At 44.2% G+C, this 115,343-nt stretch carries 100 protein-coding genes (1 of these 100 only partly in view); 50 read left to right on the top strand and 50 right to left on the bottom strand.

Annotated elements, in window-relative coordinates:
• Positions 1-60: 60 nt before the first annotated feature.
• Entirely contained in the window at positions 61-708 is a 648-nt protein-coding gene (locus tag HL061_RS01025; protein WP_083328808.1) for a glutathione S-transferase, read from the bottom strand.
• Between the two features lie 200 nt (positions 709-908).
• Between HL061_RS01025 and HL061_RS01020 the strand changes: the two genes are divergently transcribed.
• The 5 genes from HL061_RS01020 (at position 909) to HL061_RS01000 (ending at position 5,650) form a co-directional block, all read left to right on the top strand.
• A complete protein-coding gene (locus tag HL061_RS01020; protein ID WP_252962419.1) occupies positions 909-1,760 on the top strand; it encodes a thermostable hemolysin in 852 nt (283 codons plus the stop codon).
• Between the two features lie 56 nt (positions 1,761-1,816).
• On the top strand, positions 1,817-3,442 hold the full coding sequence (locus HL061_RS01015; protein ID WP_252962418.1) for an AMP-binding protein: 1,626 nt from the start codon (positions 1,817-1,819) through the stop codon (positions 3,440-3,442).
• A gap of 39 nt (positions 3,443-3,481) precedes the next feature.
• Entirely contained in the window at positions 3,482-4,231 is a 750-nt protein-coding gene (locus HL061_RS01010; protein WP_252962417.1) for a TauD/TfdA family dioxygenase, read from the top strand.
• A 211-nt stretch (positions 4,232-4,442) separates the two neighbouring features.
• The gene (locus tag HL061_RS01005) at positions 4,443-4,721 is read left to right on the top strand and encodes a TauD/TfdA family dioxygenase (RefSeq protein WP_355456900.1); all 279 of its coding nucleotides are present in this window, start codon (positions 4,443-4,445) and stop codon (positions 4,719-4,721) included.
• Between the two features lie 77 nt (positions 4,722-4,798).
• Positions 4,799-5,650, top strand: a complete 852-nt coding sequence (locus tag HL061_RS01000) for an SDR family oxidoreductase (RefSeq protein WP_071001508.1) — start codon at positions 4,799-4,801, stop codon at positions 5,648-5,650.
• 38 nt (positions 5,651-5,688) lie between these two features.
• Here the strand turns inward: HL061_RS01000 and HL061_RS00995 are convergent, their stop codons facing one another.
• The 4 genes from HL061_RS00995 to HL061_RS00980 all read right to left on the bottom strand — a co-directional run bounded on the left by HL061_RS00995 (position 5,689) and on the right by HL061_RS00980 (position 9,322).
• Positions 5,689-6,387 carry a VIT family protein gene (locus HL061_RS00995; RefSeq protein ID WP_071001507.1) on the bottom strand — a complete coding sequence of 233 codons (699 nt, stop codon included), beginning with the start codon at positions 6,385-6,387 and terminating at the stop codon, positions 5,689-5,691.
• 78 nt (positions 6,388-6,465) lie between these two features.
• Positions 6,466-7,950, bottom strand: coding sequence for an ATP-binding protein (locus tag HL061_RS00990; protein ID WP_071001506.1), 1,485 nt, complete (start codon positions 7,948-7,950; stop codon positions 6,466-6,468).
• Positions 7,951-8,010: 60 nt separating this feature from the next.
• Entirely contained in the window at positions 8,011-8,682 is a 672-nt protein-coding gene (locus HL061_RS00985) for a response regulator (protein ID WP_071001505.1), read from the bottom strand.
• A 37-nt stretch (positions 8,683-8,719) separates the two neighbouring features.
• Complete coding sequence (locus HL061_RS00980; protein ID WP_083328806.1) at positions 8,720-9,322, bottom strand: cytochrome b/b6 domain-containing protein; 603 nt, start codon at positions 9,320-9,322, stop codon at positions 8,720-8,722.
• A gap of 462 nt (positions 9,323-9,784) precedes the next feature.
• Between HL061_RS00980 and HL061_RS00975 the strand changes: the two genes are divergently transcribed.
• The 4 genes from HL061_RS00975 (at position 9,785) to HL061_RS00960 (ending at position 17,422) form a co-directional block, all read left to right on the top strand.
• Complete coding sequence (locus HL061_RS00975) at positions 9,785-12,100, top strand: TonB-dependent receptor (RefSeq protein WP_252962416.1); 2,316 nt, start codon at positions 9,785-9,787, stop codon at positions 12,098-12,100.
• 211 nt (positions 12,101-12,311) lie between these two features.
• Positions 12,312-14,108: an ATP-binding cassette domain-containing protein gene (locus tag HL061_RS00970; protein ID WP_093069201.1), complete on the top strand. Its 1,797-nt coding sequence runs from the start codon at positions 12,312-12,314 to the stop codon at positions 14,106-14,108.
• A gap of 124 nt (positions 14,109-14,232) precedes the next feature.
• Complete coding sequence (locus tag HL061_RS00965; protein ID WP_212563574.1) at positions 14,233-16,491, top strand: TonB-dependent siderophore receptor; 2,259 nt, start codon at positions 14,233-14,235, stop codon at positions 16,489-16,491.
• Positions 16,492-16,675: 184 nt separating this feature from the next.
• A complete protein-coding gene (locus tag HL061_RS00960) occupies positions 16,676-17,422 on the top strand; it encodes a siderophore-interacting protein (RefSeq protein ID WP_071001503.1) in 747 nt (248 codons plus the stop codon).
• Between the two features lie 75 nt (positions 17,423-17,497).
• Here the strand turns inward: HL061_RS00960 and HL061_RS00955 are convergent, their stop codons facing one another.
• From HL061_RS00955 to hppD, 4 genes are all read right to left on the bottom strand, one after another.
• On the bottom strand, positions 17,498-18,904 hold the full coding sequence (locus tag HL061_RS00955) for a Na+/H+ antiporter NhaC family protein (protein WP_093069194.1): 1,407 nt from the start codon (positions 18,902-18,904) through the stop codon (positions 17,498-17,500).
• A 102-nt stretch (positions 18,905-19,006) separates the two neighbouring features.
• Positions 19,007-19,348, bottom strand: coding sequence for a 4a-hydroxytetrahydrobiopterin dehydratase (locus HL061_RS00950; protein WP_058024261.1), 342 nt, complete (start codon positions 19,346-19,348; stop codon positions 19,007-19,009).
• Positions 19,349-19,463: 115 nt separating this feature from the next.
• The gene (gene phhA / locus HL061_RS00945) at positions 19,464-20,405 is read right to left on the bottom strand and encodes a phenylalanine 4-monooxygenase (RefSeq protein ID WP_083328803.1); all 942 of its coding nucleotides are present in this window, start codon (positions 20,403-20,405) and stop codon (positions 19,464-19,466) included.
• Positions 20,406-20,546: 141 nt separating this feature from the next.
• Positions 20,547-21,662 carry a 4-hydroxyphenylpyruvate dioxygenase gene (gene hppD, locus HL061_RS00940; protein WP_071001501.1) on the bottom strand — a complete coding sequence of 372 codons (1,116 nt, stop codon included), beginning with the start codon at positions 21,660-21,662 and terminating at the stop codon, positions 20,547-20,549.
• Positions 21,663-21,823: 161 nt separating this feature from the next.
• Here hppD and HL061_RS00935 point away from each other — a divergent pair, with 161 nt between their 5' ends.
• From HL061_RS00935 to HL061_RS00915, 5 genes are all read left to right on the top strand, one after another.
• Complete coding sequence (locus tag HL061_RS00935; protein WP_071003594.1) at positions 21,824-22,771, top strand: LysR family transcriptional regulator; 948 nt, start codon at positions 21,824-21,826, stop codon at positions 22,769-22,771.
• 157 nt (positions 22,772-22,928) lie between these two features.
• Entirely contained in the window at positions 22,929-24,125 is a 1,197-nt protein-coding gene (locus HL061_RS00930; protein ID WP_252962415.1) for an amino acid aminotransferase, read from the top strand.
• Between the two features lie 200 nt (positions 24,126-24,325).
• On the top strand, positions 24,326-25,615 hold the full coding sequence (gene fahA / locus HL061_RS00925; RefSeq protein WP_058024264.1) for a fumarylacetoacetase: 1,290 nt from the start codon (positions 24,326-24,328) through the stop codon (positions 25,613-25,615).
• 97 nt (positions 25,616-25,712) lie between these two features.
• Positions 25,713-26,288 (top strand): VOC family protein, encoded by a 576-nt coding sequence (locus tag HL061_RS00920; protein WP_071001498.1) that lies wholly within the window; start codon positions 25,713-25,715, stop codon positions 26,286-26,288.
• Positions 26,289-26,533: 245 nt separating this feature from the next.
• On the top strand, positions 26,534-26,758 hold the full coding sequence (locus HL061_RS00915) for a hypothetical protein (RefSeq protein WP_212563575.1): 225 nt from the start codon (positions 26,534-26,536) through the stop codon (positions 26,756-26,758).
• A gap of 118 nt (positions 26,759-26,876) precedes the next feature.
• Here HL061_RS00915 and HL061_RS00910 read toward each other — a convergent pair whose 3' ends face one another.
• Complete coding sequence (locus tag HL061_RS00910) at positions 26,877-27,734, bottom strand: IclR family transcriptional regulator (RefSeq protein WP_071001496.1); 858 nt, start codon at positions 27,732-27,734, stop codon at positions 26,877-26,879.
• Positions 27,735-27,873: 139 nt separating this feature from the next.
• Between HL061_RS00910 and maiA the strand changes: the two genes are divergently transcribed.
• Positions 27,874-28,521: a maleylacetoacetate isomerase gene (gene maiA, locus HL061_RS00905; RefSeq protein WP_197496765.1), complete on the top strand. Its 648-nt coding sequence runs from the start codon at positions 27,874-27,876 to the stop codon at positions 28,519-28,521.
• Between the two features lie 135 nt (positions 28,522-28,656).
• Here maiA and HL061_RS00900 read toward each other — a convergent pair whose 3' ends face one another.
• From HL061_RS00900 to HL061_RS00880, 5 genes are all read right to left on the bottom strand, one after another.
• Positions 28,657-28,902: a hypothetical protein gene (locus HL061_RS00900; RefSeq protein ID WP_252962414.1), complete on the bottom strand. Its 246-nt coding sequence runs from the start codon at positions 28,900-28,902 to the stop codon at positions 28,657-28,659.
• Positions 28,826-29,035, bottom strand: coding sequence for a hypothetical protein (locus tag HL061_RS00895; RefSeq protein ID WP_071001494.1), 210 nt, complete (start codon positions 29,033-29,035; stop codon positions 28,826-28,828). Before HL061_RS00895 ends, HL061_RS00900 begins: the two co-directional genes overlap by 77 nt.
• Positions 29,036-29,079: 44 nt before the next feature.
• Positions 29,080-29,283 carry an ESPR domain-containing protein gene (locus tag HL061_RS00890; RefSeq protein WP_071001493.1) on the bottom strand — a complete coding sequence of 68 codons (204 nt, stop codon included), beginning with the start codon at positions 29,281-29,283 and terminating at the stop codon, positions 29,080-29,082.
• A 244-nt stretch (positions 29,284-29,527) separates the two neighbouring features.
• Entirely contained in the window at positions 29,528-31,123 is a 1,596-nt protein-coding gene (locus tag HL061_RS00885) for an ATP-binding protein (RefSeq protein ID WP_186474587.1), read from the bottom strand.
• Positions 31,123-31,809, bottom strand: a complete 687-nt coding sequence (locus HL061_RS00880) for a response regulator transcription factor (RefSeq protein WP_252962413.1) — start codon at positions 31,807-31,809, stop codon at positions 31,123-31,125. The genes HL061_RS00885 and HL061_RS00880 overlap by 1 nt, the downstream gene beginning before the upstream one ends.
• Before the next feature lie 275 nt (positions 31,810-32,084).
• Between HL061_RS00880 and HL061_RS00875 the strand changes: the two genes are divergently transcribed.
• Positions 32,085-32,600, top strand: coding sequence for a Spy/CpxP family protein refolding chaperone (locus HL061_RS00875; RefSeq protein WP_240364971.1), 516 nt, complete (start codon positions 32,085-32,087; stop codon positions 32,598-32,600).
• 110 nt (positions 32,601-32,710) lie between these two features.
• Here HL061_RS00875 and HL061_RS00870 read toward each other — a convergent pair whose 3' ends face one another.
• Entirely contained in the window at positions 32,711-34,294 is a 1,584-nt protein-coding gene (locus tag HL061_RS00870; protein WP_240364972.1) for a hypothetical protein, read from the bottom strand.
• Positions 34,295-34,349: 55 nt separating this feature from the next.
• Positions 34,350-36,467 carry a hypothetical protein gene (locus tag HL061_RS00865; protein WP_252962412.1) on the bottom strand — a complete coding sequence of 706 codons (2,118 nt, stop codon included), beginning with the start codon at positions 36,465-36,467 and terminating at the stop codon, positions 34,350-34,352.
• Between the two features lie 311 nt (positions 36,468-36,778).
• On the opposite strand from HL061_RS00865, the gene ggt reads away from it, so the two are divergent.
• The 5 genes from ggt to cysE all read left to right on the top strand — a co-directional run bounded on the left by ggt (position 36,779) and on the right by cysE (position 45,162).
• Positions 36,779-38,716 (top strand): gamma-glutamyltransferase, encoded by a 1,938-nt coding sequence (ggt, locus tag HL061_RS00860; protein WP_252962411.1) that lies wholly within the window; start codon positions 36,779-36,781, stop codon positions 38,714-38,716.
• A gap of 296 nt (positions 38,717-39,012) precedes the next feature.
• Positions 39,013-42,732: a DNA polymerase III subunit alpha gene (gene dnaE, locus HL061_RS00855; protein WP_252962410.1), complete on the top strand. Its 3,720-nt coding sequence runs from the start codon at positions 39,013-39,015 to the stop codon at positions 42,730-42,732.
• Between the two features lie 71 nt (positions 42,733-42,803).
• Positions 42,804-43,184, top strand: coding sequence for an Hpt domain-containing protein (locus HL061_RS00850; protein ID WP_071001485.1), 381 nt, complete (start codon positions 42,804-42,806; stop codon positions 43,182-43,184).
• On the top strand, positions 43,184-44,062 hold the full coding sequence (locus HL061_RS00845; protein WP_252962409.1) for an RNA methyltransferase: 879 nt from the start codon (positions 43,184-43,186) through the stop codon (positions 44,060-44,062). Before HL061_RS00850 ends, HL061_RS00845 begins: the two co-directional genes overlap by 1 nt.
• Before the next feature lie 188 nt (positions 44,063-44,250).
• Positions 44,251-45,162, top strand: a complete 912-nt coding sequence (gene cysE / locus HL061_RS00840; protein WP_093069160.1) for a serine O-acetyltransferase — start codon at positions 44,251-44,253, stop codon at positions 45,160-45,162.
• Positions 45,163-45,332: 170 nt separating this feature from the next.
• Here cysE and HL061_RS00835 read toward each other — a convergent pair whose 3' ends face one another.
• From HL061_RS00835 to pheA, 6 genes are all read right to left on the bottom strand, one after another.
• Positions 45,333-45,836, bottom strand: coding sequence for a 2-amino-4-hydroxy-6-hydroxymethyldihydropteridine diphosphokinase (locus HL061_RS00835; protein ID WP_228724592.1), 504 nt, complete (start codon positions 45,834-45,836; stop codon positions 45,333-45,335).
• Between the two features lie 19 nt (positions 45,837-45,855).
• Positions 45,856-46,293 carry a dihydroneopterin aldolase gene (folB, locus tag HL061_RS00830; RefSeq protein ID WP_186474603.1) on the bottom strand — a complete coding sequence of 146 codons (438 nt, stop codon included), beginning with the start codon at positions 46,291-46,293 and terminating at the stop codon, positions 45,856-45,858.
• 57 nt (positions 46,294-46,350) lie between these two features.
• On the bottom strand, positions 46,351-47,301 hold the full coding sequence (gene rarD, locus HL061_RS00825) for an EamA family transporter RarD (protein ID WP_186474605.1): 951 nt from the start codon (positions 47,299-47,301) through the stop codon (positions 46,351-46,353).
• Between the two features lie 226 nt (positions 47,302-47,527).
• Positions 47,528-49,819 carry a bifunctional prephenate dehydrogenase/3-phosphoshikimate 1-carboxyvinyltransferase gene (locus tag HL061_RS00820; RefSeq protein ID WP_252962431.1) on the bottom strand — a complete coding sequence of 764 codons (2,292 nt, stop codon included), beginning with the start codon at positions 49,817-49,819 and terminating at the stop codon, positions 47,528-47,530.
• A gap of 222 nt (positions 49,820-50,041) precedes the next feature.
• Complete coding sequence (gene hisC / locus HL061_RS00815; protein ID WP_252962408.1) at positions 50,042-51,184, bottom strand: histidinol-phosphate transaminase; 1,143 nt, start codon at positions 51,182-51,184, stop codon at positions 50,042-50,044.
• Positions 51,185-51,279: 95 nt separating this feature from the next.
• Positions 51,280-52,452: a prephenate dehydratase gene (pheA, locus tag HL061_RS00810; protein ID WP_186474609.1), complete on the bottom strand. Its 1,173-nt coding sequence runs from the start codon at positions 52,450-52,452 to the stop codon at positions 51,280-51,282.
• Between the two features lie 778 nt (positions 52,453-53,230).
• Between pheA and HL061_RS00805 the strand changes: the two genes are divergently transcribed.
• Together HL061_RS00805 and HL061_RS00800 are read left to right on the top strand one after the other, a co-directional pair.
• Positions 53,231-54,175, top strand: a complete 945-nt coding sequence (locus HL061_RS00805; protein WP_212563578.1) for a transaldolase — start codon at positions 53,231-53,233, stop codon at positions 54,173-54,175.
• 102 nt (positions 54,176-54,277) lie between these two features.
• Positions 54,278-54,730 carry a surface-adhesin E family protein gene (locus HL061_RS00800; protein WP_212563579.1) on the top strand — a complete coding sequence of 151 codons (453 nt, stop codon included), beginning with the start codon at positions 54,278-54,280 and terminating at the stop codon, positions 54,728-54,730.
• 86 nt (positions 54,731-54,816) lie between these two features.
• Here the strand turns inward: HL061_RS00800 and HL061_RS00795 are convergent, their stop codons facing one another.
• The gene (locus HL061_RS00795; RefSeq protein ID WP_071003591.1) at positions 54,817-55,332 is read right to left on the bottom strand and encodes an adenine phosphoribosyltransferase; all 516 of its coding nucleotides are present in this window, start codon (positions 55,330-55,332) and stop codon (positions 54,817-54,819) included.
• 400 nt (positions 55,333-55,732) lie between these two features.
• Here HL061_RS00795 and HL061_RS00790 point away from each other — a divergent pair, with 400 nt between their 5' ends.
• Positions 55,733-55,897 carry a rubredoxin gene (locus tag HL061_RS00790; protein WP_057759803.1) on the top strand — a complete coding sequence of 55 codons (165 nt, stop codon included), beginning with the start codon at positions 55,733-55,735 and terminating at the stop codon, positions 55,895-55,897.
• A 27-nt stretch (positions 55,898-55,924) separates the two neighbouring features.
• Complete coding sequence (locus tag HL061_RS00785; RefSeq protein ID WP_186474614.1) at positions 55,925-56,974, top strand: alpha/beta hydrolase; 1,050 nt, start codon at positions 55,925-55,927, stop codon at positions 56,972-56,974.
• Positions 56,975-57,085: 111 nt separating this feature from the next.
• Here the strand turns inward: HL061_RS00785 and HL061_RS00780 are convergent, their stop codons facing one another.
• Positions 57,086-58,096 (bottom strand): WG repeat-containing protein, encoded by a 1,011-nt coding sequence (locus HL061_RS00780; RefSeq protein WP_252962407.1) that lies wholly within the window; start codon positions 58,094-58,096, stop codon positions 57,086-57,088.
• Between the two features lie 380 nt (positions 58,097-58,476).
• Between HL061_RS00780 and HL061_RS00775 the strand changes: the two genes are divergently transcribed.
• Positions 58,477-59,409, top strand: a complete 933-nt coding sequence (locus tag HL061_RS00775; protein ID WP_252962406.1) for a DMT family transporter — start codon at positions 58,477-58,479, stop codon at positions 59,407-59,409.
• A gap of 144 nt (positions 59,410-59,553) precedes the next feature.
• Here HL061_RS00775 and HL061_RS00770 read toward each other — a convergent pair whose 3' ends face one another.
• Positions 59,554-60,978: a solute carrier family 23 protein gene (locus HL061_RS00770; protein ID WP_252962405.1), complete on the bottom strand. Its 1,425-nt coding sequence runs from the start codon at positions 60,976-60,978 to the stop codon at positions 59,554-59,556.
• Between the two features lie 548 nt (positions 60,979-61,526).
• Between HL061_RS00770 and HL061_RS00765 the strand changes: the two genes are divergently transcribed.
• Complete coding sequence (locus tag HL061_RS00765; protein WP_093069127.1) at positions 61,527-62,960, top strand: L-serine ammonia-lyase; 1,434 nt, start codon at positions 61,527-61,529, stop codon at positions 62,958-62,960.
• Positions 62,961-63,079: 119 nt separating this feature from the next.
• Here HL061_RS00765 and HL061_RS00760 read toward each other — a convergent pair whose 3' ends face one another.
• From HL061_RS00760 to xthA, 3 genes are all read right to left on the bottom strand, one after another.
• The gene (locus HL061_RS00760) at positions 63,080-63,478 is read right to left on the bottom strand and encodes a DUF4377 domain-containing protein (protein WP_058024290.1); all 399 of its coding nucleotides are present in this window, start codon (positions 63,476-63,478) and stop codon (positions 63,080-63,082) included.
• A gap of 396 nt (positions 63,479-63,874) precedes the next feature.
• On the bottom strand, positions 63,875-65,098 hold the full coding sequence (argJ, locus tag HL061_RS00755; RefSeq protein ID WP_093069124.1) for a bifunctional glutamate N-acetyltransferase/amino-acid acetyltransferase ArgJ: 1,224 nt from the start codon (positions 65,096-65,098) through the stop codon (positions 63,875-63,877).
• Positions 65,099-65,271: 173 nt separating this feature from the next.
• Positions 65,272-66,096, bottom strand: a complete 825-nt coding sequence (xthA, locus tag HL061_RS00750) for an exodeoxyribonuclease III (protein WP_252962404.1) — start codon at positions 66,094-66,096, stop codon at positions 65,272-65,274.
• 231 nt (positions 66,097-66,327) lie between these two features.
• Between xthA and HL061_RS00745 the strand changes: the two genes are divergently transcribed.
• The 5 genes from HL061_RS00745 (at position 66,328) to HL061_RS00725 (ending at position 73,158) form a co-directional block, all read left to right on the top strand.
• The gene (locus HL061_RS00745) at positions 66,328-66,915 is read left to right on the top strand and encodes a thioesterase family protein (protein ID WP_252962403.1); all 588 of its coding nucleotides are present in this window, start codon (positions 66,328-66,330) and stop codon (positions 66,913-66,915) included.
• 6 nt (positions 66,916-66,921) lie between these two features.
• Positions 66,922-67,758: an ATP-binding cassette domain-containing protein gene (locus tag HL061_RS00740; protein ID WP_252962402.1), complete on the top strand. Its 837-nt coding sequence runs from the start codon at positions 66,922-66,924 to the stop codon at positions 67,756-67,758.
• A gap of 103 nt (positions 67,759-67,861) precedes the next feature.
• The gene (fetB, locus tag HL061_RS00735) at positions 67,862-68,638 is read left to right on the top strand and encodes an iron export ABC transporter permease subunit FetB (RefSeq protein WP_240364987.1); all 777 of its coding nucleotides are present in this window, start codon (positions 67,862-67,864) and stop codon (positions 68,636-68,638) included.
• Positions 68,639-69,207: 569 nt separating this feature from the next.
• Positions 69,208-70,905: an AMP-binding protein gene (locus HL061_RS00730; protein WP_252962401.1), complete on the top strand. Its 1,698-nt coding sequence runs from the start codon at positions 69,208-69,210 to the stop codon at positions 70,903-70,905.
• 561 nt (positions 70,906-71,466) lie between these two features.
• A complete protein-coding gene (locus HL061_RS00725; protein WP_071001468.1) occupies positions 71,467-73,158 on the top strand; it encodes an AMP-binding protein in 1,692 nt (563 codons plus the stop codon).
• Between the two features lie 96 nt (positions 73,159-73,254).
• Here the strand turns inward: HL061_RS00725 and HL061_RS00720 are convergent, their stop codons facing one another.
• The 5 genes from HL061_RS00720 to sohB all read right to left on the bottom strand — a co-directional run bounded on the left by HL061_RS00720 (position 73,255) and on the right by sohB (position 79,020).
• Positions 73,255-74,124 (bottom strand): SDR family oxidoreductase, encoded by an 870-nt coding sequence (locus tag HL061_RS00720; protein WP_186474628.1) that lies wholly within the window; start codon positions 74,122-74,124, stop codon positions 73,255-73,257.
• Positions 74,125-74,283: 159 nt separating this feature from the next.
• Entirely contained in the window at positions 74,284-75,045 is a 762-nt protein-coding gene (locus HL061_RS00715) for a histidine phosphatase family protein (protein ID WP_071001466.1), read from the bottom strand.
• 42 nt (positions 75,046-75,087) lie between these two features.
• A complete protein-coding gene (locus tag HL061_RS00710) occupies positions 75,088-76,332 on the bottom strand; it encodes a phosphotransferase family protein (RefSeq protein ID WP_252962400.1) in 1,245 nt (414 codons plus the stop codon).
• Positions 76,333-76,521: 189 nt separating this feature from the next.
• Positions 76,522-77,769 carry an acyl-CoA dehydrogenase family protein gene (locus HL061_RS00705; protein ID WP_252962430.1) on the bottom strand — a complete coding sequence of 416 codons (1,248 nt, stop codon included), beginning with the start codon at positions 77,767-77,769 and terminating at the stop codon, positions 76,522-76,524.
• Positions 77,770-78,039: 270 nt separating this feature from the next.
• Entirely contained in the window at positions 78,040-79,020 is a 981-nt protein-coding gene (gene sohB / locus HL061_RS00700; RefSeq protein WP_252962399.1) for a protease SohB, read from the bottom strand.
• A gap of 374 nt (positions 79,021-79,394) precedes the next feature.
• On the opposite strand from sohB, the gene aspS reads away from it, so the two are divergent.
• From aspS to HL061_RS00680, 4 genes are all read left to right on the top strand, one after another.
• Entirely contained in the window at positions 79,395-81,221 is a 1,827-nt protein-coding gene (gene aspS / locus HL061_RS00695; protein WP_252962429.1) for an aspartate--tRNA ligase, read from the top strand.
• Between the two features lie 67 nt (positions 81,222-81,288).
• Positions 81,289-82,269, top strand: coding sequence for a lysophospholipid acyltransferase family protein (locus HL061_RS00690; RefSeq protein WP_252962398.1), 981 nt, complete (start codon positions 81,289-81,291; stop codon positions 82,267-82,269).
• A 130-nt stretch (positions 82,270-82,399) separates the two neighbouring features.
• Entirely contained in the window at positions 82,400-83,194 is a 795-nt protein-coding gene (locus HL061_RS00685) for a glycosyltransferase (protein ID WP_212563590.1), read from the top strand.
• A gap of 105 nt (positions 83,195-83,299) precedes the next feature.
• Positions 83,300-84,157, top strand: coding sequence for a hypothetical protein (locus HL061_RS00680; protein WP_252962397.1), 858 nt, complete (start codon positions 83,300-83,302; stop codon positions 84,155-84,157).
• Positions 84,158-84,167: 10 nt separating this feature from the next.
• On the opposite strand, the gene HL061_RS00675 is transcribed toward HL061_RS00680, so the two are convergent.
• The gene (locus HL061_RS00675; protein ID WP_252962396.1) at positions 84,168-85,289 is read right to left on the bottom strand and encodes a glycosyltransferase; all 1,122 of its coding nucleotides are present in this window, start codon (positions 85,287-85,289) and stop codon (positions 84,168-84,170) included.
• Positions 85,290-85,578: 289 nt separating this feature from the next.
• On the opposite strand from HL061_RS00675, the gene HL061_RS00670 reads away from it, so the two are divergent.
• The 4 genes from HL061_RS00670 to HL061_RS00655 all read left to right on the top strand — a co-directional run bounded on the left by HL061_RS00670 (position 85,579) and on the right by HL061_RS00655 (position 89,704).
• Complete coding sequence (locus HL061_RS00670) at positions 85,579-86,580, top strand: Stealth CR1 domain-containing protein (RefSeq protein WP_252962395.1); 1,002 nt, start codon at positions 85,579-85,581, stop codon at positions 86,578-86,580.
• Positions 86,581-86,673: 93 nt separating this feature from the next.
• The gene (locus tag HL061_RS00665; protein WP_252962394.1) at positions 86,674-87,840 is read left to right on the top strand and encodes a nucleotide sugar dehydrogenase; all 1,167 of its coding nucleotides are present in this window, start codon (positions 86,674-86,676) and stop codon (positions 87,838-87,840) included.
• A complete protein-coding gene (locus tag HL061_RS00660) occupies positions 87,840-88,853 on the top strand; it encodes an NAD-dependent epimerase (protein WP_240364993.1) in 1,014 nt (337 codons plus the stop codon). Before HL061_RS00665 ends, HL061_RS00660 begins: the two co-directional genes overlap by 1 nt.
• A gap of 83 nt (positions 88,854-88,936) precedes the next feature.
• The gene (locus tag HL061_RS00655; protein ID WP_252962393.1) at positions 88,937-89,704 is read left to right on the top strand and encodes a hypothetical protein; all 768 of its coding nucleotides are present in this window, start codon (positions 88,937-88,939) and stop codon (positions 89,702-89,704) included.
• 66 nt (positions 89,705-89,770) lie between these two features.
• On the opposite strand, the gene HL061_RS00650 is transcribed toward HL061_RS00655, so the two are convergent.
• The 7 genes from HL061_RS00650 to glnE all read right to left on the bottom strand — a co-directional run bounded on the left by HL061_RS00650 (position 89,771) and on the right by glnE (position 98,080).
• Complete coding sequence (locus HL061_RS00650) at positions 89,771-90,301, bottom strand: glycosyltransferase (RefSeq protein ID WP_252962392.1); 531 nt, start codon at positions 90,299-90,301, stop codon at positions 89,771-89,773.
• Positions 90,302-90,310: 9 nt separating this feature from the next.
• Entirely contained in the window at positions 90,311-90,880 is a 570-nt protein-coding gene (locus tag HL061_RS00645) for a glycosyltransferase (RefSeq protein WP_252962391.1), read from the bottom strand.
• A 65-nt stretch (positions 90,881-90,945) separates the two neighbouring features.
• The gene (locus HL061_RS00640; RefSeq protein WP_252962390.1) at positions 90,946-92,025 is read right to left on the bottom strand and encodes a glycosyltransferase; all 1,080 of its coding nucleotides are present in this window, start codon (positions 92,023-92,025) and stop codon (positions 90,946-90,948) included.
• A gap of 65 nt (positions 92,026-92,090) precedes the next feature.
• On the bottom strand, positions 92,091-92,957 hold the full coding sequence (locus tag HL061_RS00635) for a glycosyltransferase (protein ID WP_252962389.1): 867 nt from the start codon (positions 92,955-92,957) through the stop codon (positions 92,091-92,093).
• 73 nt (positions 92,958-93,030) lie between these two features.
• A complete protein-coding gene (locus HL061_RS00630; protein ID WP_252962388.1) occupies positions 93,031-93,867 on the bottom strand; it encodes a glycosyl transferase in 837 nt (278 codons plus the stop codon).
• A 106-nt stretch (positions 93,868-93,973) separates the two neighbouring features.
• Positions 93,974-94,903, bottom strand: a complete 930-nt coding sequence (locus HL061_RS00625; protein WP_252962387.1) for a branched-chain amino acid transaminase — start codon at positions 94,901-94,903, stop codon at positions 93,974-93,976.
• A 312-nt stretch (positions 94,904-95,215) separates the two neighbouring features.
• On the bottom strand, positions 95,216-98,080 hold the full coding sequence (gene glnE, locus HL061_RS00620; RefSeq protein WP_252962386.1) for a bifunctional [glutamate--ammonia ligase]-adenylyl-L-tyrosine phosphorylase/[glutamate--ammonia-ligase] adenylyltransferase: 2,865 nt from the start codon (positions 98,078-98,080) through the stop codon (positions 95,216-95,218).
• Between the two features lie 398 nt (positions 98,081-98,478).
• Between glnE and tusD the strand changes: the two genes are divergently transcribed.
• The 4 genes from tusD to HL061_RS00600 are packed head-to-tail and all read left to right on the top strand — an operon-like array spanning position 98,479 to position 100,058.
• A complete protein-coding gene (tusD, locus tag HL061_RS00615; protein ID WP_212563599.1) occupies positions 98,479-98,943 on the top strand; it encodes a sulfurtransferase complex subunit TusD in 465 nt (154 codons plus the stop codon).
• A 52-nt stretch (positions 98,944-98,995) separates the two neighbouring features.
• Positions 98,996-99,319, top strand: coding sequence for a hypothetical protein (locus tag HL061_RS00610; RefSeq protein ID WP_071001450.1), 324 nt, complete (start codon positions 98,996-98,998; stop codon positions 99,317-99,319).
• Positions 99,320-99,372: 53 nt separating this feature from the next.
• The gene (locus tag HL061_RS00605; RefSeq protein ID WP_071001449.1) at positions 99,373-99,702 is read left to right on the top strand and encodes a hypothetical protein; all 330 of its coding nucleotides are present in this window, start codon (positions 99,373-99,375) and stop codon (positions 99,700-99,702) included.
• Positions 99,699-100,058, top strand: coding sequence for a TusE/DsrC/DsvC family sulfur relay protein (locus tag HL061_RS00600; protein WP_240365000.1), 360 nt, complete (start codon positions 99,699-99,701; stop codon positions 100,056-100,058). The genes HL061_RS00605 and HL061_RS00600 overlap by 4 nt, the downstream gene beginning before the upstream one ends.
• A gap of 92 nt (positions 100,059-100,150) precedes the next feature.
• Here HL061_RS00600 and HL061_RS00595 read toward each other — a convergent pair whose 3' ends face one another.
• Positions 100,151-100,711, bottom strand: coding sequence for a tRNA (cytidine(34)-2'-O)-methyltransferase (locus tag HL061_RS00595; RefSeq protein ID WP_240365001.1), 561 nt, complete (start codon positions 100,709-100,711; stop codon positions 100,151-100,153).
• 261 nt (positions 100,712-100,972) lie between these two features.
• Between HL061_RS00595 and HL061_RS00590 the strand changes: the two genes are divergently transcribed.
• Complete coding sequence (locus HL061_RS00590; RefSeq protein ID WP_252962385.1) at positions 100,973-101,113, top strand: entericidin A/B family lipoprotein; 141 nt, start codon at positions 100,973-100,975, stop codon at positions 101,111-101,113.
• A gap of 108 nt (positions 101,114-101,221) precedes the next feature.
• Here HL061_RS00590 and hemW read toward each other — a convergent pair whose 3' ends face one another.
• A complete protein-coding gene (hemW, locus tag HL061_RS00585) occupies positions 101,222-102,487 on the bottom strand; it encodes a radical SAM family heme chaperone HemW (protein WP_252962428.1) in 1,266 nt (421 codons plus the stop codon).
• Positions 102,488-103,007: 520 nt separating this feature from the next.
• On the opposite strand from hemW, the gene HL061_RS00580 reads away from it, so the two are divergent.
• The 4 genes from HL061_RS00580 (at position 103,008) to accC (ending at position 107,366) form a co-directional block, all read left to right on the top strand.
• Positions 103,008-103,496, top strand: a complete 489-nt coding sequence (locus HL061_RS00580) for an EVE domain-containing protein (protein WP_240365003.1) — start codon at positions 103,008-103,010, stop codon at positions 103,494-103,496.
• A gap of 345 nt (positions 103,497-103,841) precedes the next feature.
• On the top strand, positions 103,842-105,209 hold the full coding sequence (locus HL061_RS00575) for an MATE family efflux transporter (protein WP_212564525.1): 1,368 nt from the start codon (positions 103,842-103,844) through the stop codon (positions 105,207-105,209).
• Positions 105,210-105,450: 241 nt separating this feature from the next.
• Positions 105,451-105,879 carry an acetyl-CoA carboxylase biotin carboxyl carrier protein gene (gene accB / locus HL061_RS00570; protein ID WP_075106157.1) on the top strand — a complete coding sequence of 143 codons (429 nt, stop codon included), beginning with the start codon at positions 105,451-105,453 and terminating at the stop codon, positions 105,877-105,879.
• A gap of 125 nt (positions 105,880-106,004) precedes the next feature.
• A complete protein-coding gene (gene accC, locus HL061_RS00565; protein ID WP_071001443.1) occupies positions 106,005-107,366 on the top strand; it encodes an acetyl-CoA carboxylase biotin carboxylase subunit in 1,362 nt (453 codons plus the stop codon).
• Positions 107,367-107,528: 162 nt separating this feature from the next.
• Here accC and HL061_RS00560 read toward each other — a convergent pair whose 3' ends face one another.
• Entirely contained in the window at positions 107,529-108,149 is a 621-nt protein-coding gene (locus tag HL061_RS00560; RefSeq protein ID WP_071001442.1) for a hypothetical protein, read from the bottom strand.
• A 279-nt stretch (positions 108,150-108,428) separates the two neighbouring features.
• Positions 108,429-110,213: a 2-isopropylmalate synthase gene (leuA, locus tag HL061_RS00555; RefSeq protein WP_252962384.1), complete on the bottom strand. Its 1,785-nt coding sequence runs from the start codon at positions 110,211-110,213 to the stop codon at positions 108,429-108,431.
• Positions 110,214-110,434: 221 nt separating this feature from the next.
• On the opposite strand from leuA, the gene HL061_RS00550 reads away from it, so the two are divergent.
• The gene (locus tag HL061_RS00550; RefSeq protein WP_223332881.1) at positions 110,435-110,923 is read left to right on the top strand and encodes an Lrp/AsnC family transcriptional regulator; all 489 of its coding nucleotides are present in this window, start codon (positions 110,435-110,437) and stop codon (positions 110,921-110,923) included.
• 22 nt (positions 110,924-110,945) lie between these two features.
• Here HL061_RS00550 and HL061_RS00545 read toward each other — a convergent pair whose 3' ends face one another.
• The 4 genes from HL061_RS00545 to prmC form a co-directional block, all read right to left on the bottom strand.
• Positions 110,946-112,202 (bottom strand): YbfB/YjiJ family MFS transporter, encoded by a 1,257-nt coding sequence (locus HL061_RS00545; protein WP_240365006.1) that lies wholly within the window; start codon positions 112,200-112,202, stop codon positions 110,946-110,948.
• Between the two features lie 126 nt (positions 112,203-112,328).
• Positions 112,329-113,672: an AarF/ABC1/UbiB kinase family protein gene (locus HL061_RS00540; RefSeq protein ID WP_071001438.1), complete on the bottom strand. Its 1,344-nt coding sequence runs from the start codon at positions 113,670-113,672 to the stop codon at positions 112,329-112,331.
• A gap of 81 nt (positions 113,673-113,753) precedes the next feature.
• Complete coding sequence (locus tag HL061_RS00535; RefSeq protein WP_252962383.1) at positions 113,754-114,545, bottom strand: HesA/MoeB/ThiF family protein; 792 nt, start codon at positions 114,543-114,545, stop codon at positions 113,754-113,756.
• A gap of 45 nt (positions 114,546-114,590) precedes the next feature.
• Positions 114,591-115,343, bottom strand: partial view of a peptide chain release factor N(5)-glutamine methyltransferase gene (prmC, locus tag HL061_RS00530; protein WP_240365007.1) — the 3' portion only. It continues 120 nt past the right edge of the window; 753 of the gene's 873 nt are visible here — the last part of the coding sequence; its start codon lies off the right edge, out of view; the stop codon is at positions 114,591-114,593.

Raw genomic sequence — 115,343 nt, 5'->3', positions numbered from 1 at the left:
TTTAATCAAATGAATTTATTATCCTGTATCGTTTTTATTTAGACTTAACTATACTAGATATTAACAAGGAAAAATCACCACCTCATCGCCTTCTTGCCATGGTTCAAACTTAGTCATAACTTGCAAAAATAACGGATGCGCAAGCCAATCTTGTAACCACTGCTGCAATTTAGGGTATGGCAAACCATAAAACACCTCACGATCAACATGCGCAAATTGACGAACAAACGGCATGATACCAATATCCGCTGTGGTCACACTGTCTCCTAATAGATAGACATTTTTTGTCAATAGCGTCTCCAATACCTGCAAAAACACCTCGCCCCGCTGTCGATACTCGCTCTGCGTCATCCCAGGATACCGATCTGCATATTTGTATCGATCTAGCCAATATTTAAACTCATTGTCATTTTGTGCAATCAAGTCATTTGCTTGCGGTAATGTATTTTTATCAAGTAAGCCGTGTGGGTCATTCTGCGCAAGTGCCCACATCATAATCTCGTCACTTTCTTCAATGACGGTCCCATCCGCCAACTGTAAAACGGGTACTGTCCCTTTTGGGCTAATCGCTAGCATTTGCTCTGGTTTATTCTTCAGCATAACCTCCCGCAGCGCTACAGACTGCTCGGCAAATAAAAGACCGAGACGGGCACGCATGGCATAGGGACAGCGGCGAAAAGAATACAAGCGGTGAAGCGGTGAAGTCATAATTATTTTCCATAATTGAATAAAACTAAATAGCATATCAATAAGAACCAGTAGGCTCAAACACACTGATATGGTTTTTATTAGGGAGTAGGTAAATATTATTAGACGATACTATCTTAAGGTTCAGTTAAGGTTGCTCCTTTATGATGCTTTCATGATGTTAATCGTGCTAAAAGCTTTTAACCATTTGGAGACAGCTGATGTCATTATCTATTGATAGCACTCATACCTTACAGAATGTTCTAAATACGACCTTTTATATTGAAGCGGTTAAGCCAATGTCAATATTGGAAGTGCAAGGCATACCCTCCTCCCTCTATATTCGTGCCAGTACGCAAATGCCAATAGCGACATCGCCTACTTCCTATGCCCAAAACCAAGATGCCCAAGCATTTATCAAACGCATATATGCGTATATCCATCACGCCCGATTAAGCTACTTTATGCCCATTTTGTTTTCAGGTTTTGCCGATATGCCATCCTATGGCGATTGGTTATCCACTGATGATAATACTTTGCCTACATTTAAAGGCACGAGCGTTGCTATCGGTCTAAAGCCTATCTGTGAAGATAAGATATTTTTAGAGCAGTATCTGAACACGCCGATACAACATGAGATCAGCAGAGTGGCAGGCGAGCCAGTCAGTCGCCAGCGCATTTTTGAGATTGGCAATTTGGCATCAGGTTGTGCGGGTAGCGCGCGGCTTATGATAGCATTTTTGGTGTTTTATTTATCCACCCCCACCCTGAATTCTACGACTCATGAACACCAAACCAAAGCAGACTGGGTCGTGTGTACTGGCACCGATGCGGTACGGCATATATTGGCACATATGGGCATTCGCAGTCATGTCATTGCCAAGGCCACGGCAGAAGCGCTAGAAGACCCTGAGCAAGTATCCTCATGGGGCCATTACTATCAGCACAATCCCTTGGTCGTCGCTATCAATGTGGCCGATGCTAAGCGGGTATGCGCCCCACATTATCGCTATACCGAAACGTTAGAGATGAATGCTACCACGCGTTTGACGCTAAATAAGATAGCCGTTTAATACGCATGCATTAGCCAACCAATAACACTGCACCACCACAAGACAGTGAGAACAACATGACCCCCATTTATACCGCGATATGTCAGCATGCCCGCCAAACTCCCAAGCAGGTAGCGATACAAACGATAGCTGACCATAACACGACCAGTCTGACCTATGGCCAGCTACAACGCACGCTATCCGCGCTTCATCAAACACTAAAGACATGGCAAGGCAAGCGTGTCGCCTTATATGCGCATAACGATATAGATTGGATCATACTCGATTTGGCATTGAGTACCGTCAGCGCGGTCGTTGTGCCAATCCCCTTATTTTTTAGTGCCGCGCAAATTGCGCACTTACTACAAGATGCGCAGATAGAGATGGTATACGTTGGCGCTGGTTTACAACTGCCAACCATAGACAATACGGATAACTGGATAATTGCTGATACACCAGAGACAAAAACCATCAAGTCTGAGCAGGCGACTCATATCACAGGTAGTTTTTATCAACTTGCTGGCACCATCACTGACCATACCTTCACCGCTCAAAATTCCTCTACTGCCAGCGATTTTTGCAAAGTGACTTACACCTCAGGCAGTACGGGCATGCCAAAAGGCGTGTGTTTGGGTCAAGAGACATTGATGCGTATTGTCGAGTCGTTATCGGGTTCGCTCGCTGATACCTTGACAGATGACGCTACTCACGCGCCAAAAGTGAGCAATGCCACAAGTAATTTTAGTCATTTAAGCGTGTTGCCTTTTGCCACTTTATTAGAAAATGTGGCAGGTATTTACGTGAGTCTATATATGGGGCGCACCTTAGTGACAGGGCACATTGATCAATTGGGTTTGTTATCCAATCAAGCATTTGATGCTAAGCGCTTGATGACAACGGTACAAACATACGACATCGCCAGCGTTATTTTATTACCGCAAATGCTAAAAGCCATTTGTGAGCACATGGCAGACAAGGGAGCAACCAAATCCAGCGCCAATGCTGCTGTGCCATCATTAAAGTTTATGGCAGTCGGCGGCGGCAAAGTCTCCCCTCAATTACTACAAGACGCCAGTGCCTTAAGCTTGCCTGTTTATGAAGGCTATGGCCTATCTGAATGCGGCTCGGTAGTCAGTCTCAATACGCCAAAAGCAAAGCGCGAAGGCAGTGTGGGCAAACCTATGCCTCACGCCTCGGTCAGCATCGCAGATAGTGGCGAAGTAATGGTAAAGGGCAATGCGATGCAAGGCTACTTAAACCATGACAATAGTAAGGATGACAATGGCATCATTGCCACAGGGGATATCGGTCATTTAGATGACGACGGCTATTTATACATCACGGGTCGACGCAAAAACGTGCTCATCAGTAGTTTTGGCCGTAATATCTCGCCTGAATGGGTAGAAGCGCAGCTCTCAACGCAGCCCATTATTTATCAGGTCGCGGTACTCGGAGATGGTGAGCCGCATTTGTCTGCGGTGATAGTCGCCAACCCCAACATGGTCGCAACGAGCAATGATCCACAATCTGCGATTGCGCAAGCGATAGATGTCGTTAACCAAACCTTGCCCGACTATGCGCGTATCCAACAGTGGCATCTCGCCGAGCACCCTTTTAGTACGGACAATGAATTATTGACTGATAACGGCAAACTGCGACGCGCGCACATTTTTACCGCTTATCAATCGGCACTCGGCTTATAACGGACGCTTTTACCAGCAGTACAACAATAGGACCATATTATGCAAACCACTCTGATGCCAAATGATTTGATAGAAAACGACCTGATACAAAGCAACTTGATAAAAAGCGACGTTATCGAACTTGACACTTTTAAGGCACCAACCTCCCACGCGTCTGCTAGCGTATCCTTGCCTAAAACCGCTGATATTTTAATGGAGTTGCAAACCCATGGTTGGACGTTACTTCGAGGCTATCACTACGATGTAGAGACGTTTAGCCAATTGATGAGTCAACTTTGTCAAACCTTGACCTACGATCCCGCCCGCCAAAACATCACTTCTGAAGCGCAAAAAGTGGATGCAGGCACGCATGCTATTGGACTACATATCGAAAATGGCAATACGCCGATGCCGCCTGACGTCATTGCTTTTTTTAGTGAATTGAGCGCCAAAAAAGGCTCACAAACAACGATATGTGATGGGCATGCAGTGTATCAAGCGCTATCACCTGAGCTAAAAGCCACCTTTAGTCAGCCGATGCGTATCAGTCGCTATTTACCTCAGGCCATTTGGCAAAATTATGTGGCGACTGCGACCGGCAGAGCAGACGCCGATCAAATAAGCTTGGATGATTTAGAGACATTTATCACGGCGACGACGAGCAAGACGTTAACGCATCACGTAGAACCTCAGACAGACGGCGGCGTTCGGTACGTATTACAGATACCTGCAATTCGAGAAGACAACGTAAGCGGTCAACTGGCCTTTGCAAATACTTTACTTGGGCCCTCATTTAACTACTTAGATTAACACACCAAGTGCAACGCTAATTAATATTATAGAACGCCTGCATAGGCGTTTTAAACCCTAATCGTTTTCTTGGTCTGTTGTTTAGTTTGTTCTCAATGTCCTGTATTTCATTATCAAGGCTTAGATGTGTATAGCTCATGGTTGCAATCTCACTTTGGTCGGTGGATAAAAACTTTGATGCTAGCGCATCTAGGTCTTTTTTTCACCTTGCATTTGGTATTGCACTTCATGTGTTAATCTAAGCTATGAAAAACCTGAGTTCACCCTAGCAAACGGTCAACACGTTGATGATGCGCTCCTAGATGAGCTGACTCAGCTTTGTGAAAAATACACTCAAGACATTGCGTGGCAAAATGGCGATGTGGTGATACTCGACAACAAACGCATCATGCATGGTCGTCGACAAATTGATGTGCCTTTAACAGAGCGTAAGCTGTATATTGCGATGGGGCTTGGCATTAGGCATGGCATGAATCACTCAAACGATTAGCAACAGCACATCTCACCACAATCCGTGCTTCAATAGTCCGTGCTCTAACAATCAATGTTCAACAAGGATGCGACATCATGACACCAGCTAATGGCCAATCAGATCTAGTACAAGCTACGCTCAATTACACCATACTAATCGGTGCCACGGGTGGTATCGGGCAGGAGATCGCACGGCAATTATGTGCCAATAATCAGCCTGTCATTTTGGTCGGGCGTAACAACCAGACCTTGACTCATTTGGTAGATGAGTTGACCAAAGACTATCCTGATATCCCACTTGTGTCTCATACGTGTGATTTAAGCTCGCAGACATCGCAATCGCTACTGGTAGAGGGACTGGGGGAAATGACACAAGGCCATAGAAACGTCATTGATACGGTCATACTCAACGCAGGTATCAATGATTTTGCTTTGCTCACGGATCAAAATGATGACACGATTGAACAGATAATGCTCGTCAATGTGGCGTATCCACTACAGCTTATAAAAAGACTGCTACCTATCTTGATAGCGCAGCCTAGCCCGAGCCAAATTATCAGCATTGGCTCAACCTTTGGAAGTATTGGCTACCCAGGTTTTAGTGCTTATGGCGCGAGCAAGTTTGCCTTACGCGGTGCAAGTGAAGCGTTAGGCCGCGAGTATGCCGACACCTCAGTGAGGTTTCGCTATTTTGCGCCCAGAGCCACCAAAACCACCATGAATAAAGACGCAGTCGTCGCCATGAATGAGGCATTGAAAGTAAAAATGGACTCGCCTGAGACCGTCGCAAAGGCACTGATTCACTTTATATCAACCAAACAAGCGCATCAGCATTTGGGGTTTCCCGAACGGTTTTTTGCATGGCTCAATCGATTGTTTCCCAACATCGTTGGCAACGCCATTGTCAAAGACCTGCCCACCATCAAACAGTATGCTAGAAAATCATGATAATCAGTTAGGCAATCGTGGAGTGAGTGAGTTTGCCTTTAAATTGCCACACCAAATAAGCGACCAATTAACGAGGTTGCCACCATGGCAAGCACGCCCCAAACCACGATTCTGGTAGTCGCAGGGATCACAGGTGCACCGCCTAGACGAGCAGAGATGATCCCAAGTAGCATCAAACCCAATATTGTCAAAGATGACAATGACCAAACCAGTGTTTCCGCTGGTAACAGTAATATCCCAATAATGGGTAGTATCGCCCCCGCTATAAATGATAGTCCTGAAGCCACTGAGGCATGAATGGGCTTTGCTTCACTAATATCCGTCAGGCCAATCTCATCACGGGCATGGGCTTCTAACGCATTGTGCTCAGTCAAGCTCACGGCCACTTGATGCGCCAAATCATGCTCAAGTCCACGCGCCTCATAAATTTTGGTGAGCTCAAGCAGCTCACGCTCAGCATTGTGCCTCAGCTCATGTCGCTCTTTATCGAGATCCGCCTTTTCGGTATCCGCCTGTGATGAGACCGAGATATACTCGCCAGCCGCCATTGATAATGCACCTGCGGTCAGCGCCGCCATACCTGTCAGCAGCAATGTCTGACTGCTTGTACTGGCAGCAGCCACCCCAACCAATAGACTGGCGGTCGAAATCAACCCATCGTTCGCCCCCAGCACTGCTGCCCTCAACCAATGATTGCGATTGCTCAAATGTGCTTCGTCATGAATAGAATGATGCATAAAATCCTCAAAAGGTAGAAACGCGAATGGGTATGCCCTAGTGTAACTGATACAGACTAATACAGTATGCTTTATGTCTTATAACGGTTTTGAGAGTGCGTTCTTACTGCTGACCGTTACGATAAAGCCTGTTTCTGGTTGAGGGCGGTTGGCAAATGCTAAGGTAAGATTGTGCAGATCGGCAATTCGATTGGCAATTGATAGCCCCAGCCCACTACCTATTTGGGTTTGACCGGCTGGACGATAGAAGCGCTCGCTTAGCCGCGCTAGCTGCTCTGGGTCGACGCCCAAGCCATTATCCACCACTTTGATACTATCAGTATCCAACTGCAGTTCAATCTGGCAGCCCTCTGGGCAATAACGAATGGCATTGTCTAATAGGTTACGGATTAATAGTTTAAACAACACTGGATTAATAAGAATGGGTAAAATATCGGCAGAATTGTCACAGTGTACGGTACGTTTTAATTGGATGTGTTTTTCACGCGCTAAGCGGTTGACGTCGCTCAGCACAGTATCGGTGAGCATCAGCCAGTCTGGACGTTCTAATTGCTCAAAAGGCAACTGCTGTTGCGGCTCTATTTTGGCTAACACCAATAACTGATCGACCAAATGGGTGGCGCGCTCAATACCATCGCTGATTTTTTGCGTGTGATAAAACAGTTGACTGTCGTTTTCTATACCAGACAGCTGTAATAGCTGCTGCTGCAAAAGATCGGCTTGTAGTTTGAGCGCAGCCAGTGGGCTACGCAGCTCATGAGAGGCATCAGCGGTAAAGCGCTGCTCCCGTGCTAGAGTGTCTGCCACTTTCACAAACAACACGTTTAACGCGGTCACTAAAGGCTGAATCTCTTGTGGGACGTCCGCTGTAATCGGACGATCGTCTTGCGGCTTGCGCTGTTCTACCTCAGAACTAATCTGACTTAATGGCATCAGTCCGTGTCGTATCAATCCGATAGTCAAGATCATTAAGGAAAGCAGCCCAATTAACATCGGCAGTACTTGCACAGACATCGCTTCAACAATCATTTCTCGGCGAGAGGCAAGGCTTTGACCAATGGCAATCACACGCTCCTCACCCATATCATCGCTACGATAGTCATCATGCGCATAAAACAACCGCCAGCGTTTACTAAAAGGGTTTAGACGCTGATAAATAGCGTTGTCCTCTTCTACAAAACCGCGCTGATTGGGCAAAAAAGAAAACGACTGTCCGTTCTCGTCAGCCGCTAAGAGATTCCCCTCTTTATCCCAAATAGCAAAACCCATGTAATCGTCTTCTGCATCACCCAGATCACCTGACAGCGCCTTACTTTTTAAATTATATATTTTGGCGACGGGTTTTCCATTGTGCTCTGTCTCGTTATTATTGTCGCGGTCACTTTGCTCATCGTCATTGGCGGATATGCCCATCAAGTAACGAACCACTTGGGTGATTTGTGTGTCATTCATCTCATTGATTTCGTGCCACAACCGCCAAGCAATAAAGCTCGATGTGATAAGCCACAGCAAAGGCAGACCAATGAGTAAGGAGATGAACAGTCGCTGCTGGATACTTTTCATAAGCTCATAGGTTGCTCATATATGGTTTGTATATTGAAAGCCAAATTGAATATAAACATATTAATGATTATGGGCTGGATTGAGATAGTAGCCGATGCCACGTTTGGTTAAAATAAAGTCATTGCCCAGCTTTTTGCGTAAATGATGGATATGTACTTCAATGGCATTGCTCTCAATATCCTGTTGCCAGCCGTAGAGCTTGTCCTCTAAGCTTGCGCGGCTGTGAATCTGTTTGGGATGGGTCAGCATTTGCTCGAGTATCGCCACTTCTTTGATGGTGAGCTCAACGACTTGGCCTTGATAAGAGACTCGGTGATTGTGCGGCCAATAAGCGACGTCACCATAACGAATCTCAGGCTGGCTACGTCCTTGACTGCGCCGTATCAAGGCTTGCAGGCGGGCAACCACTTCGTCTAGTGCAAATGGCTTGACCAGATAATCATCGGCGCCCGCATTGAGTCCAGCCACGCGGTTGGCAATCGCGTCACGAGCCGTAATGATCAATACCGGCGTATCTAGCTGTTTGTAGCGCCAATTTTGTAGCACCGTCATGCCATCCCCTCTTGGCAAAGTCAAATCAAGTAGCACCGCGTCAAACATACCCTCTTGCAGTGCCATCTCACCTTGCTTGGCATCACTAAACCAATCGACCATCATACCATGGCTTTTGAGCCCAACGACCAAACCTTCAGCGATATTGCTATCGTCTTCTATTAATAGTATGCGTGCCATGACTGTCCTATTACGTTATGTACTCTATTGTCTTTTTTTATTGTGGGCGACGCGGCGTCACCGTTTTATTACCCGTTATCATCGACTTGATCAGGTTTTGCCGCTCCCAATAGCTCATGGCAATCGCAGAGATAATATGCAGCGGCACCAGTAAGTATAAACTATTGGCCAGTATCTCATGAACTTCTTCAAGGACATCTTTACTGGCAAAAATATTGGCTTCCATCAGATAGCCACTAATACCCAAGCCAATAATCACCGCCCATAACGCAAACATCATGATGGCAGCCAATGGATTATGACCCAAATGCTGCTCGTCTGTGTGGCGAATACTCAAATCAGATAAATGGCGTTTGATACGAGATGGCGTGGGGAAAAAGTCACTGAAACGTGCATAACGTGTCCCCACAAATCCCCAAAGTAGACGGACAACCACTAGCCCCACCCCGATATAACCGACATATTGATGCAGCTCACTACCTTCTTCGGTAAACAGCAAATTGGCAGTGATACCAGCCGCGACGGCCCAGTGAGTCACTCTGACCAACATATCCCAAACTCGTACTTGTCGAGTTTTAGGAGTATTTGATAAAGACATATCAGGCTCGTGCGCCGGATTGCTTGTGCTATGTTGGGTCATGACCGTCACTCCTTTAATGGTTCGTTTGTTTTTGACGACGTGATTGCTAAACATCGAATCTAGGCGAGATACCGCTAGTAGACTCGCCATCACATCGTCTGCTCTACCGCTATTACAACAAACAAACCTTAAGAGGAGCTTAGGAAACTAAGAATTCGAACTTTAAAGTAGTGAATAATCTACCTGACATTTATAGATAATTAAAAGTAGGGCGTGTTGAACATTCGCAAATAGGCACTGCTGATCGCTAAAATTGTTCCAGACAAGGCACAAAGCGACGATAATGCAGATGCCTTACATTTCAAAATAAGGAATTGAGCAGGCAAGACCACTATTGGCAATATAAATAATACATTTAGAATTTTAACCTGAAAATATATTTAGCATTAGTTCCGCAATAATATTGATAATGAAAATTATTATCAATATAATAACGATTTAAATTACATGCTGGAAATATTCATGCAACTGTCTCGCTTATCTGCTGCGTTATTTAATCTTTCGAATGCATCTGGTTCTTCTCTACGATTAGTATCTATACCTTCGAGATTGGTATCGACTAAACCCCTCTCTTTAAAGACCCTATGCTCAACCTGTCTATCTACTTTTGTCATCGTATTAACAACGAGTCAATCGGCATGGGCACAGGCAGATGATGTAGATGCTCAAACCACTCCTAATGTGGTACTTGATACTATCGTCGTCACTAGTAGCGCTGATGCTTCAGCGGATGGATTGCCAGATGCTTATGAAGGTGGCCAAGTTGCGACCGGTAGCCGCGTCGGAATCTTGGGTAACCAAGACATCATGGATACGCCGTTCTCTACCACCTCATACACCAATGAATATATCACCAATCAGCAAGCCCAAAGTGTAGGCGATCTACTCAAAAAGGATCCTACTGTTCGCGTGGCAAGGGGTTTTGGTAACTTTCAAGAAGCCTACTTTATGCGCGGTTTCATCACCACATCAGATGATACGATGTTTAATGGCTTATACGGTATTTTGCCCCGACAGTATATCGCCACCGAATTATTTGAGCGTGTTGAAGTCCAGCGCGGCGCTTCTGCCATGCTAAATGGTGCCGCACCTAGTGGCGGCAATGCTGGTGGTACGATTAACCTATTACCAAAACGTGCTGGCAATGACCCGCTACGTGAAGTGACGCTTGGTTATGGTCAAGGTGACCAAGGTAAGATCGCGGTAGATGTCAGTGATCGCTTTGGTAGCGATGATGCTATTGGTGTTCGTTTTAATGCTGCTTATCAAGATGGTGACAGTGCTATCGATGATGAGTCGTCGACCTTGGGTCTGGCTGCCCTTGGTTTGGACTATAGAGGGGATCAGTATCGCCTATCAGCAGATTTAGGCTGGCAAGACAATAAGCTGTCAGAGACTCGTCCTAGTGTCAATCTTGGTGGGGTGTCTAGTGTACCAAATGCGCCAGACGGCTCAAAAAATTGGGCGCAGCCTTGGACCTACTCAGATGAAAAGGATGTCTTTGGTACGATTCGAGGAGAATATGACTTTAATGACAATATTACCGCTTATGGTGCTTACGGCATACGACGTGGTGATGAAGACAATTCTTTATCAGACCTCACAGTAACTAATAATGATGGCAGTAGCACTACCTCTCGATTTGATAATATTCGAGAAGATAAAGTCCAAAGCGCCGAGCTCGGTCTGCGTGGTAAATGGCAAACGGGTAAAATTGGTCATGATTGGGTGTTAGCAGCTGATATATACGATCAAGAAGAAAAAGGCGCTTATGCTTTTGATAGCGCACGCCCTACTAACTTATATAGTCCCACTAAGTATCGAGATAATACCTGGTCGAATAAGGCAGGTTTTGGCGGCAACTTAGACGATCCAAAATTAACCAACGAAAAGCAACTCCAAAGCTTTGCGCTAGCAGACACCATATCACTGTTCGACGATAAGCTAAAAACTACTTTAGGCGTGCGTCATCAGAACTTAAAAACCACCAGCTATGATGCCAACACGCAGGCAGAAACGGCTCATTACGATAAGAGTGAGTGGACCCCAAGTATCGGTATTGTCTATCAACCGAATATGGACTGGTCGATTTACGGTAACTATATTGAAAGTCTAGCACCAGGTAAAAGAGCGCCTCTAACTAACGATAATGACGCTGTCACTAATGGTGGTCAAAATCTAGATCCGTACGTGAGTGAGCAAACTGAACTGGGTGTGAAATACGACAATGGCATGATTGGCAGTAGTCTCGCTGTCTTCCGAACTGATGAACCACGTGCTTATATCAACAACTCAAATACGTTTACTGCGGCTGGAGAAAACCGCCATCAAGGTGTGGAGTTGACTGTCTTTGGTAGCCCAAGTGAAAACATGCGCCTCAATGCGGGCGTCAGTTATTTAAGTGCCAAACAAAAAGACACCGGTGATAGTGCATTAGATGGCAATCGAGTGATTGGTGTGCCTACCTTGCAGAGCAATGTTAACATAGAATATGATTTAGCCGCAGTTGAAGGACTGACATTAACGGGCGATATTATCCACACAGGCTCTCGTTATTCGGATAATGCCAATACCTTAAAGGTTGATGGTTATACGACCTTAGACCTTGGTGCACGCTATCGCACTATGCTAGCAGGACAAGACGTTACTCTAAAAGGTGTGGTAACCAATGTCACGGGTGAAGATTATTGGCAGTCAGTAGGCGGTTATGCAGATTCAGGCTATCTAAATGCAGGTGAGCCAACGGCCTTAAAAGTGTCAGCCACATTCAATTTTTAACATATATCAGCTATAGTTGATTCAATTTAAAAGTAGTACAAGGCAGCCCAGTGCAGATGTATATGTAATACTTGAAGCGAGGTTAACGCTGTAATTCTTTTATAGAGAATTGACTATAAAACGTACTTATCTAACGAACTTCAGTAAAAGGGATTAGGTGTGACCTATTCCCTTTTATGCCATCAAACATCCATACTATTACTGAGTCACTATGTCCTCTCGTGCCAGCGTTTCTCTACATCATATGATTTGGGCACAGTATCGTCTGCCCTTTCTAAAAGTCATTTTACTCAACTTAATCAATGCTGCCGTCAGTGTGGGTATCATTGCTTATATCAACCAAACCTTTATCAGTCAGCCTGTGTTCAATACCTTATCGTGGTCGAGCTTAGGGCAGTTTGCTCTGCTCGTACTGCTGTTGCTGGTGACTACCTTTGTATCGCAATATGCACTCACCCGTTTGGGGCACAAGTTTGTCTATGAGCTCAGAACCAAGCTGGTCAAACAAATCATCGATACCACCGTTCCTCAGATAGATCATTTGGGTAGTGCGCGGTTACTTGCCAGTCTATCCTCAGATATTCAGTCTATTACCGTCGCCTTTGTTCGGATGCCGGAGTTGGTGCAAGGCGTTATCCTCTCTGTTGGTGTGGGGTTATATCTGGGCTGGCTGTCGCTACCATTACTGCTGATTGTCATGTTTTGGATTGCGATGACGATTTGGATAAGCACCCTATTGGTCAAGCATGTCTATACACATTTGACAAAGTTGAGAGAGATTAATGACGCCTTATATCAGGATTATCAATCGATTATAGAAGGTCGTAAAGAGCTGGCACTTAACCAACACCGAGCACAAAAACTGTATACAGATGATTTTTTGGCCCATGCTAAATCCTATGAAAAGACTGTCACCAAGTCTGATACTTTTCATTTATCAGCGGTGAACTGGTCAAATATTATGATGTTTGCATCGATTGGGGTGATATTTGCCATATCAAATTATCTCGGCATCTCGATGGGCATCGCCACCACTTTTTCTTTAACGATTCTATTTATGCAGTCGCCGCTGCTTCACGCCGTCGGTGCATATCCAACACTACAGACGGCTCAAGTTGCCCTAGACAAAATACAATCGCTAGAACTGGCTGAGTACCAACCTTTATTTAGAACGGACAACACCAGCCAACACTGGCAAACCATCTCGCTAACTGATGTTAACTATCGCTACAATGTTTCCAATAACAGTGTTTCGAATGCCAGTGATAATGCCAGTGATAATGCCAGTGATAATGCCAGTAATAGCAGTGTCAGTAATAGCAATGATACTGGTGCTCAGGCATTAATAGCTAAAGACAGCGATCACTCTGGTAATATTTTAAAAGACGTCAATCTAACGCTACGACGAGGCGATGTGGTGTTTCTGATCGGGGCGAATGGTAGCGGCAAATCGACACTTGCCAAGATTATTACAGGCATTTTCACCCCTACCACAGGTGCGGTAACCATCGACAAACAGCCCGTTAATTCACAGAATAATGCCGATTATAGACAGCTGTATTCTGCCATTTTTAGCGATCAGCATATTTTTAAGCAATTGATTGGCAGACAAGGACGGCAGCCAGACAAAGCACTGGTCAATGCGTGGCTGCATAAATTGGACTTGCAAGATAAAATAAGTGTGGCTGACAACCAGCTGTCTACCGATAAGCTCTCGCAGGGACAACGCAAACGCTTGGCCATGCTTATTGCTGTCGCTGAACAAAAAGACATCTTGCTACTTGATGAATGGGCCGCTGACCAAGACCCTGCGTTTCGCCGCGTGTTCTATCAAACCCTAATCCCTGAGTTAAAAGCACTCGGTAAAACGCTGTTTATTATCAGTCACGATGATGGTTACTTTGAGCATGCAGATCGACTGTTACTCATGAAAGAAGGCCGCCTCATTGAATTAAATGCTGAAGAGCGACAGCGGGCGAGTAAAGATGCCATTGCTATGTTGGCGTAAGAACGAATTTCACATCATTTGAGAGAAGATTTATTTTCAAACATTAATGATAATTATTATCATTAATGTTATTATTTATTTTCTTTTGTTTTCGACATCTAATCACAACTCACAAGGAAATATAATGCGCTTTGTCTCAACGTCCAAATCCATTCGCCAAAAACGTTTAACTTTAGCCGTCCAACTGGGCTTGGCAATGAGTCTAAGTCATTCAGTCTATGCTGAGAACAGCCCAACTAGTATCGGAAACAATACGGTCGACAATATTGAAAATAACGTGATTGAGACAAGCGTAGAAAATTCTCTTGATACTAATAAAGTGGGTAATGATACGACGGCAGCACCATCAGCTACCTTGGATACAATTACCGTTTATTCAGATGGCTATCGCAGCACCGGTACCAAGACCGCCTTAGACCCTGAAGATGCGCCCATGAGCTATACCCGCATCGATCAGGAGCTGTTACAAAAGCGCCAAGCGGATAGCGTCAACGCTGCTTTGCGTTATGAGCCAGGCGTGAGCTCTGAGAGCCGCGGTACAGTCTCTATCTTTGATGAGTACAACATTCGCGGATTTAAAACCTACTCAAACTTTTATGATGGACTCAGACTGCCCTACGATGGCGCTTGGAACCTCATGCCACAAGTAGATATCTATGCGACTGAAGCGGTCGAGGTGGTGAAAGGTTCGGCATCTTCATTATATGGTTATGCAGCACCTGGCGGTATGGTGAACCAAATCGCCAAGACCCCTAAAAGCACGCAAGAAAATGAAGTACAGCTGCGACTTGGTAATCAAAACCTAAAAGAAGTGGCCGTCGATAGCACAGGTCCTATTACAGACACCTTGAACTATCGCTTAGTCGCGCTAAAACGCCAAAAAGACGGTCAAATGCAAACCACTGAAGAAGAGCGATTGTTGATTAATCCATCGCTTGAATGGCAAGCAACTGATGATGTCTCAATACTTGCCAATCTGTTTTATCAAGACGATCCAGAAATGGTGCCCTCTACCCCATTACCTGCTGTCGGCACTGTCTACAAGGCAAGCTACGGCAAATTGGGTAGTGATGCTTATGCAGGAGATCAATGGAATCATTTTAGTAAAGAAGTACTGATGCCAGGCATTACGATAAACTGGGATATCAATGATAAGTTAACGTTTAAACATATCACGCGCTATACCGATGCCGAAGCTCAGCAGCGCAATATGTATAATGATGAAGGATTTGTAGAGGGTAGCGATAAGATCTTAAACCGCGTGGCGTATACCACTGATGAGCGCATGAAAAACTGGACCACAGACAACCAACTGGCCTATAAGTTTGATACGGCCAATACCTCACATAATCTATTGTTTGGTGTTGAGTATCAAGAGACAGACAGCACGGCAACTTATTATGACGCTTTCGCAGATGGTACACCAAACCTTGACTTATCGAATCCAGATTTTTCACAAATCAGCACCGATATTCTACCCTTAGATACCTTTAGTCGATACGATGATATCGAACAAAGCCAGCTTGGACTCTATGTGCAAGATGAAATGACGTGGCAAGACTGGACAGTGGTGGCAGGCTTACGACATGATAAATTCAAAAGTACCCTTGATCGAACCGATACATCGAAAGGTAAAACCCCTAGTGAAAAAATGATCAACAATGACGCGTCAGAAACCAGTGGACGTCTTGCTGCTATTTATAACTTTGATAATGGTCTATCACCGTTTTTGAGCTACTCACAGTCGTTTCAGCCTGTGGTTGGTAGCAACTTTATTACCAATGAACCATTTGAACCAACCACGGCCGATCAATTAGAAGCTGGTATCAAATATCTGTCTCCGGACCGTGCGACTAAAGGAACGTTTGCGGTATTTGATATTGCGCAAAAAAATGTCTTGGTGTCAGATTACGTCAACTATACAAATCAAACACAAACTGGTGAAATTGAGTCGAAAGGCTTTGAAGTTTCAGCCAGTCGTATGCTCAATGATTGGGTAGATCTCGCAGCAAGCTACAGCTATACCGATGCTGAGATCACGGAAGAAGAAGTTAATCCTGAGACTGTAGGTAATATGCCGGCGCAAATTGCTAAGCATAAAGCGACGCTGTGGGCAGACTATTACGCTACAGACAAGCTAACTTTGAATGCAGGTGTTCGCTATGAAGGTGGGATGCAGTTAGACAAACAAAATTCAGATGAGCTACCAAGTGTGACGTTAGTCGATGTCGGCGGTAGTTATCGGATCAATCCCATGCTGACTGTGGGTGCGAGTATCAACAACCTTTTTGACAAAACCTATGTCGGTGCTTGTTATGATATTAACAATTGCTGGATGGGGCCTGAGCGTGAAATGTCGGTCAGCCTAAAAGCCAGTTTTTAAACCTGATTTTTTGAACTTAGCAACACGCCCTAATAAAATCATCCACTTTCTACAATCATTTTTACCCATACATTTTTAAGACAGTCGATCATCAAAGTAATATGCTAGCCTTACAAGCTATCAGATGATAACAAACCATGCTTTGCGCACTATCGTTACATGCTAAAAAAGAAGGACATAGCAAATGGCAAAACCTACCCCTAGATTACTCGATGTGATCGGTAGCAAATACCTCACCCCAAATATGTGCCGCATTACTCTTGGCGGTGCAGGTTTAATAGACTTCCCGACAGATCAAGAAAGCGCTTATATCAAACTGATATTTCCTCAAGGCGACGACATCAAGCCATTGATGCGTACCTATACCATCATCGCTCAGCGTGATGATGAGATAGACGTTGATTTTGCATTACATGAGGCTGAAGGCCCTGCGTCGATATGGGCACGCAACACTAAAGCTGGCGATCAAATATTGGTGGGCGGCCCTGGCCCAAAAAAACTCATCAACAATGACGCCGATTGGTTTTTATTGGTCGGTGATATGACAGCATTGCCAGCGATCACGGTCAATTTGGCACAATTGCCTGCCGATTCTCGCGGCTATGCCGTGCTTGAAGTGACGACTACAGCAGACCAGCAAACACTCAAAAAACCAGATAACGTCGAGATTCAATGGGTGGTCAACCCTCATCCAAATGCAGACAGCAGCCCGTTACTTGACTGCGTCAAATCACTGACTTGGCTTGAGGGACAGCCCGCGGTTTGGGCGGCTTGCGAGTTTCATAGTATGCGAGTATTGCGCCAATACTTCAAAGTTGAGCGCGACGTACCAAAGACGCATCTATATGTGTCTAGTTATTGGAAAGTCGATAGCACAGAGGATCAGCATAAAGTGGTGAAAAGTCGGGATGCCCTAACGGCAGATCTATAAAAGCTTATTTAATGAATATTTAAATGCAAAAGACGCAGCTTATATAAGCCGCGTCTTTTTATAAATCATCACCTATTATGCTTCGACGACTTTTGCTTCTTTATCCACTCGGCTAATCGTCAGCCCCGTAAAGCCAAACACCAATGTTAATAGCAATGACAAATAACAGAAGAACGCATAGGGCAAGTAATCCAGTACTGGCACCCCTAACGCCTGACTGATAAACACCCCGCACACACTCCATGGCACTAATGGATTAATCACCGTCCCTGCATCCTCAATCGTCCGAGACAAATTCTTCGGATGCAGGTGCAAACGCTCAAACGTTGACCGAAATGCCGTACCGGATAATAAAATACTCAAATACTGCTCCCCGATCAGCACATTAATGCTCAGTGCCGACATGGCCGCCGCAAAGATCGCCCGTCCTGATGTCGTCAGTGTATCTTTAATACCAGACAGTAGTGCAGGTAGAATCCCTAGTGCTGTTAACAACCCGCCCAAACTCAATGCCAGTATCACAATCGCTTGGGTAAAGAACATACTCTGTACACCGCCGCGCGACAGCATACCACCCACCTCACCCAGCTCTAATGACTCAGCAGGGACATAGCCGGCAAACAGATAACCACCTAATTGACCAAAGCTGGGTGAGCTGTGCATATAAGTAATGATCAGCGCCGCGGCAATCGTACAGATAATCGTATAAATCGCATTGACCCGAAACAATGCCAATCCAACCAATATCACAAAGGGCTGTACCGAATACCCATGCACCAAGCCACTGTCAATCAGCTGTCCTTGTAGTATGGTCACTTGACTCAGATCAGCACTGACGGTCTGACCTGAGAATATCCAGAACAAAATTACTGTCAGTATCCACGCAGGTACTGTCGTATACATCATATTGCGAATGTGCTCAAACAGATCAATACCGACCACAGAGGACGCAATGGTACAGGTATCCGACAAGGGCGACATCTTATCACCAAAGAACGCACCTGATACCACCGCCCCAGCCGCTATCGCCACATTGGCATCAAAGGCATTACTCATGCCGATAAAGGCTACACCCAAGGTAGCTGCAGTGGTCAAGCTACTGCCCAGGGCGATACCGATAATAGAGGTGAGGATAAAGGCGGAGATATAGTAATACTCAGGAGAGATGAGCTGAAAACCAAAGTACATCAAGGTGGGTATGGCCCCTGACATCATGAGGGCGGCGACCATGAGGCCAATAAAGAAGAATAGATAGATGGCGCCGATACCGCGCATGACGCCTGAGGCCATTTGTGCTTGCATGTCGTTAAAGCTCAGACCTTTGGTCATACCGATAGCCAGCAATACACAAATGGCAAGGATAAGAGACAGGTGCGGCACCCAACCAAAGCCAATCATGGTAATACCCATGATGGCGATGACGATGGCTGAGATAATAAAGGCAAGCTTGGCGCTGATCTGGGTGAGCGGTTTTGGTGGCATGACACATCCTTAAAATGCCAGCTCAAGCTGGCATTAGATTGGGTTTGAGTTTGGAAGAGTTAGAGAACTGGTTTGCTAGTGAATAACCGAATGACTGATGCGTTACTTATCAAGTAACGCATCGGTTTTAGCCGCCATGACGAAGTCATTACGATGCAACCCTTTGATACTATGTGACCACCATGTGACGGTCGCTTTGCCCCACTCTACCAATATGCCGGGATGATGCCCTTCTGCTTCAGCAATGTCTGCCAATTGATTGGCAAAATCCATCGCTGCGACGAAGTTTTTAAATTTGTACTGACGCTGCAACTGCTGAATACCCTCCACCTCAATCAATGACCAATCAGGAATTTGTGTCAATAGCTCGCGTGCCTCGGCCTCGTCGACTTTTGGTGCGCCAATACGGCAAGCTTCGCAACTGCTTTGTGATAATACTGTCATGATAATGTCCTTTTATCGAGTTTATTGTTTTGTGATGCTGATTTGTGATACTGAGGTTTGTTGACGCCACTCCACTGCTATGTCCTTATGTAGTAGAGCGGATGTTTATAAAATTTTAATGGGATTTTTCTGGATAGGTCGGCTCAAATAACCCAAGTGACATCGCCTGCTTGACCGTCCCCATGATGTCGCTATCAACGATATCAAATAGCGTATCTAATTCGTCAATCACATAGTAAATCGGCTGTATTTGATCGATACGATAAGGCGTACGCAACACATCAAGCAAATCAAATGCGCGGTGTTCAGGCTGCTGTGTAGGCTTGGGTTGTATTTGGGTTTCTGGCTGGGCATACGATGTCTGATCAAGAGCATAGATGGTTTCAGAAGGCGAGCTTAATATACCGCCGCCGTAGATTCTACGGTCTTTAGGCTGACTACCGACCAAGCCAAACTCAATGGTAAACCAATAGAGCCGTGCCAAAAACCATCTTTCCTCTTTCGTTGCACTCAGACCCAGCTTGCCATACGTCTCATTAAATGCGGCAAAGGCTGGATGAGTCAATAGCGGGCAGTGTCCAACGATTTCGTGAAAAATATCAGGCTCTTCGATATAGTCCATATCCTCAAATCGGCGAATAAACGTTGCCACAGGAAAGGATTTATTGGCCAGTAGTTTGAAGAATTTGCCAAAGCTGATTAATGCAGGCACCGCTGCGGTTTGCCAACCGGTGGTCGCTTGCAATACCTCGTCAATATCATGCAACTGCGGGATATGCGTCGTTGGCAAGTTTAGCTTCGTCAAACCTTCTAGATAGGCAGGACAAGCGCGGTTAGGGATTTGCTCAGCTTGACGCGTAAGCAACGCCTGCCACATTGCATTTTCATCATCACTATAATGAATATGACCATGGCTATCTGACTGATGTGAGATATAGGGCTGCTTTTTATCGGTCGCATTATGATGAGCAGATGCATCACCGCCTTGCTGCTTGGCTACAGAACTATTGGCACCGATGGCTGTATTAGGAGAATCTATCTGTGAGAGGCGTTCCATGCCTGTGTTCCTTTTATCGCAGTGAATATTTGCACTCATACTGATTAGTCAGTGGCTAATATCAGTCACTCATGCAGGACAAGCCAAAATCCTTTTGCCTTGTCCGTTTGTTTTTTAAATTTTTTTTAAATGTAGTGTGATCTACGGCGTTTCTGTTTCTGATTGATTGGTCTCTTGCTGACCGACCGTGCCACGACGCACTTGGTCGCGCTCTATGGATTCAAACAAGGCTTTAAAGTTACCTTCACCAAAACCGTCTGCATAATCCCCTTTACGCTGGATAAATTCAAAAAACACTGGGCTACCCAAGATGGTTTCAGAGAAAATCTGTAGTAGCAGACGCGGTGCGCCGCCCTCTGTCGTACCATCTAACAAGATACCGCGCGTTTGCAAGTCAGCAACGTTTTCACCATGGTTTGGTAAGCGCTCGCTCAGCATCTCGTAGTAGGCTGCATTTGGTGCAGTCATAAGCGGAATACCGGCGGCTTTTAGCATATCGATACTGGCAAACAGATCATCACTGGCGAGCGCAATGTGCTGAATCCCCTCGCCATTGAAGTGCATTAAGTACTCTTCGATCTGACCACCGCCCTGCTTGGCTTCTTCGTTGAGCGGAATACGGATTTTGCCATCAGGGGCAGTCATGGCCTTACTGGTCAGCCCCGTGTACTCGCCTTTGATATCAAAATAGCGAATCTCGCGGAAATTAAAGATACGCTCATAGAATTTTGCCCAGTACGCCATGCGGCCGCGATAGACGTTGTGCGTGAGGTGATCGATGACTTTGAAACCATATCCGACAGGGTTTCTATCGATGTCTGCAAAAAACTCAAAGTCAACATCATAGATAGATTCACCGTCTTTATAACGGTCAATCAAATAGATCAGTGAGCCGCCGATCCCTTTAATTGCTGGCAGTCTCAGCTCCATCACGCCTGTTGGCACCTCTACTGGCTGCGCACCCATCTCCACCGCACGCTCGTAGGCTTTTTTGGCATCTTTTACCCGAAAACCCATACTGCAAGCACCAGCGCCATGCTCTTCGACGAAGTAACTGGCTGGGCTCTTTGGCTCACGGTTTAAGATTAGGTTGATGTCACCTTGGCGATATAGCGCCACATCTTTTGATCTATGATTGGCGATATGTGCAAACCCAAGCTGTTTAAACAATGCATCGACCGCATCAGGCTGCGGAGAAGCAAACTCGACGAAGTCAAACCCGTTTAGTCCCATTGGGTTGTCAAATAAATCTGCCATTGCAATCATCCTTAATGTCAATTGGTGGTAAAAAGTCGATTAGTAATAAAATGCGATAAAACGATTGATAATCAATCTTTATTGTTGACGTTGTATTTATATTAGATTAGCTTTATTTATAAGACTAATTGTTTTTTATGATTTATTTATCAGGTTTACTTATGAATATCAGCATTCGTCAACTGACCGCTTTTATCAAAGTCGCTGACAACGGCAGCTTCACTCGTGCCAGCGAACAGATGTATCTGACCCAATCTGCTGTTAGCGGACTGATCAAAGAGCTGGAGACTGGCCTTGGCATCGTGTTGTTTGACCGTACTACCCGCCAGTTGTCGCTATCCGCTGTCGGACGCCATCTGCTGCCACAAGCGCGGCGTATCTTGAATGAGATGCAGCTGTTCGAAAATGAAGCAAGTAGCTTGACCAGCTTGGCGCAAGGTCAAGTGCGATTAGCGGTGTCGCAGTTTGCAGCATCCTCCCTGCCCGCCGTCATCGCGCAATTTGCTAAGGAATATCCAAATATCGGGGTGTCGCTATTGGATTGCTCAGCAGAAAATTTGCTCAAGCATGTTCAAGACATCGAGGTCGATTTGGGGGTTGGTACTGAACTTGGTTTTATAGAAACTGAAGATGATATCGGTGCTGATCTGTTATACAAGCTGCCGTTTTGCGTGGTTATGCCAAACGATTATGCACTGGCGCAAAAAGACGAAATCACTTGGCAGGAGTTGCTTGATATTCCACTTATCACTCTACAAGGCCCGTTTCTTGAGCAGGTGACAGTCGAGCTGGATGACGCTATCGCCGCTCAGATTCAGCAAGCGCGCTACAAAGTCAACTTTATGTCCACCGCGCTTGAGATGACCCGCCAAGGGTTCGGCATTACCTTATGCCTTCCCTATATGCCTGAGGTCATTGATTGGGTCAGCGCCAATGGCTTGCAAATGCGCCCATTGACGCAGCCTATAAAAATGCGCCAGTTCTTTATCTATCAGCGTGCCTCACGGGCGCTGTCTCCTGCAACCATCGCCTTTAAGCAGTTTTTGCAGACTTACTTTGCCACCCATTATCACGACTTACATCAGCCTGAAACACTGTCGATTAAGTGATGCATCACGCCACAAACTCATCTGCCAGATAAAGAGATAAGCTATTTGGTGATTTATTTTATTAATTGCGCAAGATAACGCACTCGCGTGTTGAGTTCATCAGCAATTTGCTCTATGATTTTCGGCTGCTTGGTTTATATTCTTATAAGGAAATGGCATGTTTGAACGTATCGATTATTACGCTGGCGATCCAATCTTAGGGCTGATGGAAAAATACTCAGCGGACAATAATCCCAATAAAGTTAATTTAGGCATTGGTATTTATTATGATGAAGATGGCGTACTGCCCGTACTCGACTGTGTAAAAACAGCTGAAGCGCGTATCGCTGATCCTATCGCGCCGCGCCCCTATCTACCAATGGCAGGTTTGCCAGGACACCGCAAAGGCTGTCAGGAATTGCTGTTCGGTAAAGGCGCACAAATCTTAAAAGACGGTTTGGTTGCGACCATCGCCACTATCGGTGGTTCTGGCGCGCTAAAAGTCGGTGCTGAGTTTATCCATGAATGGTTCCCGCAGTCTAAGTGCTATGTGAGCGATCCAACATGGGGCAATCATATCGCTATCTTTGAAGGTTCTGACGTAGAAGTCGGCAAATACCCGTACTACGACAAAGCCAACAGCAGCATCAAATTTGATGAGATGATTGCGTTTTTTGAAACACTGAACAAACACGATGTGATCTTGCTACATCCTTGTTGCCACAATCCAACGGGGCTGGATTTGACTCAAGCGCAATGGGACACGGTACTCAACGTCATCAAAGCACGTGAATTGATTCCATTCATGGATATCGCTTACCAAGGGTTTGGCGAAGACATGGACAGCGATGCTTACGCTATTCGTAAAGCCGTTGAGATGGGCTTGCCACTGTTTGTCAGCAACTCATTCTCTAAAAACCTATCGCTATATGGCGAGCGCGTTGGCGGTCTATCAGTCGTCTGTCTCACCGTAGACGAAGCCGAGCGCGTATTTGGTCAGCTAAATGCGATGGTACGCCGCATCTACTCAAGCCCGCCATCACATGGTGGTCATGTGGTTGATATCGTCATGAACGATGAAGCGCTACATGAGCAGTGGGTTGGCGAAGTCTATGCCATGCGTGACCGTATCAAAGCCATGCGCCTAAAGCTAAAATCGGTACTAGAAGCAAAAATCCCTAACCGTAATTTTGACTACATCACGCGTCAAAACGGTATGTTTAGCTTTACTGGATTGACGCCTGAACAGGTCGAGCGCCTACAAAGCGAGTATGGTATTTATATGGTATCTAACTCACGTATGTGTGTAGCTGGCCTAAATACCAGTAACATCGACTATGTGGCCAACGCGATGGCAGATGTTTTAAAAGACTAAATTCATCAGAAGTAAAGACTAAGAAATGAAAAAAGGCTGAGCGATTGCTCGGCCTTTTTTTGTGCTTAGGGTTTGTTTCATCAATCAGCAAGCAAAAGACATGGCACAAAAAACTTGCAATCAACATATCAATAAATTACATTATACGTAAGTCATTAACTATAACGTAATTAAATTATATTTTTAGCAAGGAGCAAACCATGTCAACGACTGACAGTACTCTCACCTCTTTTATCGACATCAAAGCGGACTCTGACTTTTCCATCCACAATCTGCCTTATGGCATCTTTAGCGACACTAAAGATAGTGCTCGCCGTGCAGGGGTTGCCATTGGCGATCAAGTACTAGACTTGTCTGTGCTAGAGTCAGAAGGGTTACTGAGCCTAAATGGTGGGCCTTACTTTGATCAGTCGACGCTAAACGCTTTTATTGATTCTGGTCGAGACAATTGGACAAAAGCACGCACGACCATTCAGTCGCTACTATCTAGTGACAACAGCGACTTACGTGACAATGCCGATCTGCAAAAAAAGGCGCTGTTCAAGCAAGCAGACGTTACCATGCATCTACCTGTTCAAGTACCTGGCTTTACCGATTTTTATTCATCGAAAGAACACGCGACCAACGTCGGTACGATGTTCCGCGATCCAAACAATGCCCTGCTACCCAACTGGACGGAAATGCCAGTTGGTTATAACGGACGCGCCAGCACCGTCATCATTAGCGGGTCTGATATCATCCGCCCTTCAGGTCAGCTAAAGCCTAACCCTGATGAGCGTCCTGTTTTCACCGCCTGTAAGCGTTTGGATTTTGAGCTCGAGACCGCTTTTGTCGTTGGTAAAGGCAACCATATCGGTCAACCAATCGCCGTAGACGATGCCGCTGATCATATCTTTGGTATGGTACTGCTCAACGACTGGTCGGCTCGAGATATCCAAAAGTGGGAATATGTCCCTTTAGGCCCATTTAATGCCAAGACGTTCGCCTCGCAAGTTTCTCCGTGGATAGTGACGATGGATGCATTGGCACCATTTAGCACCGCTTGCCCAACCCAAGAGCCTGAACCACTGGCTTATCTCAATGAAAAAGACAAAGAGAGCAGCTTTGATATCAATCTGTCGGTCGAGCTACTGCCTGAAAATGCAAAAACGGCTACGGTTATTTGCGAGACCAATTTTAAATACATGTATTGGTCAATGGCGCAGCAATTGACGCATCACACCATCACTGGCTGCAAAGTTGAAGTCGGTGACATGATGGGCTCGGGCACAATCTCAGGGCCAACGCCTGATTCTTATGGCTCGATGCTAGAGATCGCTTGGAATGCCACCAAACCCGTAGCACTTGAGGGCGGTGAGTCGCGCACCTTCATCGAAGATGGCGATACCGTCATTATGAAAGGCTATAGCGAAAAGAACGGTGTGCGCATTGGCTTTGGGGAAGTACGCGGCAAAATACTGCCCGCACTTAGCTTTGATTTTAACAAATAATAATGGCATAGAAAAAAGGCGTAGTGACAGTGGATTTGAGCCGTTAGGAGCATATTTCTCATACATTCACGCTACGCCTTATCAAAAGGAGTTGGATATGAGCTTTCAAATTGAAAAAATCCATCATGTGGCTTATCGCTGCAAGGATGCCAAAGAAACGGTCGAATGGTACAAGAAAAACCTCAATATGGATTTTATCTTGGCATTTGCAGAAGACCATGTACCTTCGACCAAAGCCTTTGACCCCTATATGCACGTCTTTTTGGACGCTGGTAATGGCAACGTATTGGCGTTTTTTGAAGTGCCCAACCAGCCTGAAATGGGCTTTGACCCCAATACTCCAAACTGGGTGCAACACTTGGCGCTCAAAGTCAAAGATCGTGATGAGCTGATGGCCGCCAAAGAACAACTAGAACGTGCAGGTATTGATGTCATTGGCGTGACCAATCACGGTATCTTTCACTCGATATATTTCTTTGATCCTAATGGGCATCGTCTCGAGTTGACCTATGACGACCCGACCTCAGAGGACAAAGTCTCGATGATTACAGACGCCATCAAGCACGACATGCTAGATGAATGGTCTCGTACCAAACGCGCCCCAGCCCACACACAGTTTTTACACAGTGATGAGTTCGCTGAAGCCCGTGACATTGCGCCTGTCGGAGAGTAACTGCGTCGTCTTTCTACTTGCTACCTTTTTTACATTATCTATCAATCATTACTTTGAAATTAGATAAGTAGTGATCAGTTCAAAATATAGTCAATCAATATTAAAAGTGGTACAAGGCAGACGAGTGCAAGTACTACAGTAGTAGGCTAAACGAGGCTAACGCTGTAACACTTTAATAGTGGTTCGACTATAATGAAGAGATGGCATAGCTTGCGAACCATATCTCACCATCATAAAAGGACTCAATGAGGAAAGTAACATTCCCTTTAGGCATACTCTTCGCCGCCTCAGTTGCGATGACTGGCTGTTCTAACAATGATCAAAATGAACAAGCCAAAAGCGCGGATACCAATACAGACGATGTGACGACACTGAGATTTTCACACTTTATGACCGCCAATGACAACATCAATACCGAAGCATTGGAGCCATGGGCCAAAAAATCGAAGAAGACTCAAAGGGCCGTTTAAAGATTGAAATTTATCCGTCTGCCACTCTCAGTAAGCCGGGTGCCACCTATGATGCATATGCTGTATTAATTTTATTAAGGTTCTACTATAGCCAATCAGCTTGTAGTTAACATTTTGGCTATGCTATTTGGTAGCGCTGTGCGATTGCTAGTATTTGCTCAACCACGTTCTGTTGCTCACTCATTGGTAGTTGCTCTGTGGTGCCGATGATAGTAATGGCATATTCTAGCGGCAGAGCCTCGCTAGCGGTTTTGTCACTACTCGCGGATAGATTAGCAGTACTATTGGCAAAATGCGGCAATATCACAGGTATCGTAATGGCATTAATACCCATGAGCATATCGCCTGTCACTGTCGCATAGCCTTGAGTACGTATCTTGGCTTGCAGCTGAGCAAAATTCTGCCACCTCTCTGTCATATCTGCTGCGGCATTACTCGACTGCCATTCAGCGGTGACCAATGGCTGAATGACCGCGTCAGATTGATAGCTGGCAAACAATTGTCCTGTAGCTGATGTCGTCAAAGGCATACGTGAGCCGATGCGAGTGATGATGCTAATCGGACTGTCTGGTTCAACGGACTGAATAATAATTGGGCCTTCGCTAAACCACTTAGCAATTTGCACACCGCAATTTAGGGTATCTTTAATCTCATTGGCCACCTGCGTGAGACGCGCCAAGAGATTGTTTTGACTGAGCTCAGTATGTCCTAATGCTGCCAATGCATTTACTCTATCGCCAAGCCCATAGCGACCATCATCAAGCTTGCGAACATAGTTTTTGCGAATGAGGCTGACCAAGTAACGATGGGATTTTGCGGGATGCATCTGCATGGCCTCAGCGATATCCTTTAGCATCATAGGCTCATGGCGATCGATAAGCACATCTAGTATCGACAATCCAATCTCAAGTGACTGGATGCCACTCTGGTTTTTACTCGTGACGGATTTATCTAAAAAATTTTTATCTGCTGGCATGATAGCTCGTCTCTAGTGTATCTGTCTAGGTTAAAGGATATATGTCTTATAAAGTAAGGAGACTTGTTTTATAAAATTCAGCGGGGCAAACATACTTATCACTCACTCACAATTTCTCATAATAAGGATATAAACAATGATGACACTTTACGGCTATTTTCGCAGTGGTACTTCTCACCGTACCCGTATTGCCTTGAATTTAAAAGGCTTAGATTATGATGATATCGCGATCAATCTGGCACAAGATGAGCAGTTAGAGGACGCATTTAAAGCGATTAATCCGCAAGGACTGGTGCCAGTCTTAAGAGCGGACGATTTATTATTATACCAAAGTCCCGCTATCTTGGAGTGGTTAGAAGAGGCCTACCCTGAGCACGCTTTATTGCCCCAAGATGCCGCTGGTCGCATGCACGTGCGTGCGCTAAGTGCGATGATTGGCTGCGATATCCATCCGATTAATAACCGCCGTATTTTACAGTACTTACGTAATGAGTTGTCAGTAGATAAAGAGGCAGTCATTGCATGGTGCAATCGTTGGATTACTGAAGGGTTTGCAGCGTTAGAGACACGGTTGGCAGCAGATAAAAACCGTGGACAGTTCTGCTATGGTGACAGGCCCACTTTTGCAGATTGTTATCTGATCCCGCAGGTTTCTTCTGCGCGGCGCTTTAAGGTAGACCTGACTCCTTATCCCAATATCGTCGCTATTGATACGCATTGCCGCACACTAAAAGCTTTTGTAGATGCCGATCCTATGGTGCAGCCTGATGCGCCAAAACATGCATAAATATCAATATATTAAAACAGGACTTGATAAGGGTATTATTATGTTAACTATTGATTGTAAATGATATCGACTCTTAACCGCCCTATCACTCAAAGTTTCTTTACAAGGATTCGTATGAAACATACTACAAAAGCATTAATAGCAGCCATGGCATTTTTCGCTTGCTGAAGCACCGATGCCAAAGGCAGAAGGCGCAACACCAGATGACGATGACTGCACACCAATTGCGGTAGATAATGCACCTTTAGATAATGCCTTTGCTCCAATAGCGATGGAGGCGGCGCCGCCTGATTCGGTATTAATCTTATAGCGAGGTGTTCTGACCACTTTGACCGCTACCAATGGCAATGTCTTGCCCGCCAGTAGCACTAGCATTGCCACCCATCGCCATAGCATTGGGTCCGGTTGCGCCATCGTTGTTGACATTGCCAATAGCGGTTGAATTAACACTATAGTACTTGGTTTTGTTAGCGGCGACGCTCTTAGCTAAGTTATCTAACTGTGAGCCATTCACTGCATCTTTACTCGTAGAGTTGATTGCCCCATTAGCGACATTGATTATTTTGTTATTGCCTTCATTAGCCCAAGTGCTATGGCACTTAAGCGTAATGTCTTGATAGCAGATACATTGGATGTGGTATTGATAGTAGCGTTAGCGCTAACACTAGATTTGGAAGATTTGCCACGCCCTTTTGCGTATTCACCGACTGCGGTAAAGCAATTCAATGCTTCATTCCAGATGACTTTATAGATGCGGTTCATGATGTATACTCCCTTACAGATTTGTCAGATTTAAAAAATCAGAAATAAAATCTATGGTGCAAGAGAATCGATATGACCAAATAAAACGAGTTATGAATTAGGGATCATGCAGCCTTTTGAAGTGTTACTGGTTTCAGTTTTTGAGAAATAAGACATTTTCTTTTGGATAGAATATGAAACATCAATCCATGAAAAGCATCTACTGATACGTTGAGCTTTTTCCTCTTCCTCATGATAAATTTTACTATTTAATCGGTAATACTATCTGCACCACCAATCCTAGTACACCATCTCGTCGATTATGGGCGTTGATATACCCCTTATGCGCCATCACGACAGCATGAACAATAGCCAGCCCCAACCCATAACCGCCAGTATCACGATGACGAGCCGTGTCGAGACGGACAAAGGGTTGAAAGATACGTTCTAAGTCATTGTCAGCGACGCCGCCGCCCTCGTCCGTGATACTGATTTGAATCGCAGGCATCTTATTATCTATCTGCACCGCTTTCATCTCAGCGATGACTGTTGAGCCCGCTGCCGTATGCATAAAAGCGTTGCGAACGACATTTTCAAGTGCACTATGCAGCTGCTCTTGATTGCCTTGTACTGTCCAAGCGCTTTTTAAGTCATTGGCAAATGAATATTCAGGTGGTTGCCACTGCCATCTCACCTCTTTATGCTGAAACTCAAAACACACATCCTGCCCGATGTCACTGATAATCTCGGACAAATCGACTGCTTCGCTCTCCAAATTATCAATCGTGTATTGCTGCATTTGTAGGGATTGAATATGGATAATTTGCTCAATTAACTCATTCATCCGCGCAGACTCTTTGTCAATACGGTCTAAATAACGATGGGCGTTGGGTGCAAAATCACGAGTCAGCTCAGTTGCAACATCGAGACGCGCGAGCGGTGAGCGCAGCTCATGCGAGATATCACTGAGCATCTGCTTACGCGCCAGCTCACTATCAGCCAGTCTCGTTGACAAATGAGCCACATCTTTGGCCAGTAATCCCAGCTCATCATCACCCATTTTTGATAGCGCTGGATTGGCTTGATAGTCCCCATCAATCATACGGTGCACGGTACTCTGCACACGTCCAATACGCTGAGTCAACGTACGGCTCAGCCAGACACAAACCAATACACTAAAAGCAATAATCAATAATAAACGTATGGGAAAATTGCCATGCTGTAGCTCTACCACATCTGCAAAACGTAAATGCGGGCGCAACTGTATGATGACTGATTGTCCATCAGGCAGTTCAACCGAGATGTCTGCCAGCTCAGGACGCGCATCAATATCCGCTATCGCAGCACTGCTCGACATTATTGGTTTTAGGATCTCGTGCAAAACAGAAGGCTGTTTTATGAGCATCTCATCATTCAGATTGCTTGGTTTATTATCGTAAGCTCTAGGCGGTGGCGGCAGTGGTTGCTGCATGGCACGTTCCATCGACTGCTGGCCGCTTTGCCCACGTCCTTGCGTGCGCTCGTCTCTATCTCGATAACGCGGAAATATAATAGCGCCTTGCTCATCGTAGACTCTGATTTGACTCATGAGGCGTCGATCTTGACGATACATCTGCCTGACAGCTATCAAATCACCCACTCGCAGCGCATCGACCATCTCTTGACGCTGAATTAATAGACTCTCAATTTGTACGTCCATACGAGCCGTTAGCTCTTTTTCAGCCAGCCAGCGCTCCACCATAATGGATAACAGTGAGGTAATTAGTATCGTCAGTAATAGACTCAGGAATAAACGCCAAAACAGCGTGATTCGCACTTTGAATTTCGGTGATTTGACGGGATTACTGGAAGTTTTTATCATTAGAGCACCAGTTGATAGCCTTTACCGCGCACTGCTTTTATTGGTTCGTCATGAAAAGGCTGAAGTTTTTTGCGCAGGCGAGACACATGCACATCAAGGCTACGATCAAAAGGCTGCAACTCACGCTGCAAGACATTCTCTGACAGCCATGCTTTGCTAACCACATCTCCTTTTTGCTTGAGCAGCGCCACGAGTAAGTCAAACTCTGTTCCCGTCACTTGTAGCGCCACACCATCTATTTCACAAACACGCTGATTTTGATCAAGATGCAAGCGACTCTCTGGTAGCGGCGTATGCTCAGACGTGGTCGTGTTGGTACGCTTAATCACAGCATTGATACGCGCTAGTAGCTCGCGGGGGTTACAGGGCTTGGTGATATAATCGTCAGCGCCCAGCTCCAAACCAATAATACGATCAATCTCCTCACCCTTTGCCGTCAGCATAATCACGGGCATATCACTGATATTTGGCAGTTGCCGCAGCACACTTAGCCCATCTATTTTTGGCATCATGATATCGAGGACGAGCAAATCATAAGCGGAATCATCATGCGCCACCGCTTTTAATCGTTGTATAACTGCCGCCCCATCATGGACACAGTCGCAATGAATACCATGGTTGTGCAAATACTCTTGTAGTAACTGAGTCAATTCTTCATCATCATCGCCTATCAATATATTTGGCACACTCACCTCCTTTCCATGATTTTAATTGGCTTTTATTCATTTACTTGCCCATATTATCAGGCAAGCGCGTGTCAATTCGCTATAAACGTTACCTTTCTTAATACTTCATAAATGTTCGTAACCTTTAACTGCCGTAAGATAGCTTCTATCAACCGCAAGACCTGCACTTTTAAGACGACCAATCACAACGATTAATAGCGCTTAGAATGCGATGCTTGCAAGATAAGACTTTAGTGTTTACTTAACCAAACTCACTGTAGTTAAAGGATGTCATCATGAAAAAATTATTATTGGGCTCAATATTAGCAGCTTCTAGCGTATTTACTGTGACAGCATGTTCTAGTGTCAATGCAGCCTCTGACACCGCGCCAATGAATCAAGTGCAAAAGAACCATAAAGACGGCGCCATGAGAGGCCCAATGTCAAAACTGAATCTAACAGCGACGCAGCAAGCGCAAATCAAAGCCATCATGCAAGAAAAACATGGCGACCGCGTAGCTGACCGTGAAAAACATCAGGCAGAACGCGCACAAATGGAACAACAAATACAAGCACTGACCAATGCAAGTACGTTGAACAACGCGGCGGTAAATCGTTTGGCCGATCAGCAAGCGGCAAAAGCAAAACAACGCTTTATTGAGCGCGTCCAAACGCAGCATGCCATCTCTCAGGTGTTGACCGCTGAGCAGCGTGCAAAAATGGAACAGCTCAAATCAGAAAGACAAGAAGAAGGTCGTAAGCACTTAAAAGATCGTAAAGGCCATGACAAGCCACATCATCAAGGCATGTAAAAAGTCTGTCACAACATAAGTGATGGCCATATTAAAAAAAGCGCACCGTTTATACGATGCGCTTTTTTACGACAGTATCCTACTTAACACTCAATGATGCTATCTTCCAGTTAGTCTGTCGCCCCAAAACGTTCTTTCGCCATTGGCATCATGTTAAATATCATTTTACCCACTGCTGTGCCATTACCGTCACGATAATATTCCAGCAACTCTGACGCATAGTCTCGCAGATCAATACTGTTGCTCGCATTTGGTGTCTGAACCTCACGTGGTAGATTTGGGAATGCCTTGTCTTTGCTATTAATAACAGAATACTGCTGCAAGACATCTATTGTCATACTTTTATCTGGCGCAGTTTTGCCAGTGTTATCTAATTGGCGGTGCAGATGCTGCCATTTGAGCTGACCACTTTTGTCAAATCCATATAGCTCTTCTACTGTGGCGTTTGCAGCGACTTTAGATTCCGTCTTATCTTCATCATTTATTTGAGCATTTATCATAGCCAGTATTGTTTGCACCATCGCTTTACTAGTGAGTTCCTTTGAGCTTTGAATCGTCTCAAAGGCTGTCATAGGCTCGGCTTCTTTTACCAGCTCCGGATATTTTTGGCTAATGCGCTTGTAGAAGATTTGCAGATAATTTTGATAGTCCTCTTGATAACTCTCAAAGCTTTGTACTCGGCGAATGATTTGGGCACTTGAGAGCATTGCTGATAGCTGATGCGCCGGCAACTTGGACGAGAGCGCGGCAAGCGTATTGGGCGCGACATAATCGAACTGGCTAACAGGGGCTCCATCATACGTCAGATCTAACGCGGCAAAGTGGGCTTTGATTACCTCACGGCCGAACCCTTTGGGCAATGTTCCATCATCAATGGCTATTTTTAACCATTTGTTTCGCCATTTTGTACCGAGCTTATCGTCTAATAGCTCAGAATTGAACATCGCAACATTATCTGCCCATAAATAGATATCACCATTTTTCATGTCGATGTAGACAGGCTGATTGATACTGCTATGATGATTGCGCGCTTGATACTGGGCGCTGGCGAGCATCGTCGCCTTGCCCGCCATGGGCTGATAGATGCCTTGAGCATTGATAGATAACGGTTTTAGCAAGTACTCATCTAGCAGTTGCGCTTTTTTTATATCTAGCGGCTTTGGTTTGTCTTCATAATTATCAAACAGCGCTTGATAACCTGCTGGCACTGTCACATCGCTATCGTACTGGTGCTCCTCCCACGCATAATAAGCATCGACGCACTCAAAATAAGACTGTTTAAGAGCATCGCGCTTGTCATCATAATCTGCAGCTAAAATATCTTTGTTTTGTTTTTCTGCCTGCATGATCAATGCCGCATAGGCTTGGTCATGTGTCTCTTCGCAGTGCGCATCCACATAATCTGATGCCACGACTTGTGTGCCAGATGCTGCCGTACGTTGCTGGCGGTTACTGATCTCGATATTACTATGGTATCTGAACGATTGCCGGCGCTGTTTTTGTAATGCAGTCGCTAATGTCTTTTTAGCGGTGCTAGGTGATTGCTTAACTGTCAATGCATTTGACTGGTTCAAATTGGCAGATTGACAACCCGTTAAGAGTAATGCTCCTGACAGCAATGTACTGGTCAATAATAAGTGATTTTTCATCATAGATGACAGACGTAGTGTAAGCGTTTGATGTGCTTTTTTCATTTTTTATCCTTAATAGACATATGCGTAAATGCGATAAGCTAATGCGACGTCGTCTCTATTTTTCATTATCATCTTTAGCATCGCCAATACGGCTCTCATCAATTGATTCTGCATCATAACGATTGTCATATTCGTCACTACTATAATCAGTCTCTAAGCGGCCATCCTCATAATCGTAACGCGCATAGCGTGCCGTTTGTAGTCTGTCTTTTTTCTGGCGCTGTGCTGCTATCCATGCATTGCCATCGATAGGCGCTACCGCATTTGAGCCAAATGACTCTGCCAATAGTGGCGTTAGGGCATGGTGGTCAAAGCTGGCTTTATCATAGCGGACTTGATTGAGCATGGTCGTCGTAGAGCCAAGTAAATCACCACCGATATTGACGCGCTGCTGCTTGGCAAGCAGGCGATCTGAGTTATCTAAATAATAGTAATTAATCTGATTAAAAGAGATAGGGCCAATGGCTTCGATCAGCTGTAGTAGCGAACCCACATCCGCACTTTGGTAGCCTTTGTTGTATAGCTGTGCTTTGGCAAGCGCGGCTTTTAGCATGGCTCCATTAGGATATTTTTCTGGGTTGGCATCCACATACTCTTGCAACGACTTGGTCACATATTTCAGAGTCTTACCAATCATTTCACCACTTTGCTGACTGCCAAAATAAACTTTTACTACTCGAGTCGCGCCAACTTCTTTGGCAAACGCATCACCACTGATGTCTACGGCGCTAAAATGCTCAGGTGCCAATTCTGCCATGCTGCTCTGTATGGCATTTAGCACCGCATCATAAAGCACTGCTGGTGGCAACTGCGCCGTGATACTGTCAGGCAAACCAAAGCTGACCGTATGTGAGGCCATCTGCGACGGCAGCGGGGTGTTCTCAGGATTGACGAGCGCAACGATTGGCATGATTGCCGATGGATCAAGCGTGACACTGCTGTTGTTAAAATCAAAGGCCACTGGTATCTGTATGGATGAGCTAACGGTTGGCGTGGCATAGTCGTAGCTATAGACGCTTTGTAATTGCCGCTGTTTTGGGTTGTACTGACTGACGCTATTGAATGTCAAATGCTGATATTGATAGGCGTTGGATGCAGCGATTTGCTCAGGAGTGCGGCTGAACATCGTCAGTATGTTACCAATCAAGCCAGTAGAAGACATTGATAGCTCCTCGCTATTGGTCAGCTCTGTCTGAGCACGCTGTTTTGCCATTTGCATGGCTTCATATTTTGCAGCCAATGTTTTCGGGTTTAACCCTGACATGCCGGAGAGCATGCCTTCACCACCGCTACTGTATTCATCATAATTATCATAGTCGTCACTACTGTAATCATCTGCTCCATCGTAGGCATACTCGTTATCGCTGTTAGCATCACTGCTCGTCGGCTCATTCTCCCCTGCTTCAGACAATATAGCAGCAATGGCCTTTCTTTCTGCTTCAGCTTCTGCTCTAGACTTATAATAGTCACTAGGATAGTCGGACTCTATCGAATCTTTCGCATCATCATAATCGTAGTTAATACCCTCTACCACACAGACTTCATAAGCGTCATCATCTTCGTTTTCATTGCATTTATTCGACTCTACACCTACCGCTGCTAATTCTGCTCTAGCCTCAGCTTGCGCTTCATCATCGCTACTATCGTACATTCCCTTAGGCTGATAGGCATAGGTCTCTATAATCGTTCTGAGTAAGCTGCTTGAGCCTGCATCAATACTATCGGCATCGATAAATGGTACTGCTTGGTAATTGGCTTGCGCGACGGCCACATGCTCTGTTGCCAAATGCTGGCGAATCGCTGCCAATAAATGCGCCTTGGCTTGGTGCTCAGTGTTGGGATATTTTTCTTGATTAAACAGTTGCGCGTAACGCTCAGCTTGGGCCTCTTGACTAGCCGTAAAAGCGTGACCTTGACGTTGGCTCTGAGCAGGATTTGCAGTGCTAAAATCCATAAGGGTACTGGAGGCTGCCACATCCGTTGAGGCAGTCGGATTTGATTGACAACCTGTAAGCACAAGCGACGCACTACCAACTAGCAAAGCGATAGAGGTTAATTTGCTTGTTTGAGATACATGACCATTATTATTTTTATTGTTGATGATAGGCAAATAATTACTCGCCATCTCAGAGTGGCACTGTCGATTACGGTTATTAACATGGTTTGATGACATAAGTATCTCTTTATAGCCAGTCGTTAACGGATGTACATTAGTAGTGTTATTTATATCACAAGACGTTACAATTTAGTAATATTAAGACTTATTTTTAAAGAAAATCTTCACTGGCTAGTGAGCTTCTCTGCACAATTTACATGACACTAATTATGTATGTATCGATAGAAGACCACTCATACTGCACATCATATAAAAACTCAAATGACAAAATATGATAAACAACTTTCTACTATTTGCTATTTTCGTTACTATTTAAGTGTATTTATTTGATACCCTATTTTTTCTACTTGCCCAAAAAGGACTTTGCGATGTCACAGCCACTCTCTTATGATAAGCAAAAAAAACCCAAGACTCATAACCAATTAAAATCTAGCGCAGCCCTTATTACGAGTGCGCTACTACTGTCTGTCTCTGCTCATGCACTAGAGCCAACCGTTTCAGCCAACAGCCCCACGGTCAATAACACCTCGATTGATACCAATGCCATCAATCTAGCCATTATGAGGGACAACCCAACCGTCGTATCTGAAACCAAACGCATCACACGGGCAAAAACCACTACTCTCACAACCACCTCAAACAATGCCAATAGCGATCAGGCTATCTACTCTGAAGATGCCATTCATCATCCAGTATGGGCAAAAAATGGCATGGTCGCCACCCAAGAAGCGCTGGCCTCTGACATCGGTTTACAGATTTTGAAAGACGGTGGTAATGCGGTAGATGCTGGGGTTGCGGTTGGCTTTGCCCTTGCTGTGACCTTGCCACGTGCTGGTAATATCGGTGGTGGCGGTTTTATGATGATTTATGATGCCAAGCAAGACAAAACGGTGGCGCTTGATTACCGTGAAAAAGCACCAAGTAGCGCCTCTCGTGATATGTATCTCGACGATGAGGGCAACGCAGTCAGTGACTTATCTCGCTATCATGGCTTAGCCGTTGGGGTGCCGGGGACAGTAGCAGGGCTACTAAAAGCATTAGAAGAGCATGGCACCATGAACCGCGAGCAAGTCATGGCACCAGCGATCGCATTGGCAGAAGATGGCATAGAAGTCACCGCTGGTTTATCCGAATCGCTTACTGCTTTGAGTGATCGCTTGCAAAAATGGCCGAGCACCAAAAAGGTATTTTTCAAGCCTGATGGCAGCGCTTATCAACCGGGTGAGCGATTAAAGCAGCCTGAGCTTGCCCGCTCGCTAAAGCGAATCGCGGTACAAGGCGCAGACGGATTTTATAAAGGGAAAACCGCGCGTGACATCGTAAAAGCCGTCAATGAAGCAGGCGGTAGCATGAGCTTGCAGGATTTAGCCGATTACGAAGCCATCGCCCGCGTGCCTGTCAAAGGCGATTACCGTGGTTATGAGATTGTCTCTATGCCACCGCCCTCCTCTGGTGGTATTCACATTATCGAAATATTAAATATCTTAGAAGGCTATCCACTGGGGGACTATGGTCAAAACAGCGCACAGACCATTCATTTGATGGCGGAAGCGATGCAACTGGCTTATGCAGATCGTGCTGAGTACCTAGGGGATTCTGACTTTATCGACGTACCTGCTAGCGGCCTAACGTCACAAGCCTATGCGGATAACCTGCGTACACTGATTGACCCCAATAAAGCCACGCCAGCCGCGACCATCAAAGCCAACAACCCGCTCCCTTATGAGAGCGATCAAACCACGCATTTCTCTATTGTTGATAAAGACGGCAATGCCATCGCCAACACCTATACGTTGAACTTCTCTTATGGCACTGGTCTCGTGGCTGACGGCACAGGTATTTTGTTAAATAACGAAATGGATGATTTTTCTGCCAAGCCGGGCGTACCAAATGGCTATGGATTGATTGGTGGTGACGCCAATGCTGTTGAAGCCAATAAGCGTCCGCTCTCCTCGATGAGTCCAACGCTGGTATTTAAAGACAACAAACCGTATATCGTTACGGGCAGCCCAGGGGGCAGTCGTATCATCACGACTGTCACCCAGATTATCTCTAACGTCATCGACCATGATATGAATATCGCTGAGGCAACTCACGCACCGCGTATTCATGATCAGTGGCTCCCTGATGAGATTCGGATTGAAAAAGCGCTCAATGTCGATACGGTCAAAAAGCTTGAATCTATGGGGCACACGGTCAGTCCAAAGTCCGCCATGGGCTCCACGCAGTCGATTATGCTCACACCAAACGGCCTGTATGGATCTTCTGATCCCCGTATTGTGGATGCAGCGGTGGTTGGGTACTAAGTTAAATTGTCATTACTTATCAATTATATAGCCCTCCGCACTTTACCGTGTTGAGGGTTTTTTATATCATTTCTTACGTAATTAAATTGACATGATAATTCACATCCCTCAGATTAAACCCTTGCAATCAGTGGCTGCATGCCGCAAATAATGCTATTATTAACGACCCCATTTAAAGCGTATCAACATGGCTACCGAGGTCTTAACCACCTCTCGATAACACTACAAATGATTGATAATCATCCTGTATTTTATCGCTAGCTTATTTCTTTTGATCGTACTAGTAAGAGTCTTCTATGGCATTTGTACACCTTGGTATCCACAGCGAATATTCCATCACCGATTCTATCGTGCGCATCAAGCCACTCGTGAAAGCGGCGGCAGCTGACAATCAGCGGGCGCTGGCTTTGACTGATTTGTCCAATTTATATGCCACGGTGAAGTTTTATCGTGCTTGCCTAGGCGCGGGTATCAAGCCCATTATCGGCAGCGAAGTCATCATGGATAATGAAGACACACGCCTCACCCTACTTGCGATGAATAACGAAGGCTATCAAAACATTACCCGTATCGTGTCGCTTGGGTTTACCGAAGGTCGCGCTGACCCTGTCAATCATGGCACACCTGTGATTAAACGCAGTCATATTCTAGAACATGCAGCAGGCGTCATTGTCCTACTCACCGAAAAGTCAGACGTAGGCCAAGCACTGGTTGGCTCTATGCCAGAAAAAGCCGATGAGCTGCTCACCGAGTGGCAAGCGCAATTTGGCGATCGTTTATACTTTGCCATCAAGCGTACCAATCGCTCAGGCGAGGACGCTTTTATTAGAGCAGCCATTCACTCAGGTGCCAAACACAACATCCCCATCATTGCGCATAATGACGTACGTTTTTTGGCGCAAGAGGATTTTGATGCGCATGAAGCCCGCGTGTGTATCGCAGGCTCGTACGTACTGGCTGACCCTAACCGTCCGCGGAATTATTCTGATGAGCAGTATCTAAAAACCCAAGAGCAAATGGCGCAGCTGTTTGCCGATATTCCGCAGGTGGTTGACAACACCTTACGCTTGGCGACTCGCTGTAATGTGACTTTAACGCTGGGCATTAACGTACTGCCCGACTTCCCTGTCCCTGAAGGCGAGACGATTGAATCGTTTTTTCGGGCAGAGTCAAAGCGCGGTCTGGAAGAGCGCTTAGATAAGCTTTTCCCTGTTGAGGCCCGTACGGACAATTGGAGCGATTTCCGTCAAAGATATGACGAGCGTCTCGCCTATGAGTTGGATATTATCCTATCAATGGGTTTCCCGGGTTACTTCCTTATCGTCATGGACTTTATCCGCTGGGCGAAAGCCAATGGCGTGCCAGTAGGCCCTGGACGTGGTTCTGGTGCAGGTTCATTGGTCGCCTACGCGCTCAATATTACCGACCTTGATCCGATTCATTACGATCTACTATTCGAGCGCTTCTTAAACCCTGAGCGGGTATCGATGCCCGATTTCGATATCGACTTTTGTATCGAAGGGCGCGATCGCGTGATTGACTATGTGGCGCAAACCTATGGTCGTGATGCCGTTTCACAGATCATCACTTTTGGTACCATGGCGGCAAAAGCGGTGGTGCGCGATGTGGCACGCGTCCAAAGTAAATCGTACTTCTTGGCCAATAAAATATCCAAGCTCATTCCCAAAACACCCGGTATCACCCTCAGCCAAGCGCTAGAGCAAGAACCACAGCTCAAAGACTTGATCTCTAACCCTGACAACATGGATTATGAAGATGCCATTGAGATTTGGGAGATGGCAGTCAAGCTCGAAGGTGTCTGCCGAAACGTCGGTAAACATGCTGGTGGTGTATTGATTGCGCCGCACAAAATCACAGACTTTAGCGCCATTTATTGTGACGATGAGGGTCACCGTGTCAGCCAGTTTGATAAAGACGATGTCGAAGCCGTAGGACTAGTGAAGTTTGACTTTTTGGGTCTACGTAACTTAACGGTCATCAACGCAGCGGTTGAGAACATCAACTTGCGCCGTGCCAAAGAAAATGTACCCGCATTGGTATTGGAAGATTTGCCGTTAGATGATGTCAAAGCCTATAAGCTGCTACAAGATGCCAAAACCACCGCCGTCTTTCAGCTAGAAAGTATGGGCATGAAAAAGTATCTGGCCAAACTGCAGCCGACCAATATCGAGGACGTCATCGCCATGTGTGCGCTCTATCGTCCCGGCCCGCTTGATGCCGGCATGGTAGAGATGTATATCGACCGTAAGCACGGTCGTGAAGAGGTCATTTATGACCATCCCAATCTTGAGCCGATTTTAGAGAATACCAATGGCGTTATCGTCTATCAAGAACAGGTGATGCAAATCTCACAGGTGATGGCAGGTTATAGTTTGGGCGGTGCTGATATGCTGCGCCGCGCCATGGGTAAGAAAAAACCTGAAGAGATGGCAAAGCAGCGCGATATCTTTGTCACTGGTGCAACTTCACAAGGCATCGATGAAGTCACGTCAGGCGGTGTGTTTGATTTGATGGAAAAGTTTGCAGGTTATGGTTTTAACCGCTCGCATTCTGCGGCTTATGGGGTACTTGCCTATCAGACGGCTTATCTCAAGCAGTACTATCCTGCTGAATTTATGGCGGCAGTATTAACCTCCGATATGAACAACACCGACAATGTGGTGTTCTTTATCAATGATTGCCGTGAAAACTTTGATTTGACTGTGGTCAATCCGTCAGTCAATCGCAGCGAGTGGCACTTTGTCGCAGACACTCCAACCAATATCATTTATGGATTGGGCGCGATTAAAGGCGTAGGTGAAGGGGCTGTCGAGTCCATCGTTAATGCTCGTCGAACGGATGGACCATTCAAAGACTTATATGATTTTTGCCGCCGTGTGGACATCAAAAAAGTTAATAAGCGTACTCTCGAAGCATTGGTCAGTGCTGGCTGTTTTGATGACTTTGCTGCGACGCTACGACCCGACTTACCAGCCGACGAAGCTTACGAGATTCGCGGTGCCTTGATGAGCCAACTGCCAAGCGCGGTGCAAGCGGCTGAGCAAGATCGTCAAAATAACGAGCTTGGCATGATGGATCTGTTTGGCGAAATGGACGGTGTTGTTGCAGCGCCGCCACTCGTGATGACGCCAGAGCTGATCTGGGGTGATAAGCACCGCCTAAAGGCGGAAAAGAACACCTTAGGGTTGTACTTAACGGGTCATCCAATTAATGAATATTTAGATGAGTTAAAACATTACACCTCAGGCACGCGCCTCAATAAATTGACAGATACTGGTTATAACGGTAGTTGCTATTTTGCAGGACTCATTATAGACATCGCTAACTTTGGTAATCGTAATGTGATTACTTTAGATGATGGCACCTCAAGATTAGAAGTCAGCTGCTATGCTGAGCGTTTCAACCGTGTCAAAGAGCAATTGAAAATCGATGAAGTCGTCATTATCAAAGGCAGTATTCGTGAGCGTGATGGGCGCTTGTTTGCGCGTCTTGATAGTGCCATGAGCATGGTCGATGCGCGCCTGCGTTGGCTCAAAAAAATCAGTATCAAAGTCCATGGTAGCGATATCGACCTACTCACACGCTTGCAACCATTACTCAAATCTGCACAGGCTGATATCATACCTGAGCCACGCTTGGCTTATAATCAAGAGCAAGATGAGCCAGGCAATAGTGGTAGTAACACTTACGACCCTGCCATGGGCGGCAGTTTGTATGATGAAAATGGCAATGACTTATTGGCTCTAGAGAACGATATGAACCATGACGCATTTAATCAAAATAGCATGCCCCAAAGTTATGCAAACAATGCGCTCAGTAATACAGATACTTCTATCAATGATAACTGCTTGCCACTTGGTTTGAGCGTGTATGACGTTTATGGTATCGCAAACGTGGGACTATCCGAACATTGGCGGGTTTACCCGAACGATGATAACTTGCAACAACTGAAGACGTTAGTTAGTGAAGATAACTTACACTTTCATTACAGCTAAAATGCACAATCCAACCAAAAATTTACTATAGTAATTTGACTGCTTTAACTTTTAACAATTGGATAAAAGCCATGACTGACATGACGAATAATAATATGACTGGTCAGACTGATGAAGAGATTATCAATCACGAACAGTTCGAAGACATGCGTGACTTGCTAGAAGAAGATTTTGTCGAGCTGATACAAGTGTACCTCAATGACAGTCAAAAACGCGTTGCAGCACTGCGAATCGCTCAGCAAGAAGATGATAACGCCAATGGCTTTGAGACCGCTCATGCCCTAAAAGGCGCAAGTGCCAATTTGGGTACGACTCAGCTGGTTCGTCTTAGCAGCCAACTACAAGAATGCTGCCGTGAGCGCCACATTAGTGAACAAGCTGATCTTATTGAAGAGATTGCCGCCGCATTACAACGTGCTGAACAAGAAATCTATCAAAGATTGGGGCAATAATGAGTAACGACTCTTTATCATCTACTGAGCAAGCCCGTACAGTGAATGACTACCTCGACTGCTTACAAGTCATCATGGTCAATACGACGTTGCCTGCCAATATCGGCTCAGCCGCACGCGCCATGCATACAATGGGCTTGTCCCGTTTGACCGTTGTCGACCCCAAATTGCCAATTGATGAGACCAGTGTCTCTCATGCGGCAGGTGGTAGTGAGCTGCTGTCATCTGCTGTGATCGCACCTACTCTAGAGTCTGCCATTGCCGACTGTCAGCTGGTATTTGCAGCCAGCAGCCGCAGTCGTCATATGCCGCGCCCTGTTGTGACACCCACGCAAGCCGCTAAGATTATGTTTGATTTTATTGATACACAGTCGGCTTTAAGTGCAAATGATAATAACGTTGACACCTCATCAGACGCTGTTTCTAGCAAACCAAATATCGCTATATTATTTGGGCGTGAAGATCGCGGGTTGACCAATGAAGAGTTGGCTTGTGCTGATTATCACATTCAAATCGACGCCAATCCTGCTTACCCTGTACTAAATGTCGCCTCAGCAGTGCAGGTCATTGCCAGCTTTATTTTTGCTTATGCTCAAACGCATAATCAGACAGCGGACAGTTTAGACGAGAACAACGACTCCCAATCGACAATCAACGTGAATTTGCGTCAGCAATGGGATGAGCCTGCTATTAATCAGCAGCAGCTGCAACAGCTCACTCAGCGTACTACTGACCTTATGGTACAACGCGGTCTGGCAAATAGCGAACATCTAAAGTCATTGCCATCACGCTTGTCTAGACTTGGGTCACGCCTACAGCTTGATCAAAAAGAGTATCAGCTATTAAGTGCTTTGATTGCAAAACTATCCAAAGACTAAAACAAGTCATTGTTTATCAGCTCGCTTTCATTTGACAGCTTTTTACTATATTTTGCGGTACAAAGCTGTTATAACTTAGAAAAAATGAGCAACAATATACTCTCATCATTATTTAACCATCATGACCATAAAATAAAACATTGCTACTTTAGCAACGCTACTTTATCGACGAATAGATAGGACGCTTTATGTCATTGCCATCCAAATTGTTCAGATCGCTTGTCAGCATCAAAAAAGATCTGAAAGAAGATATCGATGCGGTATTTAACCGCGATCCTGCAGCGCGCAATAGTCTGGAAGTCATCCTAACCTACCCAGGTATCCATGCGCTCATTCTACATCGCGGTGCGCACTGTCTGTGGAATCGTGAACAGAAACTGGCGGCTCGCGTCATCTCATATGGCTCGCGTATTATTACAGGTATTGAGATTCACCCTGCTGCCAAGATTGGTAAGCGTTTCTTTATCGATCATGGTGTTGGGGTCGTCATCGGTGAGACTGCTGAGATTGGCAACGATGTGACGTTGTATCACGGTGTGACTCTAGGCGGTGTGTCTTGGAATAATGGCAAACGCCACCCAACGCTAGAAGACGGTGTAACGGTCGGTGCTGGTGCCAAAGTCTTAGGGCCATTTACAGTCGGCAAAAACGCCAAAATTGGCTCGAATGCAGTGGTAGTCAAACCAGTACCAGCAGGCGCTACGATGGTTGGCAGTGCTGCTCGTATGATCTCAGATCATCACGATGAAAAAGGCAATCCCATCGCGACAAAAGTACAAGATGCCAAGCAACAAGAAAAAGTCGCGCAAGCTGGCGGGAGCATCAAGGATCAAGCAGCTGACACCACTTCTACCGCAAAACGCACCAATACCTTCCGTGCCTATGGTATCGATCCCTATTCACAAGATCCTGTCGCAGAAGCGTTTGCTAAAATGCTCGAACACATTCAACAATCAGAGAATCGTCTCGATCAGTTACAGTCAGCGATGTGTGATATCGATCCTAATTTTTGTAAAAAGAAATACGATAAGCTGTGCCTAGAGGATTTAGATGTGATTGGTCGTGCTGATATCGATGCAGCAGATAACGAGCAGAAGTGAATACGAGAGTTTCAGTAAAACAAATAAAACCAGGGGGCGTACAATACATTTTACGCCCCTTAGCCTTATCTACTGCAAAAATATCAGATGTTATCAGTGTGAGTTAAAATAAGTCACCCCACTAACTGTCTATTTATTATTAATTTTTTCTCAAAACGCTATTCAAACAGCTAATCAGTAAATGCAGTCAACTCTTCAATCCCTACAATTTCATGTGCTTTAAAGGGATAACGATTCGCCATTACAATCCAATCAGATATTGATTTAAATATCAATTTTTTGCTTAGGCTATTTTCTATAGTAGCCAATTTAATCATCAAAATATCAATATCCATTGTCACTCGTCGCACTTGATTCGGCTTAGTCTGTCGACGTCTATTACAGTTCCCCTCAAGCGCTTTAAAGGTTTGCTGTAGTTGCTGCAAACTCATCGGTGTATTCAGTGCTAGATGGACACATTGATTGGTATAGTCAGGCTTTGGCTGTTCCAAGGTTGCAGTAAAATCAGGGTTTTGAAAAGCAGTAGACAATCGTATCTCACCCAGCGCTGCCAAACTCTCTCGAGCAATCGGTAGATATTTTTCGGCTTGATAGTTACTACCCAGCGCTAACACCACCTCTACCAAGGACTGCGCTTGCAGAATCTCAGGTGCGCATTTTGTTAGCGTTGCCATATTCAAATCCATCGACGTTTTATGCATCATCGGCTTGGCTGTCATTAACTTCTTTGGTAACGTCTTTAGTAGCTGGCTCATTGGTTAGCGCTGGCGCATAGCGTGTTATTTGTACCCCTACCGCATCTGCTTGAGCAATAGCAGTCGGCTTGGCAATACTTAACGTGATTTTTTGACAGTCATATTTTGCAAATAGCTTATCAGAGATCTGACCGGCCAAATGCTCAAGCAGCTTTGCCTGAATCTCTTTGCACCACACGCTCACATCATCGCAGACTTCTTTATAGCTCAGCGCATCGCTGACATCATCGGACACAGCAGCACGGCTAATATCCGTCTCAAGCGCGATATCGATCAGTAACGGCTGAGTAATGGCGCGCTCCCAATCAAACACACCAATGACCGCCTCAACCTTTAGACCTTTTACAAATACTACATCAGACTGAGTATGAAACATGCTTCCATCCTTGTTTGCTAATTTTTTGTGCGTATTTTTGATTTTTTAATTAACCGATTATAAATCCTCTTCACGGAGACGCTCAGCCTTTAACACTTTACTTGGACGATGTCGCCACAGATCAATGCTAAATAAGAGTAACCCTAACCAAATCAAACCAAATACTGCCAGACGATGTAGATCAAATGGTTCATTGTAATAAAATACCGCTAAGAAGAAAATAAAGGTCGGCGTCAGATAATTCATAAAGCTTAAGATACTATATGCCACAAGCTTGGTCGATTTATTAAATAATAACAGCGGTATCAACGTAATCGGGCCTGCGAGCATCAGTAGCCAAATGTTTGAGCTGAACCAAAAGCTTAGCTGATGGCTGACGACATCTGACTGCCAAAACCACCAAATACATAAGGGTACTAGCATGGCCGTTTCAACAAACATAGCATCGACAGCAGTCAATGGGGTTTGCCGCTGAATGGTGCCATAAGTACTAAAGCTGAATGCTAAAATCAATGATATCCACGGCAGACTACCAAGCATCACCACTTGAATGACCACAGACAGTAGTGCAAAGCCAATGGCTACCCATTGTAGCGTGCGCAGGCGCTCTTTGAATAAAATCATCGATAAGCCAACACCTACCAATGGCCCAATAAAGTATCCCAAACTGGCCTCAAGGATACGATCATGATTGACCGCCCATACATAGGTCAGCCAGTTGGTTGCGATAATTAACCCAGAGACGAGTGACAACGCGATCCATCTTGGGTTTTGTTTGAGCGTCTCTATCCACCCCCAACGCTTGGTCGCTACCAATACAATGAGTAGGCAAAAAAACGTCCAAACAATACGGTGCCCGATAATCTCTGTTGCATCATAATTGGATAATTGCTTAAAGTATAAAGGGAAACCACCCCAGATAAAAAAGGCACCAAGGGCAGTGATAATACCGCGTCTGGTTGTGGTAATCGGGGCAACAGGTTTTTTGACGACATTTTGGGTAGTCATAATACAGGACAACTTTTTAGAGCAAAGCGCACCCTCACCTAATTCTGATTATTATTATCAATTTAGTGGTGAAAGCGCAGGGTCACTACAGTGAAATTATAAGTTAAAAAGCAATATACTCATGCCAATAGTGACATGAGTACATTGCTAACGATATTAGATTGAGCTTTTTATGGATGCTTTACAGTACATGATTATAGGAAAATGTTGATCCACACTCACTCATTTATTCAGCATCAGTATCCACTTGAATAGACATACCGATTTGGTTAGCCAGCTCAGCAAAGCCTGGGAAGCTGGTATTGACCGTCTCAACCCCTTCAATGGTAATTTGCTCAGCAGCACGCAGACTCGCAACAGAGAAACTCATCGCAATACGGTGGTCATGATGCGAGACAATGTGACCACCACCAAAAACAGGCTGGCTATTATTTATATCGCCGTTCTCAGTAGCAGTGCCTTTGCCTTCAATAATCAGCCCATCATCAGTGACAGTACAATCGATGCCAAGCGTCTGTAAACCTTCAGCCATCACAGCAATACGATCCGACTCTTTGACGCGTAACTCTTTAGCACCAGTCAAGACGGTACGCCCTTTGGCACAGCTAGCCGCGACAAACAGTACAGGGAACTCATCAATTGCTAGTGGTACGAGATGCTCTGGTATCTCAATACCGACCAAGTTTGAGCTGCGAATCGTAATATCAGCCACCGGCTCGCCGCCAACATGGGCCTCATTGCTTAGGCTAATATCTGCATTCATTAATTTTAGAATATCAATAACGCCAGTACGCGTAGGATTGATACCGACTTGCGTCAAGGTCAACTCACTATTTTGGCTAATAGCAGCAGCCACCATAAAAAACGCCGCAGATGAGATATCAGCAGGAACCGCAATATCGCCACCTGTTAGTGTGCCGCCACCGGTGACACTGATACGGTTGCCTTCTACAATTACTGGATAACCAAAAGCGGATAGCATACGCTCGGTATGGTCACGGCTGATCTCAGGCTGAGTGACCGTTGTCGTACCCTCGGCCCATAGACCTGCTAGCAGCAAGCAAGATTTTACTTGTGCTGATGCCACTGGCATATCATATTCGGTGCCTTGCAATGGCTTACCAGCGGTATCACGACCCGTAATGCTAAGCGGTGCCGTACCACTATGACCTGTACTCTGGATGACGGCACCCATCGTGCGTAGCGGTGCAGCCACCCGCTCCATCGGGCGTTTGTTTAGGCTAGTATCACCTGTCAACACGCTATCAAATGATTGCGCTGCTAAGATACCAGATAGCAGACGCATGCTCGTGCCCGAGTTACCCATATACAAAGGCGTTTTGCTAGGCTTTAGGCCATTCATACCGACACCATGAATGGTCAAATTCCCATTATCAGGGCCTTCGATGGTCACACCCATATCACGGAATGCTTGCAGCGTTGCAAGGGCATCTTCCCCTTCCAAGAATCCAGTAACCTGGGTTACGCCTGTGGCAAGACTGCCAAGCATAATGCTGCGATGCGAGATAGATTTGTCACCAGGAATGGCAATGGTGCCAGAGACAGTATTGCTAGGGGTAATATTATAAGAAGCTGACATGGCAGAAGTATCCGTATAAGGGGTGCTGGCTAACATATGGCCAAAATGTCGCCGTGCGGCTTGCGCGCGGCCCAAAAGTCCCATCAGGGCGGTTGAATCTTTACCAATGATGAGCTGGCGCATGGTTTGCAGATAGACACCATACTCATCAAGGGCGCTCACAATGGCGCTTTGATTGGCAAAAAATATATCATGCCACATTTTAGGGTCGCTTGCGGCAATACGCGTAAAATCGCGGAACCCACCGGCAGCATAACGAAACATATCTAAATTATCATCGTGGCTTGCCAATTGCTCAACCAAGTTAAAGGCAAGCAGATGCGGCAAATGGCTGGTATGCGCCAATATACGATCATGGTGACCTGCATCCATCGATATGACATTTGCACCCACTGATTCCCACAATAGTCGCAACTTAGTAATCGCGACATTGCTTGTGGTAGCTAGCTCACAGATGATGACACTATGATTGACAAATAAACTGGCGCGTCTGGCATGATACCCTGAATTTTCGGCCCCAGCAATTGGATGCGCGGGCACTAGACCTACCGGCAACGAACCAAACACCGCTTTGGCCGCGTCAATGATATTGACTTTAGTACTACAGACATCGGTTAAGATACAGTCAGCGGCAAGCTGTCCGTTATCCATTGCCTGTTTGATATCTACAAACACTGCTTGTACTGCCTGTACAGGCACTGCAATGATGATTAAATCACTACCGCTTATGACGTCTTGTAGGTTTGCACTACCAGCATCAAGCAGACCATGCTCGATAGCTTCTGTAATACTTGGTGCATGCCTATCGACTGCGACCAGTCGCTCACTTAAGCCATTATCTTTAATAGCTTGCGCGAAGCTAGCACCAATGAGCCCAAGTCCAATCACACAAACTTGTTCGAATATAGGTCGATGCATATTTAAAGGGGGCTGAAGATTGTTTTTTTTCTGACGACTCACGGCTTTTCTCGTTGAACGCGCTCGGATAAATTTCGGTAAATCCCAGCGTTATATAAGTTAATGGCTAGTTGAGATCACTTCTTACTAAATAATACCTTTGATCAAAACATATCGATGGATGTGATGAGAACATGTCCCTATTTTAAAAATGGTGATAAACGTTTGAATTGGGGACATGCTCTAGTCTTCACTGAGAATAGAACGCAAAGTATCAATCAAACGTAAATTGTCCTCAGCCACACCTACCGTAATGCGTAACCAGTTTGGCAGCCCATAAGCGCCCAATGGCCGAACAATAACGCCTTGCTCAAGAAGTGCTTGATGGATTGAAGCGGCAGTTATATCTTCCATCTCAACCTGCACTTCAACCATAATGAAATTGGCATGCGACTTCACAAAACCCAACCCCAATGTATCAAACTGCTTTTCTAACCAACGCATTTGCTCATCATTCATCTGGCGCGTTTTTTCGATAAAATCTTGATCAGCAAGTGCTGCAGCGGCAGCAGCTAGGCCTACACGGCTGACATTGAATGGCTGACGAATTCGGTTCAATAACTCTGCAACAGCTACTGAGCTTAAGGCATAGCCCACACGTAAACCTGCCAGCCCATAAGCTTTAGAAAACGTACGCACAATGATGACATTATCAAACTCATCTAACAATGCGCGGTTGTTACTCTCAGGGCTATACTCGATATAAGCTTCATCCAATACAACCAAGACTGAGCTTGGCACACTGGCAACGAACTGGCGCAGCTCTTTTTGCTCTAACTGCGTACCCGTTGGATTGTTGGGATTGGCAATAAAGACGATTTTGGTATTGGGATTATCTTGTACCGCTTGGCTCATGGCTTTTAGGTCATGACCAAACCGATGAGCAGGCACCTCAACATCCATCGCGCCTTGCATCTTTGCCAGCATAGAGTAGACCACAAACGCATACTGACTATAGACGATAGCATCATCAGCACCCACAAAACTACGTGCCAAAATATCGAGCAAATCATCAGAGCCATTGCCAAGCGTGATCTGCTCGACCTTGACATCATTAAAGTCAGCCAACGCTTGCTTCAGATAATAACCATTGCCATCAGGATAACGTGATAATTGACCCAGTTGCTCAGTGATGGCTAGTGTCACTCGCGGTGAGCACCCCATCGGGTTCTCATTGCTGGCCAGCTTCACCACATCTGAGACACCATATTCGCGCGTCAGCTCTTCAATTGGTTTACCTGTCTGATAAGGTGCCAACGTCAGAATACTGTCATAAGCTGGCGTTAATGGCGATAGGTTTGATGCTGTCAATTGATCAGGCTGCATGGTTTATCCTTGGAGGTTATCACTAAATGCGATCGCCCATCTATTAGGTGTCAATCTCGATAGATAAACAAGCTAATAGATGAGCCAATATATCTCTACAATACTGCTTTTGGATACGAGCCTAAGATGCGCAGATCTTTTACCAATGGGCGAATATCGTTGATAGCGGCGCTAACATTTGGATCATTGATATGACCGTTCATATCAATAAAGAACACATATGCCCACTTATTAGGACGCTCAGGACGTGTCTCGATACTGGTCATCGAGACGCCGTGATATGATAACGGTTTCAAGATTTCGATCAATGCACCAGCTCTGTCATGGGCTGAGACCACGATGGAGGTTTTGTCTTGACCAGAAGGCGCAATGGCCTCATGTCCGATGATAAGGAAACGGGTGGTGTTGCTTGGATTGTCTTCAATGTTTGAGTAAAGCTTATGCAAGCCGTACTCTGCAACCGCAACGTCGCCAGCGATTGCTGCTGAATGCCATTCGTTTTTGAGGCGACGCGCCGCTTCACCATTGCTTGATACCGCAACGCGCTCCACATTAGGGAAATTCACATCTAGCCAATGACGACACTGCGCCAATGACTGCTGGTGCGAATAAATACGGCTCAAACCATCAAGCTTAGTATGCTCAGCGACCAAGAAGTTTTGATGAATCGGTAGTTCAACTTCACCAATGATTTTTAGACTAGAAGATAAGAATCCGTCCAAAGTATGATTGACCACCCCTTCTGAAGAGTTTTCGACAGGGACAACGCCATACATCGCCGTGCCCGCTTCAACCTCACGGAATACATCGGTAATGGTCGTCATTGGCACGGTATCAGCAGCTTTACCAAAATGCTTTAATGCAGCGGCATGGGTAAAGGTGCCAACTGGTCCTAAGAAAGCAATACGCTGCGGCGCTTCTAAGTCTAAACATACCGACATAATCTCACGGAACAAACGTGCCATCTTTTCGTCAGCGATTGGACCCGTATTGCGCTCCATGACCGCTTTTAGCACCTGTGCTTCACGCTCAGGACGATAAAAGATAGGGTCACTACTGTCATCAGCGGCCGTGTGGTTTTTCTTTACCGCTGCTACTTGTTGCGCCAGCTTGGCACGATTATTGATGAGTGTTTGAATCTCGCAGTCGACCGCATCAATGTTTTGGCGAATATTATCTAAAAATTCTTTTTCAGTTGCGGTGCCGCTAGCGCCTGCGGCGGTTTGATTTAGATTATCCATGGTTTGTTCTGGTGACTGCTCGCTCATTACCGCCCATCCTTTTTAGATTTTATCACTGTTAGGTATTATTAATATTTAGATATGAATATCTGCTAAATTTTACTGTGTTTTTTAAATGCTTCGACTATCTCTATATACCGATAGTGCTTGAGAGTGTCATTATGAAGTCATTGGTAAATAGCGGTCAATGACCAAAACTATTTTAACCATCATCCAAAAACAGTCTATCAGAAATATCGCACGTCATTGGCGTTCTCTGGTATTACTGCTATATTGGTCGCCAAGTACAGCAGACCAGCGGATGACCGGCTCTACTATAGCAAAAACTCAGGTCAGTGCCCATTCGTAAATAGTGATAAGCCAGCAAATTATTATTAGGGCGTATTGAACATTCGCAAATAGGCACTGCTGATCGCTAAAATTGTTCCAGACAAGGCACAAAGCGACGATAATGCAGATGCCTTAGCGAGATTTGTGACGCAGTATGGGGCAATTTTAGCATCAGCCCCAACGATAAAAGCAGGGGACAGGACTCTTTTTTGCCGCTTCATCGTTAAAAATAAGCGCTTAGAATGACTAAACTTATTATTTTTAACATCGAATCGCCTAAAAAATAGTCGCTGTCAGTGCCATGGTCGAATGTTCAACACGCCCTAATATTATCACAGTTAAGTGATATGACAGTGGCGCATAGCACAACTATGAGCAAACACACGTAGAAAACTGTGTTACAGTTTCCATTCAGCTCCCTACCCTGCGATATATAAGAGGAGCACCCTATCATTAATAAGAAAAAGGATATCTGATGAGCGCATTACAACAATTACGTACCATGACGACCATTGTCGCTGATACTGGCGACCTTGCTGCTATTGCCCGACTAAAACCTATCGATGCGACCACCAATCCAAGCCTCATCACCAAAGCCCTCATTCATCCTGATAACCAAGGTATGCTATCAGAAACCATGAGCCGCCATAATGGCGATGTCGATGCAGTGATTGACGCCCTGACCATTCAAGTTGGTTGTGATATTTTGGCGCTTATTGAAGGGCGCGTTTCTACCGAAGTCGATGCGCGTTTGTCTTATGATACTGGGGCGACGATCGATAAGGCCCTTGAGTTTATGGACGCTTATCAAAAAGCTGGTATCGACTCAGAGCGAGTATTGATCAAAATGGCAGCAACTTGGCAGGGCATTGAAGCGGCGCGTTATCTTGAAACTCAAGGCATCCACTGCAATTTGACCCTACTATTTGGTCAGCATCAAGCAATCGCCTGCGCAGATGCGGGCGTGACGCTCATCTCTCCTTTTGTAGGGCGTATTTTAGATTGGCAAAAACGTCAACAAAACCGCCAAAATGTACCAGCTTCTGAGGATATGGGCGTACAATCTGTCAAACTTATTTACCAATACTACAAGCAGCATGGCTATCATACGCAAGTCATGGGGGCGAGTTTCCGCTCAACTGAGCAGATATTGGCACTTGCAGGTTGCGATTTGTTGACCATTGCGCCCAACCTAATCGATGAGCTGGCAGCCATGGATATTGATGTGCCTCGTCAGTTATCGCCGAGCATGTCCATGGACATGCAAGCGATGAGCCAAGTGAGCTTGACGCATGAAGAGTTTAGCGCGGCCTATCAGCAAGACACAGTCACACAAGACCTATTACCAAAAGGTATTGATGGTTTTATTGGGGCACGTGATGAGCTGGCAAAGACATTAGCGGCTCTGCGCGGGCAATAAAGTAGACACAGCCAATACTCATAACGCACAAAAGATATTTGCCTGCCCACAGTAAGTTGGCTATCATGAGCGACTTCAGATAACAAGAAGCAAGGCTTAAGTATGAAACGGCTATCAATGTTATTGGCAGGCAGTGTTTTAGTGACCAGCGCCCATGCGGTCAATTGGGTCGAGGTGACCGAGAGCGACTCTGGATCGACGTTTAGTTTAGATGTAGACTCTATCGAACACTCTGACATCAACATCATAGACGAAAAAGACGTCGAAAATATCACTGTCTCTTTGCTAAGAACCTATCCTACGCAAAAAGATAAGAGCACAGTGAAAGAAAAACCCATCCATCATAGCGATCAGCAATTACTGATTTCTTGTAAAGATTTCAGTTACTATAAAAGAGCTTACGTCGATTATAGCGCTGATAATAAAGTCATTAAGTCGTGGCAATCAGAAAAGCCTATACTGACTACCAAAGACTTTAAGATAACCACACCAAAGACGGTTGGTCGCACGCTGATCGAGTACGCCTGTAAAAGCTATGAGCAAAACAAATCGTAATATCATTAGACTCACCACAAAAAAAGCGCCCTGATGATTTTCAGGGCGCTTTTTTATACTCTATAAACTCTCTTGAACAATCAGACTTACGCTTTTAATACCGTATAGACAGGTACTGGGAACTCGCCATGTAGCTCAACCAAATCTAATAAAACTAATGCGCCGACCACAGTATGATCGGCTGACTGGCATAACTCATAAGCGGTCGTCAATGTGCCTCCAGTCGCCAAGATATCATCGACCAGTAATACACGTTCAGGTGGCAAATTATTTTGCATCTCAAGCGTGTCTTTGCCATACTCAAGCGCATATGCTTTATTAGCGACAGGTGGTGGCAGTTTACCTGGTTTGCGGAGCAAGATCATACCCTTACCCAATCTTCCTGCCAGCATACTGGCAAATACAAACCCGCGCGCCTCAACAGCTCCTAAGCAATCCACCTCATCCATTAGTCCCTCTGGCAACGCGGCAAGCAGCGCATCAATGACAGCATCAATATGACTGCGCAGTAACGGAGTAATATCATAAAAATCAATGCCGACTTTTGGAAAGTCTGGTACTGTGCGAATAATCTGCCAAAACGGATGATCTGTATTGAGCATTGGAGTCGTCTCATTTTCGGTAGTGGCAGATGTGGCGGCGTTAATACTCATGAAAACCCTTAGCTTGTATATGTTATATGGCTTGGACAATAGTTAGACACTGATAGATCAGCAGGCAATTATGGCTGACAGTGTCAATTTAGCGGCCGTTATTATAGCATGATTGGCTTTTTTGTGGCGGCTTATAGCCCAAGATCGTACTTCGCTTCGGTACAATGGTACAGATGATGGACTTGATAAAAGCCAATTTCATCTCAATATACAAGTGTAAACTTAACTATGAAAATAACGGTTATATGCTAAACTACGTGCGCTTTTACCGTCTAATATAATGACTGTAATACGAAATATAAGCGTTTATGACGCACTGTGACACTGGTAATGATCGATAGGACTATTTATGAAACGTTATGAATGTATTGTCTGCGGCTGGATCTATGACGAAGCGCTTGGCTGCCCTGAAGAAGGTATTGCCCCTGGCACCAAATGGGAAGACATCCCTGATGACTGGACCTGCCCTGAGTGCGGTGTCGGCAAGCTTGATTTTGAGATGCTTGAGCTGTAGTAGATGACCCTCTAATTAGGACACTTCATGACAACATCAAATGACATTAATAGTGCCAAATTGCCGGAAACGTCAGATACCAGTTTAGACAATACTCTAGACTTTTACCCTACTCCTGAATGGCAACGGTTTGGGGAACATCAGTGGCGCGACTCCGATCTTAGCCAACACCTTCATCAAGCGATGATTGATATTGGTGATGGTATAGAGTTGTGTGTCGAAGCGGGTGGCAACCCTAATAATCCGCCCCTACTGATGATCATGGGACTGGGTTCGCAAATGATATTTTGGCCAGACAATTTTATTAAGCGCTTTATTGATGCTGGTTTTTTTGTGATCCGTTTTGACAATCGTGATATTGGCCTGTCTTCTAAAGTACAGATCGAGGGCCTACCGCGTATCAACCAGCTCAAAATGATGGTACGCCTACAAACGGGGCTATCGAACAAAAGCACTCAGGTGGCTTATAACTTGACTGACATGGCAGAAGACACCGCCCGGTTGATCAAGGCGCTCAAGCTTGGCAAAACGCATCTGCTTGGTGCCTCTATGGGCGGGATGATTGCTCAAATTGTGGCGGCACGTTATCCAAGCTTGGTGCAGCGTATGGCGCTTATGTTTACCACGACCAATCGAGCATTTTTAAAACCGCCAAGACCTAAGCAGCTATACACCCTTATCAATCGTCCAGAGAGCCACTCTGAGCGTGATATCGTACGCCATAGTGTCTGGTTTATGAAAACGGTTGGCACACCAGGTCACGTCAATGTGCGCATGGTGCGTGAAATTGCCAAAATCCGCTATCAACGCAATTTTCACCCACTCGGTACGGTGCAGCAGCTCAATGCTATCTTGGCATCAGGCTCTATCAGCCGCTTTAGTAAGCAAGTCAAAGCACCAACGATTGTCTTACATGGTAGCGCTGACGGACTACTACCGGCGTCACAAGGTCGAGTGGTGGCAAAAACCATTCCTAATGCCAAGTTTCATTTAATCGAAGGTATGGCGCATGATATTCCAGAATATTATCAGCCTTATATGGTCGATTTGATTAGCAATCATTTGTTAGAAAAATAGCTATTCGCCTATAGTCACACTAGCCATAAAAAAGAGTGTAAACCCTATCGATAACGAATAGGGTTTACACTCTTTTTCGTTGTATACCAATTATAGATTATGGATATAACGCTAATCGCAGCTGACACCTGTGCCTTCTTTATTGATGCACATTTTATTGCCGTTTTTTAAATTGCCGATCCATGCCTTACCACCTGTAAATACAAATGAGGGTTGACCCTTATAATTATCATCAGTTAATACCCCATCACTAGTGAAGCGAAAAGGAATCACTAGCTCACCGCCCAGATTGACAAAGCCCCACTCCTCTCCGATACGAACGCCCGCGAATCCTTCAGAGAATGGACGGACTTCATCGAACGAATAGGTAATCATCGTGACGTCGTTGTCGTCAACGAAGCCCCACTTTCCATCTTGCTGACGTGATTGTAATGTCGTAAAACGTGTAGGTGCAGGTTGTCTTGATTGTGATGACGTATTGTTAGTAGAAGCTGTGGATTTTTTAGCCGATTGACTATTATCCTGAGCATTTGGATCACGCGTTGCATTACCATTTTTATCTAACCAACTTATCGCACTGTTTTTACGGACGCGCGCTCTCCCATTACGATAATCATCGATCTCGTCAATCGATGCTGAAAACGAGACAACCGTGCTGTTGGAGGTATTGATAACACCGTAGTTACCATCTTTTTTTACGACGATACGTCCTTCAGATACTGGACGCGCCCACCCTTGATTTCCTGTGAGCATATCGTACATTGCAGGCACGACTTCGCGTCCCTGCATATTGAGATAACCGACCCGACTGTTGCGCAATACAGGTAGTAGCCCGCCCGATATCTTGTCGGCATCGACTTTCTGATAGCGTGATAAATCAACGACCCTTTTACCTTTGCTGTCAATCAGAGCGACTGGCGCACCAAAATCTTTGATTGCTAAAAAATAGCCGCTAGTAGACGTACAAGAGACGTTTTTATAGTAGCTTTTGGGGAGCTTGCAACTGGCCGCTTGGGCGCTAGGCATTACAAAAAATGCACTAGAGACGATACCTATCGCAAAGCCAAATTGCGATATTTTTAGAGGCAAACAAGAGGTCACATTTGGTTGTATTTTTGACATAAAATGTCGGAGCATAAGCAAACCTAGGCAAATAATATAGATTGTTTGATATAGCGGTTGATGACTGGTGATTTTATGAGTACTAGACTAACAAATTGCAATATCAGAGCCAATATCATTCCTGTAAGGATGTGACTCGATTATATAAGCGCTGTTGTACAAGCATTATTGTGTGAGTAAGGTCACAAGATGGTTCTACTGCCTACGAGACTTTTTCTTACTATTTGGTTTAATAAATTATCCATAGCAACGATCTATCTAATAACCAGAATAAATTTTGGTTTTGCCATTTCATTTTTTGCTTAAAACCACGACAATAGGGCTTTGGCTAACCCTCACATTGGTCTAGGACTATAAGAATAATAATATAAGGACGTTTTATGGCGACTGCTTCTTCACGCGCTGCCCCTATTGGCCTAGTTATCGGTTGTATTATCTTCGGGCTGGGCAGTCTGATTGTCGCTCACGTCGATATCGGTGGCTGGGCGATGTCATTTTGGCGACTGGCCATTTCAGGTATTGTCTTTGCGATTTTAGCCAAGGTGATGCGCCAACAGATGCCACAATCAAAACGTGCTATTTTTTATGGTTTATTGTCAGGTGCATTTTTAGGCTTAGACTTGGCGCTTTGGCACGAGAGTATTTACGCTGTGGGTCCTGGTATTTCGACCCTGCTCAATAGCTTACAAATCTTCTTCTTGGCTGCCATTGGTTTTTTATATTTCAATGAGCGCCAATCTATCGTGCAGATCATCAGTTTATTTTTAGCGATGCTGGGCGTTGCAATGATAGGCAGTCCTGAATTTGCACACAATACCGCTGCCACTTGGGGATTTGTCACGGGTATTGTGTCAGGAGCAATGCTAGGTGCGTCGATGACTTTTATTCGAAAGACACATGATACCGAACCGACACCGATATTTATGCTGATGCAGCTGATTAGTATCGGTGGCGTCTTAGCCATGATTGTGCCTATGTTTATATTCGATACAGGTCATATTTTGCCCAACACATGGTCTAAGATTGGTTGGGTGCTTATCTACGGGACAGTGATGCAGTGTTTGGCATGGGGTCTGATTGCTTATTCTATTCCTAAGTTGTCTCTGGCATTGACGGGTCTGTTATTGTTAACTGAACCCATCGCCGCTTTGGTTATTGACTATAGCTGGCTGGACAAACCTATCAATGGCTTACAATGGGGCGGCGCGTTATTGACCATGCTTGCAATCTACTTAGGCTCCTTAAAGCCAAAGCCACATTCTCTGCGGCGCTATCGGTTTTTTTCGCGGTTTTATAAGCGAGACTATAAGTAATTAAGTAATATTGATACGGTTACTTAAACTGCCATTCAACAAAAAGCGCCCATGCTACAGATAGCATGGGCGCTTTTTATTAGAGAAGATATACGTTTACTATTTTTATTCGATAGACTCAAATTTTAATCTTATCAGCATTACTTATTTAACGTCAGAACTTTTATTAAATAAGGCATTTAGCAAGATAGCAGCCAACGTAGCGGTGCCGATACCACCCAAATCAAAACCACCTAAGTGCAAGCTAAAGTTACCTGTACCCATGATTACGGTCACTGCCGCGATGATCAGATTGCTATTTTTACTAAAATCAATGTGGCTGTCGATCCAGATTTTTATCCCAGCGATCGTGATCAGACCGAAAACGACGATAGAAGCGCCGCCCAATAAAGCCGCTGGTATCGTTTGAATAATGGCACCAAATTTTGGTGATAACCCTAATATAATAGCGACCATACCTGCGACGACAAATATCGTTGTGCTATATACTTTGGTGACCGCCATCACCCCGATGTTTTCAGCATAGGTAGTCACACCTGTACCGCCAAATCCTGCTGAGAAAGTCGTTGCCAAGCCATCGGCAAAAAATGCTCGGCCCATATAAGGGGTCACGCGAGACTTGGTCATACCTTCCACTGCCTTAAAGTGACCTAAGTTTTCAGCGACCAAAATAAAGGCGACAGGCGCAATGAGAATAATAGCGCTCATCTCAAAGCGTGGGGTATGGATGCTGGGAAGACCAAACCATGCAGCCGCAGCGACTGCGCTAAAATCAATTGCCGTCCCAAAACCTAGGATATTGGTCATCACAAAATAAGCGATGTATGATAATACCAAACCCACGAGTAGCAGCAAACGACGTAACATGCCACGGGTAAATACCGCCACTCCACTGATGAGTAGTACGGTCAACGTAGCCATCCAAGCATCAAACTGATTGGCAGAAACCCCTTGGATAGTAACTGGTGCCAAATTAAGACCAATAATCATGACAATAGCACCGGTGACGATAGGCGGCATCAAGCGCTCAATCCAGCCAGTGCCTGTTTTCATCACTAACAGGCCAATCAGCGCATAAATGATACCGCAGGCCATGATACCGCCTAGCGCGACATTCAAATTGGCATTGAACCCTGCCCCTGCATACGCAGTTACCGCAATCACTGGACCAATAAAAGCAAAGCTTGATCCCAAGTAGCTTGGCATACGCCCACCCGTGATCATAAAGAACATCACCGTACAGATACCAGACATCAAAATGGCTAAGTTAGGGTCAAATCCCATCAATAATGGCGCAAGGACGGTCGCACCAAACATGGCAAATGTATGTTGTATACCAAGTAATACACTCTTTGACGGTGGCAAATAATCATTGATACCCACTGGATCACGATCCAAATCACCTTTGTAAGGTCGCCATGTCGGAAACCAGCGACCATTTTCAAAATCTGGATTGTGCGGATAACTGATGGCTGCTGAATCAATACCTGCAGCTTCCAATGCATTGTGAGCTGACTGATTTTGAGCGCTGTTGTCTGAAGCTGGTGATGGGTCTTTTTGAGATGGCATGCGCGCTTGTCCTATGTGAGCTGAGGTAATAGGCTAAAATAATGGAAAAAGTAAAAACGGTGCGAAATTGGGGGGATAGTAGCGAACGCGATAGAAGTCGTAAACAATATAAATAAGCACTATCGTCTTCTATCGATAATATGTCATCCCAATTCATTCATTTATGTTGTAATATGACAAACCAAAAGTATTATTTGGTATGATAGCCAGTTCTTGGCTGGTTGTATTGGATCACTATGTATAACCAAAGATGCTGTGTGATCAAAAGCACGTTTGCTCTTCTGCCAACCAGCCTATTTAATAGCGATATTAACTTACAGGATGTTACATAGTCGTTAACTCCGAGCATGATAGCGGAGTTTCAAAACAAATAAAAGTGATTATTCAGTCACCATCTGTACTCTTTAATAGCAATATTTTTATAGACGGTCGCTCACAAGTCTTCTGTAGTGGGCCTTGAGAGTGACGACTGCCTATTATATTTTCAATAAAAGCGCTCAAGGCAATTATCACAATTGTTCAAGCCTTTGAATTTTCGGTAACTCATTATGATTAGTATTTTTGATTTATTTAAAATCGGCATTGGTCCATCGAGCTCACATACAGTGGGACCAATGGTGGCAGCCAATTTATTTTTAGACTCATTGACCAAGCAAATGGAACTGACGGCTATCGCAAAGATTGAAATCGAGCTTTATGGCTCTTTGGCGGCGACAGGAAAAGGGCACGCAACAGATACTGCCATATTGTTAGGGTTACTTGGCCATACACCTAGCACCATCGATACACGTATGACCAGCAGCTATCTTTCTCCTATTTTTTCTGGCAAGACATTAAATGTGTCAGGTATTCACACGATTGCATTTGATACAGAGCAGGATATTTATTGGTACGACGATACTGTCCTGCCCTATCACCCTAACGCATTGACGCTTCGTGCTATATCGACTGACGGTATTCGTTATCAGCAGACCTACTATTCGATTGGTGGTGGTTTTGTCATCAATAAAGAAGATGCCACCGATCCAGATGAAGATCATGCCAGCCCAACGATCGATAGCGTTCCTTATCCTTTTAATAATGCAGCAGAACTACTAGAACAATGTCGTCAGTATGATTTGAGCATCAGCGAATTAGTACTGGCCAATGAATGCCACTTCCATGACAAAGAGACAGTGTTTGCCTACCTAGATAGTATTTGGGAGGTCATGCAAGATTGTGTTAAGCAAGGCTGTGAAAATGGCGGTATTTTGCCAGGTGGCTTGGATGTCAAACGCCGCGCACAAGATTTGCACAGGCAGCTGTCTGCGGAAAAAGACCAACCTATCACCAACAATGACAAATTGGCCGCCATGGACTGGGTAGACTTGTACGCGCTCGCCGTCAATGAAGAAAACGCCAATGGCGGCAAAGTTGTGACCGCACCCACCAATGGCGCAGCAGGTATTATTCCTGCAGTATTGCACTACTATCGTGATTTTTTACCTAACTATAGCCAAGATGGTGTCCGCAAGTTTTTATTGAACGCCACCGCTATCGGTAGCCTAATCAAGCAAAACGCTTCCATCTCTGGTGCTGAAGTCGGCTGCCAAGGCGAGGTTGGATCGGCATGTGCTATGGCAGGTTCTGCATTAGCAGAGATCATGAATGGGACACCAGCTAAATGCTTAAATGCGGCAGAAATCGGTATTGAGCATAATTTAGGTCTAACCTGCGACCCTATTGGTGGACTGGTGCAGGTGCCTTGCATCGAGCGCAATGCCATGGGGGCGGTCAAAGCTATCAACGCAGCACGTTTAGCCTGTAGAGGAAATGGCCAGCACTTCGTCTCTTTGGATAAGGCTATAGAAACTATGAAGCAGACAGGTGCTGATATGTCTGATAAATATAAAGAGACCGCTCGTGGTGGCCTAGCTGTCTATGCTGATAATAGAATTCCTACTGCGATGCGCGGCGTTAGTGTTAACTACAGTCAATGTTAATGCAATTGATAAATGTTACCTTTAACCACGCTATCTCATCATAGCAGCAGATATAGTATCAATAAAAAGGCCGCTATATATTAGCGGCCTTTTTATTAGTTGTATACTTGCAAGCTGTACTATTCAGCAGTTTTTGAAACGACTTCATTTAAAATCCAAACTGGTTTGACCACATTAGATCCTTCAGCAGTGACTGCTTCTTGGCGTACATCTAATACATAACGGTAGTTTGGCTCATAAGTGAAACCTTGAATGTTACCACTTAAAGTGGTGTAGTTTTTCTGATAAGTTTGGCGATACTGTAGGCACTGTGATTCAACCATCGTACCGTCTGTTGCAGTCAGGTCACAAACTGCTTTACGCGGTGCGATTTCTACTTCAAAACTTGGAATATTTACCACTTTGACGTTCATAGGCTGTCCTTCTACAACCATTGTACGTTCATTGTCCATGTCCATAGTAGAACAACCAGTAAGAGCAAAAGTTGTCATCAATGCTGCAAGTGCTAATCTTTTCATTATTCAATCCTCAGATAATTGGTAATAATTCTTCATTTTCTATCTAAATTTATTATTTTAAAAACTCTACTGCATTTCTTCATACAACAAAGCTTCTTTCTATCATGATGATATTTAGAGTCACGCTAATTGAAATCTCTAGCCAGCTTTACTAGCGATGTAGTGAATATCATCTGTTTACCCCAGCAAGTATAGGTCGCAATTCACCTTACTCTCTATGACTGCTTTGTAAAGTAACGTCAGCTTTTGCAACTGATGTTAATAAAGCGTATTGAATAGCAGAGTAATTTGATAACAGCTTAATATTAGACATAAAAAAGCCAGAGCAATAATCACTCTGGCTTTTTATAAATAGATTTAAAAAATCTGTCAAGATTGAAACTTTTAAGACCGTTTCTAACTGCGATAGTCAGCGTTTATTTTGACGTAGTCGTATGACAAATCGCAGGTATACACCGTATCGCTAGCATCACCACGAGCCAAATCAATGTGAATAGTAATCTCAGCGCGGCTCATGACTTTTTTACCTGCTTCTTCTGTATAGCTGGGCGCGACACCGCCATTTTGACAAATCATCACCTCATCTAAATACACATCAACTTGCTCGGTGTCTAGGTCGTCAATACCAGCATAACCGACTGCCGCCAAGATGCGCCCCCAGTTTGCATCACTCGCAAAGAACGCCGTTTTTACCAGCGGCGAATGCGCCACAGCATAAGCCACATCACAGCACTCTTGCGTGGTCTGCCCGCCAGTCACTTTAACCGTCATAAACTTGGTCGCCCCTTCACCATCACGCACGATAAGCTGCGCTAGGCGTACAAAGACGTCGCGCAGTGCATCAAAAACGGCCTGATAATGCGGATGCGCTGGACTATCAATCACCTCTGAGCTGGCAGCACCTGTCGCAATCAACACGCAGCAGTCGTTGGTCGATGTATCCCCATCAACGGTAATACGGTTAAACGACTGCTCATTGATAGCGCTGAGCATCTCTTGCAATAAGTCGGCCGCGATATTGGCATCGGTTGCGACATAACCCAGCATAGTCGCCATATTTGGACGTATCATGCCTGAGCCTTTTGACATGCCAGTGATATGATAGCTAGTACCTGCAACGTCGACTTTTTGGCTTGCAAGCTTAGGGACAGTATCTGTCGTTCGGATACCGTTAGCAGCAGCCAACCAGTTATCAGAGGCTAAGTTCGCTAACGCATCGTCTAAGCCTGCAATGACCGCGTCACTATTTAATGGCTCGCCAATCACGCCAGTAGAGAATGGCAATACTGTATTAGCCTCTACGCCAGCTTTTTTAGCCAAGGCAATACAGATTTCAGTAGCGCGGCGTTTACCATCAGCGCCCGTCCCTGCGTTTGCATTACCTGTATTGGTTACCAGATAACGCGGACTAGCCTTGGTAAAGTGCTCACGTAATATACGTACAGGCGCGGCGCAAAATGTATTTTTGGTCGTGACAACTGCGGTCGTGGCATGTTCAGCGATTTCAATCACGACCAAATCATCACGATTTTTGTAGCGTACGCCCGCGGCAGTTGCGCTCAGCTTAATGCCATCAATGGGATAAATAATATCAGGTACTGCTACGTTTCCAACAGACATAGTAAAATCCTTATTTTTCAATTTTTATCGTTGTTTTTAGGTGATGTAATAAACACTATAATTGATCCAATTTAAGAGTGGTACAAGGCAACCGAGTGCAGATGGATATATCATACTTCAAGCAAGGTTAACGCCGTAATGCTTTTATAGTGGATTGACTATATATCTGAATATTACGGTTTTTTTAGATCGAATGCTGACCAAATGGGTGCATGATCTGAGGGTTTTTCCATCGCACGCAGCTCATAGCTGATGCCAGCACCAATGCATTCACTAACGAGGTCTGAGGTGCATAAAATATGATCAATACGTAAACCGCGCTTGGGTTCATCATTAAAGCCGCGGCTGCGATAATCAAACCAACTATATAACTCTGTACTCTCTGGATAATGCAAACGGTACGTATCGGTCAACTCACGCGACATTAATGCTGAGTACCATTCGCGTTCCTCTGGCAAAAATGAGGTTTTTCTATTTTTTAACCAGCGCTTTGCATTGACCTCACCGATACCGATATCGATGTCCTCTGGCGCAATATTCATATCACCCATGACAATGATCGAACGACCTTCTGCCTTTAGTGTATCAATATAAGCCATTAAATCTGCATAATAAGCACGCTTCATCGGAAATTTGATCGGATGGTCTTGGCTCTCTCCTTGTGGAAAATAACCATTGAGCACATCCACTTCACGCCCTTCAAGCTCATAGCGTGCATGTATAAAACGCTTTTGTGCTTCTTCGTCATCACCAGGAAAGCCTTTTTGTACAAATATAGGCGCCACTTTTGACAGTAGCGCCACGCCATAATGTCCTTTTTGCCCGAAATACTCTACGTGATATCCTAGAGCTTTTATGTCATCAAGTGGAAATTGATCGTCATGGACTTTGGTCTCTTGTAGACCCATGACATCAGGATCGATTACTTCGCGCACTGCCTCAAGCTGATGCTGGCGAGCGCGGATACCATTGATATTAAAACTGACAAAACGGGTCATAAACTGTCCTATACTGATTGGTTAAAAGACTGTGCTGATATAGATGAGTCTGATACAAAAGCCTATGATAACAGACCTAGGCTGCCCTAGCTGTTGCATGGCCTTATATCTTGAGCTAGAGTAGCGCTTATTATAAATATAATAGAGACTATTTTTTGTCGGGTTTCTTATTTGCCCACATATATAAATTACGTTCGCTAAACAACCTTTATCAAAAATACTGAGCCCGTTATGACGACAACTGAGCATAAAAATACAAATACAGCCGTAAATAACGACATTGAACCACTATTTGCTAAAGATTATAACGTCTACATCAACCATACGGATGCAGGCGGCATCGTTTATCATGCCAACCATCTGGTGTTTTTTGAAAACTGCCGCCGTGATTGGTTTACCAAGCTGGGTCTAAACGGTTATTTTTTGCAAACTGATGATGGCGACATACAGCATTTTGTCGTGAGTCAGGCGGATTTACAATACAAGAGAGCCATTCTCTTAGATGAAATCATTACTGTACGTATCGATAAAGTGGAGCTAAAGCCTGCTAGCATCATATTTTATCAAAGCATTCGCCGTAGCACATCAGATAATAGCGCTACAGACAAAACCACTAGCCAGATATTAAGTAGCACCAAAATCGTCATTGCTTGTGTACAAAACCTTGTTAAGCCAGAACCAATGGCTAATAACGAAACAAATAACGCTCAACCTGACAACGCAGTAAATACCACACCCATGCGTCCTATCCGTGTACCAAAAGAATTACGAGATGCCATTGAGCAGGCGATTAGTGAGCAAACGAACGAGCGACTGTAGAACGCTATGCGCATTGATCCTGATAGACCCTTGCTTGAATTTAATAATCTCTGGGTGCATGGCAGGCCGGTAGTCGGTAGCGATAATCCTAAGCATAGTAGTGGTGAACAGACAAAAACCTTTGTACCGCATAAACTCTATCAAAGGTGGTTAAATAAGCGACAAAAAAATGCGCTATCTGATGGACTATCGCCTCATAGCCGCATATTGATAAACGGTGCGAGTGGCAAGCTACTATCAGGACAAATCACCATGTTGACAGGGGCTTCTGGTAGTGGCAAATCTGTCCTCTTGCGGGTGCTGGCAGGATTGTTGCCGATGAGCACTGGTGATATTCATTTGCGTAGTGATGCCACGCCACATCAGCGAGATGAAAGCATTCACACCACATCGCCAATTACTTGGCGCAAGCAAGTGGCGCTGCTTGCTCAACAGCCACAGCTGTTAGAGGGCAATGTCCTTGATAATTTAAAGATGCCTTATGCTTTAGACGCGCATCAGACCCAAAGTTTTGATATAAACTGGCATTTGACCCAACTTGCGTCTTTGAATAAAAATGCAGACTTTTTGCAACAAGAGGCCAACCACTTATCGGGTGGTGAGCGTCAGCTGGTCAATACCTTACGCCTACTACAACTCAATCCGCGAGTACTATTACTAGATGAGCCAACCGCCGCGCTAGATATCGACACCTCAGCGCAGTTGGTCAGCTTGCTGATGAGATGGTTGCAGGCCAACAGGCAGCGCTCGTTATTATGGGTAACTCACGATACCAAAGAGATTATGTCATTAGCCAGTAGACATTGGCATATGCAAGCAGGTGTACTAACCGAAGCGCCCTAGGGCACGATATGATGCTCAAAAACTTGCTCGAAACCTTCATTACATCGTGCTCATGACATTACTGCCTTCCTTTATAATGAGCCCCATCAACGGTATGAATCATATGCAAGTATTTTTAACTTACAGTGATATTGCGCTTGCCAGTTGTATGATTATCATCGTATTACTCATCTCATGGCAACTGCGCTTAAAACTGACAAAAACGCTGTTGATAGCTGCTATTCGCACCATTGTGCAGCTTAGCTTTATCGGTCTGATACTGGCATGGATTTTTGCCCGTGAGCAGTGGTATGAAGTGTTGCTGATTTTGACCATTATGACCCTGATTGCAGGGAGTGCTGCCAAAAATCGTGTCAAACGCAGCTATAAAGGGTTGCTAACCGATACGCTAATAGCCGTCGGCACCTCAGCGACACTGGTCACTGCAATAGCGATGATCGTTATCCTAAGAGTACAGCCTTGGTATACGCCGCAATTCATTATTCCTATACTGGGGCTGATATTAGGCAATTCTTTGACTGCCATCTCATTAACGAGCAATCAGTTGATCGAAGCTTTTCATGAGCAGCAAGGGCGTATCGAGATGATGCTGAGTCTTTCTGCTCGACCATTTGAGGCCGTCCATGAGCAGATTCGTGCCGCAATCACAAATGGCATGACCCCAACGCTCAACTCTATGCTAGTCGTCGGTATTGTCAGCTTGCCCGGTATGATGACGGGGCAAATATTGGCTGGTGCCGACCCCACACAAGCGGTCCGCTATCAGATAATCACGATGTTTTTGATCTGTGTGAGTAGCACACTTGGCTGTACCATCAGCGCGCTGCTCATTTATCGACGCTTTTTTAATAAAAACAAGCAGTTTATTCTGCCTCATTGATACCATTTTCTCTTTGCATGATATTCATCTTATTGACCATCAAACGTTGCCAGCTTAGTGACTTGCACCATGAATGAGTCATATCCATTTTAATACTTACGCAATCACTTCTCTGTTTTATCAATAAATCCTTCTACCCTATTGACACGTTTGACTCACTCAAAAACTTATCTTGCGGTAGCAAATTTCTTATACATCATATACCTGCTGTAGTGTTCAGCTTTATCTATGTACTGCTCAGTCTTGCTTTCTATTATTGTCTTCAACATTATTCATGCTACTGTATTGCTTAAATGTATCGTTTTTTTGATACCGTAGTTGCAAAAACCAGATAATATCTACTTGAAATACAGCTTATTTCTTTCATTGCATTATCTAATTGTTTGATTCATTTAACTCACCCATCAGTAGTTAATTAGATTGAACAACGGCAACAACAGCAAGCAGACATGGACGTTACTGCATCCAATAGCAGGTTAATCACATTAATGCTGATTTGTGATATTGACATGCATATGACTGCTTTCTTAAAAAACATTCACCTATATCAAACTGCAAGGACGCTGACTATGATGCCGAACAAACCTTGGCTTGCCAATTATCCCGATGGTGTACCTAAGACTATCAACCCTGATAGATATAGCAGCATAATGGAGCTGTACGAGGAATGCTTTGACCGCTTTCGTATGCACCCTATGAGTATCTGTATGGGTGTGACTCATACTTATCATGATGTCAATAACGCCTCGTTGGCCGTCGCCGCATGGCTACAATCTCAGGGACTACCACAAGGCAGTGTGGTGGCACTGATGATGCCAAACGTGCCGCAGTATCTGCCCACGATGATTGGTATCTTGCGGGCAGGCTATGTATGCACCCCAGTCAATCCACTCTATACAGGCCGCGAGCTGCGTCATCAGCTCAACGACTCAGGCGCACAAATTATCTTTGTGGTAGACAACTTTGCCCAAGCGCTCGAGCAGGTCATCGGCGAGACCAAAATCAAACGTATTGTCTTATCAAAAATGGGCGATATGATGGGGCTCAAAGGCATCTTGGTCAATACTATCATTCGCCAAGTCAAACGTCTGGTCCCCAAATACAAGCTCAACGACCCAAAGTATCAAGTCACCAAACTCCCTGATGTGCTCAAAAAAGGCAAAAACCTTCCCTTTCAAAAGCCAAAAATGTCACTTGATCAAAAGGCGTTTTTGCAATATACCGGCGGCACGACAGGATTATCAAAGGGTGCCATCTTGTCGCAGCGTAATATCGTGGCGGCGGCGATGCAATCAGAGGCTTGGACCCGCCCTATCACCTCTGAGATCAATGAGGTATATATCAATATGGTCATGGCGCTACCGCTGTATCATATCTTTGCCTTTATGCTCAGCTTGCTCGGCATGCGCTCAGGTTATACCTTTATTTTGATACCCAACCCGCGCGATATACCAGGGTTTATCAAAACCTTATCAAAACAGCCTTTCCATATTTTTCCAGCGGTCAATACGCTGTTTAAAGGCTTGCTAGATCATCCAGACTTTAAACACCTAGATTTTAGCTCGCTACGTATCTCGCAGGCAGGTGGTATGGCGGCGACCGAACAAACCGCCACTCGCTGGCTTGAGACCACTGGCTGTGCGATGATCGAAGGTTGGGGGATGACCGAAGGCGTGGCGGTCGGTACGGCCAACGTCATCACAGATCGTAAGTTTAACGGCACAATTGGTGTGCCCGTCCCTAGCGTCGATGCCATTGTGATTGATGATGAGGGCAAGCGCGTCGGTGTAAACCAAGCAGGCGAGCTGTGTATCAAAGGCCCTAACGTCACCTCAGGTTATTTAAACAGAGACAGCAGTGATGACTTTACCAGCGATGGTTACTTCCGTACTGGTGATATCGTTAGTATGGATGAAAAAGGCTATTTTAGACTGTTGGACCGTAAAAAAGACATGATTTTGGTCTCTGGTTTTAACGTCTTTCCTAATGAGATTGAGTCTGTCATGCTTGACTGCGACGGTATCGTTGATTGTGCGGTCATTGGTATTCCTGATGAGCGCCAAGGCGAGGCAGTCAAAATCTATGTGGTGCCTGCGGACAACAATGTCACCAAAGAAGCTATCAAAGAATTTGCGCTGGACAACTTAACGGGTTATAAATGTCCGCGCTATATTGAATTTGTGAGTGATCTGCCAAAGAGTAATGTTGGTAAAGTATTACGTCAAAAACTGCGTGAGAAACATCATGCAGACCACCCTCAACACTAAGTAGCTTCTCTTGAAAAAAGCGCCCTATATCAATAATAAGGCGCTTTTTTGTTGCACCTATTTGCTTTTAATGTCTCATTGAAAGATAAATGTATCGAGCACAAATTTTTATCTACTCTGATCAATTCTGTATACCCTTCACTCTCCAACATATATTTTTTCATATATCAAACCCAAATATAAACTATCAAGTTCTCGTATGCCTGTAACGAGTTTAGTTGTAGTTATGTTAATGTAAACCCGCAATGTGTCACTAAGTTTTCTGTCGATTTAGATTAATCGAATATTGACTTTAGACACGTCAAAACTGTTGATTTGAAAGGTATTTCAATTTTAGAAACAGTAACCCGTTATTTGATCTACCCAGAAGCGTATTTATTAAGCGTTTAGTCTTGGTAGTTAAATCAAATTTTATAGAGGACTCTGTACGTTAGCAGTATGTGAAAACAAAGGATAGCACTCGACAATTTATTGCTCAAAGAGCAATGATGTATATCGTCGACATGGATGTGACTACTTTTTTATAGACCCTTAACTTATCTTAATTTAAGGACGCTTGGCATGACAGTAGAGAAACCTTGGCTTGCTCAATACCCAGAAAACGTACCCAAGACCATTAATCCCGATCAATATGAAAGCCTCATAGAGTTGTATGAAGAGTGCTTCAACCGTTTTCGTATGCATCCGATGACTATCTGCATGGGTGTGACTCATACTTATGATGACGTTGACAAAGCATCATTGGCAGTAGCAGCATGGTTACAAGCTCAAGGCTTACCTAAAGGCAGCGTCGTGGCACTCATGATGCCAAACGTTCCACAATATTTACCAATCATGATTGGTATCTTACGCGCAGGTTACGTCTGTACCCCGATCAACCCACTATATACAGGTCGTGAGCTGCGTCATCAATTGAATGACTCAGGCGCTCAGGTGATTTTTGTGGTGGATAACTTTGCTCAAGCGCTAGAGCAAGTCATTGAAGAGACCAATATCAAGCGTATTGTACTCTCAAAAATGGGCGATATGATGGGCTTAAAAGGTATTTTGGTAAATACTGTCATCCGTCAAGTCAAACGCTTAGTGCCTAAATACAATCTAAATGACCCTAAGTACAAAGTCACGAAATTCCCTGAAGTACTGAAAAAAGGACGTAATCTACCGCTTCAAGCACCCAAAGCCACCTTGCAGCAAAAAGCGATTTTGCAGTACACAGGCGGCACAACGGGTCTGTCTAAGGGTGCTGTTTTGACGCAGCGTAATGTCGTCGCAGCGGCGATGCAATCAGAAGCATGGTATCGTCCAGTCACCTCAGATATCAATGAGGTATATATCAATATGGTAATGGCATTGCCGCTCTATCATATTTTTGCGTTTATGCTCAGCTTACTTGGTATGCGTTCAGGCTACACTTTTATTCTAGTACCCAATCCGCGTGATATGCCAGGGTTTATCAAAACGCTATCAAAACAACCGTTCCATATTTTCCCTGCGGTAAACACTTTGTTTAAAGGTTTACTTGATCAGCCAAATTTCAAAGATTTGGACTTTAGCTCATTGCGTATCACGCAAGCCGGTGGTATGGCGGCAACCGAGCAAACAGCAGCCCGTTGGTTAGAAGTTACTGGCTGTCCGATGGTTGAAGGTTGGGGTATGACTGAAGGTGTTGCAGCGGGTACCGCCAACGTCATTACTGATCGTAAGTTCAACGGTACAATCGGCATACCAGTTCCTAGTGTCGATATCATCGTCGTTGACGAAAATGGTGAACGTGTCGCCATGCATGAGGCAGGTGAGATGTGCATCAAAGGCCCAAACGTCATGTCAGGCTATTTCAATCGAGACAATACCAATGATTTCACAAGCGATGGTTACTTCCGTACTGGCGATATTGTGAGCATGGATGAAAAAGGCTACTTCACTTTACTAGACCGTAAAAAAGATATGATTTTGGTGTCAGGATTCAATGTATTTCCAAATGAGATTGAAGCGGTCATGCTTGACCATGAAGGTATCGTCGATTGCGCCGTGATTGGTATCCCTGATGAAAAACAAGGTGAAGCCGTCAAAATCTATATTGTGCCTGCAGACAACAATGTCACCAAAGAAGACATCAAAGAGTTTGCATTAGACAATTTAACGGGTTATAAGTGCCCGCGTCATATCGAGTTTGTCAGCGAACTACCAAAAAGTAATGTCGGTAAAGTATTGCGTCAAAAGCTACGTGAGCAGCACATATCAGACAACCCGTAAACACTATAATCTGTACATGATTATCTAGCCATAGAGACAAAAAAGCCCACTGTTATTAGAGTGGGCTTTTTGTTTTTATTGCACGAGCGTGTTGCATCAGCTCAATCGACTCATCACTTGCAGCGGCAAACGCTTCATCGCCTGTCCCACGATTGACCATGGTAAGCTCGGTACACACGCCTCTTCTACCTCGGCCTCAATCGCGGCAACGATCGCTTTGGTACCTGTCTCAGTATCGACTTCAAACGGCAATGGCTTGGCATTCGTATTAATCTCAGTACGGATGTAACCGGGATAAATAGTAGAGACCTTAATAGGCAACTTAGTCAATAGCATATCAGCACGAATCCCTTCTGCAAGATGTGCCAAACCTGCTTTACTCGCGCCGTAAGCTGTCAGGTGCTTAGGCAGGCCACGCATCGCTGACATGCTCGACATGACGACCAGATGACCACTGTTTTGAGCCCGAAAGATATTCATCGCCGCTTCGCATTGTGCCAATGCCGAGATGAAATTAATCTCAACGGTACGGCGATTGGTATCAAAACGTCCTTTACCAATACGGCGACTATCGCCAATCCCTGCATTGACCACGATACGATCAATAGTGCCAAAGTCAGCAGCAAATGCGTCAAATACCTTAAAAACAGCATCATAATCACTGACATCTAACGCTTGGTATTCAACGCGTATATTAGGATATGCTGCTACCAGCTCTGACTGCAAGCGCTCTAAACGATCAGTACGGCGCGCACAGATAGCAAGATTATAACCAAGCTTAGCAAACAATCTTGCCATACCCTCGCCCAATCCTGAGCTTGCTCCTGTGATCAGGACGGTTTTGCCTTGACCAACCTGCTGTTTGTTTAGGTCTTTTAGATAGCGTGATGGCTGAACGGCGCTAAATACCTGAGCTTTACTTTGTTTGGCGCTTTTAGTGACTAAATTAAGCAGTTTGTGTTGCATAAGCCCTCCCTTGTATCGACTCTAAATGACACTCCAGTTTTATAGATCCTCTGTACCAACGACAAAAACTGGTTGACTAAAATCGTTTATTGTAATGGCTAATGCTCTACAAATACGTGGCGATTATGTATAAAAGCGCATCCAAACCCATTGACTCAATTATCGCCACGTCACAAACTGCTTACCTTCAGAAAATAAATGACTGTATTCATTTAAAGACAATAAATGCGCGCGCTGACTCTTTAGGGTGATCGATGTCACGCCCGTATTGACTAAGCTCTTATTTAACTGATAAGCGGTTTGACTGCCTTGGCTCAGTAGCTTTGCGGTAATGGCAGCGATGACACCGCCTGAGGTAAAGACCAATACAGTGCTATGTTGGTCTAAGTGCATATCGGCTATCTTTGTACGTACTTGTTCAAGCGCTTGCTGCGCTCGCTCATTGAACTGCGGCCAGCTTTCAATATAATCCTGATCATTGTTGCCACCATGCCAGCGCTGCATCGCTTGATCAAACAGCTCAGCAAGACGCCGATTTGGTGATTGAGCATTGGCAATTTCAGCGGATATCTCAGCTTGGTTATCAAAATCACCAGCGGATTTCACAAACACATCTTTGTGATTGAACTCGTCAAATTGTGGCAAAATATAGCTTTCATGCTCATCAAAGTTGATGGCTGTCGCAATGGCCATGTCGTCATTATTGGCCTGAGCAAACGGTTGATACCCTTGCCAAAAATGGCGAGCAGAGTCTTGTTGCCTGACCAGATTACCCGTAAATATCGCATCGATACGGCGCTGGGTATTTGCATAGTGTTGACCCAGCATTTTTGCTTGGGTTTCACCTAGCTCTGACAGCCGATCATAGTTTTCTTGACCAAAAGAAGCCTGACCATGACGGGCTAAAAGTATGGTTGTCATAAAATACTGCCTTTTATTATATTGTCCAAATTGCGGTTTTTCTTATACTTCAGCTGAATCAGAGGGCTTAGCAAAATAGCCTTTTGGTAAAATGCCTTTCACTACTTTTTGTACAGGGTCTGGCAATTTCTCAATCGTTGCCGCATCGACTCCTCTGTCTTCTAAATATGGCTGAACGTGTGTATTGAACAGCGCTTCGCCTTCATATTGTGCAATCAGTTTGAGACATTTGGCATGCATGACATGTATGGCAAGCCACGCGTTTTTAAATGCTGGATTGGTGGTTTGTTTATGATAGTAGCGATAGTAGATTTGCTGAATGATACCTGATAGACGAAACAGCCCAAACACTTCATAAAAGGTCCAGTTATCTATCTGTAGTCCAGATTTTTCTAGATAATAAGCAACCACTTCGTCACGCGTCATCATACCTTCTAAGTGAGTTGGCTGGCGACGAAACTGCTGCATGACAATATTGTCGTCTTCCTCAATCCAGTAAGCCAACGCACTACCCAAGTCCATTAGTGGATCGCCAAGGGTTGCCATCTCCCAATCGAGGACTCCGATAACTTTAGTCGGCTCGTTTGCATCGAGTATGACGTTGTCAAAGCGCCAGTCATTGTGAATAATGCACGTTTTGCTATCAGCAGGGGTATGCTTTTTGAGCCACTGTCTGACCAAGGCAAAGCTTGGGACGTTGGGTGTCTTTGCTTTGATATAACGCTTGTCCCAGCCACTAATTTGGCGCGCGCAGTAGCCATCACCGCGACCCAAATCAACCAAATCAGGATGCGCTGTATAATCTATTTGATGCAGCTCTACTAGCGCATCTAAAACATTGGTGCAAAGCTGACGGATTTGTTCAGGATCTAGATCGACCCCTTTTGGTAAATTGGCACGGGGAATGATCCCTTCCATACGCTCCATGACATAGAAATCAGCACCGATGACAGATTCATCTGTACATAGCGCAATCATTTCGGGCACATAAGGATAAGCATTTTTTAATGCTTTTTGAACGGTATATTCGCGTACCATGTCGTGCGCAGATTTTGCCTTGGTACCTTTTGGTGGACGGCGTAAGATAAGATCTTGGTTTTTATCATCGCCTTCATATTGTAAGCGATACGTCCAGTTAGAAGCCCCGCCTGAGAACTGAGTGACTGTAGGCTCGCCTACGACATCGACACCTTGGCTACGTAGCCATGCGCTGATAGCTTTGGCATCAAGCTCCTCACCCTCACGCACCGCGCCGCCTTTATCTAATACTCTATGGTCAGTTGACATGTGACATTCCTTATCCTGTGATCAGTTATTTTTATAACTTATGCTTATAGTAGTAAAAAATTAGTAGTAAAAAACAGTCATAGTGATGGAAAATTCACTACTAAATCGTTAATAGTGAATTTCCAATTTTTTATTTTCAGCAATAGTGGCGTGAGCAACTTAAGGTTTACTCACACCCATTGATTAATATTAGGTTTTGTTAGACTTAGAACGGCTAAAGCCCTGACGCTTTAGCTCTAGCTTGGCAATCATGGTTTTATGTACTTCATCAGGACCATCTGCCAACCGTAGCACACGAGCTTGCGCATAGAAATTTGGTAACAATGTGTCTTGGCACACACCCATGCCACCATGAATCTGAATCGCCATATCAACCACTTCTTGTAACACCGTTGGCGCAACCACTTTGATCGCAGAGATTTCAGTGAGTGCCGCTTTGGTTCCTTGAGCATCCATTTTTTGCGCCGCATAAAGGGTTAGCAAGCGCGCTTGATCAATTTTGATACGCGCCTCAGAGATACGCTCAAAGTTTCCACCCAATTGTAGTAATGGTTTACCAAAGGCCGTGCGCGACATGCCGCGTTTCACCGCCAGCTCTAAAGACTTCTCAGCCGCGCCGATACAACGCATGCAGTGATGAATACGACCTGGCCCCAAGCGACCTTGCGCAATCTCAAAACCCTTACCCGGCCCACCAATAAAGTGACTGACGGGCACACGTACATTATCAAAGCTGACCTCACCATGACCGTGCGGCGCATCATAATCGCCAAACACTTTAAGCATACGTTTAATATTCACACCCGCAGTATTGACTGGTACCAGTACCATCGAGTGCTGATGATGACGATCTGCGCTTTCATCCGCGGTATAGGCCATAACAATCAAAATATCAACCGCAGGATCGCCAAGGCCCGATGACCACCATTTGCTACCATTAATGACAATTTCATCACCATCGACCACAGCAGTTGCTTGCATATTGGTGGCATCGCTTGAGGCCACATCAGGCTCAGTCATACAAAACACTGAGCGGGTCTCACCTTCTAATAGCGGCGTGAGCCATTTGTCTTGCTGTTCTTGCGTACCATAGCGCCATAATAGCTCCATATTGCCGCTGTCAGGCGCATTGCAGTTAAACACATGCGGCGCGAGCAAACTGCGACCCGTCAGCTCTGCAATTGGTGCATAATCAGTGACTGAAAGCCCTGCACCTAAAGTGTCGTCAGGTAAGAATAAGTTCCATAAACCCGCTTCACGTGCTTGTTTGCGTAGGTTGTCATAAGCGTCTGGCCATTCCCAGTTTTCCCAGTTTCCATCAGGATTTTTCTTATGACATTCTTCCCAGAATTGGGCTTCGATGGGTTCAATATGCGTTTCAATGAACGCTTTGACTTTGGCATGCATGGCTTGACCATGTTCCGTTGCGGTAAACATTAAATTGTCGCTAGACATAAATGACTTCCTTTTCTTTATTGATTGTCTAAATCAGGTTTTGACAAAAAGCTCTGCGAGATCTTTAATGCGAGCTTTAGTGTACGGACGTATACTGTTTTCTGTATCCTACATTTATAACACAGCAATTATGATTAAACAGCAAAAAGGCGCGACCCGTTAGGACACGCCTTTTACAAAATACAAACAGTGTATTGCTGAACATATGACCGCTAAAATATTAGCCATCAGACATCATAATGATATCTAACACTATTTTAGAATATTCAAACGGCTGTTTAGCTCAAAACGTGCGAGCGCATCTGGCAGTTTATCCACTGCCATACTGAGCGTCGCTTCTGCGGCTTGCGCAAGACCCAGCTTCTCTGCCAGCGTCGGCTTTTGACGTGAATGTAATGCGTACACCTCATTGTCTTCCATACGCTCTAAGATGTAGCTGTCAGAGGTTTGTAAGCTGTCAATCAGGTTAAGCTTCAACGCATCTTCACCATACCAATGCTCACCTGTGGCTACTTTGGCAACATCAAGTTCTGGACGATAGGTATTGACGAAATGCTTGAATAGCTCGTGCGTCTGCTCTAGCTCTTCTTGGTATTTGGCACGATCTTCGGCATCGTTTTCGCCAAACACAGTCACCGTGCGTTTATAGTCGCCAGCCGTAAACATCTCATAATCGACATCATGGTTTTTGAGCCATTTATGAAAGTTTGGCAATTGTGACACCACGCCGATTGAGCCAATAATCGCAAATGGCGCTGCCACCACATTGTCTGCCACGCACGCCATCATGTAGCCACCACTTGCCGCCACTTTATCGACGCAGACCGTTAGCTTTAGACCAGCGTCCTTTAAGCGCACCAATTGCGCGGCTGCCAATCCATAACCATGCACCAAACCGCCACCTGATTCGAGGCGTACAATCACTTCATCGCCTTTGTTAGCCGTACTGATTAAGGTGCTGATTTCTTCGCGCAGATGCTTAACGGCAGTGGCTTTGATATCACCTTCAAAATCCAAAACAAAAACTTGCGAGGCATTGTCAGGATTTTTTTTCTGCTTTTTACTTTTTACTTTTAGCGCCTGCTTGGCTTTTTTTGCCATAGTTTTTTTGAATGCTTTAAGCGCAGCTTTGCCTTGGGTGGCTTCCATTAAATCTTCACGGCGCTGTTTTTGCGCTTCATTTAAGTGTCTTACTTTTAGCTCAACCGGGTTTTTTGGTGGATGAAATAGCATGATTACAAATCCTCAAGTCAGTAGGTATATCACTATAGATGTTTTTATTCAGGTATGGTTGATATGCGCACGCTCGCTGGTATTTTCAAGCAAAATGACAATATTTAACCTAATATAGATATCGCTCAATAAATACAGCCGATACCAATGCATGGCTACGCTTTGATTGAACTCAGCCGGTTGTATAACAAAGGTAGATTAGGCATAATATGCGTTTATATCAAATTTTCTGCAGCCAACGTGATGACCCTTTGTCTTGATCGCGTTGTTTGTGTGTTTTTTTGGCAAATCGCTTGAAACGCACAGCAATGGCTGCATTATTGTACTTCGAATTGGGCTGATAACTGGATAACAATATTATGACGCAAAGCACTATGACGCAAAGCGAATACCGAGACGAATATTGCGGAGCTGTAACCGAGAGCTTGCTTGAGCAAACCATTAGTATCGTAGGCTGGGTACATCGTCGTCGCGATCACGGTGGCGTGATTTTCTTAGACATGCGTGACCGCGCGGGTATCTTGCAGGTGGTTGTCGATCCTGATACACCAGAAGCTTTTGCAACGGCCGATGCGGTACGTCCTGAATACGTACTAAAAATCACTGGCCGCGTACGTCGTCGTTATGAAGGTACTGAAAATAACAATATGACCAGTGGCCAAATTGAGCTATTGGGCAAAGAAATTGAAGTACTGGCCAAATCTGAAACACCGCCATTTCCCTTGAATGACGAAAAAACGACTGTGTCAGAAGACTTACGTCTAAAATATCGCTATCTCGATATGCGTCGTCCGCACATGCAAGAGCGTATGGTATTCCGTGCCAAGGCAACCTCAGCGATTCGTCGTTATTTAGATGATCATGGTTTCTTGGATGTAGAGACACCTATTTTGACACGTGCAACGCCAGAAGGTGCGCGTGATTATCTTGTACCATCACGTACCCGTCCTGGTAACTTCTTTGCCCTGCCGCAATCACCACAGCTATTTAAGCAATTATTGATGGTGTCAGGTTTTGACCGTTATTATCAAATCGCGAAATGCTTCCGTGATGAAGATTTACGTGCCGATCGTCAGCCTGAATTTACACAGGTCGATATCGAGACATCTTTCTTGAACGAAGAAGAGATCATGAACATCAACGAAGGTCTGATCAAGCATTTGTTCAAGACCATGATGGATGTTGAGTTCGAGCAATTCCCTCGCATGACATATGCTGAAGCAATGCGCGACTATGCATCAGACAAGCCTGATTTACGTATTCCACTGAAACTGGTTGACGTTGCCGATTTGATGAAAGACGTTGATTTCAAGGTATTTGCCGGTCCTGCTAACGATCCTAAAGGTCGCGTCGCTGCCCTTCGCATTCCTGGTGGCGCTTCATTGAGCCGTAAGCAAATCGATGCTTATACCAAATTCGTCGGTATCTATGGTGCACGCGGCTTGGCTTATATCAAAGTCAATGACGCAAGCCTCATCACCAATGGTGTGGATAAAGAGTCTGGCCTACAATCACCAATCATCAAAAATATGACTGATGATGTACTTGTGAGCTTGATTGAGCGTACTGCTGCAGAAGATGGCGATATTATTTTCTTTGGTGCAGATAAAGCCAGTATCGTGAATGACGCAATCGGCGCATTACGCCAGAAAATCGGTCTAGACTTAGACATGACCACTTGTGAGTGGGCGCCGCTTTGGGTGACTGACTTCCCGATGTTTGAGCAAACCGATGACGGTCAATGGACGTCAATGCATCATCCATTTACCAAGCCTAGAGGCTCTGTTGAGGAGCTGAAAAACAACCCAGAGTCTGCGCTATCTATCGCTTACGACATGGTATTGAACGGCACTGAGATTGGTGGTGGTAGCTTACGTATCAATACTTATGATATGCAGCAAGCCGTCCTTGAGGCATTGGGTATCGGCGAGCAAGAGGCAGAAGACAAGTTTGGTTTCTTACTTGATGCCCTAAAATTTGGTGCACCACCGCACGGCGGTTTGGCGTTTGGTTTGGATCGCTTGATTATGCTTATGGTAGGCGCTGACTCTATCCGTGATGTGATCGCATTCCCGAAAACCAAAACTGCTGAGTGCCCACTAACTCAAGCTCCTGCTGGAGTGGATAGTAAGCAGCTACGTGATCTTGGTATCCGTGTGCGTGAAAAAGCACAAGCCGACACCAACAAACCTGCTCAATAAAACATTTGATGATGTACTATTGCTGTCTACAGTGCTTGTTACGCGATTCATCGCCATGTGAGTGGTTATGAATCCGTATCATGTTTTCAAATTCGTGCCATTGTCTGTACTACAGATGCTGGCACGTTTTGTCGCTTGGGTGATCGTCAAGATACCAAGTCTTAGCATCATGCGTACCATTCATATTAATATGGCGCTGATTACTGACAAATTGTCTGAGCCGCAAAAACGCGCACTGACCAAAGACATCATCTATCATCAATGTCTGAGCAGTATTGAATCTATCAAAAGCTGGGCAATGCCACCTGAATGGAGTATTGCCCAGATTCGTGACGTCCATAATAAAGATATTCTACTAGAAGGTCTTGCCAATCCCAATGGCATGCTGGCTATCGTCCCTCATCTCGGTACATGGGAGATGATGAACGCGTGGCTCAATCAGTTTGGTTCGCCAACTATTATGTACAAGCCTGTGGACGGCAGATTCGCTAATGAGTTTATTCTTCAAGGGCGTGCGCGTCTCAATGCAACCTTGGTGCCTACCGATGGTAGCGGTGTTAAAGCCGTGTTTAAAACCCTCAAGCAAGGCGGCTTTAGTATTGTATTACCAGACCACGTCCCAGATCCGTCAGGCGGCGTAGTCGTTCCTTTCTTTGGTATCAAAACATTAACCAGTACCCTTGCCTCAAAACTGGCGAGCAAAACCAAATGTGCCTTAGTTGGCTTGTCTTGTATTCGTCGTAATGATGGACGCGGTTTTGATATTTACTGCTATAAGCTCGACGATCCAGCGCTATATGACCGCAATACCGAAGTCGCGACTCACGCACTCAATCAAGCTATGGAGCATATGATTAAAGACAACTATAGTCACTATATGTGGGGCTATCGACGTTTTAAGCGCATACCAAATCTAGGCAATCCTTACCGAAAAGATAAAGCCACTTTAGCAGCCTTTATTCGGTCTCATCACGCTAATGCTAGTCGTTCTGGTAACGATGTAAGTGGTTCTTTTACTGATGACACTAACATCGATAATCGCAAGTAATAACTGTACTATCGTTTACTGATTTAGACATATCATCAATCACAGTTATGCTAATATTGGCTAAGTTCTGTACCCTCTAATTTCTATTAGCCCTTCATTTACCTCACTATTATCTCACTACGAGTGCATTATGACATCTGACGTAACTAAAACCTTACCTATAGAACCAACACAAAACCATACTGCTGAACAGCGTTATATCATTTGTATGAAATGGGGTGATAAATACGGTCCTGAATACGTCAATCGTTTGTACAATATGGTGAGCCGTCATCTGAGCTTAGATTTTCAAATGGTTTGCCTAACTGATGACAGCACAGGTATTGATCCTGCGATTGCTTGTTATCCCATACCTGACATGGATCTACCAGCAGGTCCTGAACGTGGTTGGAAAAAGCTCACGACCTTTAAACCTGAGCTATATGATTTAAAAGGTGTGGCACTATTCTTAGATATTGATATTGTGATTGTCGATAATATTGATGCGTTTTTCACTTATCAAGCGAAGCACGAAGACAGTGTGGTCATTATCCGCGACTGGAAAAAGCCGTGGCGTATGATTGGTAATAGCTCCGTGTATCGCTTCAATGTTGGCATGAATACCTATCCTGATTTGCTGGCAAACTTTGAGCGCAATTTTGAGACTATTCGTACGCAAGTGCGTCACGAGCAGGCTTACCTCTCTAACTATTTGCGCGAGCATCATCACCTAGAGTACTGGGATAAGACATGGTGCGTGAGCTTCAAGTATCAATGTATCGCGCCCATCCCTTTTAACTTTGTGCGAGCGCCTGCTCTACCTGATAATGCAAAAATCGTCATCTTTCATGGTGAGATTAACCCGCCCGATGCCATTGCTGGTAGCGGCGGTAAATGGTATCGACATGTGAAACCAAGCCCATGGTTAAAGCAATACTGGCAGTAAATATATAGCCATGAACCATGTGTATATAGTTCACCAATAGTCCAAACAATTTGCAGGCAATGCATTAGGATACAAGTTATTTGAGGTCAACGACTGGAACATAGTATGGCGTTATATTTGAGATTACCTGCTACCGCTGGGTTCAACATTGATAACGAGCTCATCGTTATTAGTGCTTTTAATGCCAATGAAGCAGAGCAAGGTTTGCTTGGACAAGACGTCAATATTATTGCCTCAGGGCCATCGGTACAACAATTAGCGTTGTCAGAACTATTAGACACGCCCACTATTTTTGTCAACGGTAGTATCAGCCTTACTGAGCACCACGCCTTCGATCATATTGCTGGTTATGTCATCAGTGATGCGCGCTTTATCAATCATCAACCTGAAATTCTACGGCAGCATTATACGGGTCAACCTTTGTATGCAACATTAGCCGTCTTTGAAGCGATGGCAACTGCTCATCCTGATATCATGCGTACGTATCATCACGCCATGCGGGTATTGTATCCAGTAGACAGACCATGGGGCGTCAAATCAAATAAGCTATCATTCAATAAGCTCATATTTAAGAAAAAACGCCTAAATAAGAAAATGCCTTTATCCTACTTTATCAATCATCCGAATTTTGTTATTGATAGCAGTCAAAGCGCAACTGAGATCGGCGTCTCACTCAATGTTACTCATGGATTTGTCGAGGCGGGTACGGTTGCTTACGTAGCCACACAGCTGGCTTTCTCACGCCATGCAGCGACCATTCACCTATATGGGATTGACTTACTCAATAGCGATCAACCACGGTTTTATGAAAACAACCACAACCGCGCGCCAAGTACGCTGAACAAAGTCATGAACGAGCGCATTGTGCCTTCGTTTAACTTATTGGGTAGAACTTATAAGACTCACGGTATCGATGTCATCAATCACTCTCCTGTCTCAAAAGCCTTATTTGATACTCTCTAATCTCTCGTCTCTACTGTCTAGCACCTTGCTTTACCAATAGACCAAACTTTAGATATTGCTGCGCGATATGATTTGGCAGTAGCTGCTGATTTAGCGGCACTATGTAATTCGTCAGATTGTCTACTGCTTGATCGATGAGCATCACCAATCCCTCAATATCACCGACGGGTATCAAGTTTTTGACAGGTAACAACTCTCTTGGACCAAATGGACAATCGGTACTGATTACTGGTACGCCAAGAGCTTGCGCCTCTACAATGACATAGCCAAAACCCTCAAACTTGGAGGTAAGCACCATTAATGCCGCTGAGGCAATGATTGGATAAGGATTACTCTGAAAGCCTAAAAACCTAACACAGTCATTAATCTTAAGTTGGAACGCTAGCGCTTTAATCTCTGCTTCAAGCTTGCCTTTACCGACCAATACTAATGGCAGCTTCCGCTCTGTTTTCGCATAGGCTTGTAGCAAATCTCGATGACCTTTCATCGTATCGAATGAGGCCACATGAATAATATAGTGTTTGTCTATTAAGCCAAACTGTTCGATACGTGGTTTTTGTAACGCTTTGCTTTGGATCCAAGTGGCATCGCAAGGATTATAAATGGTTGTGGTTTTAGTGATGTCTCCTAAAATTGAGATTAAGTCCTTGCGAGCGCCATCGCTGACGCAGCTACAGGGATGAGCACCATAGACCATACGTAAGTGACTTATCGTCTGTAGTGGTTTATCAGATAATTGATACTCAAACTGCTTAGATAGCGCTGTATGCAGCACATTCACGATGTTGGGTAATTGGCTGTACGCCATAATCCAATTCACTTTATAAATATTAGCCAATATCAGATCTGGCGTCCCTATTTGGCTAAGCACATACTCATCAATGCGCTTAGCGACTGCTTCGTAAGCCTGTGCCTGCTTAGAGTTTGGCTCAATATCTTGCTCAGAAAACATCTCATCGTATGGCACGATATGATAGTGAATGTCAGCATCTAACGGCATATCCTGTGTTTCTTCTAGACATAAAATATGGACGCTATGACCCACTTTTGCATAAGCGCTTGCCAATGTAGTCACCATCCGCTCAGCACCTCGGCCTTCAAGTGCTTTTAAAATAAATAGAATGATGGGCATTGATATCTCAACTTGGTTTTTTGAATGATAGTCATACAAGGCTACCAAAGGTCATAATTATTGCAGCGTTCTGACTTTATGTGCTAGTCTCATCTACTTTTATTCACTACAGTATAAGCTAGGCTTATCAACTGACGCGTAAAAAATCATGAATATTGTTGATTTTATAAATCAGTTAACCTTTGCTAATACAGGTATCAATAAATATCATAGCTGATCTAAGTAGAAACAACATTTAAATAGAATGTATAGCCACTAAAGACACCTATTGACAAAAACAGGATCAATCATGCAGCAACTTGATGAGAAAGCAATAGACATTGTTATCGCTTGGGTGGATGGTTCAGACCCTGTACTCAAACAAAAAAGAGAGTCCTACAAGCCAAGTAACATCGTAGCGTCAGATGCCATAACTGCCACCCGCTTCGCAAGTGATGATGAGATATATTACAATATCGCCTCTATCATCAAATACGTGCCTTTTTGTCGTCATATTTATGTGGTCACCGACCAACAAAAACCTGCATTCATTGATGAATTTGCCAAGCAAAATATCTGTGCAGCAGATAAAATACGTATTGTCGATCACAAGGAAATATTTTCGGGTTATGAAGAATTTTTACCGACCTTCAACACTCGATCAATTGAGACGATGATTTGGAATATCCAAGGATTGTCTGACTATTTTATCTATATGAACGATGATTTCTTTTTTAATCAACCAGTGACGATAGATGACTTTTTAGACAGTGAGAAGCTAATCATTCATGGTGAGTGGCGTAAAAGTGCTGCTTTGAATGCCAAGCTCAATTTTCGAAAATCACGCTTTAAGTTGTTTGGCACACCGATACAGCCAAGGCATACTATCGCGCAAATGTTAAGTGCTAAAATACTGGGCATGAATCAGTTTTTTGAAATTCATCACTACCCTCATATTGTCGATAAAAATATCTTAAAGTCCCATTTGTTGAATCATCCGCAATTATTGACCGAGCAGATAAAATATAAATTTAGAGATGTGGCCCAAGTGAATCCTATAACGCTAATGAATCATCTAAAAATTCAAAAAGGCGAAGCAAGTTTAAAACCTAACACCTCTATCAACTATTTAAAAAATGAGAATAGCGTAGAAGATTTTATTCTTGCCTTAGAAGATAAAACTATTAAATATGGCTGTATTCAAAGTTTGGATCTTCTCAAACCAGACTTATATAAAAAAATCAGCCAAGCTATGAGGCACAAATTCTTGGCTTATCTACCTGCTTCTTTGATAGCAAGCACCGATAAATAAATTTAAATATATTTAGTTTAAGATTGAATGGTGATTAATTTCACTTCCTCTTGATTTAAACCAATAAAAGCTCAAAAATCACTTGGATATATTATGAAAATAGCAGTAGTAGGTACAGGCTACGTAGGCTTATCGAATGCAATGCTGTTAGCACAGCATAATGAAGTCGTTGCTGTCGACATTGTCGCTGAAAAGGTAGAATTGCTAAATAATAAGCAGTCTCCTATCGAAGATACAGATATCGACAATTTTTTATTGAACAAAGAGCTCAATTTTTCTGCGACGCTGGATGCCAAAGAAGCTTATAAAGATGCAGATTTCATCATCGTTGCCACGCCGACTGATTATGATACCAAGACCAATTATTTCAATACCTCCACAGTAGAAGCCGTCATTGAGCAAGTGCTGTTAGTGAATCAACAAGCAACCATTATTATTAAGTCTACAGTGCCAGTAGGTTACACAACCAGTATCAAAGAACGTTATGCGACTGATCGCATTATTTTTTCGCCTGAGTTTTTGCGAGAAGGTAAGGCACTACATGACAATCTTTATCCTTCACGTATCATTGTAGGCGCACAGACTGAGCAGGCTCGAATATTTGCCAATTTATTACTTGAAGGCGCAATCAAAAAAGACGTACCGCTATTGTTCGTTGAGCCAACAGAGGCAGAAGCCATTAAATTATTTTCTAATACTTATCTGGCAATGCGTGTGGCCTACTTTAATGAGCTTGATACTTATGCGCAAACTTTTGGACTCGACACCAAACAAATCATCGAAGGGATTGGCTTAGACCCTCGTATTGGCAATCATTATAATAACCCTTCCTTTGGCTATGGCGGCTACTGTCTGCCCAAAGATACTAAGCAGCTGCTCGCAAATTACGATGAAGTGCCAAGCAACCTAATAAAGGCCATTGTCGATTCTAATAGAACCCGCAAAGACTTTATTGCCGATAAAATCATCGAAAGACAGCCAAAAATCGTAGGAATACATCGTCTAGTGATGAAAAGTGGGTCAGATAACTTTAGAGCATCTGCCATACAAGGCATCATGAAACGTATCAAGGCAAAAGGTATAGAAGTCGTTGTCTACGAGCCTGTGCTAAAAGAAGACAATTTCTTTAATTCGCGTGTGATTCAAGATTTGAGCGAGTTTAAAGCGATGAGCGATGTAATCGTTGCTAATCGATTATCAACTGATATACAAGACGTAGCGGATAAAGTGTTTACTAGAGATCTATTTGGGAGCGACTAATGAAAATACTGGTCACTGGTGCGGCAGGTTTTATTGGTTTTCATTTAATCAAGGCGATACTAGAAACAGATCTATCTGCTAGGGATTACTTTATCGTTGGTATCGACAATATCAATGACTATTATGATACAGATCTAAAAGAAGCGCGTTTGAGAATATTAGGTGAGATATCAGATCCAGAAAGTTTTACATTTATTAAGTTAGACCTTGCTGATCGTGAAGCCATGTCTGAGCTTTTTTCCACCTATCAATTTGATATTGTCATCAATTTAGGTGCCCAAGCAGGTGTGCGCTATTCTATCGAAAACCCTAATGCCTATATCGACTCAAATGTGGTTGGCTTTGTTAATATTCTAGAAGGCTGTCGTCATCATGATATCAAGCATCTGATCTATGCCAGCTCCAGTTCTGTCTACGGTATGAATATTAAGCAGCCATTCACGACGTCTGACTGTGTTGATTTCCCTATTAGTCTATATGCCGCTACCAAAAAATCCAACGAGCTTATGGCACATAGCTATAGCCATTTATATAATATTCCTACGACAGGATTAAGGTTCTTCACTGTTTATGGCCCTTATGGTCGACCTGATATGGCATATTTTTCGTTCACAAAGAAAATTCTAGCTGGCGAGCCAATTAATGTTTTTAATAATGGTGATATGCAGCGTGACTTTACCTACATTGATGATATCGTCAACGGTATCATTCGCATTATGAATAAGGCCCCTTCGCCCCAGCATTCTACTATTACGACTGCAGCTGCCCCCTATAAGATTTACAACATTGGTAATAATCAGCCTGTCACTTTGCGCCGTTTTATTACTGCCATTGAAGATGCTTGCGGTAAAAAGGCACAGGAAAACTTATTGCCCATGCAAGCAGGCGACGTACCGATTACTTACGCCGATATAGATGAGTTGGTAGAGGACATTGGCTTCAAGCCTGAAACCAGTATTGAAGAAGGTATCAAACAATTTGTCGATTGGTATAGACAATATTATTCAGTTTAAACAAATAACAATGATCTCTAAGGCTTATATCATAGAGATTAAGGCGCTAATATCTTTATATATTTTTAAAGGATTTTGATAACATGGCTACACCTTCAAGTTGGCAGAGAAAATTGATATTGATCTTTCGAAGCGAAAAAAGATTGAATGCGGGTAAGATTATCAAAACCTATAATGATAGAAGCTTTGATGAGATGAAAGCAACAACCATTACTGAATCAATGTGTGATATTGAAGCCTTAACTAATGAGCGTAAAAGCACAGATTTAGAAAACCATTTGAATAACTTGAAATACAAATCGCTTGGTGAGTCTGAGCTCTGCTTTTATCACAACACGCTTATTATACTAATGCGCCGTAAGTACAAAATAGATAAAACATTCGCTGAATTTGAAAGACTATGGGAAGCAGAGAGCGACTATTTATTGACACATCTGTCTTTGCGCTGGATTGTCTCTGCTTGCGATACGTTTATTGATCATTCAAACAATACTCATAGAGCAGCTATCTTGATGAATGTCGTAACTCTAATGAATACTTTACGTACTTATGAAACCAAAAACTTTCTGCAGTTATCCACTAATGCTGAATCTATGCCATTGCTAACTGAAAAAACCGATATGCTTTATGCTGGTGACTTGCCTCTGTACGATGGTCTTACTTATTTTCGTATCGGCACCGATGATAGCTTGAGAAATATGCGAAAACGCTATAATAAATTTCAGAAAGTTGATAAATTGGCCACGACCATATTACTGGCAGTGTTTGAAAAACTGCAGAATAATGACAGTGCTTTTGCTACTCTACGGCAGTTGCACAGAGATGATTGGTCTAAATGGTGGTTGGATTAGTCTATCTCATATATTACTACACGACTACACCCTACACCTTTTATCAAGGCTGCAACCGAGTAATGTCTAACCATTAGTTCTCATAAAATCTATATATTGTTGAGCAATATTAATTGGTAATAACTCTTTGTCAAACGAGGACTGATATCTATCAGCCTTCTCCATTGCTTCATCCATCTTCTTAGCTAATGTATCAATATCTCCCACAGGGACGAGGTTGTGTGGTGGTAGCAACTCACTTGGACCCGATGGGCAGTCTGTACTGATAACAGGTGTCCCTAAAGCCAGTGATTCAGCAATAACCCGTCCAAATCCCTCAAAGACTGATGACAAAACCATAAACTGTGCTTTTTGGATATAAGGATATGGATTTTTTTGAAAACCTAAAAAATGTACACGGTTATCCAAACCTAAAGAAGTAACCAGCTCTCTCATTGACGCCAGCAATACACCTTCACCCAATAATAGAAGTGGCAATGTTTTCCGAGTCTTTGCATAACTTCTAATCAATACTTCATGAGCTTTTTGAGTCTTAAAACTACCAACGTGAATAATGTAACTGTCAAACTCTGGCTCAAACTCTGCTGCCAATTGCACAATCTGTCTTTAGTCAATCGGGTTGTATATTGTCGTTGTATTCATCACACCCAATGTAGCTTGAAAGTCTTTTTCGACTCCTTTACTAATACATATACAAGGATGCCGAGAATATATATTGCTTAATCTTTTATCATTTGCTTTTTTGCCTTGACTTCTAAACAATTCAATTTTTTTAGAAATAGTATTTCTAATTACGTGTGCGATATTGGGCAGACTACTATGGCGCAAGACCATATCGGCTTTATCTAAATTCGCTAGCGTCAATATTGGAGTACCAATCTCTTTAAGCACGTATCTGTCTAATACTTTTGCAAAATACCAGTACCTAAGACTTTTAGTAGGTATAGAGTTATAATCATTTAGGTCTAGTTGATGATAAGTAATATCATCATTGAGCTCATAAGCTACTTTAGATTTGAAGCGTAAAATATGGACATCATAACCTAACTCGTGAAAACCTTGTCCCAGCGTCAAGACCGAACGCTCTGCACCGCCACCTTGCAAGCAGTTAATAACCAATAGCACTTTTTCTTTACTATTCGAATTTTCTTTTTTTTCTGTAGTATTATCAATCATTTATTAAGTATTCTTAAAAATAAATATTTAGGCTTAGAGATGTAGCGGCCCAACTGTTTTGCCAGCTAAAGATTTTGGGTAAATTCTACGTATTTTTCTGCTATTTTGGCTGGTAGCAGCGCTTCATCGAATGGCGCACGAAACGCTTGCGGATTACTCATCGCTTGCTGCATTTTTGCGGCAATGGCATCAACATCGCCCATCGGCATTAAGTTACGTTCTGGTAGTAATTCACTTGGGCCTGATGGACAGTTGGTACTGATAACAGGAGTACCTAGCACAAGAGCTTCAGCAATAACTAAAGCAAAACCCTCCCAGTCAGAGGTCAGTATCTTAAACTGCGCATTTTTGATATAAGGGAAGGGATTATCACGAAATCCTAAAAATATTACTTTGTCTTCTAGGCTTAACTCTGTTACCAGTCGCTCTGTTTCACTTTTATGCTTTCCTTGACCCAAGAGCAGTAAAGGCATAGATTGATCTGTTTTTGCATAAGCATTTACCAATACATCATGACGCTTGGCATCTTTGAAACTACCCACATGGATAATATAGTTTTGGTAGTCAGGGACAAAAGCATCGGCTTGTTGTTGAATACTGTTTTTATCTATTGGATTATGAATGGCAATGGTTGGCGTAATATGACCAAAGCTCTTAACAAAATCTTTTTGAGCACCTTCACTGACGCACACACAAGGGTGCTTGGCATATATATCTATCATTCTTTGCTTTAACTGCTCAGCGTCGTGATTTTTATTAAACTTATAGAGTAGTGATACTGTGTTATGAATAATATAAGTGATATTAGGCAATTTACTATTACTTAGAATACTATCGGCACGATCTAAGTTGGACAGTATGATGTCAGGCTGACCGATATTTTTCGACACGTATTTATCAACAGCACGTGCAAAAATCTGGTCACGTCTTTGTGCCCCTGGTATAAGTTTATACGGCTTAAACTTAAGTACATGGTAGTTAAGATTCGGACTTAAGCCATACTGTACTAACGGCTTAAATCTTAGAATATGTACTTCATAGCCCAATTCATAAAACCCTTGCCCCAATGTTAATACGACACGTTCCGCACCACCGCCTTGTAGACAATTAATAACGAGTAACACTGTTTTTTTATGCTGCTTCATACACGATAACCTATGGAGTAATTTTTCACTTTCTTAGAAAGGCTTATCATTGCTTCATTAAAAAACTAGCGTTTAAATAGCTTCGAAAAAAATGATTTAGAAGCGTGTGGACGAGTCACCTTATTACCGGTATAACCTTCTTGAGATTTTTTAGGAAAATGACCGAAAGGTTCCACCCTATAACTGTCTAAATCGTATCCAGCAGCAAGTGCTTCGTCATAATATTCATCAAAAACCTTAGATAAATCCTGCCTCGGGTGCGACATTATTTCACCGTCAAACCAGTGCTCGATACCTTCTTCACTGACTCTAGGTAATGAATATTTATGACTGAACTGCGTACCCATATCTGAATAATGCAAAATCCTAATATCTTCTAACGCTAAGTTTTCGCCATCTATACAGTTGTAACTATCCTGATAAGGCTCAATGAGCTGATTATTATCTTTAAATACAGCCATCATTTCTTTATGGCTTTTGGGATCTTTCCTGAGTTTTTTAATTGGTAGGACAATGTTTTTTGCCGCCTTGCAATCCCATACGCATGTACACAATCGAGTCATATCCGCATTAGTCTTAGCAGCTACAACAGACTGTCCTTCAATAGCATGGTGCCACAGCTTTGCCAAATCATCTAAAATAATGACATCAGCGTCCATGTAGATGGCACGACCAGAGTATTGACAGTACTCTGGAATTGCCCAGCGAAAGCCTGAAAAAGGCGTTGACCATTTAGTGGTATTCCAACCCTCTCCAGTCTCAGGATTAGAATACCAATAGCTATTAGGATCACGTGACAGCTGCATCCATACTATCTCAACGGGTACACTGGTATGTTTATGAATACTATAATCTAATACCATCATCTGCTCTAGATCACAGTTATTTGGGTCACAACCAACAAAGACTTTAATAGTATCTTCTGTATTCATAATTTTATCCGTTCACTGACTAATGTTTATCTTTGCTAATGCAATGCGATAATACTCAAATATATAATGGGACCTATTCTTTCCAATACTTCTCAATCCATCCAACCGGCAAGATGAAATGACGCAAGTGACGTAGCGGTCTTTTTAGATTTTTGGGCTCAGCTAATCTTTTTAAATGATCTTTGGCATTGTTAGCAGCATTTTTATTATATCTACCTTCGATCGCATGTGTAGGATATAAGTCGCCAGGGAAAATAACAATTCGAGCACCTTTAGGAATCTTTGGCTCTTTGATATAGTTAAGTGGGAACGGTTGACGACATTTGCGTCTAAAATGCGCAACCCATGCTTTTGGAAACAGCTTGACACCGCCTGGCGCATTACGCGTCACAAAGCGCTGCTCAAAACGATATTTGTCCGCAATGCCCTGTGGATCTGCTTTGAATTTTTCTTGTAGTGAGACAAGCGACCCTACCTGAAAGCGGAAGCAAGAAGTCTGGCCTAGGCGCTCTAGCGGGTTACTTGGGTTATAAGATAAAATAACATCGTCTGGCTCGCCATATTCGAAGAAAGGATCGAGGCTGTCTACTATGATCACATCCAAATCTACAAATAATACTGTCCCTGTCAAATCACCTAACTTCTCACCCCACAAACGTGATTTTGGCCACTTGCCAAGTGTGTTGGTTGGCATGGTGACATCTAGTGGTGGCAATTCTTGACATTCGATTTCTGGACGTACATCGGTGGTATCATCGGTAAAACAGACGAAACGAAACGGTGGCGTAATATTGCGAGATACCATGCCATACAGTTTATTGGCATAATCAGCCCCGTACTTTGTACCCCATTTAATACAAATAATTTGTTTGATATTTTTATTATCTGCTGTACTAGAATCTATTGGCATGGACTGCTCACTTTAATCTTAAGAATAAATATGATGGCTATATTAGCATAAAAAAAAGACTGAACAATTATGTTCAGCCTTTTTGGTCTTTAAACTAACGACTTTATTAGTCAATAAAGCTTAACCAATCCATATATTTCTCATTACGACCATGAACCACATCAAAGTATAGGGTTTGGAGTTTCTCAGTCAATGGTCCGCGGCCGCCATTCCCGATAGTACGATCATCGTATTCGCGGATAGGTGTCACTTCAGCAGCGGTGCCTGTCATAAAGATCTCGTCTGCTAAGTAGAACTCATCACGAGTGATACGGCGCTCAACAACTTTGATGTCTAGATCAGCCGCGAACTGAATGATAGTGCGACGAGTGATACCGTCAAGCGCGCCGCCGCCCAGATCTGGCGTATGTAGCACGCCGTCTTTGACTAAAAACAAGTTCTCGCCAGCACCTTGGCAGACATAACCTTGTGGATCCATTAGGATGGCTTCGTCATAGCCATTGCGGGTGACTTCTTGATTGGCCATGATAGAGACAGGATAGTTGCTCGAGGCTTTGGCTTTACACATGGTCACATTGGTCATGTGGTGGGTAAATGATGAGGTTTTTACACGGATACCGTTTTTGATACCCTCTTCACCAAGATATGCGCCCCAATGCCAAGCAGCAACCATAGCATTGATACTGTTGTCACGCGAAGATAAGCCAAGCTTTTCTGCACCTACCCAAATAAGCGGACGAATATAGGCTTCTGCTAAGTTATTTTTCTTGACCACATCTTTGTGTGCTTGCTCTAGCGTGGCTGCATCAAACGGCACGTCCATTTGAAAGATTTTTGCCGAACCAAGGAGACGTTCGGTGTGTTCCTTTAGGCGAAAAATAGCGGTGCGGTTGTCCGCTGTTTGGTAAGCGCGTACGCCTTCAAACACAGCCATGCCATAATGCAAGCTATGGGTAAGCACATGAACGTTGGCATCTGGTTGTTCAATTATTGTGCCATTCATCCAAAGCTTACCATCTTGTGTTGCCATATTCATTTTATAGTCCTTATGCTAGCGCTAACGTCTAACTTTTTTTAGGTAGGTTTTATTTAACAGTAGTGATCAACATCGTATGATAATACTGCAGCGTTCATTTTTATTACTCAAATACCGCTTCATTATGACGAACACTTGACTGTATTATAATGATGTGTGACCGATTATATCACTGGCCGTGTTGGCAAATGAAATCTTTTGGTTTGAGACCCTATAGTTTTTAATTACGGCTCCCAGCTAGTATGAAGCCTTACAGTTTAAGCGCCTCTTTGGTTATCAGCAAGAATAAAAACAAATCTCAAAATTACTCTATTACTCTTTGACAGATTTTACGCCCATTAGATGCTGCCATTGCGCTTGTACCAGTGCGCGTGTCTCTTGCCAAAGAGACTCATCGACCAATAATGATTGCTCTGATAGTGCCAGTTGATGAGTCGCAGCACGTATTCTAAGATAAGCATCTGTTAATGCCTGACAGACTTGCTCCTCCCAAATACCAAGTGAAGCAACTTCTTCAAAAATACGGACATTATCACTCCATTTGGTCAAGCTTGGATGCTCATGTGAATAGGCCAATACCGCAAACTGCGCTAAGAATTCAATGTCTACAATACCGCCTGCATCTTGTTTGAGTTGAAACTTGCCCGCTTGCTGTTGCCACTGGCTGGTGCCTAAGTGCTTCTGCATTTTGATACGCATACTGGTGACCTCAGAGCGTACTTGCTCTAACGTCCGCGGCAGCGCCAGCACATCTCGGCGAATGTCACAGAAGCGTGCAGTCACTCGTCTGTCACCACAAATCGCCCGAGCGCGCACCAGTGCTTGATGCTCCCATGACCACGCTTTGTCCATTTGATAAGTTTCAAAGGCATGACAGGACACGACCATCATGCCAGCGTTGCCCGACGGACGCAGACGCATGTCAATCTCATATGCCCTACCATCTCGCGTTTGGGTATTGAGATAATTCATCAGCTTTTGTACCAGACGTGCGGCAAACTTCATGCCACTCACTGACTTCTCACCTGTGGTCATGCCCTGCTCTTTTATCTTATGTAAGAATACCAAATCCAAGTCGGAAGAATACGAGAGCTCTAAACCACCAAGCTTGCCATAACCGATAATCGCAAAACCACAGTCAGCCTCAGTGACTGGATCGCCATCTTGACCGATAGGATAGCCATAACGATTGACGATTTCGGCAAACGCTCGCTCTAGCGCGGCTTCTAGTACCACTTCAGCAATATAAGTCAGTGAGTCTGAGACTTTCATGATTGGACGCTCAGCCAACACATCGCTGGCAGCCACAGCCAACACTTGGTTTTTCTTGAACAGTCGCAGCACACTCAGTAGCTCTTCTTCGTCATTGGGTTCGACACGCAATAGCTGTTGGCGCAGGATGTCACGCAGCTCAGGCTTATCTGGCAGGTGGCGATAGTGTTGCTGTAAAAAGGTGTCTAACAATACAGGATACTGTGCCAACTCTTTTGCAATCCACGGGCTCGCCGAGAGCATCGGAATCAGCTCAATCGTTGCATTGGGGTTTTCTGCAATCATGACCAAGTAGATTGAACGTCGGCAAATGGCTTCAAGCAATGCAATCAATCGCGGTAAGGCAGCATTGGCAAGTTTTTGCTGCTCTTGATGGGCTAATAGCGCGTGGACAATGACAGGATACGCATCATCTAAGCGCTCTCGGGCCTCCTCGCTGAGGTTGGCAACCATCTTTGATTGCCAAAAATTCTGCAATAACTCGCGATTTTCTTTTGTTAGTACCTCATTTAAACGCGCAATTTGCGCTTCTAAATGCTCAGGCTCTAAATCATTATCCTCGTTATCAGGTACTTGGCGCTCTGTCACCATACGTTCAAATGGCACATTAACATTGTCTCGATGAGCATTTAATTGGGTCAGTAATGCCTGCCAATCATTAAACCCAAGCGTCACTGCAAGATTATGCTGCCAATAAGCATCATGCGGCAGTCTTTGGGTTTGCTGATCGTTAATGGCTTGAATCGCATGTTCAAGTCGACGCAAAAACCGATACGCGGCTTGTAAGTTATCGTAGGTAATCTGCTCTAGATATCCAAGCTCACGCAACACTTGCATCGCCTCCAAACAAGGCTTTACCTGTAGCTGAGGATGCCGACCACCGTAGATCAGCTGAAACGCTTGTACAATAAACTCAATATCTCTGATACCGCCCGCGCCAAGCTTAATATTGTCTAGATCTTCACGCTGTGCAACTTGATTTTGAATGAGCGACTTCATCTCCCTGAGTGCTGAAAACGCGCTGTAATCCACATAATAGCGAAAGACAAATGGTTTGATTAGCGCCTGAATCGCATCATAAAATGGCTGATCTATCTGCCCAACGACTCGTGCTTTTAGCCAAGCAAAACGCTCCCACGCGCGTCCATGCAACGCAAAATATTTTTGTAACGCTGAGAGATGGATGGCCAAATCACTGCCATCACCCCATGGACGCAAGCGCATATCAACCCGAAAGACAAAGCCGTCAGCCGTTTTATTATCAAGCAGCTTAATAATCCCTTGACCCAGACGAGTCATAAAACGTTTATTGTCTATGCTACGCGTGCCCTTTGCCTTGTCACCATTGGTTTCGCCGCGCGCTTGATGTACAAATATTAGGTCAATATCGCTCGATAAATTCAGTTCCTGAGCACCAAGCTTACCCATGGCCATGATGGCCATATCATCGATCTGCACATTGCCTTGTTCATTGATAAAGGTTGGCTCACCGTATTTAGCAATCAAATGCTGATAGGTATAGTCCTTGGCAAAGGAGATACAACCGCCTGCAAACTCTGATAGCTCATCAGTCAATTGCTCAAGACTAATCATCTGCAAGGCATCTTGCCAAATCCAGCGCATCATTAACAACTTACGCAAATTACGTAAGCCACTCATGACTTTCGTTTCATCGGCGAGTTGATAGTTTTCATCTAGCGTATAATCTTGTATCAGATCATCGATTTGCTGACGAGTCAGCGTACTGTTCAGGGGGTAGCTACGCAAAAATGTTTGGCAGGAAACCGTTCGGCTCTCCCAAATTTGATAAGCAAACTCACTGGCTGTTTGCAGTACTTGCAGTTGCTCTGCTGTCGGCTGATAATCTGTACCACTGTTCATACGTGAGGGCATAGCAGGTAACATAGTGACAAAAACTCCTTACATAGAATGGTAAGACTACGTGAACCCAACTCATAAGTTTATTGTTTTTTCTTACGAGACAGTCACAGCATCAGATGAACATACTCAATATATCATTACAAAACATAAAGCCCTGTTTAGTAACAGTGACTCTATTTGCTTTGAGTCGCTTTATGGTAGCATAAACGTCTTTAATCGAAATGCTTTGAGACAGCTTCATTGCAGCGCACCTTTATACTCAATAAAAATAGCGTTTTGACTCAATGGTATTAAGAAGTATTAAAGTTCGACTATAAATCGATTAGATTACTTTACACAAAACATTTATAGCCTTTCAATAATATTGTCTCACCCTTATAACACTCTTCAAACGCTTATTTATAATATGTGATACTGTCCCTATGACTACTACCCCGCTACTACTCATTACCGCTGATCCTAGTCACCCATTAGCGCATTTAGCATTACGTTATGCGCGCGCGTATCTTAAGAGCGCATCAGCTGATCATAATATCGACAGTCACGCAGACGATATCGTCAATAAAGAAGGCATCGACAATCCTATCACCAAACGGCCATTGCTCAATGTCTTTTTTTATGGGGATTCGGCGCATCTGGCGAATCGGCTACGCTGGCAGTCCGCTGATCAAATGAATTTGACCAAAGAATGGCAAATATTGGCTGAACAATATCAGTTGCCACTGCCTGTTTGTGTTAGCACAGCTCTTAGCCGCGGTGTGAGTGACACAGACAACAGTACCCGCCATCAGCTTGATGGTGACAATCTGGCGACAGGATTTACGTTGGTGGGACTCAGTGAGCTCGCTCTGATGATGCAGGATGGCTGCCGCTTAATACAGTTTTGATAGCGTATCCATTACGACATTAGCCTGCGATAAATATATTTAGGAATACATGATGAGATTATTAATCCAGCTGCATACACCCACCGAAGCAGCAAGCTACGAAGGCTGCGCTCTGGCACTGACATTAGCGACATTCGGTCATGAAGTGCAGCTGTACTTGGATGCACCTGTTTTTGGCTTATTGATGCAGCCTGAATCACGTTTGCACGGTATGATTCAGTCGCTTGATCTTTACGACATGCCAGCGGCTTGGCTACCTGATGATGTCTTTAGTGGTTGGGTGATTGGGATGCTGCCAGTAGATCTGACTTCACAGCTCATGCTGGTGCCAGAAATGATCCGCTCGCAAGATTTTGAGCAGATTTTAACTTTTTAATTGGCAATATAATCAGACTTATAAAATAATAAAGTACACACTTGGACACTGTTATGGCAACTTTATATCAATTACACAGCACGATGGATACCCTCAGGCGCAGTGCTGAAGAGATGTCTCGCACTTGGCGTACTGGCGACAGTATTATCTTACTTGGCACCACAGCCGCTTTTATTGACTGGCTCAACGCCTATTTGAATGATAGTGAAATAGATGGTATTGCAGGTATTTATGCATTAGCGGATGATATATCGCAGCTGACAGTTAACACTGCTGGCAAGCTAAATTTAGAGAGCAAATTGACTGATATTTTAACGGATGAAGAATGGATTAGCCTATCTCAGGATAGTCAGTTTGATAAAGTGGTGACGATTGCCTTATGACGACTCATACCTCTACGACAACTCATACTGCCACAGCATCGAGCGATATTGCATTAGATCAAGATGGGCATTTGTGTGACCATACGATTTGGACACCTGATATCGCACAACAGCTAGCAGACACGCTAGATGTCAGCCTAACGAGTGAGCACTTACAAATCTTGCAGCAAGTGCGCGCGTTTTTTGTCAAATTTAATCATGCGCCAGCGACTCGCCCATTGATTAAATGGCTACAGAAAACTTTGCCTGAGCACGATATTAGCAATCAAAAACTACAGCAGCTATTTAATACAGGATTGGTTGCGCGCCATGTCAACCGTCTAGCTGGGCTACCCAAGCCGCCCAATTGCCTATAAAAGTGTCTTTTTTAACTGTAGCTATTTACCAAGTGAGCACTGATGAATGAGTCATATCATCGACTCATTTGGTACATCGCTACTTTGGATCGCTATTTCGGATCGTAGACTGTCAGCGTTTCATAACCGACACTTCGTCCTTCATCACCCAAGAATCCTTGCTGTCGCCATATTTCATACAAGCATATGGCGACACTATTGGATAAATTGAGACTGCGCGAATCAGCCAACATTGGTAATCTCAACCAATTATCAGCACCGATATCTTCCCGTATATCATCTGCCAGACCTGCTGTCTCTGAACCAAATACTAACGCGATATTGGGCATGGTTTTATTGTCAGGTTTTTCACTGTCTGCTTGCCCGCCAAAATCATAATCATAGAATGGTTTGCTCAGTTTGGTGGTCAATGCGGTGACAATATGGCAGTCCGCTGATTGCAAGGCTTGCCTCGCTGCAGCCCAATCTTCGTGCACCTGCAAATGTGCATATTCGTGATAATCAAGGCCTGCGCGGCGTAGTTTTTTGTCATCAAGCTCAAACCCTAACGGTCTGACTAAATGCAGCTGCGCGCCGCTGTTGGCACACAGTCGAATGATATTGCCAGTATTACTCGGCATTTTTGGGGCGACCAACACGATATGAATGGTCATATTTGTTTACTCCACAACTAGTCGATGCTCTGTTATTTAAATTTATGAGCGGTAGGTAATTAAAAGTTACAGTTTACTGCCAATAATTACATTTTGATACTGTGCAGGGTTTTTAACTTTCACTATGATGTCTGTAATGGATAGCGAGATAGCATTTATGCATGACTGTCTCATCCAATACCCCTTCAGTGAAGCTTGAGCAAGATACTTAGCGTCACTGTTGTTATTTATAACCATTCATTTATCTTTGAGGATACTATTATGAAAAAAGTAATCATCGCATCTTTAGCTGCTATGTTTGTTCTAACTGGTTGCAACACGTTTAAAGGCCTTGGCCAAGACGTATCAAGCGCTGGAAATGCTGTAACTGACGGCGCACAAGACGTACAAAATAAAATCTAAGGTCTGCTTTTTTTAGATTTTTTGAGGGACTTACTATTTTGTAAGTCCTTTTTTTTGGTCACGAATTCTTTATTCTAAGTAGTTACTGCACATACACTTTATCAGATGCTACAAAAAAGCACGCAATATCTGATTGAGATAACGCTGACCTAACAATGTTGGTTGTAACTGAGTTTTACTATCTATCAGTAGCCCTTGCTTAATCAACTTGTCTACTTGTGTGGTAACGCTTTCAAGCTTAAGCCCTGTTCTCTGCTCAAACAACGCCCAAGCAACACCGCCATGTAAGCGCAGTACATTTAACATAAACTCGCTAACCAGCTCATCTGTATCGATTGCTTGCCAACCAACCATTTTTGGTACGTTTTGAGTGCTCTTGGATGTTTCCGTCTCTATATCTCCTACATAATCTTTTGGCAAACGTGATTTGCTAAAACGATAGATGCCAGATTCTGCTAACAAATCGTTTTCTGATTTATCACTTTCCTTTGACGGCGCGCTACCCCTGTCTGCGTGACAATCAATCGTCACTTTACCATGTGCACCAGCACCTATTGCTAGATAGTCGCCAAACTGCCAATAGTTGATATTGTGACGGCAAGGCTTATCTGACTCGCCCGCCCACGCAGACACCTCATAATTGCTGTACCCCAGTTGCTGCAACAGCGCTTGCCCCGCTTGTTCGATATCTGCCAAGTTGTCTTCATCGGGTAAAATAGGCTGGCTACGATAAAACACCGTGTTGGGCTCAATCGTTAATTGATACCAAGAGATATGCGTTGCGCCAGCATCGTGCGCCATTTGAATATCATTTAATGCTTCGTTCATGGTTTGCTGCGGCAGACCATGCATAAGATCGACATTGACTCGCGTAAATCCAGCAGCCTTAGCAGCGCGTATCGCTGATAACGCTTGTACAGGATCATGGATACGTCCAAGCACTTTGAGCTTATCAGCGTCAAAGCTCTGTACACCGATAGACAATCGATTGATACCAACCTCTAGATACTGAGCAAATGGTGCATGCTCGAGTGTTCCTGGATTGGCCTCCATCGTAATCTCAATGTCCTCTGCAAATTCAAAACATGACCGCAAACCAGAGAACAGTCGCTGATACTGAGCAATTGGCAATAGTGATGGTGTGCCACCGCCAATAAATATTGAGCTGATTTTACGGCCTTGCGCCAATGACTGTTGCATATTCGCATCCAAAAGGAGCGCATCGACATAATCATCATACATAGACAGCTGACTGTCTATAGGCAGCTCATGCGAGTTGAAGTCGCAGTAAGGACATTTTTTCACACACCACGGGATATGGATATAGAGCGACAGTGGAATGCTCGTCACATCTACAACGCTAGTCTCTGTCATCTTTTCTGTGAGTTGTAACGTATCAAGGTTATTTGGCGAGCTATCAGCATTCATTTTGGACATAAATAAACTTATTGTGTAATGGGCAATAATGATCAGTATCAAAAGTATCGCTAGGATAACGGCTAGATGATATAAAGAAAAGCCTAACTGACGTAAAACTATTAACAAAGCCACGCATAAAGCCACGCACAAATTCCCTATTCACCATGGTAACTTGCAGGCAGTATATAAAAAGACTATTAACAGTACAGCATCCAAAGCGCAGCGCTGTATTCAGAATATAGTCAATCCTAAATAAAACAGATACATTATATATCAAGGTGGAACTGGTCTAAATTTTCCTTACGTGCTGTGCCTACGCTGCTCGATGCTGCGAAAAATTTATCCCAGTCACACTGTATCGTTTTTATACTGAATTCACTATATAACCGTTACATTTGCGGCGCGCTTGAAATCTGCTTAATAAAAAACCACCCTGATAATATTAAATTTAAACATGAAGCAAAGGATAAGACATATGGCTTATTGGCTAATGAAATCAAACCCAAAGTTTTTTGGTATTCACGATTTACAACGGCTCGGTACAGATAGCTGGGATGGTGTCCGTAACTACCGCGCTCGCAACTTTATGCGCGACGACATGAAGGTTGGTGATAAGGTATTCTTTTATCATTCTAGCGCAAGACCCTCTGGTGTGGCTGGTATTATGACGGTCAGTCAAGCAGGTTACCCTGACCCCACTCAGTTTCATCCTGAGCATCGTCATTACGATCCTATTGCAACCGAAGAAGAGCCACGCTGGTATATGGTGGATCTCACTTTTGAGCAAGCTTTTACAGAGGTGTTGCCATTATCAGCGCTGAAATTTTTGCCTGCGCTTGAGGACTCTTTACTGCTGAGAAAGGGCTGCGAGCAATTAACGGTCATTCCATTAGAGCCCAAACACTGGCACGCGATTATGAACATGGCCGAGACACTCGAACTCCTGCCAGAACACACCGATTAGCTCGACCCTCTATCTACTGATCATCAATACCAAGGTAAAAAAATCCTAAGATGAGTATTCACATAGTATCTCTAAATCGTTGACATCATAGTCTGGCTTCTTTACCATCTTATGTGTATATGACCTGTCAATCTACTGCTTGGATTGACGGGTTATTTTTATTTTAGTGCCTTCACTTTTATTTTCTGACTCTGTCTGTATAAGCTTGCTCATATTATTTATCGGAGTATCATCGTCGGCACGACTCTTCTCATACTGTGTCAATATTGAATTGACGACGATATTTGCTTATTCATCGTTACTACTTTCATAACAATTACCGCAAAGAATAAAAAGTTGCTTACCATGGTTTTCCCATTATCTTTCAGAGACTTTAAAAGCTACAGTTTACGCTTAGGGGTACTCGCCCTACCTATCTTGATTACTCAGTTTTGCCAAGCAGCGCTTGGGGTTGTCGATGCCATTATGGCAGGCCAAGTATCTGCGCTTGACTTGGCAGCTGTGGCAGTTGGATCTGGCATTTGGCTACCGCTGTTTTTGTTAGCAACAGGTGTGTTGATTGCCACTACCCCTCTCATTGGTGAGGCTGTCGGTCAAGATCAGCATCACCATGTTCCTCATATTACTCAGCAGTCTTTGTGGACAGCAGGCGCTCTTGGCCTTATTGGTTTTATTGTTGTCAATTTGGCACCCAATGTCCTTGGCATCATGGGTGTGCCTGAGAATATTCAGCCTATAGCAACACAATATTTGCATGGTGTGTCTTTTGGTTTCCCTGCATTAGCTGTCTATGCTGTGTTACGCAGTTATTGCGAAGCGCTTGGTCGACCTGAGCCAGTGACGGTTATTAGCATTGTCGGTCTACTCGCAGATATTCCTCTGAACTATATTTTTATCCATGGTTTATTTGGCATGCCCGAGATGGGCGGCGCAGGCTGCGGTGTGGCAACAGCACTGGTATTGTGGATAAATGTGTTGTTACTGGCGGCTTATACCAGCGTCAGCAAGCGGCGGGAATTTGCCAGCACTCGCTTTTTTTATGGATTTGCGAGTCCAAATCGCACACAGATCAAAAAACTTCTAAAATTGGGGATTCCTATTGGTGTCTCTATCTTTTTTGAGGCAAGTTTATTTAGTTTGGGCGCTCTTGTTATCAGTCCGCTCGGAGAGCTTGCAACAGCCTCACACCAAGTAGCGTTATCAGTGACGTCACAGCTGTTTATGATACCGATATCTGTTGCGATGGCACTCACGATTATGGTCTCAAATCGTTATGGTCAAAAAAACCTCTTAGCCTTACGTCAAGTACAAGCAACTGGACTTGTCTGGACCGTATTGATTGCGCTCACTTGTATGCTTGGTATATGGCTATTTAGACCAGAGTTGGCAGCAGCATTTACCGATAATCCAGCGGTCAGAACGGAGTCGATGCACTTGCTCATTTTTGCCCTTGCCTATCAGTTATTTGATGGCTGGCAGGTCAATATCGCGGGTATATTACGCGGCATGCAAGACACCACCATACCGATGTGGGTCACGCTTTTTTGCTATTGGTTAGTGGCGCTACCACTAGGTATCTATTTAGTGCGTTTCACTGATGTTGGCGCTCAAGGCTTTTGGATGGCATTAATCACTGGCCTATTCTTATCTTCTATTCTATTGACCCTTCGTTTGCGCTATCAGCAAAGACGTTTAACCGCGCTGTGGGGTTGAAACTGATTGATTAAAACGTCACACCTCATAACCATTGCTAGCGATATATGGTCACATAGACTATGATAAATCGTAGATGATTTCTTGCTAAAAAGATGGCTTACGTCAAAATATGTAAAAAATCTCAGTTAACAACTGTACATTGATTGCTCATTACTCTGAATCTAGGTATCATTAGCAACTAATTAGACAATATTTAGTTACACTATTTTCGAATTTAGTACAAGGTCAGATAAAAACTATGGATATTGAAAAAATACGCACCCTCATTGCCCTTATGGAAGAAAGTGAACTGGTTAATTTAGAAATCAGTTCAGACGATGAGCATATTAGCTTGACTCGTCACTATGATGCGCCTGCACCAGCCATGATGGCCGCACCAACTGCTAGCGCAGCGCCTATTGCTGCTGAAGGAAAACCTGCGGAAAAAGCGGGTAGCGTCGAAAACTCGCCAATGGTTGGTGTTTTCTATTCAGCGCCAAGTCCTAACGACCCACCATTTGTAAAAGTTGGTCAAAAAGTTCAAGCGGGTGATACTCTAGGTATTATCGAAGCGATGAAAATTATGAACCCTCTTGAAGCGACTCAAAGCGGTATTGTTGACGAAATCTTGGTAGATAATTCTGAAGTCGTACAGTTCGGCCAACCTGTCATACGTTATAAAGCGTAACGATATTTGCCATACTTTATTTCATTATGGCTGGTTTTTGATATAGGTATCGCATCAAAGTCAAATAACAGGATGCTAGATATCAAAACTTGGTCAATAACTGATGCTTCGACAAGGATGAACCCATGATAAAAAAATTGCTCATTGCCAATAGAGGTGAGATTGCCCTGCGCATCGTTCGAGCTTGTAAAGCGCTAGGTATCGAAACGGTAGGCGTCTACTCTACTGCTGATGCCAACTTGATGCACCTGCGCTTTGTTGATGAGGCAATTTGTATTGGTAAGCCTAATGCCAATCAAAGTTATCTTGATATTAATACTATCTTAACTGCCGCTGAAATCACTGGCGCGGATGCTATTCATCCGGGTTATGGTTTTTTGTCTGAAAATGCTGAGTTTGCTGAGCGCGTAGAAGAAGCAGGATTGACCTTCGTTGGCCCTAATGCAGATCACATTCGCTTGATGGGTAATAAAGTCTCTGCGATCAACGCCATGAAAAAAGCGGGCGTACCAACCGTGCCTGGCTCTGTGGGTGCCGTTACGCTACATAATGCTGAAGAACAAGCGCGCAATATCGGTTTTCCGCTATTGATCAAAGCGGCTTCTGGCGGCGGTGGACGCGGTATGCGTGTGGTTGAACGTTTTGATGAGCTGGTCGGTCAAGTGCAGGCTGCTAAGCAAGAAGCTGAGCTTTGGTTCGGTGATGATACTGTCTATATGGAGCGCTATCTTCAAAACCCGCGCCACGTAGAAGTACAGGTACTGGGTGATGGCAATGGTAATGCTATCCATCTGTATGACCGTGATTGCTCATTGCAGCGTCGTCATCAAAAGGTACTAGAAGAAGCGCCTGCGCCAGATATCCCAGATGATGTCCGCGAACCTATCCTGAAGGCCTGTGTGAGAGCCTGTGAGCTTGTGAAATACCGCGGCGCTGGTACGTTTGAGTTTTTGTTTGAGAATAATGAATTTTTCTTTATTGAGATGAATACGCGCGTACAGGTTGAACATCCAGTAACCGAGATGATTACTGGTATCGATGTCGTCGTTGAACAGCTAAAAATTGCAGCCGGCTATGGTTTATCTTATCGTCAAAGTGAGATTGAAATCCAAGGCCACGCGATTGAGTGCCGTATTAATGCTGAAGATCCAGCAACTTTTGTTCCTTGCCCTGGTACTGTCAATCAACTGTTTGCGCCAAGTGGCGCAGGTGTTCGATTCGATTCACATCTATACCCTGGCTATGAGATACCGACTTACTATGATTCACTCATTGGTAAGCTTATCTGCCATGGTCAAACTCGTCAGCAAGCGGTTGCTAAAACCTTACATGCATTAGATGAATTGATCATTGAAGGCATCAAAACCAATATACCGCTACACCGTGATGTGATTTTGTCAGATGATAATTTTGCCAAGGAAGCGCAAAACATTCATTATCTCGAAAGAGAGCTTCTAAACACAGACAAAGCCGAGAAAGAGGCATAGATCAAAACAGCGCTAAGCTGTAGTTTGCTTACTCGTACTGACTGGGACAGTAGTCATTTCCCATAAAAATCAATTTCCACAAAAAAAGCCGCTATCGATATAGCGGCTTTTTTATGCTTAGTAGATGTCGAATAACTCGTGCAATATGATACAAGCCACTTATTATGGCAATACTCTATTAAAAGTCATAAAGCACTCTGTACCGTCAGGATCAGCACACCACTGCATCTGATTGCCATCATGGTATAAAAACGCAATCAACGCTTCGTCACTTTGATCCACTTGGTTGCCTGAGCAGTCTACTTCGTTATTATCATAAATCGTCTTGATAGCGATGACGGGCAGGCCTTCTTCGCGGTGTGTGACTAGATAGCGACCGTATGTCCACTCTTTGCCACTGACCGCCCACATCTCATTGTCCGCGCCAAAATTATATAGCTCACGGCATTGGTTTGACTTATTTACGGATGCCATTAAGTTTTTGCGGCTTGTTGGGTCAGCGTTCACGATGCGCGCTTCACTTTGAGTGATTATGCCACCGTCCATATCAGCTACCACCTTAGGCTCTGAACTGTTTTTTTGCAGACTATTCGATGATGCCGCTTGCTGAGCTTTCGCGTCTTTGGTCATGGTGATAGAACTGTTTAAATCTATCTCCCACTGTCCTGTAATGGCTGGACTAATATGCGTAGTGATTGTCGGCTCAGTAACTGTCTCACCATTCACTGGCAATGAAGCCAGAATAGATGCCAATGTAAATGAAGCAAATGATATAGGTTCCATGATTAACCTTTTATTTATAATATTTTATATACATTAGCGTAAGTCGTAGACACCAAAAACACAAGTAACATTATGCTATTGGGCAAAATACCTTAATCCAAACGATAAGCAAAACCTTAGTCAGTAGTGACGTTGAAGTAAGATAATGCCCGATAATCTAGTCGCTTTCTACTCATAAAAAAATGACACCGTAGCTTTGCTTGTTGAGTACAAAGAGCTACGGTGTTATATATTTATGAAATCAAGACCAGTAAAGTATTACGATATAGTTATCTAATACTAAGCAGCTGCTACACTCAATGCTTGAGCAAAGGCTGATAACGCCCCTTTTAGCATGGCTGAGACCGTGCTACTACATGTACCGATGCCAGAGTACACTTCGCCATCTACATTCAGCTGAATATAAGCGGCGGCATTTGCATTCGTTTTATTATCACTATTGGTATCATCATCGATACCGTTACCACTATTATGATGCGGGTTAATGGCATGCTCTGCATAGTTAATAATATGCAATGATTTACCCGTATGCTGTGCAAGACCGTCGATAAACGATGATAATGGACCATTACCCGTACCATCGATATCAATGGTGTCGTTATTCATCTGGACTTGGCCGCTGAAATACACCTCACCGCCTTTGTTACTGACACTATAATCTAGTAACTCAAACTTACCTTGCTGCAAGTAGGTATCCTCAAAGGTTTGTAAAATTTCATCATTTTGTAATTCACGGGCAACCGCTTCCGCTTGCTTTTGTACCACACGGCTAAAGTCAATCTGCATCCAACGTGGTAGGTTAAAGCCATAATTACGCTGCAAGATATACGCAACACCACCTTTGCCCGACTGACTATTGATACGTACTACATCTTGATAGCTACGACCAATGTGCGCAGGATCAATTGGCAAATATGCCACATCCCACACGTTGTCCGTTTCGCTCTGATGATTTTCATTGTAGTCGAGTGACTTCTTAATGGCATCTTGATGTGAGCCGCTAAAGGCGGTAAAGACCAATTCACCCACATAAGGATGGCGCGGGTGTAGCGGTAAGTTATTGCACTCGCTCACAACCTGTACGATTTCACTCATGTTGCTAAAATCAAGCTCGGGATCGATACCTTGGCTAAACAAGTTCATGGCCATGACCATAATGTCCATGTTACCTGTACGCTCGCCATTACCAAGCAACGTGCCCTCGATACGATCTGCACCTGCCAAAACACCCAATTCGGCCGCGGCTACAGCACAGCCACGGTCATTATGAGTATGAAGACTAATAATGACATGCTCACGCTGAGGAAGATTGCGGCAGAAATACTCTACTTGATCCGCAAAGACATTCGGCATAGAGGCTTCAACAGTCGCTGGCAAGTTAAAAATCACCTCTTGGCCTTGTTGTGGCTGCCACACATCACAAACCGCATCACAAACCTCTACTGCGTACTCAGTCTCTGTTTGACTAAAGCTCTCTGGCGAGTACTGAAACACCCACTCAGTCTCAGGGTATTTGGCCGCATACTCTTTCAATAATTTGGCGCCAGTGATAGCAATTTCTTTAATTTCGTCTTTGTTTTTGGCGTAGACTTTTTCGCGTTGCACACGGCTGGTTGAGTTGTAGACATGGACGACGGCGCGTTTGACGCCTTTTAGCGATTCAAAAGTACGGGCGATCAAATGCTCGCGCGCCTGTACCAATACTTGTAGCGTCACATCATCAGGCACATGGTTTTCTTCGATAAGTTTACGGGTAAAGTCAAATTCAACCTGCGCCGCTGATGGAAAACCAATCTCAATCTCTTTAAAACCCACCTCTACTAAGGTCTTAAAAAAGCGCATTTTTTGTTCAATGGTCATTGGATCAATCAGTGCTTGGTTACCATCACGCAGATCCACACTTGCCCATATCGGCGACTTCTCAATTGTTTTGCTCGGCCACGTACGATCTGGCAGCGATGGCGCAAAGGCAAATGGACGGTATTTACGGAAGTCAAAAGCGGCATTTTTCGGTGTAATCTTTGCAGTCTTTGCGACTACCGTAGGCGTGGTTTGGTCAGACATAATCAATCCTTAGATGATATGGTTATTTGTATGTTTAGCTAGATGATTAGCTGTTGTTTAGAATTGTATTTATCATACGAGATAACGAGTAGTTACACCATAATAATAGCAAAGTTTAGCGAATAGAAACCTGCTATTTTTTACTTTATTTTCTATGATTTTAGTGAAAAAACCCAATTTAGTAGTTACAATCAACTAAATTCACTATCAAGGTACTAAAAATGCCAGAAAGTCATTTTGGAAGTATGGGCACAATAGATATAGATGACATCGATAAGCAATTATTGCGCTTGTTACAGACGCAGGCACGTATGAGTATCACGGAGCTTGCTGAGCGTGTCAATCTCTCTGCCACCCCTTGTGCCCGCCGTATTAAACGCTTAGAAGACGCTAATATCATTACAGGCTACCATACCAAAACCGATGCGCAAAAACTGGGCTATCCGCTCGCCGTGTTTATCGCCGTCAGTATGGATCGTCATACGGCTGAGCGTTTTGAGCAATTTGAGCGTAGCGTTCAGAGTTTTGATGAAGTTGTCAGCTGTAGCATTGTTACAGGACGTACAGAAGACTATCTGATTAAAGTCAGAGTGCGTGATATGGCACATTATGAGGAGTTTTTATTGCATCGCCTCAATCGTATTGAAGGCGTTGCTCAAGTACATACCAGTTTTGAGCTGCGCGAGGTATTCAGCCGTAGCGTCGTATAGAGCGCTCATGGCGTTAAAAATGCTAAGCGAGCGTTGGTGACTTTCTACGAAACATTATTATCAAAATCAGTCCAATCATCAATCCAATAGCAGCGACCAGTAACCCTGCATTGAAATTGCCCTCCTCTCCTGCCAATGCTACCGTCACCAAAGGTCCCAAGAACTGCCCTAGCGCATAGGCGAGCGTCGCCAATGCAATCAGTAAATTAGAATAAGCAGGATTGATATTTTTAAACAATGTGAGGGTCATCGATACCATACCGACGAAGGTCAACCCTAGAATAATAGCATTGCCGTATAATCCAAGCGCACCATCAAACCATATAGGTAAACACATGCCAAACGCTTGTAATACCGTGAGACCCATGAGGGTTTTTACCTCACCGATGCGTTTGGCAAGCGCGCCCCATAACGGGTTTGATAGCATCGCAAAAACACCAACCACCAACCAAATCATCAATCCAGCATAGGTCTGTGTCGTTAAGCGCTGCGCTGCCATAACAGGCAGGAAAGTTGCTGAGCTGATATAGCCAAATCCTGCCAATATATAACTCATAAAAAGTAAAGCAAGCGCTTTATAGTGTCCAGAAATCGCTTCATATAAAGAGCGTTTGAAGTTCAAATAGCTCTGATGCACTGAGACGTGCTGTTTCAAATCGGTCAACTGTGACTCCAAACTATTTACTGGTTTGGGTTTTATTGCGTAGAGGAGCCATATCAGCGGTAAACTGGTACAGCCTGCAACCAGCCAAATCACATCAAAGTGATAGCCCAATGTTAGAAGCCACCACGTCACAATGGCAGAAGCACTAATACCAACGCCAATGCCTGCATAATGTACGGCCGAGAGTACAGAACGGCGTTCGGGGCTCAGGTTTTGAATCACAAACGATGAGCTCAATATCATCGCTACCCCGCTTGCAATGCCTGCGATTAGGCGAATGATATACCATAACGTGAGCGACATATTTGGTATAACGAGTAGCATTGTTGTGACAACACTGATTATTGCCCAAAGCGTCATCGCCTGCCATGTCGCACGCTGAGGCACAAACATAGCAATGAGGGCACCGATAAAATAACCGATATAGTTGATTGATGCTAGCCAGCCAGCAATCGTCGTTGATAGTGACAATTGCACCATAATATCAGGTAGAGTGGCGGTAAAGAGAAAGCGTCCATAGCCCATGACAACTGCCAAACAGTACATACCGATACAGGCAATGGCCGCTTCATTGGTGATGGTAGGAGCGACACGGCTTTTAATAGCAGTCATCATGACAGCGCCATTTTTGTGGCAATTAGCACACAATCCTTTGTGTTAGATAATTAAAAGCAATAGTAAAATAAGTAGGAGTCAAACAGTTATTAGAGCTATTGGGACATCATAAAATAAAAACAAACCCTACAATACATCTAACGTGGTTGTCCCTATCGTATCCTGTCCTAGCATTTGTACACGCTGATCGCTAAACATATCCATGTCAGGGGCTAGCGTACGCATAAACCGATCAAAATATAACATCTGCTTGGTCAATAAAGCAAAGTCGCGTGGAAAATGGATACCATGACGTTTGCCAACTTCGACAATCTCAAGCATCATTTTATTGAGCTCGTCAGCTTGCTCTTTACTGTTAAAAGGCACACCGCTGGTAAAGGTCTTATCTTCTGCCATGATCGTTATCATCATGCGCTCTAGATCGTTACCTAAGGCAACCACATCAACTTTATTGCCACCATGCGTCATTTCCATGTCAATCATATAACGTGCCATCGCTTGATAGTCACTGTCTTGCATCGCTTGCATCATACCCATGCACGCACGCCAGCTCTCGGCTTTTAATTTACCGACAATACCAAAGTCTAAGAAACCAATACGTCCATCGGTTAATAGCATCAAGTTACCCGCATGCAGGTCAGCATGAAAACTATTGCACAGCATAAGACTGGCAAACCAGGTGTTTAATGTATCTGCCATGATTTGCGCAGGATCGCTGCAATACTGACGCATGAGCGACTCATCAACCATAGAAACCCCATATAGGCGGCTCATCGTCAATACACGCTTGGTGGTCAGATCGTCATACACTGTTGGTGCCACTACCCGAGTATTACCTGAGACGGCTAAGAACTGCTGAAAATCGCGGATGTTTTGTGCTTCAGCGATAAAATCCGTCTCGGCAAGCATACGCAGGCGAATCTCATCGATAATTGGCGCGATACTTGCGAACTTCATCGATGGCATCACTATTTCAAGCAGCTTGGTCACGCCATGCAATACGCCCAAATCGGTCTGCATAATCGTCTCGACGCCAGGCTTTTGTACCTTTAGCACCACTTCATCACCATTATGCAGACGGGCAGCATGAACCTGAGCGATAGAGGCAGAGGCTAGCGGCTCTGAGTCAATATGCGCAAACTTATCATCAAGGCTCATACCATCAGTCGCCAGCTCTTCTTTTAGCACCTGCTCGATATAAGCATAAGATAATGGCGTGGTTTGATCCAAGCAGCTCTGGAAAGCGGTGACATAATCACGTGGAAACAGCGAGGGTGTACTAGCGATAAACTGACCGATTTTGATATAAGTCGTGCCTAACTGCTCAAAGGTTTCTTTGAGTAGCATTGCATCAGGTTTCTCCCCTTTTGCCACTCTTAGCGCAGACAGACCTGCCACACTCGCGGTTTGGCGAACACGGTTGACGACATTAAAGGTATGCTTTAACAAATGCGGACGATGAATTTTCATAAAAAACAACTATGGTAATAGAAAGGATTTGAAAATAGATAATTTCGAAAATAGACTAAAAATATATCAAAGACATAGTATTCAATCAGGGCTACTACAGACTGGGCATTCTGGATCTTTTCTGTAACCCATCAGCCGCTGCTGCATCTGCCTACCATCCCATATAAGCAGTTTATTTGTCAGTGGATTTTTGGTTAACCCCAGATACTGCAAGGCGGTATTGGCTTGTAGGTTACCCATAACCGCAGTGGTACTCGCAAGCACACCTGAATTGGCACAGGTACGCTCATCGGCAACCTCATCATGCACAAGCGCGCCAAACACGCAATGATAGCAACCTGTGTCTAGAGGTGGCTCAAACAGCGCCAGCTGCCCTTGCATCGCAATTGCCGAGGCAGATAATAATGGAATCCGATAATGGACGCTAATGCGATTGATGACGTCACGAGTCGCAAAATTATCCGTACAGTCTAGTAATAAGTCTGGCTTACCAGAGGCTAGATCGAGCAACTCATAAGCATTGTCTTCATCTAACCGCGCTACGGTGCCGTAAGCTTCTATCAAAGGGTTGATGCGCGCCAGCATAGCCGCTGCTGTCAGCGCTTTGGACTGACCGATATCTTCTGGCAAAAACAGCGTTTGCCGTTGCAGATTGCTTGCCTCGATCGCATCATCGTCAATCAGATGCACATAACCAACCCCTGCACGCACTAGTGTCTCAGACGCTGGACAACCAAGGCCGCCTGCGCCTATTATTACCACGCGTGCTGACTTTAATCGCAGCTGAGCATCCATATCCCAACCGTCGAGTAGTATTTGCCGTGCATAACGGAGCAGCTCATCATCTGATAGCTGTGCCAAATCGTCTGCCATATTTTTTGCAACCTATAATTAAAAATGTCTATCCATAAAGCCTATTTATGGATATTGCCCTACTGTGACACGATCATTACCACCGTAATCTTGTACCGTGTGTACTGACTCAAAACCATTCTCCAAAAATAACCGTCGAACCGCAACCCCTTGGTCATGGCCATGCTCGATAGCCAGCAGTCCTTTTTTGCACAAATAAGACGGTGCCTGCTGGACAATATGCTCAATATCAGCCAAACCATGATTGGGTGCACTCAGCGCGCTGATCGGTTCAGCGGTTAGACCTGCCAAATGCTCGTCTGCCTCATCAATATAAGGCGGATTTGAGACAATCACATCAAACCGACATTCGTCATCAGTAGATAGCGCTTGATACCAACTGCTTTGGATAAATTCAATATTAGTGACACCATTAAAATCCGCATTATGCCGAGCAATATCGAGCGCCTCAAGCGACAAATCAACGGCGACCACTTGCCAATTGTCTTTTTTTAATTCATGAGCCAAACTGATAGCAATACAACCTGAGCCTGTACCCAAGTCAAGTAAGCGCTTATGAGGATTAGATACTGGCTGAGCATTAATCCAATTCAATACTTGCTCGACCAATACCTCGGTATCGGGTCTGGGAATCAAAGTATGCTCATTGACCACAAAATTCAGCGACCAAAATGCTTGTTGACCCGTCAAATAAGCGAGCGGCGTCCCTTCTTGCATCTTAACCATACCAGTATAAAACCGCCTTTGCTCACTTTCTGTCAGCTGATAATCTTCGTCAGTAATCAAAAATAGTGAAGG

The organism is Psychrobacter sp. PSP (genome assembly GCF_024085615.1).
Lineage (GTDB): Bacteria > Pseudomonadota > Gammaproteobacteria > Pseudomonadales > Moraxellaceae > Psychrobacter > Psychrobacter pacificensis.
Note: the sequence above shows the minus strand (reverse complement) of the source record. Positions and strands in the feature narration are given on the sequence as shown.

Bases quoted from the DNA above. Each gene is read 5' to 3' on its own strand.
- HL061_RS01025 (WP_083328808.1), bottom strand. From the start codon at position 708: ATGACTTCACCGCTTCACCGCTTGTATTCTTTTCGCCGCTGTCCCTAT.
- HL061_RS01020 (WP_252962419.1), top strand. From the start codon at position 909: ATGTCATTATCTATTGATAGCACTCATACCTTACAGAATGTTCTAAAT.
- HL061_RS01015 (WP_252962418.1), top strand. From the start codon at position 1,817: ATGACCCCCATTTATACCGCGATATGTCAGCATGCCCGCCAAACTCCC.
- HL061_RS01010 (WP_252962417.1), top strand. From the start codon at position 3,482: ATGCAAACCACTCTGATGCCAAATGATTTGATAGAAAACGACCTGATA.
- HL061_RS01000 (WP_071001508.1), top strand. From the start codon at position 4,799: ATGACACCAGCTAATGGCCAATCAGATCTAGTACAAGCTACGCTCAAT.
- HL061_RS00995 (WP_071001507.1), bottom strand. From the start codon at position 6,387: ATGCATCATTCTATTCATGACGAAGCACATTTGAGCAATCGCAATCAT.
- HL061_RS00990 (WP_071001506.1), bottom strand. From the start codon at position 7,950: ATGAAAAGTATCCAGCAGCGACTGTTCATCTCCTTACTCATTGGTCTG.
- HL061_RS00985 (WP_071001505.1), bottom strand. From the start codon at position 8,682: ATGGCACGCATACTATTAATAGAAGACGATAGCAATATCGCTGAAGGT.
- HL061_RS00980 (WP_083328806.1), bottom strand. From the start codon at position 9,322: ATGACCCAACATAGCACAAGCAATCCGGCGCACGAGCCTGATATGTCT.
- HL061_RS00975 (WP_252962416.1), top strand. From the start codon at position 9,785: ATGCAACTGTCTCGCTTATCTGCTGCGTTATTTAATCTTTCGAATGCA.
- HL061_RS00970 (WP_093069201.1), top strand. From the start codon at position 12,312: ATGTCCTCTCGTGCCAGCGTTTCTCTACATCATATGATTTGGGCACAG.
- HL061_RS00965 (WP_212563574.1), top strand. From the start codon at position 14,233: ATGCGCTTTGTCTCAACGTCCAAATCCATTCGCCAAAAACGTTTAACT.
- HL061_RS00960 (WP_071001503.1), top strand. From the start codon at position 16,676: ATGGCAAAACCTACCCCTAGATTACTCGATGTGATCGGTAGCAAATAC.
- HL061_RS00955 (WP_093069194.1), bottom strand. From the start codon at position 18,904: ATGCCACCAAAACCGCTCACCCAGATCAGCGCCAAGCTTGCCTTTATT.
- HL061_RS00950 (WP_058024261.1), bottom strand. From the start codon at position 19,348: ATGACAGTATTATCACAAAGCAGTTGCGAAGCTTGCCGTATTGGCGCA.
- phhA (WP_083328803.1), bottom strand. From the start codon at position 20,405: ATGGAACGCCTCTCACAGATAGATTCTCCTAATACAGCCATCGGTGCC.
- hppD (WP_071001501.1), bottom strand. From the start codon at position 21,662: ATGGCAGATTTATTTGACAACCCAATGGGACTAAACGGGTTTGACTTC.
- HL061_RS00935 (WP_071003594.1), top strand. From the start codon at position 21,824: ATGAATATCAGCATTCGTCAACTGACCGCTTTTATCAAAGTCGCTGAC.
- HL061_RS00930 (WP_252962415.1), top strand. From the start codon at position 22,929: ATGTTTGAACGTATCGATTATTACGCTGGCGATCCAATCTTAGGGCTG.
- fahA (WP_058024264.1), top strand. From the start codon at position 24,326: ATGTCAACGACTGACAGTACTCTCACCTCTTTTATCGACATCAAAGCG.
- HL061_RS00920 (WP_071001498.1), top strand. From the start codon at position 25,713: ATGAGCTTTCAAATTGAAAAAATCCATCATGTGGCTTATCGCTGCAAG.
- HL061_RS00915 (WP_212563575.1), top strand. From the start codon at position 26,534: ATGAGGAAAGTAACATTCCCTTTAGGCATACTCTTCGCCGCCTCAGTT.
- HL061_RS00910 (WP_071001496.1), bottom strand. From the start codon at position 27,734: ATGCCAGCAGATAAAAATTTTTTAGATAAATCCGTCACGAGTAAAAAC.
- maiA (WP_197496765.1), top strand. From the start codon at position 27,874: ATGACACTTTACGGCTATTTTCGCAGTGGTACTTCTCACCGTACCCGT.
- HL061_RS00890 (WP_071001493.1), bottom strand. From the start codon at position 29,283: ATGAACCGCATCTATAAAGTCATCTGGAATGAAGCATTGAATTGCTTT.
- HL061_RS00885 (WP_186474587.1), bottom strand. From the start codon at position 31,123: ATGATAAAAACTTCCAGTAATCCCGTCAAATCACCGAAATTCAAAGTG.
- HL061_RS00875 (WP_240364971.1), top strand. From the start codon at position 32,085: ATGAAAAAATTATTATTGGGCTCAATATTAGCAGCTTCTAGCGTATTT.
- HL061_RS00870 (WP_240364972.1), bottom strand. From the start codon at position 34,294: ATGAAAAAAGCACATCAAACGCTTACACTACGTCTGTCATCTATGATG.
- HL061_RS00865 (WP_252962412.1), bottom strand. From the start codon at position 36,467: ATGTCATCAAACCATGTTAATAACCGTAATCGACAGTGCCACTCTGAG.
- ggt (WP_252962411.1), top strand. From the start codon at position 36,779: ATGTCACAGCCACTCTCTTATGATAAGCAAAAAAAACCCAAGACTCAT.
- dnaE (WP_252962410.1), top strand. From the start codon at position 39,013: ATGGCATTTGTACACCTTGGTATCCACAGCGAATATTCCATCACCGAT.
- HL061_RS00850 (WP_071001485.1), top strand. From the start codon at position 42,804: ATGACTGACATGACGAATAATAATATGACTGGTCAGACTGATGAAGAG.
- HL061_RS00845 (WP_252962409.1), top strand. From the start codon at position 43,184: ATGAGTAACGACTCTTTATCATCTACTGAGCAAGCCCGTACAGTGAAT.
- cysE (WP_093069160.1), top strand. From the start codon at position 44,251: ATGTCATTGCCATCCAAATTGTTCAGATCGCTTGTCAGCATCAAAAAA.
- HL061_RS00835 (WP_228724592.1), bottom strand. From the start codon at position 45,836: ATGGCAACGCTAACAAAATGCGCACCTGAGATTCTGCAAGCGCAGTCC.
- folB (WP_186474603.1), bottom strand. From the start codon at position 46,293: ATGTTTCATACTCAGTCTGATGTAGTATTTGTAAAAGGTCTAAAGGTT.
- rarD (WP_186474605.1), bottom strand. From the start codon at position 47,301: ATGACTACCCAAAATGTCGTCAAAAAACCTGTTGCCCCGATTACCACA.
- HL061_RS00820 (WP_252962431.1), bottom strand. From the start codon at position 49,819: ATGCATCGACCTATATTCGAACAAGTTTGTGTGATTGGACTTGGGCTC.
- hisC (WP_252962408.1), bottom strand. From the start codon at position 51,184: ATGCAGCCTGATCAATTGACAGCATCAAACCTATCGCCATTAACGCCA.
- pheA (WP_186474609.1), bottom strand. From the start codon at position 52,452: ATGAGCGAGCAGTCACCAGAACAAACCATGGATAATCTAAATCAAACC.
- HL061_RS00805 (WP_212563578.1), top strand. From the start codon at position 53,231: ATGAGCGCATTACAACAATTACGTACCATGACGACCATTGTCGCTGAT.
- HL061_RS00800 (WP_212563579.1), top strand. From the start codon at position 54,278: ATGAAACGGCTATCAATGTTATTGGCAGGCAGTGTTTTAGTGACCAGC.
- HL061_RS00795 (WP_071003591.1), bottom strand. From the start codon at position 55,332: ATGCTCAATACAGATCATCCGTTTTGGCAGATTATTCGCACAGTACCA.
- HL061_RS00790 (WP_057759803.1), top strand. From the start codon at position 55,733: ATGAAACGTTATGAATGTATTGTCTGCGGCTGGATCTATGACGAAGCG.
- HL061_RS00785 (WP_186474614.1), top strand. From the start codon at position 55,925: ATGACAACATCAAATGACATTAATAGTGCCAAATTGCCGGAAACGTCA.
- HL061_RS00780 (WP_252962407.1), bottom strand. From the start codon at position 58,096: ATGTCAAAAATACAACCAAATGTGACCTCTTGTTTGCCTCTAAAAATA.
- HL061_RS00775 (WP_252962406.1), top strand. From the start codon at position 58,477: ATGGCGACTGCTTCTTCACGCGCTGCCCCTATTGGCCTAGTTATCGGT.
- HL061_RS00770 (WP_252962405.1), bottom strand. From the start codon at position 60,978: ATGCCATCTCAAAAAGACCCATCACCAGCTTCAGACAACAGCGCTCAA.
- HL061_RS00765 (WP_093069127.1), top strand. From the start codon at position 61,527: ATGATTAGTATTTTTGATTTATTTAAAATCGGCATTGGTCCATCGAGC.
- HL061_RS00760 (WP_058024290.1), bottom strand. From the start codon at position 63,478: ATGAAAAGATTAGCACTTGCAGCATTGATGACAACTTTTGCTCTTACT.
- argJ (WP_093069124.1), bottom strand. From the start codon at position 65,098: ATGTCTGTTGGAAACGTAGCAGTACCTGATATTATTTATCCCATTGAT.
- xthA (WP_252962404.1), bottom strand. From the start codon at position 66,096: ATGACCCGTTTTGTCAGTTTTAATATCAATGGTATCCGCGCTCGCCAG.
- HL061_RS00745 (WP_252962403.1), top strand. From the start codon at position 66,328: ATGACGACAACTGAGCATAAAAATACAAATACAGCCGTAAATAACGAC.
- HL061_RS00740 (WP_252962402.1), top strand. From the start codon at position 66,922: ATGCGCATTGATCCTGATAGACCCTTGCTTGAATTTAATAATCTCTGG.
- fetB (WP_240364987.1), top strand. From the start codon at position 67,862: ATGCAAGTATTTTTAACTTACAGTGATATTGCGCTTGCCAGTTGTATG.
- HL061_RS00730 (WP_252962401.1), top strand. From the start codon at position 69,208: ATGATGCCGAACAAACCTTGGCTTGCCAATTATCCCGATGGTGTACCT.
- HL061_RS00725 (WP_071001468.1), top strand. From the start codon at position 71,467: ATGACAGTAGAGAAACCTTGGCTTGCTCAATACCCAGAAAACGTACCC.
- HL061_RS00720 (WP_186474628.1), bottom strand. From the start codon at position 74,124: ATGCAACACAAACTGCTTAATTTAGTCACTAAAAGCGCCAAACAAAGT.
- HL061_RS00715 (WP_071001466.1), bottom strand. From the start codon at position 75,045: ATGACAACCATACTTTTAGCCCGTCATGGTCAGGCTTCTTTTGGTCAA.
- HL061_RS00710 (WP_252962400.1), bottom strand. From the start codon at position 76,332: ATGTCAACTGACCATAGAGTATTAGATAAAGGCGGCGCGGTGCGTGAG.
- HL061_RS00705 (WP_252962430.1), bottom strand. From the start codon at position 77,769: ATGTTTACCGCAACGGAACATGGTCAAGCCATGCATGCCAAAGTCAAA.
- sohB (WP_252962399.1), bottom strand. From the start codon at position 79,020: ATGCTATTTCATCCACCAAAAAACCCGGTTGAGCTAAAAGTAAGACAC.
- aspS (WP_252962429.1), top strand. From the start codon at position 79,395: ATGACGCAAAGCGAATACCGAGACGAATATTGCGGAGCTGTAACCGAG.
- HL061_RS00690 (WP_252962398.1), top strand. From the start codon at position 81,289: ATGAATCCGTATCATGTTTTCAAATTCGTGCCATTGTCTGTACTACAG.
- HL061_RS00685 (WP_212563590.1), top strand. From the start codon at position 82,400: ATGACATCTGACGTAACTAAAACCTTACCTATAGAACCAACACAAAAC.
- HL061_RS00680 (WP_252962397.1), top strand. From the start codon at position 83,300: ATGGCGTTATATTTGAGATTACCTGCTACCGCTGGGTTCAACATTGAT.
- HL061_RS00675 (WP_252962396.1), bottom strand. From the start codon at position 85,289: ATGCCCATCATTCTATTTATTTTAAAAGCACTTGAAGGCCGAGGTGCT.
- HL061_RS00670 (WP_252962395.1), top strand. From the start codon at position 85,579: ATGCAGCAACTTGATGAGAAAGCAATAGACATTGTTATCGCTTGGGTG.
- HL061_RS00665 (WP_252962394.1), top strand. From the start codon at position 86,674: ATGAAAATAGCAGTAGTAGGTACAGGCTACGTAGGCTTATCGAATGCA.
- HL061_RS00660 (WP_240364993.1), top strand. From the start codon at position 87,840: ATGAAAATACTGGTCACTGGTGCGGCAGGTTTTATTGGTTTTCATTTA.
- HL061_RS00655 (WP_252962393.1), top strand. From the start codon at position 88,937: ATGGCTACACCTTCAAGTTGGCAGAGAAAATTGATATTGATCTTTCGA.
- HL061_RS00645 (WP_252962391.1), bottom strand. From the start codon at position 90,880: ATGATTGATAATACTACAGAAAAAAAAGAAAATTCGAATAGTAAAGAA.
- HL061_RS00640 (WP_252962390.1), bottom strand. From the start codon at position 92,025: ATGAAGCAGCATAAAAAAACAGTGTTACTCGTTATTAATTGTCTACAA.
- HL061_RS00635 (WP_252962389.1), bottom strand. From the start codon at position 92,957: ATGAATACAGAAGATACTATTAAAGTCTTTGTTGGTTGTGACCCAAAT.
- HL061_RS00630 (WP_252962388.1), bottom strand. From the start codon at position 93,867: ATGCCAATAGATTCTAGTACAGCAGATAATAAAAATATCAAACAAATT.
- HL061_RS00625 (WP_252962387.1), bottom strand. From the start codon at position 94,903: ATGAATATGGCAACACAAGATGGTAAGCTTTGGATGAATGGCACAATA.
- glnE (WP_252962386.1), bottom strand. From the start codon at position 98,080: ATGTTACCTGCTATGCCCTCACGTATGAACAGTGGTACAGATTATCAG.
- tusD (WP_212563599.1), top strand. From the start codon at position 98,479: ATGACTACTACCCCGCTACTACTCATTACCGCTGATCCTAGTCACCCA.
- HL061_RS00610 (WP_071001450.1), top strand. From the start codon at position 98,996: ATGAGATTATTAATCCAGCTGCATACACCCACCGAAGCAGCAAGCTAC.
- HL061_RS00605 (WP_071001449.1), top strand. From the start codon at position 99,373: ATGGCAACTTTATATCAATTACACAGCACGATGGATACCCTCAGGCGC.
- HL061_RS00600 (WP_240365000.1), top strand. From the start codon at position 99,699: ATGACGACTCATACCTCTACGACAACTCATACTGCCACAGCATCGAGC.
- HL061_RS00595 (WP_240365001.1), bottom strand. From the start codon at position 100,711: ATGACCATTCATATCGTGTTGGTCGCCCCAAAAATGCCGAGTAATACT.
- HL061_RS00590 (WP_252962385.1), top strand. From the start codon at position 100,973: ATGAAAAAAGTAATCATCGCATCTTTAGCTGCTATGTTTGTTCTAACT.
- hemW (WP_252962428.1), bottom strand. From the start codon at position 102,487: ATGACAGAGACTAGCGTTGTAGATGTGACGAGCATTCCACTGTCGCTC.
- HL061_RS00580 (WP_240365003.1), top strand. From the start codon at position 103,008: ATGGCTTATTGGCTAATGAAATCAAACCCAAAGTTTTTTGGTATTCAC.
- HL061_RS00575 (WP_212564525.1), top strand. From the start codon at position 103,842: ATGGTTTTCCCATTATCTTTCAGAGACTTTAAAAGCTACAGTTTACGC.
- accB (WP_075106157.1), top strand. From the start codon at position 105,451: ATGGATATTGAAAAAATACGCACCCTCATTGCCCTTATGGAAGAAAGT.
- accC (WP_071001443.1), top strand. From the start codon at position 106,005: ATGATAAAAAAATTGCTCATTGCCAATAGAGGTGAGATTGCCCTGCGC.
- HL061_RS00560 (WP_071001442.1), bottom strand. From the start codon at position 108,149: ATGGAACCTATATCATTTGCTTCATTTACATTGGCATCTATTCTGGCT.
- leuA (WP_252962384.1), bottom strand. From the start codon at position 110,213: ATGTCTGACCAAACCACGCCTACGGTAGTCGCAAAGACTGCAAAGATT.
- HL061_RS00550 (WP_223332881.1), top strand. From the start codon at position 110,435: ATGCCAGAAAGTCATTTTGGAAGTATGGGCACAATAGATATAGATGAC.
- HL061_RS00545 (WP_240365006.1), bottom strand. From the start codon at position 112,202: ATGATGACTGCTATTAAAAGCCGTGTCGCTCCTACCATCACCAATGAA.
- HL061_RS00540 (WP_071001438.1), bottom strand. From the start codon at position 113,672: ATGAAAATTCATCGTCCGCATTTGTTAAAGCATACCTTTAATGTCGTC.
- HL061_RS00535 (WP_252962383.1), bottom strand. From the start codon at position 114,545: ATGGCAGACGATTTGGCACAGCTATCAGATGATGAGCTGCTCCGTTAT.